Source organism: Aquibium oceanicum, assembly GCF_001889605.1.
GTDB classification, from domain to species: domain Bacteria; phylum Pseudomonadota; class Alphaproteobacteria; order Rhizobiales; family Rhizobiaceae; genus Aquibium; species Aquibium oceanicum.
In genome coordinates, this window is the sequence record NZ_CP018171.1 from 1,286,375 (window position 1) to 1,398,038 (window position 111,664).

Annotated in this window: 114 protein-coding genes, 1 tRNA gene, 3 pseudogenes, 2 riboswitches and 1 other annotated feature (2 of these 121 cut by a window edge); of the genes and pseudogenes, 56 read left to right on the forward strand and 62 right to left on the reverse strand. The window is 63.7% G+C overall.

Going from position 1 to position 111,664, the window contains the following annotated elements:
• Both BSQ44_RS06415 and BSQ44_RS06420 read right to left on the reverse strand, forming a co-directional pair.
• Positions 1–545: the start of a monovalent cation:proton antiporter-2 (CPA2) family protein gene (locus tag BSQ44_RS06415; protein ID WP_072602448.1), read on the reverse strand. 1,282 nt of this gene lie to the left of the window's left edge; the window shows 545 of its 1,827 coding nt (coding positions 1–545); its start codon is at positions 543–545; its stop codon lies off the left edge, out of view.
• A gap of 96 nt (positions 546–641) precedes the next feature.
• Positions 642–1,673: a histone deacetylase family protein gene (locus tag BSQ44_RS06420; protein WP_072602449.1), complete on the reverse strand. Its 1,032-nt coding sequence runs from the start codon at positions 1,671–1,673 to the stop codon at positions 642–644.
• A gap of 166 nt (positions 1,674–1,839) precedes the next feature.
• Between BSQ44_RS06420 and BSQ44_RS06425 the strand changes: the two genes are divergently transcribed.
• The gene (locus BSQ44_RS06425; protein WP_210187925.1) at positions 1,840–2,421 is read left to right on the forward strand and encodes a hypothetical protein; all 582 of its coding nucleotides are present in this window, start codon (positions 1,840–1,842) and stop codon (positions 2,419–2,421) included.
• A gap of 67 nt (positions 2,422–2,488) precedes the next feature.
• The gene (locus BSQ44_RS06430; protein WP_072602450.1) at positions 2,489–4,357 is read left to right on the forward strand and encodes a methyl-accepting chemotaxis protein; all 1,869 of its coding nucleotides are present in this window, start codon (positions 2,489–2,491) and stop codon (positions 4,355–4,357) included.
• Positions 4,358–4,623: 266 nt separating this feature from the next.
• Here the strand turns inward: BSQ44_RS06430 and cobF are convergent, their stop codons facing one another.
• Genes cobF through cbiE form a run of 8 tightly spaced genes read right to left on the reverse strand, consistent with a single transcriptional unit; the run spans position 4,624 to position 11,684 of the window.
• On the reverse strand, positions 4,624–5,397 hold the full coding sequence (cobF, locus tag BSQ44_RS06435) for a precorrin-6A synthase (deacetylating) (RefSeq protein WP_072602451.1): 774 nt from the start codon (positions 5,395–5,397) through the stop codon (positions 4,624–4,626).
• Positions 5,398–5,402: 5 nt separating this feature from the next.
• Complete coding sequence (cobT, locus tag BSQ44_RS06440; protein ID WP_072602452.1) at positions 5,403–6,416, reverse strand: nicotinate-nucleotide--dimethylbenzimidazole phosphoribosyltransferase; 1,014 nt, start codon at positions 6,414–6,416, stop codon at positions 5,403–5,405.
• Between the two features lie 10 nt (positions 6,417–6,426).
• The gene (locus BSQ44_RS06445; RefSeq protein ID WP_072602453.1) at positions 6,427–7,203 is read right to left on the reverse strand and encodes an adenosylcobinamide-GDP ribazoletransferase; all 777 of its coding nucleotides are present in this window, start codon (positions 7,201–7,203) and stop codon (positions 6,427–6,429) included.
• Positions 7,204–7,206: 3 nt separating this feature from the next.
• Entirely contained in the window at positions 7,207–8,520 is a 1,314-nt protein-coding gene (locus tag BSQ44_RS06450) for a cobyrinate a,c-diamide synthase (RefSeq protein ID WP_072602454.1), read from the reverse strand.
• A complete protein-coding gene (gene cobA / locus BSQ44_RS06455; protein WP_072602455.1) occupies positions 8,517–9,320 on the reverse strand; it encodes a uroporphyrinogen-III C-methyltransferase in 804 nt (267 codons plus the stop codon). The genes BSQ44_RS06450 and cobA overlap by 4 nt, the downstream gene beginning before the upstream one ends.
• Positions 9,317–10,081 carry a precorrin-4 C(11)-methyltransferase gene (cobM, locus tag BSQ44_RS06460; RefSeq protein WP_072602456.1) on the reverse strand — a complete coding sequence of 255 codons (765 nt, stop codon included), beginning with the start codon at positions 10,079–10,081 and terminating at the stop codon, positions 9,317–9,319. Before cobM ends, cobA begins: the two co-directional genes overlap by 4 nt.
• Positions 10,078–10,461, reverse strand: a complete 384-nt coding sequence (locus BSQ44_RS06465) for a cobalamin biosynthesis protein (RefSeq protein WP_235633358.1) — start codon at positions 10,459–10,461, stop codon at positions 10,078–10,080. Before BSQ44_RS06465 ends, cobM begins: the two co-directional genes overlap by 4 nt.
• Positions 10,461–11,684, reverse strand: a complete 1,224-nt coding sequence (gene cbiE / locus BSQ44_RS06470; protein ID WP_072602458.1) for a precorrin-6y C5,15-methyltransferase (decarboxylating) subunit CbiE — start codon at positions 11,682–11,684, stop codon at positions 10,461–10,463. Before cbiE ends, BSQ44_RS06465 begins: the two co-directional genes overlap by 1 nt.
• Between cbiE and BSQ44_RS06475 the strand changes: the two genes are divergently transcribed.
• A complete protein-coding gene (locus BSQ44_RS06475) occupies positions 11,650–12,474 on the forward strand; it encodes a cobalt-precorrin-6A reductase (protein WP_335622621.1) in 825 nt (274 codons plus the stop codon). The genes cbiE and BSQ44_RS06475 overlap by 35 nt on opposite strands.
• On the opposite strand, the gene BSQ44_RS06480 is transcribed toward BSQ44_RS06475, so the two are convergent.
• The 7 genes from BSQ44_RS06480 to BSQ44_RS06510 are packed head-to-tail and all read right to left on the reverse strand — an operon-like array spanning position 12,438 to position 20,602.
• Positions 12,438–13,202: a precorrin-3B C(17)-methyltransferase gene (locus BSQ44_RS06480; protein WP_072602459.1), complete on the reverse strand. Its 765-nt coding sequence runs from the start codon at positions 13,200–13,202 to the stop codon at positions 12,438–12,440. The genes BSQ44_RS06475 and BSQ44_RS06480 overlap by 37 nt on opposite strands.
• A complete protein-coding gene (locus BSQ44_RS06485) occupies positions 13,199–13,924 on the reverse strand; it encodes a precorrin-2 C(20)-methyltransferase (RefSeq protein WP_072602460.1) in 726 nt (241 codons plus the stop codon). Before BSQ44_RS06485 ends, BSQ44_RS06480 begins: the two co-directional genes overlap by 4 nt.
• Entirely contained in the window at positions 13,921–14,553 is a 633-nt protein-coding gene (locus BSQ44_RS06490; RefSeq protein WP_072602461.1) for a precorrin-8X methylmutase, read from the reverse strand. Before BSQ44_RS06490 ends, BSQ44_RS06485 begins: the two co-directional genes overlap by 4 nt.
• A complete protein-coding gene (gene cobG, locus BSQ44_RS06495; protein ID WP_072602462.1) occupies positions 14,550–15,773 on the reverse strand; it encodes a precorrin-3B synthase in 1,224 nt (407 codons plus the stop codon). Before cobG ends, BSQ44_RS06490 begins: the two co-directional genes overlap by 4 nt.
• Positions 15,770–19,120 (reverse strand): cobaltochelatase subunit CobN, encoded by a 3,351-nt coding sequence (gene cobN / locus BSQ44_RS06500; RefSeq protein WP_072602463.1) that lies wholly within the window; start codon positions 19,118–19,120, stop codon positions 15,770–15,772. Before cobN ends, cobG begins: the two co-directional genes overlap by 4 nt.
• 4 nt (positions 19,121–19,124) lie before the next feature.
• On the reverse strand, positions 19,125–20,162 hold the full coding sequence (cobW, locus tag BSQ44_RS06505) for a cobalamin biosynthesis protein CobW (RefSeq protein ID WP_072602464.1): 1,038 nt from the start codon (positions 20,160–20,162) through the stop codon (positions 19,125–19,127).
• A complete protein-coding gene (locus BSQ44_RS06510; RefSeq protein WP_083534542.1) occupies positions 20,159–20,602 on the reverse strand; it encodes a DUF1636 family protein in 444 nt (147 codons plus the stop codon). The genes cobW and BSQ44_RS06510 overlap by 4 nt, the downstream gene beginning before the upstream one ends.
• Before the next feature lie 39 nt (positions 20,603–20,641).
• Positions 20,642–20,845: riboswitch (cobalamin riboswitch) on the reverse strand.
• 62 nt (positions 20,846–20,907) lie between these two features.
• Positions 20,908–21,103, forward strand: a riboswitch (cobalamin riboswitch).
• A 34-nt stretch (positions 21,104–21,137) separates the two neighbouring features.
• Between BSQ44_RS06510 and BSQ44_RS06515 the strand changes: the two genes are divergently transcribed.
• From BSQ44_RS06515 to BSQ44_RS06535, 5 genes are read left to right on the forward strand one after another with little or no spacing between them, the layout of a single operon-like run.
• Complete coding sequence (locus tag BSQ44_RS06515) at positions 21,138–21,314, forward strand: CbtB domain-containing protein (RefSeq protein WP_072607907.1); 177 nt, start codon at positions 21,138–21,140, stop codon at positions 21,312–21,314.
• A gap of 12 nt (positions 21,315–21,326) precedes the next feature.
• Positions 21,327–22,067 carry a CbtA family protein gene (locus tag BSQ44_RS06520; protein ID WP_072602465.1) on the forward strand — a complete coding sequence of 247 codons (741 nt, stop codon included), beginning with the start codon at positions 21,327–21,329 and terminating at the stop codon, positions 22,065–22,067.
• Positions 22,060–22,575: a bifunctional adenosylcobinamide kinase/adenosylcobinamide-phosphate guanylyltransferase gene (gene cobU / locus BSQ44_RS06525; protein WP_072602466.1), complete on the forward strand. Its 516-nt coding sequence runs from the start codon at positions 22,060–22,062 to the stop codon at positions 22,573–22,575. Before BSQ44_RS06520 ends, cobU begins: the two co-directional genes overlap by 8 nt.
• 2 nt (positions 22,576–22,577) lie before the next feature.
• Positions 22,578–23,186: a cob(I)yrinic acid a,c-diamide adenosyltransferase gene (gene cobO / locus BSQ44_RS06530; RefSeq protein WP_072602467.1), complete on the forward strand. Its 609-nt coding sequence runs from the start codon at positions 22,578–22,580 to the stop codon at positions 23,184–23,186.
• A 5-nt stretch (positions 23,187–23,191) separates the two neighbouring features.
• Positions 23,192–24,655 (forward strand): cobyric acid synthase, encoded by a 1,464-nt coding sequence (locus BSQ44_RS06535; RefSeq protein WP_072602468.1) that lies wholly within the window; start codon positions 23,192–23,194, stop codon positions 24,653–24,655.
• Here BSQ44_RS06535 and cbiB read toward each other — a convergent pair.
• Positions 24,639–25,607 (reverse strand): adenosylcobinamide-phosphate synthase CbiB, encoded by a 969-nt coding sequence (gene cbiB, locus BSQ44_RS06540; RefSeq protein WP_072602469.1) that lies wholly within the window; start codon positions 25,605–25,607, stop codon positions 24,639–24,641. The two genes, BSQ44_RS06535 and cbiB, sit on opposite strands and share 17 nt — an antisense overlap.
• On the opposite strand from cbiB, the gene cobD reads away from it, so the two are divergent.
• From cobD to BSQ44_RS06555, 3 genes are all read left to right on the forward strand, one after another.
• Entirely contained in the window at positions 25,606–26,652 is a 1,047-nt protein-coding gene (gene cobD, locus BSQ44_RS06545) for a threonine-phosphate decarboxylase CobD (RefSeq protein WP_072602470.1), read from the forward strand. The genes cbiB and cobD overlap by 2 nt on opposite strands.
• Positions 26,649–27,155, forward strand: a complete 507-nt coding sequence (locus tag BSQ44_RS06550) for a tyrosine phosphatase family protein (protein WP_072602471.1) — start codon at positions 26,649–26,651, stop codon at positions 27,153–27,155. The genes cobD and BSQ44_RS06550 overlap by 4 nt, the downstream gene beginning before the upstream one ends.
• Positions 27,156–27,875: 720 nt before the next feature.
• Positions 27,876–27,950: transfer RNA gene (locus tag BSQ44_RS06555), tRNA-Gly, on the forward strand.
• Positions 27,951–28,140: 190 nt separating this feature from the next.
• Here BSQ44_RS06555 and BSQ44_RS06560 read toward each other — a convergent pair.
• The 5 genes from BSQ44_RS06560 to BSQ44_RS06580 form a co-directional block, all read right to left on the reverse strand.
• The gene (locus BSQ44_RS06560; RefSeq protein ID WP_072602472.1) at positions 28,141–29,175 is read right to left on the reverse strand and encodes a uroporphyrinogen decarboxylase family protein; all 1,035 of its coding nucleotides are present in this window, start codon (positions 29,173–29,175) and stop codon (positions 28,141–28,143) included.
• A gap of 60 nt (positions 29,176–29,235) precedes the next feature.
• On the reverse strand, positions 29,236–30,738 hold the full coding sequence (locus BSQ44_RS06565) for an amidohydrolase family protein (protein WP_072602473.1): 1,503 nt from the start codon (positions 30,736–30,738) through the stop codon (positions 29,236–29,238).
• A 58-nt stretch (positions 30,739–30,796) separates the two neighbouring features.
• Positions 30,797–31,162, reverse strand: coding sequence for a hypothetical protein (locus BSQ44_RS06570; RefSeq protein WP_072602474.1), 366 nt, complete (start codon positions 31,160–31,162; stop codon positions 30,797–30,799).
• Positions 31,159–32,031: a DODA-type extradiol aromatic ring-opening family dioxygenase gene (locus BSQ44_RS06575; RefSeq protein WP_072602475.1), complete on the reverse strand. Its 873-nt coding sequence runs from the start codon at positions 32,029–32,031 to the stop codon at positions 31,159–31,161. Before BSQ44_RS06575 ends, BSQ44_RS06570 begins: the two co-directional genes overlap by 4 nt.
• A 123-nt stretch (positions 32,032–32,154) precedes the next feature.
• A complete protein-coding gene (locus BSQ44_RS06580; protein ID WP_235633359.1) occupies positions 32,155–33,000 on the reverse strand; it encodes an IclR family transcriptional regulator domain-containing protein in 846 nt (281 codons plus the stop codon).
• Positions 33,001–33,203: 203 nt separating this feature from the next.
• Here BSQ44_RS06580 and BSQ44_RS06585 point away from each other — a divergent pair, with 203 nt between their 5' ends.
• From BSQ44_RS06585 to BSQ44_RS06615, 7 genes are read left to right on the forward strand one after another with little or no spacing between them, the layout of a single operon-like run.
• Entirely contained in the window at positions 33,204–34,019 is an 816-nt protein-coding gene (locus BSQ44_RS06585; protein WP_072602476.1) for a citryl-CoA lyase, read from the forward strand.
• Positions 34,020–34,029: 10 nt separating this feature from the next.
• Positions 34,030–35,175 (forward strand): CaiB/BaiF CoA transferase family protein, encoded by a 1,146-nt coding sequence (locus tag BSQ44_RS06590; protein WP_072602477.1) that lies wholly within the window; start codon positions 34,030–34,032, stop codon positions 35,173–35,175.
• Positions 35,176–35,209: 34 nt separating this feature from the next.
• Positions 35,210–35,593 carry a YciI family protein gene (locus BSQ44_RS06595; RefSeq protein ID WP_072602478.1) on the forward strand — a complete coding sequence of 128 codons (384 nt, stop codon included), beginning with the start codon at positions 35,210–35,212 and terminating at the stop codon, positions 35,591–35,593.
• Between the two features lie 21 nt (positions 35,594–35,614).
• Complete coding sequence (locus tag BSQ44_RS06600; RefSeq protein WP_072602479.1) at positions 35,615–36,691, forward strand: C4-dicarboxylate TRAP transporter substrate-binding protein; 1,077 nt, start codon at positions 35,615–35,617, stop codon at positions 36,689–36,691.
• A gap of 25 nt (positions 36,692–36,716) precedes the next feature.
• On the forward strand, positions 36,717–37,286 hold the full coding sequence (locus BSQ44_RS06605) for a TRAP transporter small permease subunit (protein ID WP_072602480.1): 570 nt from the start codon (positions 36,717–36,719) through the stop codon (positions 37,284–37,286).
• Positions 37,283–38,602 (forward strand): TRAP transporter large permease, encoded by a 1,320-nt coding sequence (locus BSQ44_RS06610; protein ID WP_072602481.1) that lies wholly within the window; start codon positions 37,283–37,285, stop codon positions 38,600–38,602. The genes BSQ44_RS06605 and BSQ44_RS06610 overlap by 4 nt, the downstream gene beginning before the upstream one ends.
• A 1-nt stretch (position 38,603) precedes the next feature.
• A complete protein-coding gene (locus BSQ44_RS06615) occupies positions 38,604–39,137 on the forward strand; it encodes an NADPH-dependent FMN reductase (protein WP_072602482.1) in 534 nt (177 codons plus the stop codon).
• A 53-nt stretch (positions 39,138–39,190) separates the two neighbouring features.
• Here the strand turns inward: BSQ44_RS06615 and BSQ44_RS06620 are convergent, their stop codons facing one another.
• Together BSQ44_RS06620 and BSQ44_RS06625 are read right to left on the reverse strand one after the other, a co-directional pair.
• On the reverse strand, positions 39,191–39,808 hold the full coding sequence (locus tag BSQ44_RS06620) for a ribonuclease D (RefSeq protein ID WP_072602483.1): 618 nt from the start codon (positions 39,806–39,808) through the stop codon (positions 39,191–39,193).
• Between the two features lie 12 nt (positions 39,809–39,820).
• Entirely contained in the window at positions 39,821–41,209 is a 1,389-nt protein-coding gene (locus tag BSQ44_RS06625) for a M20/M25/M40 family metallo-hydrolase (protein WP_072602484.1), read from the reverse strand.
• Between the two features lie 389 nt (positions 41,210–41,598).
• Here BSQ44_RS06625 and BSQ44_RS06630 point away from each other — a divergent pair, with 389 nt between their 5' ends.
• From BSQ44_RS06630 to BSQ44_RS06655, 6 genes are all read left to right on the forward strand, one after another.
• On the forward strand, positions 41,599–42,225 hold the full coding sequence (locus BSQ44_RS06630) for a TetR/AcrR family transcriptional regulator (RefSeq protein WP_072602485.1): 627 nt from the start codon (positions 41,599–41,601) through the stop codon (positions 42,223–42,225).
• Between the two features lie 23 nt (positions 42,226–42,248).
• Positions 42,249–42,728, forward strand: coding sequence for an SRPBCC family protein (locus tag BSQ44_RS06635; RefSeq protein ID WP_072602486.1), 480 nt, complete (start codon positions 42,249–42,251; stop codon positions 42,726–42,728).
• Between the two features lie 19 nt (positions 42,729–42,747).
• Complete coding sequence (locus BSQ44_RS06640) at positions 42,748–43,167, forward strand: VOC family protein (RefSeq protein ID WP_072602487.1); 420 nt, start codon at positions 42,748–42,750, stop codon at positions 43,165–43,167.
• 12 nt (positions 43,168–43,179) lie between these two features.
• Positions 43,180–43,653, forward strand: a complete 474-nt coding sequence (locus tag BSQ44_RS06645; protein WP_072602488.1) for a VOC family protein — start codon at positions 43,180–43,182, stop codon at positions 43,651–43,653.
• Positions 43,654–43,792: 139 nt separating this feature from the next.
• On the forward strand, positions 43,793–44,284 hold the full coding sequence (locus tag BSQ44_RS06650; protein ID WP_072602489.1) for a GyrI-like domain-containing protein: 492 nt from the start codon (positions 43,793–43,795) through the stop codon (positions 44,282–44,284).
• Between the two features lie 33 nt (positions 44,285–44,317).
• Entirely contained in the window at positions 44,318–44,683 is a 366-nt protein-coding gene (locus tag BSQ44_RS06655) for a DUF1428 domain-containing protein (protein ID WP_072602490.1), read from the forward strand.
• A 40-nt stretch (positions 44,684–44,723) separates the two neighbouring features.
• Here BSQ44_RS06655 and BSQ44_RS06660 read toward each other — a convergent pair whose 3' ends face one another.
• Positions 44,724–45,614, reverse strand: coding sequence for a lipid kinase (locus BSQ44_RS06660; RefSeq protein ID WP_072602491.1), 891 nt, complete (start codon positions 45,612–45,614; stop codon positions 44,724–44,726).
• Positions 45,615–45,944: 330 nt separating this feature from the next.
• On the opposite strand from BSQ44_RS06660, the gene polA reads away from it, so the two are divergent.
• Positions 45,945–48,896 (forward strand): DNA polymerase I, encoded by a 2,952-nt coding sequence (polA, locus tag BSQ44_RS06665; protein WP_072602492.1) that lies wholly within the window; start codon positions 45,945–45,947, stop codon positions 48,894–48,896.
• 31 nt (positions 48,897–48,927) lie between these two features.
• On the opposite strand, the gene BSQ44_RS06670 is transcribed toward polA, so the two are convergent.
• Positions 48,928–49,731, reverse strand: coding sequence for an endonuclease/exonuclease/phosphatase family protein (locus tag BSQ44_RS06670; protein WP_072602493.1), 804 nt, complete (start codon positions 49,729–49,731; stop codon positions 48,928–48,930).
• Positions 49,732–49,812: 81 nt separating this feature from the next.
• Positions 49,813–50,205: a Fur family transcriptional regulator gene (locus BSQ44_RS06675; RefSeq protein WP_072607909.1), complete on the reverse strand. Its 393-nt coding sequence runs from the start codon at positions 50,203–50,205 to the stop codon at positions 49,813–49,815.
• A 436-nt stretch (positions 50,206–50,641) separates the two neighbouring features.
• On the opposite strand from BSQ44_RS06675, the gene BSQ44_RS06680 reads away from it, so the two are divergent.
• The 4 genes from BSQ44_RS06680 (at position 50,642) to BSQ44_RS06695 (ending at position 55,551) form a co-directional block, all read left to right on the forward strand.
• Positions 50,642–52,090: a methyl-accepting chemotaxis protein gene (locus tag BSQ44_RS06680; RefSeq protein WP_083534546.1), complete on the forward strand. Its 1,449-nt coding sequence runs from the start codon at positions 50,642–50,644 to the stop codon at positions 52,088–52,090.
• 146 nt (positions 52,091–52,236) lie between these two features.
• Positions 52,237–54,432, forward strand: a complete 2,196-nt coding sequence (locus BSQ44_RS06685; RefSeq protein ID WP_072602494.1) for a caspase family protein — start codon at positions 52,237–52,239, stop codon at positions 54,430–54,432.
• 133 nt (positions 54,433–54,565) lie between these two features.
• Complete coding sequence (locus BSQ44_RS06690; protein ID WP_072602495.1) at positions 54,566–54,898, forward strand: hypothetical protein; 333 nt, start codon at positions 54,566–54,568, stop codon at positions 54,896–54,898.
• Positions 54,895–55,551, forward strand: coding sequence for a DUF4760 domain-containing protein (locus tag BSQ44_RS06695; RefSeq protein WP_072602496.1), 657 nt, complete (start codon positions 54,895–54,897; stop codon positions 55,549–55,551). The genes BSQ44_RS06690 and BSQ44_RS06695 overlap by 4 nt, the downstream gene beginning before the upstream one ends.
• Before the next feature lie 57 nt (positions 55,552–55,608).
• Here the strand turns inward: BSQ44_RS06695 and BSQ44_RS06700 are convergent, their stop codons facing one another.
• Both BSQ44_RS06700 and BSQ44_RS27440 read right to left on the reverse strand, forming a co-directional pair.
• On the reverse strand, positions 55,609–56,685 hold the full coding sequence (locus BSQ44_RS06700) for a trypsin-like serine peptidase (RefSeq protein WP_072602497.1): 1,077 nt from the start codon (positions 56,683–56,685) through the stop codon (positions 55,609–55,611).
• A gap of 241 nt (positions 56,686–56,926) precedes the next feature.
• Positions 56,927–57,073 (reverse strand): hypothetical protein, encoded by a 147-nt coding sequence (locus BSQ44_RS27440; RefSeq protein WP_169858322.1) that lies wholly within the window; start codon positions 57,071–57,073, stop codon positions 56,927–56,929.
• Here BSQ44_RS27440 and BSQ44_RS06705 point away from each other — a divergent pair.
• Positions 57,072–57,971, forward strand: coding sequence for a serine protease (locus tag BSQ44_RS06705; RefSeq protein ID WP_072602498.1), 900 nt, complete (start codon positions 57,072–57,074; stop codon positions 57,969–57,971). The genes BSQ44_RS27440 and BSQ44_RS06705 overlap by 2 nt on opposite strands.
• Positions 57,972–58,053: 82 nt before the next feature.
• On the opposite strand, the gene hemA is transcribed toward BSQ44_RS06705, so the two are convergent.
• The 3 genes from hemA to BSQ44_RS06720 form a co-directional block, all read right to left on the reverse strand.
• Positions 58,054–59,268 carry a 5-aminolevulinate synthase gene (gene hemA, locus BSQ44_RS06710; RefSeq protein WP_072602499.1) on the reverse strand — a complete coding sequence of 405 codons (1,215 nt, stop codon included), beginning with the start codon at positions 59,266–59,268 and terminating at the stop codon, positions 58,054–58,056.
• 241 nt (positions 59,269–59,509) lie between these two features.
• Complete coding sequence (locus tag BSQ44_RS06715) at positions 59,510–60,202, reverse strand: GntR family transcriptional regulator (RefSeq protein WP_072602500.1); 693 nt, start codon at positions 60,200–60,202, stop codon at positions 59,510–59,512.
• A 5-nt stretch (positions 60,203–60,207) separates the two neighbouring features.
• A complete protein-coding gene (locus BSQ44_RS06720; protein ID WP_235633360.1) occupies positions 60,208–61,521 on the reverse strand; it encodes a formimidoylglutamate deiminase in 1,314 nt (437 codons plus the stop codon).
• A 238-nt stretch (positions 61,522–61,759) separates the two neighbouring features.
• Here BSQ44_RS06720 and hutI point away from each other — a divergent pair, with 238 nt between their 5' ends.
• The 13 genes from hutI (at position 61,760) to BSQ44_RS06785 (ending at position 72,577) form a co-directional block, all read left to right on the forward strand.
• Positions 61,760–62,920: an imidazolonepropionase gene (hutI, locus tag BSQ44_RS06725; protein WP_235633411.1), complete on the forward strand. Its 1,161-nt coding sequence runs from the start codon at positions 61,760–61,762 to the stop codon at positions 62,918–62,920.
• The gene (hutH, locus tag BSQ44_RS06730; RefSeq protein ID WP_072602502.1) at positions 62,917–64,452 is read left to right on the forward strand and encodes a histidine ammonia-lyase; all 1,536 of its coding nucleotides are present in this window, start codon (positions 62,917–62,919) and stop codon (positions 64,450–64,452) included. Before hutI ends, hutH begins: the two co-directional genes overlap by 4 nt.
• A 5-nt stretch (positions 64,453–64,457) precedes the next feature.
• Positions 64,458–65,267, forward strand: a complete 810-nt coding sequence (hutG, locus tag BSQ44_RS06735) for an N-formylglutamate deformylase (RefSeq protein WP_114579929.1) — start codon at positions 64,458–64,460, stop codon at positions 65,265–65,267.
• Positions 65,264–66,949, forward strand: a complete 1,686-nt coding sequence (gene hutU, locus BSQ44_RS06740) for a urocanate hydratase (RefSeq protein ID WP_072602504.1) — start codon at positions 65,264–65,266, stop codon at positions 66,947–66,949. Before hutG ends, hutU begins: the two co-directional genes overlap by 4 nt.
• A gap of 24 nt (positions 66,950–66,973) precedes the next feature.
• Positions 66,974–67,519: a GNAT family N-acetyltransferase gene (locus BSQ44_RS06745; RefSeq protein ID WP_072602505.1), complete on the forward strand. Its 546-nt coding sequence runs from the start codon at positions 66,974–66,976 to the stop codon at positions 67,517–67,519.
• 37 nt (positions 67,520–67,556) lie between these two features.
• Positions 67,557–67,937 carry a carboxymuconolactone decarboxylase family protein gene (locus BSQ44_RS06750; protein ID WP_072602506.1) on the forward strand — a complete coding sequence of 127 codons (381 nt, stop codon included), beginning with the start codon at positions 67,557–67,559 and terminating at the stop codon, positions 67,935–67,937.
• A 5-nt stretch (positions 67,938–67,942) separates the two neighbouring features.
• On the forward strand, positions 67,943–68,824 hold the full coding sequence (locus BSQ44_RS06755; RefSeq protein WP_072602507.1) for an NAD(P)-dependent oxidoreductase: 882 nt from the start codon (positions 67,943–67,945) through the stop codon (positions 68,822–68,824).
• Positions 68,825–68,826: 2 nt separating this feature from the next.
• Complete coding sequence (locus BSQ44_RS06760; RefSeq protein ID WP_179948741.1) at positions 68,827–69,177, forward strand: ArsC family reductase; 351 nt, start codon at positions 68,827–68,829, stop codon at positions 69,175–69,177.
• 564 nt (positions 69,178–69,741) lie between these two features.
• Positions 69,742–70,263 carry a hypothetical protein gene (locus BSQ44_RS06765; RefSeq protein ID WP_157894524.1) on the forward strand — a complete coding sequence of 174 codons (522 nt, stop codon included), beginning with the start codon at positions 69,742–69,744 and terminating at the stop codon, positions 70,261–70,263.
• 194 nt (positions 70,264–70,457) lie between these two features.
• Positions 70,458–70,772, forward strand: coding sequence for an ArsR/SmtB family transcription factor (locus BSQ44_RS06770; RefSeq protein ID WP_072602509.1), 315 nt, complete (start codon positions 70,458–70,460; stop codon positions 70,770–70,772).
• 2 nt (positions 70,773–70,774) lie between these two features.
• On the forward strand, positions 70,775–71,239 hold the full coding sequence (locus tag BSQ44_RS06775) for an SRPBCC family protein (RefSeq protein WP_072602510.1): 465 nt from the start codon (positions 70,775–70,777) through the stop codon (positions 71,237–71,239).
• Between the two features lie 49 nt (positions 71,240–71,288).
• Complete coding sequence (locus tag BSQ44_RS06780) at positions 71,289–72,050, forward strand: NADPH-dependent F420 reductase (protein WP_072602511.1); 762 nt, start codon at positions 71,289–71,291, stop codon at positions 72,048–72,050.
• A gap of 110 nt (positions 72,051–72,160) precedes the next feature.
• Positions 72,161–72,577, forward strand: coding sequence for a GFA family protein (locus BSQ44_RS06785; RefSeq protein ID WP_072602512.1), 417 nt, complete (start codon positions 72,161–72,163; stop codon positions 72,575–72,577).
• A 58-nt stretch (positions 72,578–72,635) separates the two neighbouring features.
• On the opposite strand, the gene BSQ44_RS06790 is transcribed toward BSQ44_RS06785, so the two are convergent.
• On the reverse strand, positions 72,636–72,875 hold the full coding sequence (locus BSQ44_RS06790) for a hypothetical protein (RefSeq protein WP_072602513.1): 240 nt from the start codon (positions 72,873–72,875) through the stop codon (positions 72,636–72,638).
• Positions 72,876–72,937: 62 nt separating this feature from the next.
• Positions 72,938–73,756: pseudogene (locus tag BSQ44_RS06795) on the reverse strand (aminopeptidase); the annotation flags it as partial.
• A 227-nt stretch (positions 73,757–73,983) separates the two neighbouring features.
• Between BSQ44_RS06795 and BSQ44_RS06800 the strand changes: the two are divergent.
• Entirely contained in the window at positions 73,984–75,117 is a 1,134-nt protein-coding gene (locus BSQ44_RS06800; protein ID WP_162276729.1) for a tyrosine-type recombinase/integrase, read from the forward strand.
• Positions 75,118–75,330: 213 nt separating this feature from the next.
• On the opposite strand, the gene BSQ44_RS27445 is transcribed toward BSQ44_RS06800, so the two are convergent.
• The 3 genes from BSQ44_RS27445 to BSQ44_RS06820 all read right to left on the reverse strand — a co-directional run bounded on the left by BSQ44_RS27445 (position 75,331) and on the right by BSQ44_RS06820 (position 79,551).
• Positions 75,331–76,599, reverse strand: coding sequence for an HD-GYP domain-containing protein (locus BSQ44_RS27445; RefSeq protein ID WP_157894525.1), 1,269 nt, complete (start codon positions 76,597–76,599; stop codon positions 75,331–75,333).
• A gap of 471 nt (positions 76,600–77,070) precedes the next feature.
• A protein-coding gene (locus BSQ44_RS06810; protein ID WP_114579930.1) for an IS3 family transposase occupies positions 77,071–78,299 on the reverse strand; the annotation gives its coding sequence in 2 pieces (ribosomal slippage) (positions 77,071–78,011 and positions 78,011–78,299; 1,230 coding nt in all).
• Positions 77,902–78,018, reverse strand: a sequence feature (AL1L pseudoknot). It overlaps the preceding gene by 117 nt.
• A complete protein-coding gene (locus BSQ44_RS06820) occupies positions 78,223–79,551 on the reverse strand; it encodes a TadE/TadG family type IV pilus assembly protein (RefSeq protein ID WP_072602517.1) in 1,329 nt (442 codons plus the stop codon). Before BSQ44_RS06820 ends, BSQ44_RS06810 begins: the two co-directional genes overlap by 77 nt.
• 384 nt (positions 79,552–79,935) lie before the next feature.
• Here BSQ44_RS06820 and BSQ44_RS06825 point away from each other — a divergent pair, with 384 nt between their 5' ends.
• The 3 genes from BSQ44_RS06825 (at position 79,936) to BSQ44_RS06835 (ending at position 82,445) form a co-directional block, all read left to right on the forward strand.
• Positions 79,936–81,192, forward strand: coding sequence for an aminopeptidase (locus tag BSQ44_RS06825; RefSeq protein WP_072602518.1), 1,257 nt, complete (start codon positions 79,936–79,938; stop codon positions 81,190–81,192).
• Positions 81,193–81,508: 316 nt separating this feature from the next.
• The gene (locus BSQ44_RS06830) at positions 81,509–81,721 is read left to right on the forward strand and encodes a hypothetical protein (protein ID WP_072602519.1); all 213 of its coding nucleotides are present in this window, start codon (positions 81,509–81,511) and stop codon (positions 81,719–81,721) included.
• 1 nt (position 81,722) lies between these two features.
• Complete coding sequence (locus BSQ44_RS06835) at positions 81,723–82,445, forward strand: hypothetical protein (RefSeq protein WP_072602520.1); 723 nt, start codon at positions 81,723–81,725, stop codon at positions 82,443–82,445.
• Positions 82,446–82,921: 476 nt separating this feature from the next.
• Here the strand turns inward: BSQ44_RS06835 and BSQ44_RS06845 are convergent, their stop codons facing one another.
• From BSQ44_RS06845 to BSQ44_RS26795, 6 genes are all read right to left on the reverse strand, one after another.
• Positions 82,922–83,737, reverse strand: a complete 816-nt coding sequence (locus BSQ44_RS06845; protein WP_157894526.1) for a hypothetical protein — start codon at positions 83,735–83,737, stop codon at positions 82,922–82,924.
• Positions 83,734–84,051: a hypothetical protein gene (locus BSQ44_RS06850; RefSeq protein ID WP_157894527.1), complete on the reverse strand. Its 318-nt coding sequence runs from the start codon at positions 84,049–84,051 to the stop codon at positions 83,734–83,736. Before BSQ44_RS06850 ends, BSQ44_RS06845 begins: the two co-directional genes overlap by 4 nt.
• Complete coding sequence (locus BSQ44_RS06855) at positions 84,044–84,229, reverse strand: hypothetical protein (protein ID WP_072602524.1); 186 nt, start codon at positions 84,227–84,229, stop codon at positions 84,044–84,046. Before BSQ44_RS06855 ends, BSQ44_RS06850 begins: the two co-directional genes overlap by 8 nt.
• Positions 84,226–84,558, reverse strand: a complete 333-nt coding sequence (locus BSQ44_RS06860) for a hypothetical protein (RefSeq protein ID WP_072602525.1) — start codon at positions 84,556–84,558, stop codon at positions 84,226–84,228. The genes BSQ44_RS06855 and BSQ44_RS06860 overlap by 4 nt, the downstream gene beginning before the upstream one ends.
• 209 nt (positions 84,559–84,767) lie before the next feature.
• Positions 84,768–85,529 carry a hypothetical protein gene (locus tag BSQ44_RS06865; RefSeq protein ID WP_072602526.1) on the reverse strand — a complete coding sequence of 254 codons (762 nt, stop codon included), beginning with the start codon at positions 85,527–85,529 and terminating at the stop codon, positions 84,768–84,770.
• Positions 85,526–85,771 (reverse strand): helix-turn-helix domain-containing protein, encoded by a 246-nt coding sequence (locus BSQ44_RS26795; protein WP_157894528.1) that lies wholly within the window; start codon positions 85,769–85,771, stop codon positions 85,526–85,528. The genes BSQ44_RS06865 and BSQ44_RS26795 overlap by 4 nt, the downstream gene beginning before the upstream one ends.
• A gap of 274 nt (positions 85,772–86,045) precedes the next feature.
• Here BSQ44_RS26795 and BSQ44_RS06870 point away from each other — a divergent pair, with 274 nt between their 5' ends.
• The gene (locus BSQ44_RS06870) at positions 86,046–86,774 is read left to right on the forward strand and encodes an SOS response-associated peptidase (RefSeq protein ID WP_072602527.1); all 729 of its coding nucleotides are present in this window, start codon (positions 86,046–86,048) and stop codon (positions 86,772–86,774) included.
• A 271-nt stretch (positions 86,775–87,045) separates the two neighbouring features.
• Here BSQ44_RS06870 and BSQ44_RS06875 read toward each other — a convergent pair whose 3' ends face one another.
• The 3 genes and pseudogenes from BSQ44_RS06875 to BSQ44_RS26275 all read right to left on the reverse strand — a co-directional run bounded on the left by BSQ44_RS06875 (position 87,046) and on the right by BSQ44_RS26275 (position 89,950).
• On the reverse strand, positions 87,046–87,531 hold the full coding sequence (locus BSQ44_RS06875) for an RICIN domain-containing protein (protein ID WP_072602528.1): 486 nt from the start codon (positions 87,529–87,531) through the stop codon (positions 87,046–87,048).
• Positions 87,532–88,227: 696 nt separating this feature from the next.
• Positions 88,228–88,494: pseudogene (locus BSQ44_RS27450) on the reverse strand (transposase); the annotation flags it as partial.
• Between the two features lie 358 nt (positions 88,495–88,852).
• Positions 88,853–89,950, reverse strand: coding sequence for a sensor histidine kinase (locus BSQ44_RS26275; RefSeq protein WP_157894529.1), 1,098 nt, complete (start codon positions 89,948–89,950; stop codon positions 88,853–88,855).
• A gap of 577 nt (positions 89,951–90,527) precedes the next feature.
• On the opposite strand from BSQ44_RS26275, the gene BSQ44_RS06900 reads away from it, so the two are divergent.
• Positions 90,528–92,537: an MASE1 domain-containing protein gene (locus BSQ44_RS06900; RefSeq protein WP_157894530.1), complete on the forward strand. Its 2,010-nt coding sequence runs from the start codon at positions 90,528–90,530 to the stop codon at positions 92,535–92,537.
• Between the two features lie 682 nt (positions 92,538–93,219).
• On the opposite strand, the gene BSQ44_RS06905 is transcribed toward BSQ44_RS06900, so the two are convergent.
• From BSQ44_RS06905 to BSQ44_RS06950, 10 genes are all read right to left on the reverse strand, one after another.
• Entirely contained in the window at positions 93,220–93,645 is a 426-nt protein-coding gene (locus BSQ44_RS06905) for a DUF6636 domain-containing protein (RefSeq protein ID WP_072602531.1), read from the reverse strand.
• A gap of 87 nt (positions 93,646–93,732) precedes the next feature.
• On the reverse strand, positions 93,733–94,089 hold the full coding sequence (locus BSQ44_RS06910) for a hypothetical protein (RefSeq protein ID WP_157894531.1): 357 nt from the start codon (positions 94,087–94,089) through the stop codon (positions 93,733–93,735).
• A gap of 129 nt (positions 94,090–94,218) precedes the next feature.
• Entirely contained in the window at positions 94,219–94,947 is a 729-nt protein-coding gene (locus BSQ44_RS06915) for a Crp/Fnr family transcriptional regulator (RefSeq protein WP_072602533.1), read from the reverse strand.
• A gap of 689 nt (positions 94,948–95,636) precedes the next feature.
• Positions 95,637–96,275: a hypothetical protein gene (locus tag BSQ44_RS06920; RefSeq protein WP_072602534.1), complete on the reverse strand. Its 639-nt coding sequence runs from the start codon at positions 96,273–96,275 to the stop codon at positions 95,637–95,639.
• Positions 96,276–96,319: 44 nt separating this feature from the next.
• A complete protein-coding gene (locus BSQ44_RS06925; protein WP_072602535.1) occupies positions 96,320–99,442 on the reverse strand; it encodes a hypothetical protein in 3,123 nt (1,040 codons plus the stop codon).
• 21 nt (positions 99,443–99,463) lie between these two features.
• Positions 99,464–99,646, reverse strand: coding sequence for a hypothetical protein (locus BSQ44_RS06930; RefSeq protein ID WP_072602536.1), 183 nt, complete (start codon positions 99,644–99,646; stop codon positions 99,464–99,466).
• An 88-nt stretch (positions 99,647–99,734) separates the two neighbouring features.
• A complete protein-coding gene (locus BSQ44_RS06935) occupies positions 99,735–99,950 on the reverse strand; it encodes a hypothetical protein (RefSeq protein ID WP_072602537.1) in 216 nt (71 codons plus the stop codon).
• 1 nt (position 99,951) lies between these two features.
• Positions 99,952–100,230 carry a hypothetical protein gene (locus tag BSQ44_RS06940; protein ID WP_157894532.1) on the reverse strand — a complete coding sequence of 93 codons (279 nt, stop codon included), beginning with the start codon at positions 100,228–100,230 and terminating at the stop codon, positions 99,952–99,954.
• Positions 100,227–100,466: a hypothetical protein gene (locus BSQ44_RS06945; protein ID WP_072602539.1), complete on the reverse strand. Its 240-nt coding sequence runs from the start codon at positions 100,464–100,466 to the stop codon at positions 100,227–100,229. Before BSQ44_RS06945 ends, BSQ44_RS06940 begins: the two co-directional genes overlap by 4 nt.
• Before the next feature lies 1 nt (position 100,467).
• The gene (locus BSQ44_RS06950; RefSeq protein WP_072602540.1) at positions 100,468–100,647 is read right to left on the reverse strand and encodes a hypothetical protein; all 180 of its coding nucleotides are present in this window, start codon (positions 100,645–100,647) and stop codon (positions 100,468–100,470) included.
• Positions 100,648–101,129: 482 nt separating this feature from the next.
• Between BSQ44_RS06950 and BSQ44_RS06955 the strand changes: the two genes are divergently transcribed.
• The 5 genes from BSQ44_RS06955 (at position 101,130) to BSQ44_RS06975 (ending at position 107,637) form a co-directional block, all read left to right on the forward strand.
• On the forward strand, positions 101,130–101,657 hold the full coding sequence (locus BSQ44_RS06955) for a hypothetical protein (protein WP_072602541.1): 528 nt from the start codon (positions 101,130–101,132) through the stop codon (positions 101,655–101,657).
• A gap of 172 nt (positions 101,658–101,829) precedes the next feature.
• On the forward strand, positions 101,830–104,754 hold the full coding sequence (locus BSQ44_RS06960) for a VapE domain-containing protein (protein ID WP_083534553.1): 2,925 nt from the start codon (positions 101,830–101,832) through the stop codon (positions 104,752–104,754).
• Between the two features lie 1,421 nt (positions 104,755–106,175).
• Entirely contained in the window at positions 106,176–106,619 is a 444-nt protein-coding gene (locus BSQ44_RS06965) for a hypothetical protein (protein WP_072602543.1), read from the forward strand.
• Between the two features lie 107 nt (positions 106,620–106,726).
• Positions 106,727–107,407: a hypothetical protein gene (locus BSQ44_RS06970; protein WP_072602544.1), complete on the forward strand. Its 681-nt coding sequence runs from the start codon at positions 106,727–106,729 to the stop codon at positions 107,405–107,407.
• Positions 107,404–107,637, forward strand: coding sequence for a hypothetical protein (locus tag BSQ44_RS06975; RefSeq protein ID WP_157894533.1), 234 nt, complete (start codon positions 107,404–107,406; stop codon positions 107,635–107,637). Before BSQ44_RS06970 ends, BSQ44_RS06975 begins: the two co-directional genes overlap by 4 nt.
• A gap of 119 nt (positions 107,638–107,756) precedes the next feature.
• On the opposite strand, the gene BSQ44_RS26800 is transcribed toward BSQ44_RS06975, so the two are convergent.
• Complete coding sequence (locus BSQ44_RS26800; RefSeq protein ID WP_157894534.1) at positions 107,757–108,095, reverse strand: hypothetical protein; 339 nt, start codon at positions 108,093–108,095, stop codon at positions 107,757–107,759.
• Positions 108,096–108,508: 413 nt separating this feature from the next.
• On the opposite strand from BSQ44_RS26800, the gene BSQ44_RS06985 reads away from it, so the two are divergent.
• Both BSQ44_RS06985 and BSQ44_RS26805 read left to right on the forward strand, forming a co-directional pair.
• Positions 108,509–108,913 carry a hypothetical protein gene (locus BSQ44_RS06985; protein WP_072602547.1) on the forward strand — a complete coding sequence of 135 codons (405 nt, stop codon included), beginning with the start codon at positions 108,509–108,511 and terminating at the stop codon, positions 108,911–108,913.
• Positions 108,914–109,460: 547 nt separating this feature from the next.
• The gene (locus BSQ44_RS26805) at positions 109,461–109,679 is read left to right on the forward strand and encodes a hypothetical protein (protein WP_157894535.1); all 219 of its coding nucleotides are present in this window, start codon (positions 109,461–109,463) and stop codon (positions 109,677–109,679) included.
• 144 nt (positions 109,680–109,823) lie between these two features.
• Here the strand turns inward: BSQ44_RS26805 and BSQ44_RS06995 are convergent, their stop codons facing one another.
• From BSQ44_RS06995 to BSQ44_RS07010, 4 genes and pseudogenes are all read right to left on the reverse strand, one after another.
• On the reverse strand, positions 109,824–110,081 hold the full coding sequence (locus tag BSQ44_RS06995; RefSeq protein ID WP_072602549.1) for a hypothetical protein: 258 nt from the start codon (positions 110,079–110,081) through the stop codon (positions 109,824–109,826).
• Between the two features lie 20 nt (positions 110,082–110,101).
• On the reverse strand, positions 110,102–110,635 hold the full coding sequence (locus BSQ44_RS07000; RefSeq protein WP_072602550.1) for a hypothetical protein: 534 nt from the start codon (positions 110,633–110,635) through the stop codon (positions 110,102–110,104).
• Between the two features lie 160 nt (positions 110,636–110,795).
• A pseudogene (locus BSQ44_RS07005) lies at positions 110,796–111,242 on the reverse strand (aminopeptidase); the annotation flags it as partial.
• A gap of 72 nt (positions 111,243–111,314) precedes the next feature.
• Positions 111,315–111,664 carry the 3' end of a LysR substrate-binding domain-containing protein gene (locus tag BSQ44_RS07010; RefSeq protein ID WP_072602551.1) on the reverse strand. Its footprint extends 565 nt past the window's final position, so the window shows 350 of its 915 coding nt (coding positions 566–915); the start codon falls outside the window, past its right edge — the gene reads right to left on this strand; its stop codon occupies positions 111,315–111,317.

Consider the following 111,664-nt stretch of genomic DNA (forward strand, 5'->3'; position numbering starts at 1 on the left):
GTCGAGACCTCGCCGCCGCCGGGCGCCAGGAAGGCGATGAGGGCGAGCAACGGCACGATGGCGAGGTCTTCCAGGAGCAGGATCGAGACGATCCGCTGGCCGCGCGTACTCGCCATCTGGCCGCGTTCTTCGAGAAGCTGCATCACGATCGCCGTCGAGGTGAGCACGAAGCCGGCGCCCGCCACGAAGGAGGGGACTATGCCGAAACCGCCGGCCAGTCCTACGGCGGTAAGCAGAAGGGCGCATAGCCCGGCCTGCAGCAGGCCAAGGCCGAAGATCTCGGTGCGCAGGCTCCACAGCCGCGACGGTCGCATCTCGAGCCCGATGATGAAGAGGAACATCACCACGCCGAGTTCCGCGACGTGCAGGATCGCCTCCGGATCGTCGAACAGGCGCAGCCCGAACGGGCCGATCGCCAGACCGGCGGCGAGGTAGCCGAGGATCGAGCCGAGCCCCAATCGCTTGAAGATCGGCACGGCCACGACGCCCGCCCCGAGGAGGGCGACAACCTGGATCAACTCGCCGCCGCTCGCCTCTCCGGCCATTATGCGCTCCTCTTCACGTTGCGAGGGATTGTTTCCGATTTTCGTCGTCGGCGGAAGATGCGTCGCGAGCGGGAGCCCGGCGCGGCGCCAATCCCGTCAGGCGTCTTCAAAGCCGGTCAGGACGCCGACGGCGTTGACGCCGATCTCTTCCACCGCATAGCCGCCCTCCATGACGATCAGGGTCGGCAGCCCGAGCGCGGCGATGCGCCGGCCGATCTTCGGAAAATCCTCCGTGACCAATCTGAACTTCGAGATCGGATCCTTCTCGAAGGTATCGACGCCGAGCGACACGACGACAACGTCCGGTGTGAACGCGGCAAGGCGCGCGCAGGCATCCTCCAGGGCTTCGCTCCAGCGCTCCCACGCGGTGCCGAAAGGCATGGGGTAGTTGTGGTTGAAGCCCTCGCCCTCGCCTTCTCCACGCTCGTCGGCATGGCCGAGAAAGAACGGGTACTCCACCATCGGATCGGCATGGAGGTTGAGCACTTGCACGTCGCCCCGGCGATAGAAGATCTGCTGGGTTCCGTTGCCGTGGTGATAGTCGATGTCGAGGATGGAGACCCTCCCGGCCCCCTGATCGCGCAGCCATTGCGCGGCGACGGCGGCATTGTTGACGTAGCAGTAGCCGCCCATGAAGGAGGAACCGGCGTGATGTCCGGGCGGACGGCAGAGCGCGAAGACCGCGCGTTCGCCACCATTCACCAGCGCCGCGGCGGTGAGGGCCGTGTCGTGGGACGACTTGATCGCCTCCCACGTACCTGCCACGAAGCCGGCGCCCCCGTCGAAGGAATAGTAGCCGTGCAGCGCCTCCACCGCCTGTGGCGGCACGTCGCCGCGAAGGCCTCGCGTGGGCCACGCGAAGGGCAGGGCGGTTCCGCCGCGGCCCTCGGCCGCCCAGCGGTCCCAGACGGTCGGCAGGAAGTTAAGATAGCCGGCATCGTGAACCTTCCCGGCACTGGCGAGATCGAAGGGCTCGGGGGCGAGGATCGGGCCGAGCCCCACCGTTTCGATGCGCCCGCGGATGAACTCGGCGCGCGACGGCATCTCGAAGGCCGGCAGCATCTCGCCGGCCAAGAGTTCCAGGTTTCCGGCGTGCCCGGCATGCTTCGGTGAAAATACGGTTTTCAATGGGTCCTCCGACGACCTTACGTTGGGTAATCAGCACACAAACAGTTGGATGGCCCTTGAGTAAGATTTGAGCAAGTTTTCCAACGCATTCTGCTGTCTTGCCGGTGATTCGCACTGACGACGCACCGGAGGGGATATTCAAGGGCATCGTGCACGAGGGGCAAACATGAATTTCATTTCCTGCATCGCTGGCGCCGCGGCGCTGGGGCTGACGGCGTTCGGGGATACGGCATTGGCGCAGGACCATGTCGGTCCGGTGACCGAATACGTCAATTCGAACGTGCTGCCATGGCTTTCGGACCCGCTGATCGTCAAGGCGATAAAGGACCAGAACGCAGCCAACGCTTCGCTCGGCCAGGCCGATATCAATGCGCTCGACGAGAAGTGGCGTGCCGAAACCGAAGCCGGCAGTCATCCGATGATTGACGGGGTGCTGGGCAACGACCTGTCGAAGTTCTTGGCGGCCAAGCAGGAGGAGTCGGCAGGCATGATCGCCGAGGTGTTCGTCATGGACGACAAGGGCCTCAATGTCGGCCAGAGCGCCGTGACGTCCGACTACTGGCAGGGCGACGAGGCGAAATGGCAGAAGTCCTACGGCGCCGGCGCGGGAGCCATTTTCGTGGACGAGGTGGAGAAGGACGAGTCCACGCAGGCATTGCAGTCTCAGGTCAGCATAGCGATCTCCGATCCGGCCTCCAACGAGGTCATCGGCGCGATCACCCTGGGCATCAACGTCGAAGGGCTCTGAGCCCTTCGCATCATTGGGGGCGAACGCCAGAATGGGCACTCGCAGGGTATCGAGAGTCTTCGGCCGCATGACGATCACGATGAAGCTGATCCTCGCCGCGGTCGTCGTAAACGTCGCCGGCCTGGCGGCTTCCGTCTATTTCGTCGACAGGACAGCGGAGCAGAGCCTCTACGCCCTCGCCACAAGCGAGTGGCGCATGCAGACGAGCCAGATCGCCACCGCCGCCGCCGGCGGGATCAAATGGAAGAAGCCCGAAGTCGTGGCCGACGCCTATGCGGCCTACGAGAACGACGAGGACCGTTCGCTTTCCCGCGCGGTCGCGTTCGACGCCGATGGGGCCGAGATCACGGCGTTCGCTGCCGATGGCGTGGAGACGGGAGCCATCGACAGCGCCATCCGCGAGATCGTCGCCGGTTCGCCGGATACTATCGAGAGCATGATACTCGATGGCAGCGTCGTGATGGTCGCGCCTTCCGGACAGACCGCGGACGGCAAGCCGCTCGGCCACGTCGCCGTTGCTTGGAACACGGCCGCCGTCGAGGACATCCGATCCTCCCTGAACGCGAGTTCGACGCTGGCGCAGGGTCTCTCGACCCTTGTGCTCGTGCTGCTTCTTTTCCTGACCATCCGCCTCGTCGTGGGGCGGCCGTTGAATGCGCTGAACGGACGCATCGAGAAGCTGTCGGCGGGCGACCTGGAGACCGAGGTCGGCCATCAGCACCGCTCCGACGAGATCGGCGTCATCGCCCGCGCGCTGGAAGGATTCCGGACCGCCTCGCTGGCAAAGCTCGACGCGGACCGCGAACTGGAGGACCAGCGCCGTTCGATGGAAGAACAGCGCAACCAGAACGATACTTCTCGCGCCTCCGCCGCCAAGCTGCAGGCCGCGGTCGTGCGCCTCATCGGCGCCGCGCTGTCGCGGTTGGCCGAAGGGGATCTCACCACCCGCCTGAAGGTGGATTTTCCGACGGAGTACCAGAAGCTGAAGGACGACTTCAATCTCGCCATGGACCGGCTCCAGGACGCCATGCAGCGGATCGTGGAGACCGGCGGGCAACTCGAGAACGGTACGAGCGAGATACGCCGCGCCGCCGACGATCTGGCACGGCGCACCGAACAGCAGGCCGCCACCATCGAGCAGACCGTCGCAGCCGTGGGCGAGATCACCCGATCCGTCTCAGCTACGGCGGCAGGTGCCGGTAATGCGCGCGCCGCCGTCACCGAAGTGACGGCCGACGCCGGGCGCAGCGACGAGGTCGTCGGCCAGGCCATCGCGGCCATGTCCGGCATCGAGAAGTCGTCGGGCGAAATCACCAAGATCATCGGCGTCATCGACGAGATCGCCTTCCAGACCAACCTCCTGGCGCTCAACGCGGGGGTGGAAGCCGCCCGCGCTGGCGAGGCGGGCCGCGGTTTCGCGGTTGTGGCCCAGGAGGTGCGCGGGCTGGCGCAGCGGTCTGCCGACGCCGCGCGCGAGATCAAGCAGTTGATTCAGAGTTCGGCCGCTCAGGTGAAGACTGGCGCGCAACTGGTGGGCGAAACCGGCGAATTCATCGAGCGCATCGCGGCCAAGGTGGGCAACATCTCCACCATCGTCGTCGAGATCGCCAAGGGCGCCGAAGAGCAGGCCAACACGCTGCGCGAGATCAACACGGCGATGAACGGCATCGACACCGCCACACAGCAGGGGGCGGCGATGGCCGAGCAGTTCACCGCCACCAGCCACAGCCTCGCCCAGGACGGCGTGGAGTTGAAGCGGCTGATCGCGCACTTCAGGACGGAGGGCGAGAGCCACGTCCGCCCGGTGCCGCGGCATGTCGACACGCAGCGCAACGCACCGGAAAGGGCGCGACCGTCACGCGGCGGACGGCCTATGACCCACGGCTCCGCAGCGCTGGACATGCGCGCCGAGGAGGACGGCTGGGAGGAATTCTGAGCAAGAGGCCGTCAGGTCTCACGAACCGAGTTGCGCCCGGATCCTGATCCGGGCGTGCAATCGTCTCGCCTCCGATTTCGGCCACGAGCTTCAACCTCGCGTCCACAGGTCGGGTCAGTCGCCCGACCTGTCCTCCCGCTCCTGCACGATCTGAAGTCGCGGCCGCGCTACCGGCTCCAGCGTCGGTCAGGCGAAGGGACGCGCCGACTTCGGGGAGTTCCGCGACTATAATAGGCTTCGGTACCACGGCAGGATTGATCCTGCCGTCATCCGTTCAGCCCCTTCCCGCCCTTCCGCTTCAACACATAGACATCCATGATCCAGCCGTTCTCCTCACGCGCCGCGGTTCGCTTCGCCTCGATCTCTGAGGCCTTCTCCGCGAGATCGCCCGCCACGATCATCTCCTGCTCGAGCCCGAGATAGGCGCCCCAGTAGATGGCGTAGTCGTCCTGCGCGACGTGCCGGAACGACATGTCGCCGTCGAGCATGACAACGATCGTGTCGGCGGCGTCGGGCGGCGCGTCTCTCAGCTTTCGGCCGGTCGTGGTGAGCACCGGGTTTCCGATGGTGTTGAGCGGCATGGCATGGCTCGCCGCCAGCGCCTGGACGCTGGTGATGCCGGGGATGACCTCCGGCTCGAATGCCACGGAATGCGTGGTGCGCAGCCTGTCGAGAATGCGCAGGGTCGAGTCGTAGAGCGACGGGTCGCCCCAGACGAGGAAGGCGGCGGTGCCGCCGTCGGGAAGCTCCCGCGCCAGCAGGTCCCGGTAGGTGGCGGCGATCGCCGCGTGCCAGTCATCGACGGTCTTCAGGTAGGCGTCGCCGCCGTCGCGCCGCGGCAGGTCGAACTCGACGATGCGTGTCTTCTTCGTCTCCAGGAAGCGCCGGCAGATCTCGCGGCGGAGCTCGGCAAGATCCTCCTTGGCGCTGCCCTTGCGGGGCAGGAGTACGATGTCGGCGCGGTTGAGCGCTTTGATCGCCTGCACCGTCATGTGCTCCGGATTGCCGGCGCCGATGCCGATGACGAGCAGCTTCAGCATGACGACTATCCTTCCGAAACTCCCGCCTCGGCGAATGTCGCCATGCCGGAATGGCAGGCAAGTGCTCCGCGCAGGATATTGACGGCGAGGCACGCGCCGGAGCCTTCGCCGAGCCGCATGCCGAGATCGAGCAGCGGGCGCAGTCCGAGCTTCGCGAGCAGCTTGCCGTGCTGCGCTTCGGCCGAGACGTGGCCGGCGAGGCAGTGCGACAACCCGCCTTCGGCGAGCTTCGCCAGCGGCGCGGCGGCGGCGGTTGCGACGAACCCGTCGAGCAGCACCGGAACTCCACGCAAGCGCGCCTCGATCACCGCGCCCAGGATGGCGGCGAGCTCGCGCCCGCCAACGAGGCGAGCCGCTTCCAGCGGATCCGAAAGCCGGTCGCCGTGGAAGCGCAGCGCGGCATCGACGGTTTCCGCCTTGCGGGCGAGGCCGGCGTCGTCGACGCCGGTGCCGCGGCCGACCCATTCGGAACCCGTCCCTCCGAACAGCGCGGCGCAAAGCGTGGCTGCCACGGTCGTGTTGCCGATTCCCATCTCCCCGACGCAGACGAGTTGGGCGCCGTCCGGCACCGCGGCGCGGCCCGCGTCGACCGCCGCCAGGAAAGCGGCCTCGTCCATGGCCGGTCCTTGCGTGAAGTCCCCGGTCGGCGTGTCGATGTCGAGCGGGACCACGTCGAGGTCGATGCCGGCCTGTCGCGCCAGCTGGTTCACCGCCGCGCCGCCGCCGGCAAAATTGGCGACCATCTGCGCCGTGACAGCGGCCGGGAAGGCGGAGACGCCGCGCTGGGTGATGCCGTGCGAGCCGGCGAAGATCAGCACCACCGCCGTATCGAGGACGGGAATCGCGCGCCCCTGCCAGCAGGCCAGGAATTCCGCCAGGTCTTCCAGCCGGCCGAGGCTTCCCGGTGGCTTGGTGAGCACCATCTGGCGCGCGCGGGCGGCCTGTGCCGCGTCTACGTCGCCCGCGGGGAGGTCGCGACATAGTGTGCGGATGGTCTCGATGCTGCCGGTTCCAGCCATGATTGCTCCGTCAGGTGAGGATTACCGCTGCCGCGAGCAGCAGCACGATTTCGCAGGATTGCTGGAGCGCGCCCAACACATCGCCGGTCTGCCCGCCGATCTGATGGCGGGCGAGTGCGGCGAGCCCGAAGAAGACCGCCAGGAGAAGCAGCACCGACAGGATCGCGAAGCCGAATCCAAGTGGTAGGAGGGCGAGGAACCCGATGCCTAGCGCGCCCAATGCGACGTTCCTGTCGATGATACCGATCCCGGCCGATAGTCCGTCGGAGCGCGCCGCCGCGACGATCGAGGCGAAGGCCGGAAGCACGGCGCGCGATGCGGCGTGGGCAGCGATCAGCACGAAGAGCAGGACCCATCCGCCCTCCGCCGTGGCGATGGACGCGATCGCGCTCCATCTGGCCAGCGCCGAAAGGATGAGCGCCAGGGTTCCATAGCTGCCGATGCGGCTGTCGCGCATGATGGAGAGCTTGTCGCCGCGCGTCCTGCCGCCGCCGAATCCGTCGGCGACGTCGGCCGCCCCGTCCTCGTGCAGCGCGCCGGTGACGAGAATGCCCGCCGCCAGCGCGACGACGGCGGCGGCACCCGAAGGCAGCGAAAGCCAGAGCGCCAGGCCGCCTGCCACCCCGGCAACGACCCCAACGACAAGGCCGGCGACCGGAGCTGCCCAGAGCGCGTGCGTGAAGGAACGGGTCAGCTGCCTGTCGGGGAGCGGCAGGCGCGTGAAGAAGCCGAGGCAGAGCAGGATGTCCGCCGCGAACGGGTTGTCGAGGAAGCGCCCGCCATTCATGTCTCAGCCGCGCGCGATTGCATGGAAGAAGGCGCCGCTGACGTTGCCGCGCCGGCTTCCCGAAGATCCGAGGCTGTTGCCGGGCGCGTCCCACAGATCGGCAAGCGGCGCGTCATTACCGGGCTCGATGACGCGCGAATAGTGGAATTCGTGGCCGCGGATCTCGTCGCCGGCGCGGCCGACGACGCTGTCGGCGGCGAGCCGCGCCTTGCGGTAGCCGAGATTGATCCGGCGCTTGGCATAGCTGGTGGTGTGGCCGAGCAGCCCCGCCATGCGGTGGGTCACGCCGTCGGCATCCTCCAGCGCCTCGCCGAGAACCATGTAGCCGCCGCATTCGCCATGAACCGGCTTTGTCTCCGCGAAGCGTGAGAGGCCGTCGCGGAAAATCCGCGCCGCCGCCAGCTTTCCGGCATGCAGCTCCGGATAACCGCCCGGAAGCCAGCAGACGTCGCAGGACGCATCTGGTGCTTCGTCGGCGAGCGGCGAGAAGGCAACGAGTTCGGCGCCCGCTTCGCGCCAGTGGCGGACAACATGGGGATAAACGAAGCTGAAGGCGGCGTCCTCGGCGATGGCGATGCGCTGTCCGGGCGGCGGTATAAGGGCATCGCTGGAACCCGCGCCGGACGCGACGGGCGTCGCTGCTTCCAGCAGCCTGTCGACATCGATCGACTTTTCCATCACGTCGGCCAACCGGTCGATGAAGGCCTCGAGCGCGGCGTGCTCGCGCGCCTGCACCAGCCCCAGGTGCCGCTCCGGCATGGCCATGTCGGCGTTGCGCCGGATCGCGCCGAAGACGGGAATGCCGCGCTCCTCGATCGCCGCGCGCGCCTGCGCTTCGTGCCGGTCGCTGGCGACCTGGTTGAGCACGACACCCGCGATCCGGACCTGCGGATCGAAGGTGAAAAAACCGTGCGCGATCGCCGCCGCCGTCTGCGACTGGCCGGAGATGTCGAGGACCAGAAGCACGGGCAGGCCGAAGCCACGCGCCAGATCGGCGGCGGAGCCGGTGCGGCCGTCCTCGGTGCGCACGCCGTCGAAAAGCCCCATGGCGCTCTCGACGATCATCACGTCCGCGCCGTCGGCCTGCTGCGCGATCAGCCGCTCGATCAGGTGCGGCGGCATGGCCCAGCTGTCGAGGTTGACCCCCGGCCTGCCGGTGGCCGCCGCATGGAAGCCGGGATCGATGTAGTCCGGCCCCGATTTTGCGGCTGCCACAGTGAGGCCGCGCCGTCCGAAGGCGCGCATGAGGCCGACCGCGACGCTGGTCTTGCCGGAGCCGGAGCGCGCCGCCCCGACGATGAAGCCGCGCGGGCTCATGCCGTCTGGTCCGTCCGGGCGAGCGACTGGAGTTCGTCGCGGAAGGAGACGATGTCTCCAACCACGATCAACGCCGGCGAGCCTACGCCCGCCTCCCGCGCGCTGCGGTGGATGGTGTCGAGCGTGGCGACGACGATCCTCTCGTCGGGCGTCGTCGCCGACATGATGACCGCCGCCGGGGTCCCTCCCGGCAGTCCGCCCGCCACGAGCGCGTCCGCGATCGTCTCGAGGTTGCTCATGCCCATGTAGATGACGATCGGCTGGCCCGTCGCCGCGAGAGCGGCCCAGTCGAGACAATCGTCGTCATCGGCGGCGTGGCCGGTGGCGAAGGTGATCGCCTTGTTGATGCCGCGCATGGTGGCGGGAATGCGCGCGTCGGCGAGGGCCCCGAGCGCGGAGGTCACGCCGGGCAGGAACCGGAACGGGATGCCGGCGCGCGCAAGCTCCAGCGCCTCCTCGGCGCCGCGGCCGAACATGTTGGGATCGCCGCCCTTGAGCCGCAGCACCCGATTGCCCGCCCGGGCCAGGTCGACGATCAGGGCGTTGATGTGCGCCTGGGCGAAAGACGGCGCGCCGCCGCGCTTTCCGACGAAATGCAGCGAGGCTTCCGGCGCGGCGCGCAGCACGGTGGGGTCGACGAGCGCGTCGTAGACCACCGCGTCGGCTTGGGACAGTGCATGCACGACGTCGAGCGTCAGGCAGCCGAGCCCGCCCGGCCCGGCGCCGGCAAGCCAGACGTGGCCGGGTTCGAAGGTGGCGCCCTGGAAGGGGAGTCGGCCGATGGAATCGCGCAGCGTCATGGCATGTCCCTGCCGCGGAAACGGCGCTGGTAGGCGGCGTCGTAGAGCGCGCTCTCGCGGAAATCCTCCGCTTCCAACCCCCGCCCGACGAAGACGATCGCAGTCCGGTCGATGGGCTCCTCGGTGACACGCGCCTCGATGTCGGAAAGCGTGCCGGTGACGATGCGCTCGTCCGGCCAGGTGGCGCGCACGACGATCGCGACGGGGCAGTCCGCGCCGTAGAGCGGTGTGAGTTCGGCGACGATCCGGTCGAGCGCGTGGATGGCGAGGTGGATTGCCAGCGTCGCGCCAGTCCGGCCGAAGGCGGCGAGCGTCTCGCCGTCCGGCATCGCCGAAGCCCGGCCCGAAACGCGCGTGAGCACGAGGCTCTGGTTGACTTCGGGGATGGTCAGTTCGCGCCCCAGCACCGAGGCGGCCGCGGCGAACGCTGGGACGCCCGGCGTTAGCGTGTAGGGAATGCCGAGCGCCCGCAGCCGGCGCATCTGTTCCGCCACTGCGCTCCACACCGACAGGTCGCCCGAATGCAGCCGCGCAACGTCGTGCCTCGCCGCGTGGGCGGCGACGTACTCGGCCTCGATCTCGTCGAGCGACATGGGCGCGGTGTCGATCTTGCGCGCATCCGCGGGACAATGGTCGAGCAGGTCGCGCGGCACGATCGAGCCGGCGTAGAGGCAGACCGGGCAGCGCGCGAGCAGGTTGCGGCCGCGAACGGTGATCAGGTCGGCGGCGCCCGGCCCCGCACCGATGAAATGCACAGTCATGGCTGCGCCTCCGCATATGCGATCGCGCAGGTCGCCGGTCCGGCAGCGATCCGCGGTCCGAGCAGGCGCGCCGCCGGTCCGGCCACGGCGAGAGCCGCCGCTTCGGCGACCGAGCCGTGTCCGGTGGCCGCCAAGGATGCTTTCGATCGCGTCAGTATCGTCTTCTTCGTCGCTTCCAGTGCCGTCTCGTCCGCGAGGATCAGCGGCCGTTGCAGCAGGCTCGCTACATCGGCCAGGGCTGGCTCGCCGCGCTTTTGCGGCAGCGACGCCAGCGCGTCGATCTGCGTCCTCGCAAGGCCATGCGCCGACAGTGCGGCATCGAGGGCTGCGAGAATCTCCGCCGACGAGACGCCCTTGCGACAGCCGATGCCCGCGACCATCACGGCTTGCTCCATGTCCACTGCGTTACCGGCATGGCCGGCCGCCAGCCGCTCTTGCCGCCGACGGGCGCGGCGCGGGAAACGGTAATGCGCGACAGCTCGCCGCCGTGCCGGGCGTAAAGGTCGAGGAGGACGGCCTCCATTTCCAGCGTCACGGCGTTCGCGACCAGCCGACCGCCGGCGCGCAGCCGCTCCATGGTAATTGCCATCACGCCGTCACGCGAGCCTCCACCGCCGACGAAGACCGCGTCCGGCTGGGGGAGACCGGCGAGCGCCTCGGGTGCATGGCCTTCGACGATGTCCAGCCCCGGAACTCCGAGCGAACGCGCATTCCGGCGGATGCGCGCGGCGCGTTCCGCCTCCGCCTCGATCGCCACGGCGTGCAGCGACGGATGCGCCAGCATCCACGATATGGCGATCGAGCCAGAGCCGGCGCCGATGTCCCACAGAAGCTCGCCGCGCCGGGGCGCCAGCGAGGACAAGGTGACGGCGCGGATCTCGCGCTTGGTGATCTGGCCGTCATGTTCGAACAGTGCGTCGGGGATGGCAACGGCAAGCGGGATAGTCTTGGCACGATCGTCGCCGGACGCCTCGATGGCAACGACGTTCAGGTCGGCGAATATCTGCGTGCCGAGAGCGTCGGCGCGTAGTGTGGAAACCGCTTCCGCCGGACCACCGAGCGCTTCGAGGATGTGGAACCGCGAACTGCCGAAACCGGAGGAGGCCAGCAAGTCGGCGATCTCGGCCGGCGACCTGCCGTTCGAGGTCAGCGCAAGGATGCGCGCGCCGTCTTGGAGCAATGGCCGGATCAGGTGGATCGGGCGGCCATGCAGCGAGATCGTCTCCGTCTCCTGCAAGGCCCAGCCGAGCCGCGCCGCCGCCAGGCTGAAGGCGGACGGCGCGGGATAGGCGCTGAATTCGGCCCGATCGACATGGCGTGCCAGCGTCGTGCCGACGCCGTGGCAAAACGGATCGCCGGACGCCAGCACGCAGACGTTCCGTCCGCGCGCGGCGACCACGTCCGCCATCGTCGTGTCGAAGGGGACCGGCCAAGGGCGCGGTTCGCCGCGGATCGCGGTCGCGGCCAGTTCGAGATGCCGCGCGCCGCCGAAGACCAGGTCGGCCTCGCCGATCGCCTGCCGCGCCGCGGCGCCGATGCCGTCGAGCCCGTCCTCGCCGATGCCGACGATGGCCAGCCACTTTGCCGTTGCGCCGGCCGGCATGTCCTTCCTAGATGGCGGCATGGCGACCCCGCACATCCTCATCCTCGGCGGTACCGGCGAAGCGCGCCGTCTTGCCGAAAAGCTCGTCGCGCAGGGCGATGCGAAGGTGACGCTGTCGCTCGCCGGCCGCACGGTCGCCCCGCTGGCGCAGGCCGGAGAGGTCCGCATCGGCGGCTTCGGCGGCGCCGACGGTCTCGCCGAGTGGCTGCGGGCGCATGCGGTGGATGTCTTGGCCGATGCCACGCATCCCTTCGCCGCCCGCATTTCCGAAAATGCCATCGCCTCGTCCGAAACTGCCGGCGTTCCGCTGGTGGCGCTTCGGCGCCCGGCATGGGAGCGGCAACCTGGCGATCGATGGATCGATGCCAAAAGCGTCTCCGAGGCGGCCGGGCTGCTCGGCCACGAACCTCGGACGGTCTTCCTCGCCATCGGCCGGCAAGAACTGGCGCCGTTCAAAGCCGTTCCGCAGCATCGCTACATCGTGCGCAGCGTCGATCCGGTCGAAGACGGCGATGCGCTTCGCGGAGCGACCTACATCCTCGACCGCGGTCCGTTCACGGAGGCGGCCGAGCGTCAGCTTCTGCTTGCGCATGGCGTCCAGATCGTCGTCGCGAAGAACAGCGGCGGGGACGCGACCTACGGCAAGATCGCCGCCGCGCGGGAGCTGGGAGTGCCGGTCGTCATGGTCGGCCGTCCACCGGCAGGCGGGGGGGAGGCTGTCGCGAGCGTCGAGCAGGCGCAGGAAAGGATCCGTCATCTCGCCGGCCTCCCGGCGAAACGCGGCGAATAGACGATCGGCGGCAGTCCGTCCCGTTCGACGATGCGCGTCTCCGGCGAGCCGATGATGACGCAGGTCGCCATATCGGCCATTCCGGCCGCGGCGTCGGCCAAGAGTACCGTTGCTATGCGCTCGTCCGGCCGTCCGGCGGCCCGGCCGAAAACGACCACGGTTTCTCCCGGAAGCACCTCGCGCAGGATGTCGAACCCCCTGTCCAGCTGCCAGGGCCGGGCGCGGCTCACCGGATTGTAGAGCGCGATGACGAAGCCCGCCCGGGCTGCGGCGCGCAGGCGGTTTTCGATCACATCCCAGGGCTTGAGATTGTCCGACAGCGAGATCGCGCAGAAATCATGGCCGAGCGGCGCGCCGATGCGGGCAGCGACGGCCAGCATGGCGGTGACGCCGGGAACCACTTCGAGTTCCAGCGCGCGCCACTCGGCCGGCCCGTTCTCGATCGCCTCGCAGACGGCCGCCGCCATTGCGAACACGCCGGCGTCGCCGCCCGAGACCACAGCCACGTGGCGACCCTGTGCGGCGGCGGTCAAGGCGGCCCCGGCGCGCGAAAGTTCCTCGCGGTTGTCGGAGGCGTGGCGGGTCTGGTGCGATCCGAGCGTCAGCCGGTCGAGGTAGGGGCCGTAGCCGAAGAGATCCGTCGCCGCAGCGACCGCGGCGCTCGCCTGCGGCGTCGTCTGCTCCGGGCTCCCTGGCCCGATGCCGACCACGGTGATCCTGCCGCTCATGTCCGCCCGCTCCAGCCGGGCACGAGCACGATCGAGAAATAGGGCGCAACGTCGTCCGGCTTGTCGGCAAGCCGCATGGTCGCCATGGCGGCCATGGTCGCCCGCTCGACATAGATCGCGTCGTGAAGCCGCCCCGCCGTCTCCAGCGCGCGGCGGATTCTGGGCAGGTTGCGGCCGACTTTCATGATCACGCAGGCTTCCGTCGCCGCGATGCGCCTTGCCAGTTCCGCCTCGTCGAGCGTGCCGGGAAGCACCGACAAGATGTCGTCGCCCTGCGTGATCGGTACGCCGACCGCAGACCAGGCGCCCGACATCGCCGTGACGCCGGGGATCACCTCGTTCGGATAGCGATGGGCGAGCCGCACGTGGAGGTGCATGTAGGAACCGTAGAATAGCGGATCGCCTTCGCTCAGCACCGCGACGGTGTGGCCGGCATCGAGATGCGATGCGACGGAAGCGGCCGCCTCCTCATAAAATGCCGTGATGCTTTCGATGTACGTGGCATCCGAGCGGTGGATCTCGGTGGTGACCGGGTAGAGCAGCGGCAGTTCGAGCACCTCCGGCCGGATGTGCGCGGCGACGATCGCGCGGGCATTGCCGTTGTTGCCGCGCTTGGCGAAATGCGCCAGGACGTCGGCCTCGCGCAACGCGCGCGCCGCCTTCAACGTCAGGAGTTCCGGATCGCCGGGGCCGGTCCCGACGCCGATCAGCCGCCCCGTCACAGCCCCGGCCTCGCAAGCGCGTTGACGGCCGCCGCGGTCATGGCGCTGCCGCCGAGCCGTCCGCGAACGATCGCCCACGGCACGCCGTGGTCGCCTTCCGTCAGCGCGTCCTTGGATTCGGCCGCTCCCACGAAACCGACCGGCATGCCGATGATCGCCGCCGGCTTCGGCGCGCCGTCTTTCAGCATGTCGAGCAGGTGGAAGAGCGCCGTCGGCGCATTACCGATGGCCACGACCGATCCGGCAAGCCGGTCGCGCCAGAGTTCGAGCGCGGCGGCCGAGCGCGTGTTGCCGATCCTGGCAGCGAGTTCCGGAGTGCGCGGGTCGCGCAGGGTGCAGATCACGTCGTTGCCGGCCGGGAGCCGCGCGCGGGTGACGCCCCGTGCGACCATCTCGGCGTCGCACAGGATTGGCGCGCCGGCCGCGAGCGCTGCCCGCGCTGCCGCCACGAACCCTTCGGAGAAGGCGAAGTGGGCCGCTGCCTCCACCATGCCGCAGGCGTGGATCATGCGCACCGCGACATCCGCCTCTGCCTCGTCGAAGCGGGAGAGGTCGGCTTCGGCGCGGATGATGGCGAAGGATTTTTCGTAGATCGCCGTCCCGTCGCGGATGTAGTCGGTCGTCGTCAAGCGGATCGTCTCCGTTCGGGGATGTGGGGAGTGGCGAGGGCGGACAGGACGCGGCGAATTTCGGTTCCCGCCTCCATGCCCTCCGCGACGAACCCGCAACCCTCGGCCGCGCCGATCAGGGAAAGCGACGGCCCAGCCGGCTTCGCGCATTGCTTCGCGCAGCCCGAGACGTGGACCATGCCCTCTGCCGGCAGCGTCTCCGGATGGTTCCGGACCAGCCGGGCGGCGATGTCGCGTGTCGGCAGGAAGGCCGAGGCACAGTTCGGCGCCCCTGCGCAGGTGACGATGCGCAACCGCGGGTCGTCGGCGCGCGTGACGAGACCCAGCCGCTCGGCGGCAGCGACCATGCCACAATCCTCGTCCGCGGGAGATCCGATGACGAGCAGGCCCTTGCCAGGCGCGAGGCGGATTTCGTGGCAGGGATCGATTGCTTCGGCGAATTCCGAAAGCGCGGAGGCGCGCATCTGCCCGAAGGAAAGTGCGAAACCTCGGGCGATAGCGCCACCCTTCAGCGCGAAGGACCCTACTGGCGCCACCGACGCCGGCCGCTCCGGCCTCTTGGACGACTCAAGGCTTTTTCCGGCGCGTGACAACGCCTCGGCCTGCAGGTCGCGCCCGCGTGTCTCGCGACCGGATGCGGCGAGCGCTTCGATCAGCGAGATCGCCGCTGCCACCGCGCTTTCGGCATTGCCCCGCCCGACCACGCGCGCGTCTTCTCGCCCGCCGCCCGCCATGACCACCCAGCCTTCGCCGTCCGCCTCGACACGGATATCGGCCATAACGCCCGACAGGTTGAGGGCGCCGCCGCCATCGACAACTACCGAGACCTTTGGTGCAAGGAGAGCAGAAAGGTCGCGTTCGACGACTGCGATACGGACGGCTTCGGCCAGCGGGCGAGGGTCGGCTATCTCGCTGGCGTCGAGGCCGGCGAGCGGTCCGACGCCGATCTGCACGCCGGAGAGCGCATCGACGCCGAGGGCCGCGATGTCTTCCCCGAAGGACGCCACGCTTGCGGGCGACAATCCGCGGACTTGCAGGCTCCCGCGCGAGGTGATCTCCAGAACCCCGTTGCCGTGACGTTCGGCCGCCGCGGCGATGCCGGCGAGCTGGCGTGGTGAGAGGTTCCCGAACTTCGGATTGATGCGCACCAGCAGGCCGTCGCCGGTCTGCATCGGGGAAGACAGCGACGGGCAGGCGCCGCGGCGATAGATGGCGTTCATGCCGCCTCCAGTCCGCGCGCCTCGGCGATCAAGGCCGCGAGGTCGTGATCCACCGAATTGCGCAACGGATGCCACAGGCCGCGCCGGCGAGCGTCGGAGAAACGCTGCGCGATGGCGCGGGCAGCCGCAGGGTTTTCGGCGAGCAGGAAGGCGCGCACCCGCGGATCGCCGAGATAGGCGTCGTGGACGTCCTCGATCAGCACCGGCGGAATGGCGTTGGTCGTCTCGGCGAAACCAACGAGCCGGTCGACCGTCTCGGCGAATTCGGAGGCGCCGCGCGGGCCGTGCCGCATCTGGCCCTCGATGAAGCGCCGGTTGAGCGCACGGGCTCGCACCGTGCGCGTCACCGCCGCCACGACCGAGCGTGCGCGGGGGCGTTGCGGGCTCGTGGTGTCGAGTATGATCACGTCGGCCTTGCCCCCGAGAGCGGCAACCGCCGCCGCGAAGCCGCCGGCGAATGCGACGTCGGCCGAGCCTTCGAGGATGTCGCGGCCGGGATCGTCGCTCGAATGGACCAGCAGATCGGCGCCGGCGACGCGGTCGGCGAACCGGCCGGGCGCGGCGCGGCCTTCGCCCTCGATCCCGCCGAAGGCGTGCGAGGAGGCGTCGAGATAGGCGCGGCCGAGCTCCTCGCGGGTTTCCCACGCTCCGCTCGCGAGCTTCTCCTCGATGCCCGACCCGTACGTGCCCGGCGCGGAGCCGAAGATGCGCGCGGGCCGCTCTTCGGCCCGCCGTGCCGAAATCGCCAGTGGATTGTCGTCATCTTCCTCTGCGCGTTGCGCGATCGCGGCGACGGCCGCATCGATCAGCGCGATCTGGACCGGGAACATGTCCCGGAAGAGCCCGGAGATGCGCCAGGTGACATCGACGCGCGGGCGTCCCATCGCGGCGGGCGGCAGGACGTCGATGCCGGTGACGCGGCCGGTGGAATGGTCCCATTGCGGCCGGCAGCCCATCAGCGCCAGCCCCTGCGCGATCTCCTCGCCGCCGGTGCGAAGGCTCGCGCTGCCCCACAGGTCGATCACCAGCGAGCGCGGATAGTCGCCATGGTCCTGCAGGTAGGAGCGGATCACCTCGTCCGCCGCTTTGCGGCCGAGTTCGGCCGCGGTCGGCGTGGGCATGGTGCGCGGGTCGGCGGCAAAGAGGTTGCGCCCGGTCGGCAGCACGTCGGTGCGCCCGCGCGAAGGCGCGCCGGATGGGCCGGGCCGCAGGTGCCGCCCGTCGAGCGCGTCGAGCAGCGCCTGGCGCTCGGCACCGGCGCTGGCGATCCGCGCCGGATCGGTGTCCGCCTCCGAGGCGCGCCCGAAGACGTGCAGCCCGTCCTTCACCGCGAAATCCTTGAGGTCGCAGAGCCAGGCATCGATCTTCATCAGCGCCTCGTCGGGCGTGTCGACATCAACGCCGGCCTCGCGCGCCAGACCAGTCTTTGCCGCCGTCTCGACGATCAGCGCGGCGAGACGGTCGCGGCGGCGCCGGTCGAGGCCGTCGGCCTGCGCATACTCGTCGACCAGCCGTTCGAGCGCCTGCTGGTCCTCCGTCAGCCCGGCACCCACGAGCACCGGCGTCAGGTGGCCGATGGTGACGGCCGCGATGCGGCGCTTGGCTTGCGCGGCCTCGCCCGGATTGCTGACGATGAAGGGATAGATGACAGGCAGCGATCCGGTGACCACTTCGGGGAAACAGTTTTTCCCGAGCGCCACCGTCTTGCCCGGCAGCCATTCCAGCGTGCCGTGCGCGCCGACATGGATGAGCGCGTGGCAGCCGAGCGTCTTACGCATCCACAGGCCGAAGGCGACGAGCGCGTGGCGCGGCGGCAAGGCGGGATCGTGATATTCGACACGGCGGTTTTCCGAGCGTCCCCGGTCCGGCGCGAAGGCGACCGTGACGTTGCCGAAGCGGGCGTGGCGGAACACGAAGTGGCCGTCTGGCGCATCGTCCTCAGGCGCGCCCCAGGCGGCAACGACCGACTCCAGCGCTTCCGGCGGCAGGTCGGCGGAGAGCCGGCGGTAATCTTCGATCAAAACGGTTGGCTGCGATCGGTCGATCCGGCGCATCAGGTCGCGCGGCGATGCGGGAGTGTCCTCGACCGCATAGCCTGCGGCGTTGAGGTCGCTCAGCATCTCCAGCACGCTCTGCGGCACGTCGAGCCCGACGGCGTAGCCGGCCCGGCCGGTCGCGGCGGGGTAGTCGGGAACGACGATCATGATGCGGCGTTCCGCACGCGGCGTCGCCTGGAGGGTCAGGAATGCCGCGATGCGGTCTGCGACTTGCTCCACCCGATCCGGTTCCGGCCGGTTGACCTGCAGCCGCACGCCCAGCACCGCGTCGGGTGCCGCCACGTCCTTGAAGGAGATCGCACCGGCGGCGACGCGGCCGTCGAGTTCGGGCAAGACGACATGCATGGCGAGGTCGGCGGGCGCGAGGCCGCGCTGGCCTTCGAGCCAGGCCTCGCGGCGCGTCGTGGCGATTGCGACCTGGAAGACCGGCAGGCCGAGTTCGTCGAACAGCGTCGTCTCGCCCGGCTCCGCCCCGAGCGCGAAGGCCGTGGCGGTGAGCATGAGCCTCGCGGAAAAGCGACTCGCGGTATCTCGGATGAGCGCCGGTGCTTCGCGGTCGCGCAGGCTGCCGACGAAGATCGGCAGCGCCAGGATGCCTCTTGCCGAAAGCGCGCCTGCAAGCGCGTCGATCGGCGCCGTGTCGCCGGCGAGCAACATGGAGCGGTAGAAGATCAGCGGCGCCACGGGTTGACCAGTTTCTGCGAGACGCTCGAAATGGCCGCGCTCGACCAAGCCCGTGCCTGGCGCGTAGTATCCCGCCTTGGCGACCGGACGAGCCGTATCCGGCTCGGCGATCCCGGAACCTGCAAGCCTCGCCAGCCGACGAAGCGCAATCGCGAGATTGTCCAGCCCCCCGTCGCGAAAGCACTTCAACAGCGCGTCGTAGTCGGACGCCGGCACGGTCGAGAGCCCCGCCAGCCGCTCGTCGCGCTCACTGCATTCGCCGGGCAGCAGCACCAGCGCGATGCCCTTGCGCCGGGCCGTGGCGGCGAGCTGCTCGCAACCGTAAGACCACCACTCGTAGCCGCCCAGAAGTCTTACCAGCACCACGCGCGCATGGGCGGCCGTCTTCTCAATCCACAGATCGACCGACATCGGATGCCGCAGGTCGCGCAGATGCGCCAGTCGAAGCGAAGGCAGCGTGTCGCGCGCGGCGTTCCAGGCCGCGGCCATGCCGGAGATGTCGCTGTCGGTGAAGGACAGAGCGACCATGTCCGCAGGCGCCTGGGCCAGATCGATCGGCTCGATCAGGCTGTCCAGGGAAGCGGTGCCGGTCGCCAGGATGTGCATGGCTTCAAGCCGCGAGGAGCTTTTCCACCGCCGCGCGGTCGAGCCCCTTGAGGCCAATCACGACGAGACGGGTGGTGCGGTCTTCCTCCGGCCGCCAGGCGCGGTCGTAGTGATGCGTCACGCGCGGGCCGACGGCCTGCACCAGGAGCCGCATCGGCTTGCCCTCGACATGTGCGAAACCCTTCAGCCTCAGCACGTTCTCGGCTTCCGCCGCCGCCGAGACTTTCCGAGCCAAGGTATCCGGATCGGAAATCGCCGGAAGCTCGACGACGAAGCTGTCGAAATCGTCGTGCTCATGGTCGAGCTCGTCGTCGTGATGCGTCTTGCGATTTTCGATGTCGTCCTCGACGGCGAGACCGAGGCCGAGCACCACACCCGCGTCGATGCGGCCGTTGGCGCTCGCCACGATCTTCACCGCGCGCGGCAGGTGCGCCTCGATGGCAGCGGTCGCACGGGCGCGTCCGGCATCGTCGAGCAGGTCGCTCTTGGACAGCACTACGAGGTCGGCGCAGGCGACCTGGTCCTCGAATACCTCCTCGACCGGATCGTCGTGGTCGATCGAATCGTCGGCTTCCCGCTGGCGCAGCAGCGCCTCGCGGTCCTGGGTCACCTCGCCGGCCGCGAGTGCTGGGCCGTCAACCACCGCCACCACTCCGTCGACGGTGACGCGGTTCTTTACACCCGGCCACTGGAAGGCCTGCACCAGCGGCTTCGGCAAGGCGAGCCCTGAGGTTTCGATGAGGATGTGATCGACCCTCGGCTCGCGTGCGAGAATCTTGTCCAGCGCCGGCACGAAGTCGTCGGCGACGGTGCAGCAGATGCAGCCGTTCGCCAGCTCCACTATGTCCTCGTCGGCGCAGTTCTCCACACCGCAATTGCGCAGGATCTCGCCGTCGATGCCGACGTCGCCGAACTCGTTGACGATGATGGCCAGCCGCTTGCCGTGCGATCCCTGGAGAAGATTGCGGATCAGCGTCGTCTTGCCGGCGCCGAGAAAGCCGGTAACGACCGTGCAGGGCACGCGATCGAAGGAGGCGGTCATGGGATTTCCTTGAGGCTGTCGAAGGTGGGCACGCGCGCGATCAGCCCGCGCTTGAGCGATTCGGGGCGGGCGCGGAACGGCATGAAGCCGTCGGTGGAGCGTGCGAAGAGTTCGGCGCCGGCAATCAGGTCGGGCGCGTTCGAGACGTCCAGTTCGCCGAAGACGTAGGACCAGCAGCCGTCGCGCATCATGACGGCGCTGAGGCCGCGTTTGCAATTGCCAAGGCAGGCGACCTGGCGCACCTCGACGAGATCGGAAGCTTCCTCGGCCGCGGATGCGGTGGCCCTGGCGAGCAGCGACCCCGGCCGCGGATCGGCTTCGGGCTCGGAACGCAGGCGACAGGAACTGCAAACGACGATCGTCACGGGCGACGCCTGCGCGCATGCCTCGTGTTCCGGCTCGGCGGCCGGTCTGCCCAGATCGTCCGGATAGACCCTCAATCCAAATGCTCCTTACCCGGGACACCCGCCGGGCCGTGAGAGTACGATACGTCGACGGCAGGTCTCCTGGCTTCCGGCTCACCGTTCGCGCCGCCTTCCCGAAGCTATCGCTCCAGTGGCGCATGGCGCGCACTAACCGGTTACAGTTGCGGGGACAGCTGCGGAGTAGCCCGTCGCAGGCGCACCGCATTCCCTCTTAGCCTCCATCGTTGCGGATGAAGGACCGTCGAGGCGCATTTACGGCTTCCACTCCGAAACTGTCAACGAGTGAGCGCGGCCCCCTTTCGCCGGTCGGCCATTTCCACTAAGGTCGTCATGTCGTCGGTTCCCCGCGAGGGGATGTGAAAGGGAACGAGGTAGGGATTTCCCGATCCTCGGCTGCCCCCGCAACTGTGAGCGGCAAGCCTTCGCCCGATATGCCACTGAAGCCAAAAGCTTCGGGAAGGCGGGCAGGGGCAGTGACCCGCGAGCCAGGAGACCTGCCGCCGGCATGAACGGGAACAAGGCCCTCGGGTGGAGGGCGGAAGGGATCGAAATGGCACAGACTTCAGTCATCCAGGGTTCGGCCGCAACGCGCGCCGGCATCCTGCCTCTCGCATTCGCCGGTCTGCTCGGCGTCTTCATCGTAGGCTTTGCCGGGTTCGCGCATATGGACGTGGTCCACAATGCCGGCCACGACTACAGGCATTCCATGGCATTCCCCTGCCACTGAGGGGTTTTCGACATGTCTGTCTTTCGTAACGCGATCTTCCTGGCCGCGATCGCCGGGCTGTTTGCCGGCATCGTGATGACCGGCCTGCAGAGCGTCTTCACGGTGCCGCTCATTCTCCAGGCCGAGACTTTCGAGAGTGCCGCGGCGCCGGCCGATCACCACCACGGTGAGGAAGCGCAGGCCGCGCCCGCCGCCCACAGCCATGACCATGGCGAAGAAGCCTGGGCACCCGCCGACGGCGCCGAGCGCACCTTCTACACCGGGCTGGTCAACATCGTGACCGGCATCGGCTTTGCCCTCCTTCTGGTGGCAGCATCCGAGATCGCCGGCGGAATCAGAAGCTGGCGTGCCGGCCTCGTCTGGGGCTTCGCCGGTTTCGCCGTCTTTACGCTTGCGCCCGGCCTCGGCCTTCCGCCGGAATTGCCGGCGATGCCGGCGGCCGACCTCGTCGCGCGGCAGGCCTGGTGGATCTTCACGGTCTGCGCCACCGCGGCCGGCTTGGCGCTGGTCGCCTTCCGCACAGCGCCATGGCTGGCGCTGGTGGGCGTCGCGCTCATCGTCGCCCCGCACGTCATCGGCGCGCCGCAGCCGCTGAGCCACGAAACCGCCGTCCCCGACGGTCTCCACCACAGCTTCGTCGTCGCCGTCACGATGACCAGCCTTGTGTTCTGGCTGGCGATGGGGGCCGCGGTTGGGACGCTGCGCGAACGCTTCGCCGCCGGCCTGGAGGCGCCCCGGCACAGCCTTGCCTGAGCAAGGCTCGCTCACCTTCGTCCTCGGAGGCGCGCGATCGGGCAAGAGCAGGCATGCCGAGACTCTGGTCTCGGCCTGTCCCGCACCCTGGGCCTACATCGCCACGGCGCAGGCCTTCGACGACGAGATGCGCGAGCGCATAGCCCTGCACCGTGACCGGCGCGACGGTCGCTGGCACACCGTGGAAACGCCACTGGATCTCGCCGATGCGATCGGGAGGATTCCCGGGGGTCAGGCGCTGCTCGTCGATTGCCTGACCTTGTGGCTGACCAACGTGATGTTGGCCGAGCGAAACGTAGAGGCGGCCTGCCAAGACCTGGCGAACATGCTGGCAAGACCGCGCGGGCCGTGGTTCGTCGTCTCCAACGAGGTCGGCCTCGGCATCGTGCCCGACAACAGGCTTGGCCGGGCTTTCCGCGACGCCGCCGGGCGTCTCAACCAGATGATCGCGGCCAAGGCCGATGCCGTCCTGTTCATGGTCGCCGGCCTGCCGATGAAGGTGAAGTGAAGATGGCCGAAGCCGAAGACGCCGGACGCCACAAGGCCAAGATGGAAAAGCGCAAGGCGCACCAGGACGCCAAGCTGCGCGACAAGACCATCGAGAAAGGCCTGCTGATCGTCAACACGGGACCCGGCAAGGGCAAATCCACCGCGGCCTTCGGGCTGGCGTTGCGGATGCTCGGCTACGGCCGGCGCGTCGGCGTGGTGCAGTTCATCAAGGGCGCCTGGCACACGGGCGAGAAGGACGCGCTGGCGCGCTTCGGCGACCTGGTCGCCTGGCACGCCATGGGCGAGGGCTTCACCTGGGAGACGCAGGACAAGGCGCGCGACATCGCCGCCGCCGAGCGCGCCTGGCAGCGCTCCCGCGAACTGATGGCCGACCCGTCCTTCGGCCTCGTCATCCTCGACGAGTTGAACATCGCGCTGCGTTACGAGTACCTCGATCTGGCTTCGGTCGTCGAAGCGCTGAGCGCGCGCCGTCCCGACCTGCACGTCGTCGTCACCGGGCGCAACGTCAAGCCGGAGCTGATCGAGGCCGCCGACCTCGTCACCGAAATGGGGCAGGTCAAGCACCATTTCGCCGCCGGCGTGAAGGCGCAGCAGGGCATCGAGTTCTAGCCGCGATGGCCGCCAGGGCGCTGATGTTCCAGGGGACGGGCTCCGACGTCGGCAAGTCGCTGATCGTCGCCGGCCTCTGCCGCGCCTTCGCCAACCGGGGAATGACGGTCCGCCCCTTCAAGCCGCAGAACATGTCCAACAATGCCGCCGTGACGGTCGAGAACGGCGAGATCGGCCGGGCGCAGGCGCTGCAGGCGCGCGCCGCCCGCGTCGCGCCGTCCGTCCACATGAACCCGGTGCTCCTCAAGCCGCAGAGCGAGACCGGATCGCAGGTTATCGTGCAGGGCCGCATCCATTCCGCGGCCGACGCGAAGACCTACCAGTCGCTGAAGGCGAGCCTGATGCCGGCCGTCCTGGAGAGCTTTACCCTGCTTCGGTCCAACGCCGACCTCGTGCTGGTGGAAGGCGCCGGCAGCGCGTCGGAAATCAATCTTCGCGCCAACGACATCGCCAACATGGGCTTTGCGCGCGCCGCGGTCGTTCCCGTCGTATTGATCGGCGACATCGACCGCGGCGGGGTAATCGCCAGCCTCGTCGGCACGAAGCACGTCGTCGATCCGGCCGATGCCGCGCTGATCCGCGGCTTCGTCGTCAACCGTTTCCGCGGCGACCCCGCGCTGTTTGCCGACGGCATGGCTGAGATCGCGCGGCGGACCGGCTGGACGCCCTATGGGCTCGTGCCGCATTTCGAGGCTGCCCGCCGCCTGCCTGCCGAGGATGCGCTGGCGCTGACATCGAAATCGGCCGCGCGACCGAGCGGCGGCAAGGTGCGCATCGCGGTACCGATCCTGCCGCACATTTCCAATTTCGACGACCTCGACCCGCTGGATGCCGAGCCGGACGTCGAACTAGTGCGCGTGCGGCCGGGTCAGCCCATACCCGGCGACGTCGCACTCGTCCTGCTCGTCGGCTCCAAGTCGACCATCGCGGATCTCGAGGCGCTTCGCCGCTCGGGGCTCGATGTCGACATCCACGCGCATATCCGCCGTGGTGGCCACGTTATGGGATTGTGCGGCGGCTACCAGATGCTCGGCCGTCGCATCGAGGACCCGTCCGGAATCGAAGGCCCGCCCGGCGGCACTGACGGGCTGGGTCTGCTCGACGTGACGACCGAACTTACGCAAGCGAAATCGCTCGAATCCGTCACCGGGACGACGGCGGACGGCGTCTCCTTCTCAGGCTATGAAATGCATGTCGGCCGCACGATCGGTTCGGATGCGGAGCGCCCTTTCGCACGCCTCGCCGATGGCCGCCCCGACGGTGCCACGTCGCTGTCTGGCCGCGTCTGCGGAACCTACGTCCACGGCCTCTTCGCCGACGATGCGCAGCGAAGCGCCTGGATCGCGCGGCTCGGCGGACAGGCTTCCGGGCTCGACTATGAGGCGGGCGTCGAGGAGACGCTCGACGCGCTAGCCGCCCATCTGGAGCGCCATCTCGATCTCGATGCCCTGCTCAGCCATGCACGATGAATGCCGCCGCCACGAGCCCGACCAGCGCGATCAGCAGCGCATCGGCGCGGCGATAGATCCGCAGCGCGCGCCTTATGTCAGCCGCGGCGGCGTCGCGGCGCCCACCTTCGCCCATCACCGCGTCCTCCACCAGCACGCCGCCATAGCTGCGCGGGCCGGCGAGCGCCAGGCCCAGCGCGCCGGCCATCGCGGCCTCCGGCCAGCCGGCATTGGGCGACCGGTGCTTTCGGGCGTCGCGCCGCACCGCGCGCCAGCTCGCCCCGGAATCGGCGTACTTCAGGGACCACGCCGCGCAGGCAATCAGCAGCGCGGTGAGCCGCGAAGCGGGCAGATTGATCAGGTCGTCGAGCCGCGCCGAGGCCCAGCCGAAGGCCTCGTGTTTCGGTGTCCGGTGGCCGATCATGCTGTCGGCGGTGTTGACCGCCTTGTAGATCGCAGCACCCGGCAGCCCGGCGACGGCGAGCCAGAAGGCGGGAGCTACGATGCCGTCGGAAAAATTCTCCGACAGGCTCTCGATCGCGGCGCGCGACACGCCCGCCTCGTCGAGGTTTTCCGGGTCGCGCCCGACGATCATGGAAACCGCCTTGCGGCCGCCTTCCAGCCCGTCCCGCTCCAGCGCGTCGGCGACGGCTTCCACATGGCTCTCCAGGCTGCGCTGGGCAAGCAGCGAACTCGCGACGAGGGCCGTTGCGAGGATGCCGACACCCGCGCCGAACGCCATTTGCACCGTCAAGCCCGCCGCGCCCGCCACAATAACGAAGACTGCCAGCGCAAGGAGACCGGCAGCCTTCCGCGAGCCGAAACTGCGGTCGGATCGGTTGAGCGTTGCGTCGGCCCATGCGATCAGCCGGCCGATCCAGGTGACCGGATGGCCGATCGCGCGGTAGACGGCGTCGGGGTAGCCGACGGCGCGTTCGATCAGGAGCGCCAGGAATGCGAGCAGGGCTGACATGACGAGGCCGGGCAGGGCTCCACTGGACGAGGTGACCGATCACGGCGGCAGCCTGTCGCGCGCGGCGCGGCTGTACCCTGACGCGCCGCCGCCCTGGCTCGATCTCTCCACCGGCATCAACCCGCACTCCTATCCGGTGGAGAAGATTCCCGCCAGCGCCTTCCGGCGGCTTCCCGAGGAATCGCGGCTCCAGCAACTCCTGGCGGCCGCAGCGCTTACATATCGCGCGCCGACGGGAAAGAACGTCGTCGCGGCGCCCGGTACGCAGATCCTCCTGCCTCTCGTCGCCGCGCTTTTGCCGCCGGGCCGCGCCGCCATCCTGTCGCCGACCTACGCCGAGCACCGCCGCGCAGCCGCGATTGCCGGCCACGCGGTGGTGGAGACCGGGGATTTCGAGGCGCTCGGGAACGCGGACCTCGGGGTGCTGGTCAATCCCAACAATCCGGACGGCCGCGTCATGCGGCGCGAGGCTTTGCTCGGTCTCGCCGCAAAAATGAGGGCCCGCGGCGGCCTGCTCGTCGTCGACGAAGCGTTCATGGACGTCGGCCCCGAGGAAGAGAGCCTGGCGCCGGACGCCGAAACGGGCGGCTTCGTCGTCCTGCGTTCCTTCGGCAAGTTCTACGGGCTTGCCGGCCTGCGCCTCGGCTTCGCCGTCGGCCCGGTGGCGCTCCTATCGCGCATAGCGGCGCAACTCGGCCCCTGGGCCGTCTCGGGCCCCGCGCTGGAGGCCGGCATCGCCGCGCTGGAAGACGCGAAATGGCGCGCCGCCATGCAGGACCGGCTTGGAGACGAAGCAGCGCGACTCGACGAAATTCTCGCTCGCCATGGCCTTGACGTCTCCGGCGGCACCAGCCTCTACCGCTTCGTCCGGACACCGCATGCCGGCGGAATCGTCGAGGCGCTCGGCCGGCGCGGCCTCCTCGTGCGCGCCTTCGCGCACGACGCGGAGGCTCTGCGCTTTGGACTGCCGGATTCGCCCGACGCGTTCGATCGCCTCGACTCCGCGCTGCGAATTGCGTGCGACCGGTGGAGCGCCAAACCGTGATCCACGTCACACCTCTTTCGCGTCTCGAGGGAACCTTGCGGCTGTCCGGCGCAAGCCATCTCCTGACCCTGCTTTCGGATGGTGCGGTCTTTTTGCGGCCCGACGGCTTCGGCGCCGACCGCTGCCTGCAGCTGACGATGCACGACATCCCGGAAGCGCGCGATGGCTATACGGCCCCGGCGCCGGAACATGTCGAGGCCCTTCTCGCCTTCGCGCGCCGCTGGGACCGCGCCGCCCCGCTCGTCGTGCATTGCCACGCCGGCATCAGCCGCTCGACCGCGGCAGCCTACGCGATCGCGGCCATGCTGCAACCCGCGCGTCCGGAAGACGATCTCGCGCGGGACCTGCGGCGGCTCTCGCCGATGGCCACGCCAAACCCGCTGATCGTCGCCCATGCCGACCGGCTGCTCGGGCGGCAGGGGCGCATGATCGAGGCCATCCGCTCCATCGGCCGTGGCGCGGACGCCTTCGAAGGCGTCCCCTTCGTGCTCGATCTTCGCTGAGGGTTCGGGGCGCGTCGTCGGGACTTCTTTCGGGAGAAACCGGATCTGGCTTTCGCCTTGCGATACGGAGGGAAGCGGTATTCCGCCCCCGCGTCGGGATCCACGAGACGGAACCATACCCGTGGCGTCGAATTGTGATCGGGAAGGGATTCCGAAAATAGGAAACGCTCCCATGATCAGCAAGACCAGTTTCATGCCGCTCGCCGTCGCGGGCTTTCTCGCTTCGAGCATCGGAGTCGCCGCTGCCGGAGATCTCGACAGCCAGATGACCGGCTCCATCACGCCGTCCGGCGTTCAAAGCAACGTGGCGCCTCCACCGCCGAATCCTCACGAACTCCGTGGCGACCGGGATACGCGTCCGCCCGATCCGCACGAACTTCGCGGCGACTTCCGTGATAGCCGTGCGCCCAACCCGCATGAGCTTCGGGGGGATTTCCGGGATACCCGACCCCCTGCGCCGGATCCGCATGAGCTTCGGGGGGATTTCCGGGATACCCGACCCCCTGCGCCGGATCCGCATGAACTCCGGGGAGACTTCAGGGACACTCGTCCGCCAGCGCCTGGCCCGTATAAGATTGGTGGGTAAGTCAGGGCGTCGCAGGACTGATCGGCAGAGATCCGGGAAGAAATCGGGAAAGCCCGAGGGAGCGACTTTTCCCTGTTGCATTCCACAATGAGTTCGGCCATACAGGCCCGGCTTGCGGCGGAGACGCCGCGCGAGCGGGTGTAGCTCAGGGGTAGAGCACAACCTTGCCAAGGTTGGGGTCGAGGGTTCGAATCCCTTCGCCCGCTCCAAATTCTTCTATATCGGCGGCTTGGGGCTCGGTTCATCCGGGCCTTTTTGCCGTGTGAGCGATTGAGAAGCCGCGGGCTCGGGCATTCCCGCGTGCGCCACGCCGGGACGGTCCCGGCTTGTCGCCGAGACCTCCTGGTTGCCGCTCGGCGCGGGAGAGGGCAAATGCCGTACCCCGGCCGCTTAGATATTCTACAACTCTCCCCGTACGATCGCCGCGCCGTCGGCCATGGCCTTCATCTTGCCGAAGGCGATGTCTCGGGGCAGGTACTTGAGGCCGCAGTCCGGCGCGATGACCACACGCGAGGCGTCGACGTGCGGCAGGGCGCGGCGGATGCGTTCGGCGACCTTTTCCGGTGTCTCGATCTCGTGGGTGGAGAGGTCCAGCACGCCGAGGATAATCTTCTTGTCGGGAAGCGTCTCCAGAACCGATGTGTCGAGATTCGACTGCGCCGTCTCGATCGACACGGCCTTGCAGGAACAACCCGAAAGCTCGGGCAGGAAGGAATAGCCCTCCGGGCGCGCGTGGATGATGGCCGCGTAGCCGAAGCAGATGTGAACGGCGGTCTCGCCCTCGATGCCGTCGAGCGCCCGGTTCAGCGCGTCGAGACCGTACTGCCTGGCCGGTTCGGGTCGCGCCTGCATGTAGGGCTCGTCGATCTGCACGATGTCCGCGCCGGCGGCGAACAGGTCGCGGATCTCCTCGTTGACGGCGGCGGCATAGTCGAGCGCCATCTCCGCCGGATCGGAATAGAAGTCGTTCTGCGCCTGCTGCGACATGGTGAAGGGGCCGGGAACGGTGATCTTGATCGTCCGGTCAGTGTTGGCCCTCAGGAACTTCACGTCCTCGACCTCGACCGCGTGCATGCGCCTGATCTTGCCGACGACCCGTGGAACCGGGTTGGGATGACCCGAGCGGTCGAGCGCCGAGCCCGGATTGTCGATGTCGACACCCTCCAGCGCCGTGGCGAAGCGGTTGGAATAGCTTTCGCGGCGCATTTCGCCGTCGGTAATGATGTCGAGGCCGGCGCGCTCCTGGTCGCGGATGGCAAGCCGCGTGGCGTCGTTCTGGGCCTCCTCGAGGTGCTCGGGCGCGACCCGCCACAGCTCCTTCGCCCTGACGCGTGGCGGAAAACGCCCCGCGAGTTTGGCGCGGTCGATGAGCCATTCGGGCTGGGCGTAGGAACCGACGAGGGACGTCGGCAACAGCGGCAATGCGTTGGGCAAGTGGATTTCCTCCGGTCACTAGAAAAATCCGGCGACGCCCCACCGCGTCGCCGGTCGGGCCTACATGCGAAAGAGGTCCTTCGGCACCCCCGCCGCCTCGAAGACATAGTCGCGGCTCGCTTCGAGCTCGCTCGTCAGCTTGGGCAGGTCGACGTCGAGCAGCTTGCCCCTGAACTTGCGCAGCTTGCCCGCCACCATGACGGTGTCGACGTTGGTGCGGTCCATCAGCGTCACCACTGCGCCAGGCACGTGGTTCAGCGGCGTCACGTTGATCGCGGTCGCATCGAGCAGGATGATGTCGGCTTCCTTGCCGGGCGTCAGTGTGCCGGTCTTGGTGTCGAGCTTCAGGCCCTTGGCGCCTTCCAGCGTGGCGAAGCGGATCACATCTCGCGACGTCAGGAGCTTTGGCACGTCCTTGTCGCCGGCCAGTGCCTTCTCGTTGGCGAATGCGCGCTGCAGCGTGAAGGTGGAGCGCATCTGCGTGAACGGGTCGGCCGACATGGTACATTCGACGTCGGACGACAGCGACGGCTGCATGCCGAGGTCGAGCGCCTTCTGGATCGGCGGCATGCCGTGGCGCATCGCCATTTCGATCGGCACCGCCAGAGAGACGTGCGCGCCGGCATCGGCCGCCTTCTCCCAGGCCATGTCGGACATGCCGGTCATGTGGATGAAGATGTTGTCAGGCCCGAACATGCCCGCTTCGGCGAGTTTGTCGAAGGTCGGCGCCATCCCGAACGTGCCGACCACGTGGAGTGCCACGGGTAGTCCGAGTTCGCGCCCGATCTTCCACGATTCCTCGTAGCCGGGAATGTAGATCTCCCCGCCCATCACCATCGTGACCAGCTGGTCGTCTGAGGAGAAATGCTCGGTCTTCAGGCGGCGCGCGTCGCCGGGATACTTTGCATTGTCCCCCCAGCCTTCGAAATAGCCGAAGACGGCGCGCCGGCCCGTGTCCTGCAAGGCCTTCACCACCGCGTCGGAGTGTTCGGGCGAGTGGTGGATCTGCGAGACGTCCATCACGGTCGTCACGCCGGTATCGAGTTGGGCGAGGCCGCCGAAGAGCTCGTTGATGTAGACGTCCTGCGGCCGGTAGACCATCGAGAACTTCTGCAGGATGTATTCGTAGTAGTTGATGGCGTTCTCGGGCAGGCCGTCGTTGACGAGGATCCCGTCCGCGAGGAAGCTCCTGAGCGCCGTCTCGAACTGGTGATGGTGCGTGTCGATGAAGCCGGGCATGACGATCATGCCGGTCGCGTCGATGACCTCCGCGTCGCCCGCGTCGAGGTTCGGTCCGACCGCCTCGATGGTCCGGCCGGAGACCAGCACGTCGGCAGTCGCGAAGTCGCCCACGGCAGGGTCCATGCTGAGCACGTGGCCGCCCTTGATCAGAACGCGCCGGCCATCCGTGCCGGTGCCCTGCGGCGCATCCTGGGCGGATGCAACGCCGGTCGCGGCGAAGACGGACGCGGCGGCGGCCCCTGCCACGAGCGAAGCCTTCAGGAAATCGCGCCTGGATTCGCAATCCAGCGGCGGACGGCCTTCGTCACACAACCTGCACATGATCTCTCCTCCCAAAGAAAATCAGATTATTCGGTGCCCGCGCGCTCGCGCCGGCGGACTATGTCTCCACTGTCGGATAGTCCCGACCGTTCCAGTGCTGAAGGCGCTGTGCGAAATGTCGCTGGAACGCCAGCGGACCGTTCTCCTTCATGTACGGCTCGTCGTAGATGCCGATGAACAGCGTGAGATTGAGGAAGAAGTGCGCCCCCATCTCGAACAGCGCGACGAAATCGTGCTCAACCAGCGCCTTGCGCTCAGCATCGGTGAAACCGTGGACCGTCGAATGCTCGACCTCGTTGAGGCGGGGTCCGATCGACTGCTCCCAGGTGGCGACGAAGTTCTTCGGATCCTCGGCGTAGCGCTTGAGGAAATCGGGATTGCGATCGACCTGGAAGAGAAACTTGTTGACGTAGTACTTGCTCATGCCGCGCGCTCCATTGGCTGAGCCTTCGGATACCAGGTGATGTAGGCTTCCATGGTGTGGAACAGGTCGAGATTGTCGACGTAGTCGGCCTTCTCCGGCCCGGCGATCCCCAACATCAGGATGAAGTTGAGGAAGCCGTGGGTGGCGTTGCCGCTCTTCGACATGGTCTCATGGGTGACGTTTGCCAGGATGGCATCGATGTCGCCGGCACGCAGCCATTCGATCGCCTGCCGGTCGAAGACGGGGTCGGGTCCGGTTTCCATGAACTGCCGCGGCCCGCCGAGTTCCAGGGACAGATGTCCCGTGCCGATCGCCGCGACCCGCTTGTCGGACGGATAGTCGTCGATCGCTTTCCGGATCGCCCGACCGAGATCGTAGAACCGTTTGGGCGACGGCAGCGGCGGGGCGAAGATGTTGGTGTAGATCGGCACCACCGGCAGATCGTTGTCCGGACGCACAGTGATGATGGGGCAGATGATCGAGTGATCGATCTTGAGTTCGTTGGAGAAGGCGAGGTCGAATCCCTGGTCCAGCAGGCTCACATGCATGAATTTCGACATCGCCATGTCGCCCTCGAGGACGTATTTCGGAATGCCGAATTCGCGCTCCTCGTTCCAGAACGTCGCATCGTAGCGATCCGCCTTGCCGATCAGGAACTGGGGGCAATTGTCGAGGAAGATCTGGTGGAAATGGTCGGAGCCGACCATCACCAATATGTCCGGGCGGGCGCGGGCGAGCGTTTCGCGATAGGACTCGACCTTGCGCTTCCATTCCGGCGCCTGCGGCATCTGCTGCTCGGGCGGCATGGTGGTCGCCTTGAGATAGAAGGGGTGATGGGTCGAAGCCAGGGTCGCAACCAGTTCAGCCAAAACGATATCCTCCGTCCTCTCTCCCGCACTCCGGCTTCCGGAGCCTCAAGTCGCTGCATCCAGGCGCGCCGCTCGACTTCCGGCATCGCCGTGTCCGATTTGTCTCATGCTGCTTCATGCCGATCAGTTCCCCATGACGGACAGGAGGATCGGGTAGCGCTGGATCATGTGGCCGATGCGCGAGGCGGTGGCCCGCAGCATCGGAAGGCGTTCGGTGACGAGCAGTTCCGGCGTCACCATGCCGGTGTAGCCCGAACTGTTGAGGGCGGCGACGGTGCGTCCGTCGGGACCACGGATCGGCACGGCGAGCGCCGTGATGCCGTAGTCGAGTTGGTCGACCGTAGTGGCGTAGCCCGCCTCGCGCACGGCGAGGACCTCGCGGTGGAGTTCGGCCGGATCGGTGATCGTACGGGAGGTCAGTTCCTGCGGCCGCACCCGGTCGATATAGGCTTCGAAGGCGGCATTCGGCAATCCCGCGAGCAGCACCCGCCCGAGCGAGGTCGCGTAGGCCGGATAGCGCGCGCCGATCACCGCCGCCGCACGCCGCGCGCGCTGCACTGAATTGTGGGCGATGTAGATGACGTCCTCGCCTTCCAGAGTTCCGACGGACGAGGCGTCGCCGAACTGCCGCACGATGTCGCGCAGGTCAGGCTGCAGCACCTCGTCGATGCGCGACGCGAAGTAAAAAGTCGACCCCAGCGTCATGACCTTGGGACGCAGGTGGAACCGTCGGTTGTCCTGTCCGATATAGCCGAGCGCCTGAAGCGTGATCAGCGAGCGACGCGCCGCTGCGGGCGACAGGCCCACTCGCCTCGCCACCTCGCTCAACGTCATTTCGGGATGGGCGGCATCGAAGCTTTCGAGGATGGCGATCCCCTTGGCGAGGGCCTCGACGAATTCCGCCGGGCGCTCCGCGCCCATCGTGCGGTCTTCGGCTGTCGCCATGACGATGTCGCCTTGGACCGTCATCGGCCCGCCGCGCGTACGGTCGACCGGGGAGCCGTCGTGCCAGCTTCAACGCGGACGTCAATGTCTGAACAGCGCATGCTACCCCCCCCCCGATCAGAGCCGGTTGTCCCGGCCTCACGTTTCACCTTGACGCTACGGTAAATCGCCCTTAGCTTTCCGGCAAGAGAAAAATATTTCGCTGTGCGAAAACATTTGAGAGCCTGATGCGTATAGGAAAACAGGACAGCGCCTTCACGGCCATCGCGACCTCCGACGCGCACTCCATCACCGTCAGGGGGCACGATCTGTGCGCCGATTTGATCGGTAAGACGGATTTCACGGACTATTTCTGGCTGCTCGTCCTCGGGGAACGGCCGACGGACAAGCAGCGCGCCGTCACCAATGCTTGCCTCGTGGCGATCGCCGAGCACGGGCTGGTTCCCAGTGTCCAGGCGTCCCGCATGACGCTCGCCGCGGCGCCCGAAGCCTGGCAGGGGGCCATGGCCGCGGGTCTCCTCGGTATGGGAAGCGTCGTGGCGGGCAGTTCCGAGATAGCCGGCCGCTACATCGTCGAGGTGCTGGAGGACAGCCGCAAGTCCGGCGCCGACCTGAAGGTCGCCGCGAGCAGGAGCTTGGAGAAACTGAAGGCTTCGCGTTCGAAAGTGCCGGGGCTCGGCCATCCGCAGCACAACACCGGCGACCCGCGCGCCAACGTGCTCCTCGCTTTCGCCGACGATCTCGGGGTTTCGGGCGACCATATCGCCTGCCTTCGCGCCATCGCCGCGGAGGCGCCGGGGATCATGGACCGGCCGCTGCCCATCAACGTCTCGGGCGCCATTCCGGCCCTGATGCTCGATGCCGGATGGCCGATCGAGGCCATGAAGGGCATCCCTCTTCTGGCCCGGGCGGCGGGGCTCGTGGCGCATCTCTACGAGGAATCGCAGCGCTCCATCGGCTTCATCATGTCCCACAAGGCCGATCTGGCGATCGGCTACGACGGACCCGCCGCCACCCAGGGCGGCGAGAAAAAAAGCGCGTGAGGACGTCGTCATGACAAAGATCCTCAAGGACGTCCGCGTCGTCGAGATGGGAACCTACATCACGGGCCCGGCCGCGGGCATGCACCTCGCCGATCTCGGTGCGGACGTGATCAAGGTCGAGCGCCCGGAGACGGGCGATCCCTTCCGCGCCTTCAAGGGCGGGCTCTATTCGCCGCACTACCAGACCTACAATCGCAACAAGCGCTCGATCGCGCTCGACACCGGCAAGACCGACGACCGCGACGTCTTCCACGAGCTGATCGCCGGAGCGGACGTCTTCATCCAGAATTTCCGGCCCGGCGTCGCCGAGCGGCTGGGCGCCGGCCACGAAGAGTTGCAGAAGATCAATCCGGGGCTGGTCTACTGCGCCATCACCGGTTTCGGCCAGTCCGGACCGGCGCGCGACCGGCCGGCTTTCGATACGGTCGCCCAGGCCGCCAGCGCCTATCTGCGCCTGCTCACGCCGCCGGCCAATCCGCGTGTCATCGGTCCGGCCATCGCCGACGCGGTCACAGGCCACTACGCCGCGCTCGGCATCGTGGCGGCGCTGCTGGAGCGCTCGAAGACAGGCAAGGGCCGCCGCCTCGACATCTCGATGCTGGAAGCCATGTGCCACTTCAACCTCGACAGCTTCACGCACTACTTCTCGGTGGGCGAGGTGATGGGGCCGCTCAGCCGGCCCATGGTCTCGCAGTCCTACACCTTCGCCTGTTCCGACGGGAAATGGATCGCGATCCACCTGTCCTCGCCGACCAAGTTCTGGGAAGGCCTGATGGCCTCGATTGACAGGGCCGACCTTCTGACAGATCCACGTTTCGCCGAGCGGCCGAACCGCATCCGGCATCAGCAGGAACTGATCGACATCATGACACCGATCTTCGCCACGAAGACGCGAAGCGAATGGTGCGACATCCTTCTGGCCAACGAGGTCCCGCACTCGCCGGCATACGAGTCCGACGAGGCGCTGGAGGATCCGCAGGCGAAGCATCTGCATATTGCTGTCGAGGCCGAACACCCGACGATGGGCGCCTTCAAGACGGTGCGCGCGCCCTACAGCTTCGATGGCGAGCCGGAACTCGACGTGGCGCCGCCGCCGACGCTGGACGAGCACGGGGCGGAAATCAGGGCGGAACTGGCGCGGCGCAAGGCCGGCTGATCCGGTCGCCGGGGACGAGTTGGGGAGGACGGGTATGGGATTACCGGTAAAGGACGTGATGCAGGCGAGCAGCCGCATGCTGCAGAAGCAGCTCTACGCGATCTTCACCACGCCCACGGGCGCCATCGAGCCGATCCTGGCCAACATGGAGGAGCATTTGGCCTTCCAGGTCTCGCTGGAGAAGGAAGGCATTCTCTACGCCGCGGGCCCGATGTGGTCCGACGACGAACAGACATGGGACGGCGACGGCATGGTCGTGGTGCGCGCCGGATCGCGCGCCGAGGCGGCGTCGATCGCCGAGCGCGACCCGATGCACAAGAGCGGCGCACGCAAATTCACGGTGAGGCCGTGGATGATCAACGAGGGAACGGTGACGATCCGGCTCGACAGTTCGAGCCAGACCTTCTCCATCCTTTAGGTTTCAAGGGAGGAAAACGGCATGAACAAGCTGACTGGAATACTGCTCGCGGGGGCGATCGCGTTTCCGACCGCGGCCTTCTCGCAGGAGACGATCAACCTGACGGTGGCGTCCAGCCATCCGCTGGTCATTCCGTGGGTCGGGATGATCAAGTCGCACTTCATGGCGGAGACAGATCGTCTTCTCGCCGAGAAGGGCAACTACAAGATTGAATGGCAGGAGGCCTTCGGTGGCCAGCTCTACAAGGCCAATGCGACGCTCACCTCGGTCGAGGAAGGCATCACCGACATCGGCTGGGTGTTCTCGTTCCTGGAGGCGGCGAAGCTGCCGCTGAGCCAGGTGTCGAGCTATGCGCCCTTCGCCACCGCCAATCCGCCGGTCCAGCTGGAGGTCATGTCCGAGCTGCTGGAGACCAACGAGGCCTTCAGGAACGAGTGGGAGCAGTACAATCTCAAGGTGCTCGGCCTGACCGGAACCGACAGCTACGATGTCTACACCAAGCAGCCGATCACCGGCCTCAAGGACCTGGACGGCATGAAGCTCTCGGCCCCGGGCGTGCTCGCAAACTGGCTGCGCGGCACGGGAGCTAACGCCGTCGACGGCGCGCTCACGACCTTCTACACCGACATCCAGACCGGCGTGTCCGACGGCGTACTGTCGCTGGCGCTCGGCGTGCTGCCCGCCAAGCTCTACGAGGTGGCGCCCTACGTCACGCGGGTCAACATCGGCGTCGCCTATTCGGGTGCGGTGGCGATCAACCGCGACACCTGGGACGGGCTTCCCGAAGAGGTGCAGGATGCCATGGTCGCGGCCGGCAAGTTCTACACCGAGGAGCACGGCAAGGACCTGCTCGAGCGGCATGAGGCGGCGTTCAAGAAGATGTTGGAGATCGGCGCGAGCCAGAACCCGCCGGTGACCATGACCGAAATGTCGGCCGAGGATCGGCAGGCCTGGGTCGACGGCCTGCCGGACATCGCGGGCGAATGGGCGGCCGACGCCGAATCGCGCGGGCTTCCGGGACGCGAGTTCCTCGCGGCCTACATGGAAGGCCTACGCAAGCGCGGCGAAACGCCGGCCCGCGACTGGGACAAGCAGTAGCGGCAAGGCGGGAAGCCGCAGGGCCATGGCCACAGCCGCAAACGGGGAAGGCGCCGCGACGGAGCGGCGCCGCACCTCCGCCTTCATGCGCATGTGGTCGCGTGCCGTCGACGGGCTCGCGGCCCTCGGCACCCTGATGATCGTCCTCCTGATGACGATGATCTTCTGCGACGTGCTGGCCCGCAACCTGATCGGCGGCTCGCTTCCGCTGGTCTCGGAGCTTGGCGCGCTCACGCTGGTGATGATCGTCTTTCTCCAGCTCGGCACGACGGTACGCAACGACCGGCTCGCCCGCACCGACTTCTTCTTTGCCATGCTTGAAGGCAGAAGCCCGCGCACCTCGGCCTTCGTGGCTGGAGTGTGGGACCTGTTCGGCATCGCGGTCTGCGCCGGCATCGCCTGGTCGACGTGGGGAATTCTCTGGAAGGATTACGAGCATGCCGAATACATCGGCGTGACCGGCGTCGCGACGGTCCAGACCTGGCCGTTTCGTGCCCTGATACTGGTCGGCGTCACGGTCGCTGCATTGCAGTTCGTCATCCAGGCCGCCCGGTCCTTCGCCAGGGCCGCGGTTCCGGGGGATCCCGCTCCATGACGGGCATCGAGATCGGCGCGGCCGGCGTCGCGGCCCTAATTGTCTTGATCGGGCTCGGTATGCCGATCGGCATCGGTATGATCGTCGTCTCGTTTGTCGGCGTGACGCTGATCCGAAACGAGACCGTGGCCATGCGAATGATGGGCTCGGTCGCCAACGACAGCCTGGAGGAATACCTCTTCGCCGTCGTTCCACTCTTCGTGCTCATGGGGCTGCTGGTAACCATATCGGGCGTCGGCAAGGACACGTTCGACCTGTTCGAGCGCCTGCTGCGCCGGGTGCGAGCGGGGCTCGGCGTGGCGACCGTCTTCGCCAATGCCGTGTTCGCCTCGATTACCGGCATCTCGATCGCCTCGGCTTCGGTCTTCTCGCGCGTCGCGGTGCCGGAGATGACCCGCCACGGCTACAGCCGCCGCTTCTCCACAGGGGTGGTGGCGGGCAGTTCGGTGCTGGGCATGCTCATCCCGCCGTCGCTGCTGATGATCGTCTATGCGGTGCTTGCCGAGGAATCGGTCGGGCGCATGTTCCTGGCCGGCATCGGTCCGGGCATCATGCTCTCGATCCTGTTCTCGGCCACCGTCGTCATCATGGCTACCTGGTGGAAGTCCGCCGTTTTCGAACGGCCATCCGCCGAGTTCGACGAGACGGAGGAGGAACTCGAGAAGTTCCCATTCGTCGCGAGAGCGCTTCCGATCGTCGCCCTTGTCACCCTCGTGCTCGGCGGGCTCTACGGAGGCTTCTTCAATCCGACCGAGGCCGGAGCGGTGGGCGCGCTGGGCGCGCTCGCCATCGCGCTCCTGCGAAAGTCGCTGGATGCGTCGAAGTTCTGGGGCCTCCTCGTCGAAACCGGACAGGTAACGGTCTCGGTCCTCTTCCTGATCCTCGCCGCGACTTTCTTCTCGCGCATGCTCGCCATGTCCGGCCTGCCCAACATGCTGGCCGAAACGCTGCTCAGCGGCTCGATCGGGCCCTATGGGTTCCTGCTGATCTTCCTGGTTCTGGTGATCGTGATGGGCTTCCTGATCGATTCCATCTCGATCATGCTCATCCTCTTGCCCATCGCCCTGCCGGTGGCGAAGGAGGCGGGCTTCGATCTGATCTGGTTCGGGGTGATCACGGTGGTCGCAGTCGAAATCGGGCTCCTCACCCCGCCCTTCGGGCTTTCGGTCTACACGATCAAGTCGGCGATCGATGATCCGGACCTGAAGGTCGGCGAAATCTTCCGGGGCGCCATGCCCTTCGTCGCGGCGATGATCGTGGGACTGGCGATCCTCGTCGCATTCCCGCAGATCGCCGTCTGGCTAGCGAGGCTTTAGCATGAACCTTCTTTGTCTCTCGGGAAGCCTGAGAGCGGCGTCCTCATCCCGCGCTGTGCTGGAACACATCGCCGGTCATCTTCCCGAAGGCGTGACGGCGTCCCGCTTCGATATCGGCAGCCTGCCCCACTACAACGCAGACCTCGGCGCGCCGGAGGTGGTGGAAGCCTTCAAGGCGGCGATCGAGGCCGCCGACGGCCTCGTCATCGTTACCCCGGAATACAACTACAGCGTCCCCGGTGTCCTGAAGAACGCCATCGACTGGGCTTCTCGGCCGGCCTATGCCTCGGTCTTCAAGCACAAACCGGTCCTCGTCGCCTCAACTTCGGGCGGGGCGCTCGGCGGCGTGCGTGCGCAGGCGCATCTGAAATACAGCCTGAACGGCATGCTGGCGCGGGTCTTCCCGTGGCAGGAGTTGGTGGTGCCGCAGGCGAATCAGAAGGTGAAGGACGGCGTGTTTTCCGACCCCGCGACCGAGGCCTTCATCGGCGAGGCCGTCGCCGCCTTCGTCGAGTCCATCGCTGCCGGCCGATAGGGAAACCCTCGGGCGCGATGCAGGCGGAGGGGCTGCCGCCGGGCGGCCGCCGCTCAGCTATGCGCGAAAATGTCTTCTTCGTCCCAGCCCATCAGGTCGAGCTTCGACCGGGTCGGCAGGAACTCGAAACAGGCCTCGGCCTCCGCCATGCGACCGTCGCGCGACAGCCGGCCAAGAAGGGCATCGCGCAGCCGATGCAAGTGGAGCACGTCGGAGGCGGCATACTCCAACTGCTCCGGCGACAGCGTTTCGGCCGCCCAGTCGGACGACTGCTGCTGCTTCGACAGCGTGATGCCTAGGAATTCCTGGCAGACGTCCTTCAGTCCGTGCCGGTCGGTGTAGGTGCGGGTGAGCCGCGAGGCGATCTTGGTGCAGAAGACCGGCGAGGGCATCACCCCGAAGGCGTGAAACAGCACCGCGAGGTCGAAGCGCCCGAAGTGGAAGATCTTGGTGATCCGCTCGTTGCCCAGCAGCGAAACGAGATTGGGCGCCGCCGTCTGGCCGCGGTCGATCTGGATCACGTCGGCCGTACCGTCGCCGGGCGACATCTGCACCACGCAGAGCCGGTCGCGGTGCGGCTTCAGCCCCAGCGTCTCGGTATCGATGGCGACCGCCTCGACGTCGTAGTGCGTGAGGTCCGGCAGGTCGTTCCGGTGGAAGCGGATGCTCAAAGTCTCGCCTCCTCAGTCTGCCAGCGCGCCGAGGATGCGCGCCCAGGACCTCTGACCTTTGTGGAAGGACGACATCTCGTATTTCTCGTTGGGCGAATGGACTCGGTCGTCCGGCAGTCCGAAACCGACCAGCAGCGAATCCATGCCGAGCATCTTCTGGAAGTCGCCGACGATCGGGATCGATCCACCCATGGCGATCATCACCGCCTCGTTCGGCCACTCGTCCGACAGCGCCTGCTTGGCTTTCACCAGCAGCGGCGAATCGTAGGACAACTGGATCGCCGGCGACCCGCCGTGCTCGTGGAACTCGACCGAACAGTCTGACGGAATGCGCGCCTTGACGAAGTCGCGGAACGCGGCGCGGATCTTCTGCGGATCCTGCTTGTGCACCAGCCGGAACGAGACCTTCGCCGAGGCCTCGGCCGCGATCACGGTCTTGAAGCCCTTTCCGGTATAGCCGCCGAAGATGCCGTTCACTTCCGCGGTCGGGCGCGCCCAGGTGAGTTCGAGCACGGACCGGCCCTTCTCGCCGGCAGGAACCGAAAGCCCGATGTCGGCCAGAAAATTCTCCGCGCCGCGGCCGAGCTTTTCCCAGACATCGAGGACCTCCTGCGGCGTCTCGTCGACGCCGTCGTAGAAGCCGGGGATGGTGATGCGGCCGTTCTCGTCGTGCAGGTCGGCCAGCACCTTCGTGAGGATATGGATGGGATTGGCGGCGGCACCGCCGTAGAGGCCCGAATGCAGGTCGCGATTGGCGGCATGCACGGTGATCTCCTCGCCGACCAGGCCGCGCAGCGCCGTCGAGATCGCCGGGGTATCGGCGTCCCACATGCCGGTGTCGCAAACCAGCGCGAAGTCTGCCTTCAGTTCCCCGGCATTGGCCTCCAGGAAAGGCTTCAGCGAGGGCGAGCCGGACTCCTCCTCGCCCTCGAACAGGATCGTCACCTTGCAGGGCAGGCTGCCGGTCTCCGCCTTCCAGGCGCGGCATGCTTCCACGAAGGTCATCAGCTGGCCCTTGTCGTCGGCCGAGCCACGCCCGGTGATGATGCGCCGGCCGTTCGGCGCGGTCTTCTGAGCCGGGTCGAAAGGATCGTCTTCCCACAGTTCCACCGGATCGACCGGCTGCACGTCGTAGTGACCGTAAAACAGCACGTGCGGCGCGTCCGCCGAGGGACCGTCGTGATGTGCCACCACCATCGGGTGGCCGGCCGTGTCGCGCAGGCTTGCCGAGAACCCGATCGTCTCCAGGTCGCGCACCAGCCATTCGCCCGCCTTGCGGCAGTCGTTCGCATAGGCTGGATCGGTCGAGATCGAGCGGATGCGGAGAAGTTCGAACAGGCGCGACAGACTGTCGTCGAGCCCGGAATCAAGCGTGGAAAGTACGGTGGAAAGTGCGGTCATCAATTCATCTCGTCGGCAGGATGCTGATCGGTTCTGGTCGGAGCGGCGCGACCCTAATGCATGGAGGATGGAAAGGGGAGGGGATTTTGCCAACCGCATGGCGGTCGCGCGAGCGCTCCCCGCTTGCATGGAGTGCCATATCTAATTTTGGGAGGAAATTGGGAACCGACGGCGCGGGGTGGGGGTGGGGGAGTGCGCCGTCGGTTCCAGTTGGCGTTTTGGGGGCGCCAGACGCATGAACTCGGGCGAATCCGATTGGTTCCCGGCCAACAGGAAAAAAGTTGAAGAAGCTGCCGTGGCCGGCATTTGCGATCCGGACGTAGCGATCGAAAAAGCCGGTTGACAAATATACCAACCAGTCGGTATTAAATCAGTCGAGGAGACGACGAATGCCGCGACCCGCCAACCCGCTGACCAGGACGAAGCTGCTCGAGGCCGCCTTTGCGGTCATCCGCTCGAAGGGGTACGCGGCGACGACCGTGGACGACATCTGCCGCGATGCGGGGCTGTCGAAGGGTTCGTTCTTCCATCAATTCGCTAGCAAGGAAGACCTTGCGGTAGCGGCCGCGCAGCACTGGTCGGAGACCACCGGCGCACTGTTCGAGGCAGCGCCCTATCACGCGCCGGCCGATCCGCTCGACCGGCTGCTCGCCTATGTCGCCTTCCGCCGCGAGATCATCCAGGGCGAACTGCCCGACTTCACCTGCCTCGTCGGCACGATGGCGCAGGAGGTCTACGGCACCAACCCGGCGATCCGGAAGGCCTGCTGGGAATCGATCCATGGCCATGCCGAGACGCTGGTGCCCGACATCGAGGCCGCCATGCGCGAACGCGGCATCGACGCGGACTGGACGGCCGAGAGCCTCGCGCTCCACACCCAGGCCGTGCTGCAAGGGGCCTTCATCATGGCCAAGGCCAGCGGGGAACCGCGCCGCGCCGTCGAGAGCATCGACCACCTCTACCGCTACATAGAAGGGCTATTCGGCGTCACCGCCCTTCGAGCGCAACGTGTCTGAAAAAACGAGAACAGGAGAACGACATGAGCGATCCAGCCGCCGCGGGGCCCAAGCACGTACTGACACTGGAGCGCGTCATCGACGCGCCCGTCGCGAACGTCTGGCGTTGCTGGGCCGAGCCGAAGCTGCTGAACCAGTGGTTCTGCCCCAAGCCATGGTACGTCTCGGAAAGCCGCATCGAGCTCAGGCCCGGCGGCGAATTCTTCTCCGTGATGAACGGCCCGGGTGGCGAGCGCTTCGAAAACCTTGGCGTGTGCCTGGAGGCCGAGCCCCGCAGGCGCCTCGTCTTCACCGACGCGTTCAAGCCCGGGTGGGTCCCTTCCGAACGGCCCTTCATGGTGAGCCACGTCCTCTTTGAGGACACCGGGGACGGCCGAACGAAATACACCGCGCACGCCATGCACTGGAGCGAGGAAACGCTCAGGGAACACGAGCAAATGGGCTTCCACGAAGGTTGGGGCAAGGCCGCCGATCAGCTCGAAGAACTGGCAAAGAGCATTTGAACGCAAGGAGGCAAGAACCATGGAACCGACGATCTATCTCTTCTTCAACGGCAACTGCCTGGAGGCGATGACCCACTATGCCGAGACGCTTGGCGGCGAGATCACCGACGTCTTCAAGAACGGCGACGCGCCCCCAGGCGAGGACCGCATGCCCGGCAGCGACGACCTCGTCATGAACATGGCGATGAAGCTCGGCAGCGCCACGATCATGGCATCCGACGCGCCGGGGCAATGGTATTCGAAACCGCAAGGCTTTTCCGTCTCGCTCTCGCCCTCCTCGATCGCCGAATTCGACCGCATCTTCCAAGCCCTTTCCAAAGACGCGGAGTCGATCTCGATGGCACCCGGGGAGACCTTCTGGGCCGAGCGCTTCACGACCTTCAAGGACCGGTTCGGCACGCCGTGGATGCTGAACTATGCCGGCTCGAAGGCGTCCTGAGGAGGATCGGTGGTGCAAGGCTTTCCGAAAGTGAAGACGTGCCTTTGGTTCGACGACCAGGCCCTGCCTGCGGCCGAATTCTATTGCTCGCTCATCCCTGACAGCCGGATCGACAATGTCGGGCGTTATCCCGAGGGGAATGGAATGGCCGAACCCGGAAAGGTGCTGATCGTGGAATTCACGCTGGCCGGCACGCCCTACCAGGGCCTCAACGGCGGCCCTCACTTCATGCTCGACGAGGCGGTCTCGATCTCGGTGAGTACGCAGGACCAGGCCGAGACCGACCGGCTGTGGGACGCTCTGACCGCCGATGGCGGCGAAGAGAGCCAGTGCGGCTGGCTGAAGGATCGCTTCGGCCTGTCCTGGCAGATCGTGCCGAAACGCTCGGTCGAACTCCTGTCCGGCCCCAAGGCGGCGCAGGTCTGGCCCGCGCTGATGCAGATGAGAAAGATCGACATCGCGGCGCTGGAAGCGGCTGCGGGCTGAGGGAGGCGGGGATGACCTGGACGGACGTTTTCCTGATTTCGCTGCTGACGGATCTGCGAAGGAACATGGCAGCAAGGAACGGGCGACGGAAACTTCTCGGCGCCGGATACGACGGCTCCACCACCGGTGGGGGGAGAGAATGCTGACACTCCCGAGCATCGTCGAACGCCCGGCGGTCCCGTTCCTGGCACTCCGCAGGAATGTGGCCTTGCCCTTCGACGACGAAATCCCCGAAATAATGGATGAACTCTTCTCGGCCCTGCGAGCCTGCCACGCCTCTCCGGCGGGGCCGGTCTTCTTCAAGCACAACATCGTCGACATGCCCGCACTGGAAATGGATTTCGGCGTTCCGGTCGACAGTCCGCCTCCGGCGGCCGGACCGCTTGAAGCCGGGATCCTGCCGGCGGGCCGCTACGCGGAAATCACCTATCTTGGAGCCTACGACGATCTCGTCACGGTGAATGGCGTCCTGATCGCCTGGGCGCTTCGCGCTGGCCTTGTCTTCGATTCCGTGCGGAAATCCGACGGCGAGCACTTCGCTTCCCGGCTGGAGATCTACCACAACGGGCTGGAGGAGGAGGCGGATCCGTCAAACTGGAAGACCACCGTCTCGATCAAGCTGAAAGATTGAAGCAAACCCGCCGAGTGCAGGAGGAGAATTGAAATGTCATACTTCGATGGTTTCGTCATCGCGGTTCCCACCGCGAACAAGCAGAAGTTCACCGACCACGCGGCGCTCGCCGATCCCATGTTCAAGGAACTCGGCGCCATCCGGGTGGTGGAATGCTGGGGCGACGACGTGCCCGACGGCAAGGTGACGGATTTCCGCAAGGCGGTACAGGCCAAGGAAGACGAGACGGTCGTCTTCTCTTGGATCGAATGGCCGGACAAGGCCACGCGCGACGCCGGCATGAAGCGCATGATGGACGCGATGAACACCGACGATCGGATGAACCCGGAGAAAAACCCGATGCCCTTCGACGGCAAGCGCATGATCTTCGGCGGCTTCGCGCCGGTCGTCGACATTTGAACCGAGATGTCCCTCGCCCCGCTAGGGGCGGGGGATCGGGTCACGGCACGTAGACCTCGACCGCGCCGGGATGCACCATGAAGCTCGCCGGCGTGGACGTGACGATCTCGCCGTCTGTGTTGACCGGACGCGGGCGTTTCGTCGATACGTCGAAGCGCGTGCACTTGGCGGTGCGCACTTCCTTCCACAGGCCGTGGCGGCCCGAGCGGAAGGAGCGCAGCATCATCGCGAGCTTCCAGACGTTCGACACCTCGAGGCTGTAGAGGTCGAGATTGCCGTCGTCGATCGAGGCCTGTTCCTGCACGACGTTGCCGCCGCCGTAGTGGCGTCCGTTGCCGACGGCGATCTGGTAGGTGTTCACGTCCGTGGTGACGCCCTTTTCGGTGATCGTGGCGTGGAAAGGGCGTGCCCGCGACAGCACGCGCATGGCCGCGACCGCGTAGCCGAGGCGGCCCCACCGGCGCTTCAGGCCCGCGTCGAGCTTGCGTGCGAGATCGGAGGAGAGGCCGATGCTCGCCACGTTGAAGAAGGCGTGGCCGTTGACCGAGCCGACGTCGATGCGGCGCGTCCGGCCGGCCACGATGAGGTCCGCCGCCTGTTCGAACTCCATAGGTATTTCCAGCGTGCGGGCGAGATCGTTGGCGGTGCCCATCGGTATGATCCCGAGCGGCAGGCCGCTTTCCACGACCGCCATGGCGCCAGACGCGACTGTGCCGTCGCCGCCGCACAGAACGATCAGGTCGGCGCTCTCGCGCAGCCGCACGATGTCGCGTGCGATCTCGGGCAGGGCCGAGAAGTGCTCGACCGTTACCGACAAGCCGCCGGCGGCGAGCCGCTCGACCACCTTGCCGACGCCTTCGCGGCCGCGCCGGGCATTGGGATTGAAGAGGAGCAGCGCTCGTTTTCTGCGGGGAGTTGGGTTGTCTGGCATGTCCGTGAGATAGGTACGGGCAAGAAAAAGGCCACCGTGGTGGAGGGGGATACCACGGTGGCCGCACTTTAAGCTTGCGGCAGCCCGGAGAGGGGGGATTAGGCTGCCGCCTGTTCGGTGAGGCGGGGGACGGGCCTTGAACCGAACTTCGGAATAAAACTTCCGATGACCAGAAAATGGTTTTTGAAAATGGCGAATCAAGGGCACGAAGATTACAAGTTCGTAACGAACGCGTGATCCCCGAGGCCGTACATCCTATGGCAGGAGGGCCGTCCTGATGGCGAGGTTTCGCATGGATTTCGGGCCGGAGGCAGGCTATCCCTCTGACCCATGAAAAAGGGCGATCACCTCTTCCTCGTCGATGGGTCCGGATACATCTTCCGCGCCTATCATGCGCTCCCGCCGCTGACGCGCAAGTCCGACGGCCTTCCGGTCGGCGCGGTGGCGGGCTTCTGCAACATGCTTTGGAAGCTGATGCAGGATGCGCGCAACACCGACGTCGGTGTCGTGCCGACCCACTTCGCGGTCATCTTCGACTACTCGGCGAAGACCTTCCGCAACGAGATGTATCCCGAATACAAGGCCAACCGCTCGGCGCCGCCGGACGACCTGATCCCGCAGTTCGGCCTGATCCGCCAGGCGACGCGCGCGTTCGACCTGCCGTGCCTGGAGATCGAGGGCTTCGAGGCCGACGACCTGATCGCGACCTATGCCCGGCTCGCCTGCGAGGCCGGCGCGGACACCACCATCATCTCCTCCGACAAGGATCTGATGCAGCTCGTCGGGCCGACCGTGTCGATGTACGATCCCATGAAGGACCGAGAGATCAAGGTCCCCGAGGTCATCGAGAAGTGGGGCGTGCCGCCCGAGAAGATGATCGACCTGCAGGCGCTGACGGGCGATTCCATCGACAACGTTCCGGGTGTTCCAGGCATCGGGCCCAAGACCGCCGCGCAGCTCCTCGAACAGTTCGGCGACCTCGACACGCTGCTCGCCCGCGCCTCCGAGATCAAGCAGAACAAGCGCCGTGAATCGATCATCGAGCATGCCGAGAAGGCGCGCATCTCGCGCGAGCTCGTGCGGCTGAAGCACGACGTGCCCGTCCCGGAGGGGCTGGACGATCTCGTGCTGCAGCCGCCGAACGGCCCGAAGCTGATCGGCTTCCTGAAGGCGATGGAGTTTTCCACGCTGACCCGGCGCGTCGCCGAGGCGACCGGCGCGGACGCGGCCGCCATCGAGGCGATGCCGGTCGCGGTCGAGTTCGACGGCAAGGCGCACGGGCCGGACCTCGACGCCGGGGATGCGGCGCAACCGGCGCCGGCCGGCCCCGCGGGCGAGGCGGCCTCTGGCCCGCAGGCGATGACGCCCGCAGCACTCGTGACCGCGCGCGCAGAGGCCGCGGCGGCCAACCCGATCGACCGCACCGCCTATGTGACCATCCGCGATCTGGCGACGCTAGAGGCCTGGCTGGCGGATGCGCGCGAGACGGGCATCCTGTCGATCGATACCGAGACCACGTCGCTTTTCCCGATGGAGGCGGAACTCGTCGGCTTCTCGATCGCCACGCGTCCGGGCAAGGCGGCCTACGTTCCGCTCTCCCACCGCAACGGCAAGGGCGACCTGCTTGGCGGGGGCGAACTGATCGAGGGTCAGATCCCGTTCCACGACGCGCTCGCCGTGCTGAAGCCCGTGCTCGCCGACCGTTCGGTGCTGAAGGTCGGCCAGAACATCAAGTACGACTGGGTGCTGCTCTATCGCCTCGGCCTGCCCATGGCACCGCTCGACGACACCATGCTGATCTCCTACGTGCTCGACGGCGGCTCATCCAGCGGCAACACCGGCGGCCACGGCATGGACAAGCTGTCCGAGCGCTGGCTCGGCCACATTCCGATCCCCTACAAGGACGTGGCGGGATCGGGGAAGTCGCAGATCACCTTCGACATGGTCGACATCGACCGGGCCACCGCCTACGCCGCGGAGGATGCCGACGTGGCGCTGCGGCTCTGGCAGGTGCTGAAGCCCCGCCTCGTCGCCGACGGGCTGACGGCGGTCTACGAACGGCTGGAGCGGCCGCTGATCGACGTGATCGGCCGCATGGAACGCCGCGGCATCGCGGTCGACAGGCAGATCCTGTCGCGGCTGTCCGGCGATTTCGCCCAGTCGGCAGCGGCCCTCGAGGACGAGATCTACCAGCTCGCCGGCGAGCGTTTCAACATCGGCTCGCCCAAGCAGCTGGGCGACATCCTGTTCGGCAAGATGGGCTTTGCCGGTGCCACCAAGACGGCGACCGGGCAGTGGTCGACCTCGGCGCGCATACTGGAGGATCTGGCTGCGGAGGGCCACGAACTTCCGCGCAAGATCGTCGACTGGCGCCAGCTCACCAAGCTGAAATCCACCTACACCGATGCGCTGCCGGGCTACATCAACCGGGATACCAAGCGCGTCCACACCTGCTATTCGATGGCCTCGACCTCGACCGGCCGGCTTTCCTCGTCGGAACCCAACCTGCAGAACATCCCGATCCGCACCGCGGAAGGCCGCAAGATCCGAACGGCCTTCGTCGCCGAGCCCGGCCACAAGCTGATCTCGGCCGACTACAGCCAGATCGAGCTGCGCGTGCTCGCGCACGTCGCCGACATCCCTCAGCTCCGCCAGGCCTTTGCCGACGGCATCGACATTCACGCAATGACGGCCTCGGAGATGTTTTCGGTGCCGGTGGAAGGCATGCCGTCCGAGGTCCGCCGACGCGCAAAGGCGATCAATTTCGGCATCATCTACGGCATCTCGGCCTTTGGTCTGGCTAACCAGCTGTCGATCCCGCGCGAGGAGGCGGGCGCCTACATCCGCAAGTATTTCGAGCGCTTTCCCGGCATCCGCGACTACATGGACGCCACCAAGGCGACGGCGCGCGACAAGGGCTTCGTCGAGACCATCTTCGGCCGCCGCGCCCATTATCCGGAAATCAGGTCGTCCAACCCGCAGGTGCGCGCCTTCAACGAGCGCGCCGCGATCAACGCGCCGATCCAGGGCTCGGCCGCCGACATCATCCGCCGCGCCATGGTCAGGATCGAGGCCGCGCTCGCCGATGCCGGCCTGGACGACGTCGAGATGCTGCTCCAGGTGCACGACGAACTGATCTTCGAGGCGCCTGAAGGCCAGGTCGAAAAGGCGATTCCCGTGATCCGCCAGGTCATGGAGCACGCAGCCATGCCCGCTGTCTCCATGCGCGTCCCGCTGCATGTCGACGCGCGAGCGGCGGACAATTGGGACGAGGCACACTGAGGATCGCCGGAACCACCGCGCCAGGCGAGGGTCAGATCTCCAGCAGCAGCGGGCAATGGTCGGAGACGACCGGGTTCCGCACCACCTCGAACGAGACCGGCTCAGCCATCTGGTCGACCAACATGTAGTCGGCAAACCTGCCCGGCTTCGGGTATTGCGCGGTGCGGGTGCCGGCGAAACCTCGGGTGGTCACCAGGTCGGTCAGGCCGATGTCCCCCAGGATACGGAAGGTTTCGCTCTCCGGCTCGACGTTAAGATCCCCGCACACGACCAGCCGGTCGCCGTCTTCGGCGATCCGCGTGGCGATGTCCGCGAGCCGTCGGGCCTGTTCGATGCGGGCGGGCGTGTCGGCCTTGCCCGCCGCGACGTCGCGCAGCCCGTGGGTGTGGACGATCGCGACCGTGCGCCCCTTCTCGTAATCATGAATGCGCACGGCGTGCGCGTTGCGAGAGCGCGGATGATCGCCGTAGCCGTCGGGAGAGAAATCCTTGTGCACGAAGGCCTGGATCTGCCCGATCACCGGAAAGGAGCCACGCACGAACGTCGCCAGCCCCCATTGCGAAGGCACCGCTTCCGCGCCGTCCCAAAGCACCCCTTGCGCGGCCGGGCAGAAGGTTGCGGCATGGTTCGGCAGCGCCTTGGCGACGTCGCGAAAGAAGTTCGCCCGCTGCGGCAGCACGTGGTCGCCGTCGCGGTACTCCAGCCACGCCTCGGTGGTCGACGGCGTATGCACCACCTCCTGAAGGCACAGCACGTCCGGTGAAGCGTCCGAGACGTAGGCGATCAGGCTTTCATGCAGTTTGCCGCCCCAGCCGTTCAGGCACATGATGCGCATGTCAGCCCGTCTTCCGGTCGGAACGCCGCGAAGTTTCATTGATAGAGCACGGGTAGCGGCCGTTCATGGCAATGTCACCGGTCAGCCGGCGGCGCAGTCCCGGCAAAGCCCTCGGAATTCGATCACCGCCTTGGCCGGCTTGAACCCGCTCTCGCCGATCCAGCTTTCCAGGCGTTCGCCCACGACTGGGTCGGCAAACTCGGCCACGTTGCCGCAATTCTCGCAGATAGCGAAGGCGGTCATGCCGTCCTCGTGGGAATGGCTGTCGGTGCATGCGACGAACGAATTGAGGCTCTCCAGCCTGTGCACCAGCCCTGCCTTCATCAGCCGGTCGAGCGCACGATAGACCTGCAGCGGCGCGCGGAATCCCTGCTCGCGCAACTCGTCGAGCAGCGCATAGGCGCTGAGCGGGCCTTGCGATTTCTCCAGCCGTTCGAGCACGAGTTGCTGGTTTCGTGTAAGTTCCGCCCGCACCTTGCTCGCCTCTTCTTCTCGTCCGGCGCCGTCTTCGAGGGCCGCCTGTTGCCGGATATCGGTATCGAGACCCTTGTGCGCCAGCCCCCTGCGCACTGCAAGACCTGCGTTTTAGTCGTAGGGAACATTACGCAGCGCGCGGGATTAGGGAACCAGCGGGGCGAAAAGACCCCAATGCCCAAGGTAGGCAACCCAGGGAGAAACTGGTTCGATGGCAACTTGGTGAAGGAGATTCGAAACGTCTGCGACGTTCGGGTTACCCTGATCCTACGGAAACCGTCGATACCATATGAAGAGGCCCGCGCCCCCGCGCGGGCCTTCTTCATGCTTGCGCTCCGGTGCTGGCCTACGCCATCGCAAGTTGCAGGGTTAACGGTTCCGAAAGTGCCCCTAGATATTCTTAATGATCGAACGGGACCGAAGATACGGGGACAGGATGAACATCGCGCAGTTCCGCATGGAGCCCGAGGCCGCCGTTCCGGCGCCGGCGGAGACGAACATCTCCGACATCGGGCCGCGCGCCAGCCGTCTGGGCATCGAGATCGCCGGCATCGTGGGTCTTGTGGAAGACCTCGTGAAGCTCGGCGCCGAGCAGCAGGCGAGCGCGCGCGCGGTGGTGACCTCGGCGCGCGAGACCAGCGAGACGAACCGCATGCTCGCCTCCTCGATGGCGCAGGTGCGCGAATCGGCCGAGGAGACGCGCAGCGTGCTCGGCGAGAGCGCCGACAAGGTGGCCCATACGCTGGCCGCCTCGGTGGAGAAGCTGCAATCGCTGAGCAATGGCGTCCTCAGCCTCACCGAGACGCTGGACAAGGTGTCCGAGACCATCAAGTCGGTGAGTTCGGCCAGCGCCTCGATCAACGAGATCGCCCGCGAGACGCAACTCGTGGCGCTGAACGCCAGCATCGAGGCGGCGCGCCTCGGCGACGCGGGCAAGGGGTTCGCCGTCATTGGCGCGGCCGTGAAGGCGCTCGCCGACCAGATCGGTGTCTTCGCCAAGCAGAACGAAGTGAGCCTGCGCTCGCTCGAAGGCACGCTCGGGCAGCTGACGGCGGAAGCCAAGCAGAACAGTTCGACGGCCGAGGCGGCGATGGCCGCCTCGGGCGAAGCCGCCGAGACCACCCGCACGATCCAGTCGCTGGTGACCACCGTGGGCAAGCTGACCGACGGCATCGTGAGCATGGCCGATCCGGTCCAGCGAAATGTCGCCAGCAACGAACGCGTCCGCGACGAACTGAAGAAGTTCGTCACCATGTCGAAGACCTGCCACGAAAAACTCGATTCGGCCGGCGAGAGCTCGGAGGCGATCCTCGACATCTCCGAGAACTTCATCCTCTTCATCGCCGAGAGCGGCATCGAGACGCCTGACACGCCCTTCATCGAGCTGGCGCGCACCACCGCCGCGGAGGTCTCAGCGCTGTTCGAGCAGGCGGTCGACGACGGCGCGATCGGGCTCGCCGACCTCTTCGACGAGAACTACCAGCCCGTTCCCGACACCAATCCGCAGCAGGTACTGACGCGCTTCACCGCATTCACCGACAGGGTCCTGCCGGAAATCCAGGAACCGATCCTGAAGGTCAACGACCGCATCGCCTTCGCCGCGGCGGTCGACCGCAACGGCTATCTGCCGACGCACAATCTGGTCTATTCGAAACCGCAGGGCGACGACCCGGTGTGGAACGCTGCAAACTGCCGCAACCACCGCATCTTCAACGACCGCACTGGCTTCGGCGCCGGCCGCAACACGCGACCCTTCCTGCTCCAGACCTACCGGCGCGACATGGGCGGCGGCAGCTTCGTGCTGATGAAGGACATCTCCGCTCCGATCTACGTCAAGGGGCGCCACTGGGGCGGCTTCCGGATGGGCTACAAGCCCGAGACCTGAGCCGCTCCGGCGGCCACGGCCGTTTCCGCTACGCCAAGCTCCCTGCCTCGCGAATTTGGCGGCTTGACCTCGCGTCCAAAAATCAGCCCCATTCCTGCGGGAACACTGTGACGTTGGGGCAAGTGCAGGGCTTGGGAGCTTCAGGGATGGAACGAGGATTTTCGGGAAGGCGGCTGCTGGCCGCCGTCGCACTGGCGGCGTTGTGCGCCGGCTTGGGAGGCGCACCGGCGCAGGCGCGCGAGAACTACGCCATCGTCGTCGGCGTGACCGATTATCCCAATCTGCCGAAGAACAACTGGCTCATCGGCCCCCGTAACGATGCGATCATGGTGCGCGAATACCTCACGACGCGCTCGCCGGTGAAGTTCGACGCCGGTAACGTCGCCATACTCGCGGACGACGTCGAGGACGCGAAGGAGCCGACCCTGGCGTCGATCCTCTCCTCGCTGGATGCGGTGGCCGAGAAGGTCGAGAGCGGCGATTTCCTCTATCTCCAGTTTTCCGGCCACGGCTTCCAGCAGACGGCGGCCGACCCCTCGACCGAGACCGACGGGCTCGACGAGATCTTCCTGCCCAAGGACACCGGCCGCTGGGTGGATAGATCCAAGGGCATGCCGAACGTTCTCACCGATGACGCCGTCGGCGATGCGCTTGACCGGATCCGCGGCAAGGGTGCCTTCGTATGGGTGGTTTTCGATGCCTGCCACTCCGGAACCGCGACGCGCGCCGCGCCGCTGGAGGACGTGCAAGAGCGCAAGGTCGACGCCGACGCGCTCGGCATGCCGGCGGAAGTGCTGACCGAAGGCGCGGCGACCCGCGATCTCGGCGCGCGCGAGGCGCCGGTGGAGGAGATCGGCTCGACAGGGGCGGCTCCGGCCGCGCAGGGCGGCCTCGTGGCCTTCTTCGCCGCGCAGACCAACGAGACCACGCCCGAGATGCCGCTGCCGCGCGGCGCCGAGAACGCCACGCGCTACGGCCTCTTCACACACACGATCTTCTCGAAGCTGGCGGAAAATCCCAACATCACCTACCGGCAGCTGGCCGAAGGCATCCTGCAGCACTATGCCAGCATCAACCGCACCAGCACCACCCCGCTCTTCGAGGGCGACCTCGACGCGCCGGTGTTCGGCACCAGCCTGGACGAGTTCGTCCCGCAATGGCCTATCACGGTGAAGCCGGACGGCGTCACCGTCTCGGGCGGATTGCTGAACCGGCTGGTCCCCGGATCGCGGCTCGCCATCGTGGAAAAGCCGGGCGACGCCACCGAGGATGCCATCGGCGTTCTGGAAGTGAAGAGCGCCGACAATTTCTCCAGCCGCGTCGCAGTAGCGCGCGAGGAGGAACCGGCCGCCGTGTCGGGCACGCCCGAAGGAAGGGCGAAAGTCCGCTCTCTTGGCGACATTCCCGAGGGCGCCTATGCGCGCCTGACGGAAGCGCAATTCGATTTCACGCTCACCGTGGCGAAGCCGGAAATGTCGGACGCCTATTACGACAAGATCGGGCTGGTCGACGGGATCCTCGAAAAGATCGCCGCCGACGACACGACCCAGCTTCGCATCGAACTGGTCGAACCGGGTGCGCCGGCCGACCTGCGGCTGGCTCTACTCGCCGAGTCCGACCTCGACGGCGCCTCGTTCGACGCCAGCGGAGATCCCGCGCTCTGGTTCCTGCCCGAATCGGGGGAACTGTCGCTAGCCGACGGGCAGCGCCCGCCGTCGGTCGTCATGGTAAGCGACGACCAGGAGGCGATCGGCGAGGCGGTCGAGCACTACCTGACCCGCGTCTACCGCGCCACCAACCTCGCCCGCATCGGCAGCGCGTCGGAATATGGCGCGGACGAGATCGACGTTTCCTTCACGTTGAAGCGGGCCGAGAACGGCGAGGCGGTACCGATCTCCAGCACCGACCTGCCCACCGGCGTTCCGGGCGACCGCGTCAGCGTGCGCGCGACCAACAACACCGGCACAGCCGTCGACATCAACGTGCTGTATGTCGGCAGCGACTATTCCATCACCTTCATGGCCAAGGAGCGGCTGCAGCCTTCCGCCACGCTGGATCGCGAGTTCCTCGAATTCACCGAGGACAGCTACGGCCGCGAATTGATGGTGGCGATCGTCTCGGAGGCGAAGCCGCTGACGCCGACGCTCGACCTCGGCTTCCTCGCCCAGGATGGTCTCCGGTCCGTCCATCGCGGAAGCGGGCCGGAAAGCGTCGCGGACCTGATCCAGAACATGGGCATGGGATCGGCCACTCGCGCGGCCAAGGCAGTCGGTGGCGGCGGCGAGCAGCGCCAGCGTGGCGCTGTTATGCTCTATCCCATGCAGACCGTGCCGAAATCCTGAGCGGGAACAGGTGGTGGCCACCATGAGCGATACCGACATCATCCCGTCTTCACCGCTGCGGCCGGCCCCTGGCGCGGGCCGACCACGCTCAAGATACGCCCGGCGCCTCGCCGCCGGGTTGCTCGCGGCCGGGATGGCCTGGCCCGCCACGCCGGCGTGGTCGGGATCCTGCGGGCTCTGTGCCCGTCAGGTCGTCATCAACCCGTCGCTCGCCGCCTGTCTCCTGCGCGACTACGAGGTCCTGGCGACCGCCGACGACGACGGCGCGATCGCCGTCGACCTGACGGACTGCGAGCAGTCGCGCGGCATCGTGGAAGCGCTGCCTTCGGCCGCCGCCAGTCCTCCGGAGCCGGACCTGCGATTCCTCGTCTCGCGGGACCAGTTGGACTGCCTGAAACGGACCATCGAGCGGCCGGGTACTGTCGTGGACCCGGTGACCACCATCGACCTGAGCGCCTGCGAATGAGCGACGCCGGCGGCCCGAAGAGCGTGCGACCGCCTCGGCTGACCAAGACCGCAGTGGCATTGCCGGATGTCGCCAACCATGATCTCAAGGAAGAGGACAATCCCTTCACGCACAGCGACTGGCGCATGCTGGGCTATGCCTGGAGCGGCTTCGCGCTACGGATCCTGCTGGTCCTCGCCACGGTCTTTTCCGCGTTCCAGTATCTGCAGGCGCGCGAGGAAAAGCGCATCGAGCGCACGCTCGAACTGGTGGAACTGTGGGAGCGTCCGGAATACCAGACCGCGCAGCGGGCGCTGAAGCGCCGCCTGGGCGATCTGAACCAGCGCTATCGCTCCGATCTCGGCGACAGTCCCTCGCCAACCGAACTCGCGATCTTCCAGGACCGAGTCGGCGTGGAGGCGATGCAGGAGACCGGCGGCACGCAGCCGCTCGCCGACTTTCGCGACGAGTTCGACCGCATCGTCTACTTCCTGAACCGGCTGTCCTTCTGCGTGGAGGGAGACCTGTGCTCCCGTTCCGTCGCCGACGCTTACTTCCGGGACTTCGCGCAGTCGTTCTGGGACTATTTCTCCGGCTTCGTGCGGCAGGAGAGGCGACGCGGTTCGCCCAACTTCGCCAGGCCGATCGAGGACTATCTAGCAGCCTCCGGCTGATCCCGCCGCTCCGCCGACATGATCGGCGGAGCGGTGGCGTTCACGAGGCCGATCGCCTCAGTTCTGGGACGCGATCCCGTTCACCCACCGGAAGTAGGGCACGTTGAGGCGCAGCGCGACGTTGGCCGAACTCGTCTCGGCGATGTTGATGCCGATGATGTGCCGTTCCTTGGTGTCGCCGTTGAACTCGTAGACGGCCGAGCCGCTCGACCCGGGATAGGTGTCGCACAGGTAGGTGAAGTTGTTCACCGATGCGGTACCGGGATCGATGTCGCAGTTCGTCGCCCACATGGTGCTCACCGGCTTGTCGCCGGGGTAGCCGACGATGTTGGCGCGCAGCGCGTAGACCGGATCGTAGGCCGAATAGCCCATCCAACCGACCGCATCGCCGGCCGGCGCGTCGAGGATCAGGATGCCCAGGTCCCAGGGCACGACCGAGCCGTAGAAGCCCTTGTAGTTCGAGATGTAGCCTTCAAGGATGTGGGCGTCTGTGAAGCCGTACTTACCGTAAGGCGCGTTGCCCTGCCCGTTCAGCCCCGGATAGAACTCGTAGTCGGCAAGCCAGCCACCTTCGTCGTGGTTGTAGAGGCAGTGGGCGGCGGTGATGACCGTCCTCTTGCCGATCAGAGTGCCCGAGCAGATGCTCCACTGGCCGTCCTTGGTCATCGACCAGATCTGGCCGATCGTGTTGAACGGATAGGCCTTGGTCTGCGTGACCTGCACGCGGTCGTCCTCGCCGAACACCTGGCGGGAGTCTTCGGCGAATGCCGGGTCTTCCGTCATGCCGGGCTTCTCGGTGGCGGGCGCCGACGTGCCCGACAGAGCGCCTTCGATGGCCGTCTTGAGCTCGTCGCTCGGCGCCGTCGTCGCATCGCCGGACCGCGAGCGCGTGGTAAACGCACGTTCCATCTCCGCGCCGTCCGGAAAGGACAGGTCGCGCGAGGCTTCGCTGTCGTCCAGCTTCGGCGCGAGGTCGACGACCGACCGGCTCGCGAGGTCCGGCATCTCGAGCGAGGCGCGGGGCGCCTCTCCCGTACCGGAGTTGCCGGATGCGCTCTGCGCATGGGCAAGCGTGGCGGGGATGCCGACGGCCGAGATTGTCAGCGCCAGCATCGTCGTATTGAAAAATTTCATGAAAACAGTTCTCCCAAGCCCTTCGAAGTGGAACACTACTCCCAATAGTGTCCTTATCGTGATCCCTGAAAAATGCCGCGATGGCAAGCGCCCACGAACAGAGTTTCGGAAACCTGCCAAGCATCGGGCGCCGCATTTATTCCTCAATGGTCCTGACAAATCGCTTTCGTTCGGCCGCGCCCCGGTTTTAGATGTCCGGCATCGGACGCCGCGGGGTGGGGTCCATCACGGCAACGAAGTCTCAGGAGGTAACTTTGATTCGATCATCCAAACTGACCAGGGGCGCCGTTGCTGCGGCATTGGCGGTAGGTGCTTTCACAATATCTAATTTAGCTTTCGCGCAGGACTCTTCCGTTGCGGCAGCCGCAAAACCGGAAAGCTCGCCCATGAGCCGCGTCGCGGCGGCCAGGAAGGCGGCGCGCGAGAGCGGGGAGGACAGCCGCGTCATCGGCGGGACGCCGGCCGAGGAAGGTGCCTGGCCGTTCCAGGTCGCGCTGCTGATCAGCGACTATCTCGACGAGAACCCGGCCACGCAGCTCGACGCGCAGTTCTGCGGCGGCAGCCTGATTTCACCCGAATGGGTGCTGACGGCAGCCCATTGCCTCTTCGAGTACGGACAGGTGGTCGACCCGCGCGGCGTCACGGTGCTGGTCGGAGCCACGCATCTGGCGGGCGGCGAGCGTATCCAGGCCGCCGAGATCATTCCGCACGAGAACTACGACGCGGCGGGCTTCGACAACGACCTAGGCCTCATCCGGCTTTCCAAACCGGCCAGCCAGGCCGCGATCAAGCTCACCCCGTCCGACGTGCCGACGGGCAATGCCATGGTCACCGGGTGGGGAAAGATGGCCAATGGCGGTTTTCCGGAAAACCTGATGCAGGCCGATGTGGAACTGGTCGCCAACGAGGCCTGCAACTCCGGCATCAAGAGCATCTATGCCCGCGACTTCGAATCGGTGCTGCGCAATTTCAGCCAGCGCATGCGCGTGAGCGAGGAAGGCATCCAGAGCGCCAAGCAGTATATCGTCCAGAGCATGTCCGATCCGCTGACCGGCAACATGATCTGCGCAGGCGTTTCGAGCGGCGCGCGTGATGCTTGCAACGGCGACAGCGGCGGGCCGCTGTTCATGACCGGCGACGGCGGGCAGGTGCAGGTCGGCATCGTGAGCTGGGGCGAGGGCCCGCTCGATTCCAACATCGCCTGCGGCCACGAGAACGCCTACGGCGTCTACACGCGCGTGGCGAACTATCGCGACTGGATCGGCTCCAAGACCGGCGTGAAGTAGCGCGGCGCCGCGCGGACAAAAGAAAGGTCCGGATCGGCGTCGCCGGTCCGGGCCTTTTTCTTTTTCCTTGCCGTGTGGACGGTCACGCGACCTGGCGTGCCAGCGCGCATTGCGACCACAGGTCGGACAGCGCGCGGACCAGATGGTCGATGTCGGCGTCGGTGTGCAGCGGCGACGGGGTGATCCTGAGCCGCTCGGTCTTGCGCGGCACGGTCGGATAGTTGATCGGCTGGACGTAGATGCCATAGTTGTCGAGCAGCAGGTCCGACAGCCATTTGCACTTGGCCGCGTCGCCCACCATAACCGGCACGATGTGGCTGGGGTTCGGCATGGTGGGGATGCCGATGGCGTCGAGCCGCGACCGCACCTTGCGCACCCGGTCCTGATGCCGCGCGCGCTCGAAGGGGCTCTGCTTGAGATGCCGGATCGAGGCCAGCGCGCCGGCCGCCACGTGCGGCGGCAGGGCGGTGGTGAAGATGAAGCCGGAGGCGAAGGAGCGGATGAAGTCGCACAGCGCCGCCGAGCCGGTGATGTAGCCGCCGACCACGCCGAAGGCCTTGCCCAGCGTGCCCTCGATCAGGGTGACGCGGTCCATCAGGCCCTCGCGCTCGGCGATGCCGCCGCCGCGCGGCCCGTAGAGGCCGACCGCATGCACCTCGTCGAGATAGCTCATGGCGCCGTGCTTTTCGCAGACGTCGAGAATGTCGGCGATCGGCGCGATGTCGCCGTCCATCGAATAGACGCTCTCGAAGGCGACGATCTTGGGACGTTCCGGCCCGTACTCCGACAGGATACGGTCGAGGTCCTCGACGTCGTTGTGCTTCCAGATGCGGCGCTCGGCCTTGGACTGGCGGATGCCCTCGATCATCGAGGCGTGGTTGCCGGCGTCCGACACGATGACGCAATCGGGGATGTTGGCGCCCAGCGTGGAAAGGGCTGCCCAGTTCGACACGTAGCCGGAGGTGAACAGCAGCGCCGCCTGCTTGCCGTGCAGGTCGGCAAGTTCGCGCTCCAGCATGACGTGGTAATGGTTGGTGCCCGAGATGTTGCGCGTGCCGCCGGCACCGGCGCCGCATTTGTCCAGCGCCTCGTGCATGGCCGAGATCACCCTGGGGTTCTGGCCCATGCCGAGATAGTCGTTCGAGCACCACACGGTGACCTCGCGCGTCTCGCCGCCGACATGGCGCGTCGCGCGCGGAAACGACCCGGCATGGCGCTCGAGATCCGCAAACACCCGATAGCGCCCCTCCTCGTGGAGGTCGTTGAGCTTCGTGGCGAAAAAGGCTTCGAAGTTCATTCGTCTTTTCTCCTTGGAATTCTTCTAACCTTGATCGCCGGGCTTGTCTCCCCCGTCCGGCGCGTCAAATCGCACCACGCGCAAGGGAAGGACAGGTGGGCACGAGGCACGTTCCATCAGCGGGTAACAAGTCCCCCAGGCGGTTACCTTGATTTCGCTCAATCTTCTGTTGAACCGGTCACACGCGAACAGGCGAGGTAGCCGTTTGTTGTGCCAATGCGTCCGCCCTGTGTCGTCGCGACTATATCCACGTAACCACGCGGTGATCCGGCGGGTGGACCATGCGCACATATGTGATGGCGCGCTCGGCGATCCAGGTCGCCCGCTCGGCCACGAACACGGCCTCGCCGGGGTCGAGATCGAGCGCACGGGCTTCCTCCGAACCCGCGCGCGCGGCGCCGAACGAGAACTGGGCCCGCGAGAATGGCGCGTTGGCGACGAGCCATTCATTGGGGCTCGCCGTCTCGAAATCCTCCGAGCCGGCCGCCGGGACTGCCGCGAGATTGATCCAGCGGTCCTCGTACTGATAGGGCCGTTCGTCGGCCAGATGCAGGCAGCGCACATGCAGCGCCGGCGCCCCGGCCGGGAGCCCGAACCGCTCCTGCAGCCAGACGGGCGCGTGCTCGACCGCCCGCTTCAGCAGGCGGTATTCGTAAGCCGATCCCGACGCTTCGATCTCAGTCCTGACGAGTGGGATGGCGAAGCGGGCCTCGCGCACGGGATGCAGCGCGACGCGGGTGCCGGACTTGCGCTTGCGCTCGATCAGCCCCGATCGCGCGAGTTCCTGCAGCGCGCGGTTGACGGTGGCGCGCGCCGCGCCGAATTCCGCCGCCAGCGCCTCTTCTCCAGGCATGGTCTCTCCGGGCTCCCAGACCCGCCGCGAGATGCGCCGCTCCAGCTCCGACTTGATGTCGCGGAACGAATTGCGCCGCATTCGCCCTAGATCCGGGAAAGGACGTTGCGGACGGCGGAGGCATAGCGGCCCGCGATCCCCTCGTGCCCGGCATGGCGGCCGTCGCGGACGCAATGGCGACCTGCCGACCACACGTCGGTTACCGAGAGGTTCGACCCAGCGAAGATCCAGCCGTCGAGGAGGCGGTCGCCGACAAGTCCAAAAAGCCCGTCGCGCTCCGTGTTTAGCGCGACCAGATCCGCCCACCTGCCGGTCTCGATCGCGCCGCAGTCCCGCCCCAGCGCCTGTGCGCCGCCGGCCAGTGCCCGTTCGTAGAGGTTCCGGCCGGCAGATTCGTTGGCGCCGGCCAGGACCACCCGGGCGCGGTCGCGCAGGCGCTGCGAATATTCGAGCTGGCGCAGTTCGCCCGCGACCGAGATCCGGATGTTGGAATCCGAGCCGATGCCGAACTGCCCGCCGCCGTCCAGAAACCGCGCGCCGTCGAAGATCCCGTCGCCGAGATTGCCCTCGGTGACGGGGCAGAGCCCGGCCACGGCGCCCGTGCCGGCAAGCTGCCCGGTCTCCCCCGGCGTCATGTGCGTGCAGTGGATCAGACACCAGCGCGCGTCGACATCATGATTGTCGAGGAGCCACGTCATCGGCCGCGCGCCGAAGACCGCGAGTGTCTCCTCGATCTCCTTTTCCTGTTCCGCGATGTGCATGTGGAAGGGACCGGCGGACCGGGCCGCGAGGTGCCTGAGATCGTCCGGCCCCACCGCGCGCAGCGAATGCGGCGCGGTGCCGAGCGCCGTATCATGGGGAAGCGGGGCCAACGCTTCTCCCGCCCGCTCGTGCAGCCGCACGAACCGATCGAGATCGTTGCCGAAGCGCAGCTGCCCGCCGGCGAGGGGCCGTCCGTCGACGCCGCCCTGCGCGTAATGAACCGGCAGCAGCGTCAGCCCGATGCCCGTCTCCGCGGCCGCAGCCGCGATGCGCGTGGAAAGCTCGCCGAGATCTTCGTAGGGCGAGCCGCCCGGCTGGTGGTGCAGGTAATGGAACTCTGCGATTGCGCCGAAACCGGCCTCCTGCATCTCCATGAAGGCGAAGGCGGCGATCGCCTCGAGCTCGTCCGGCGTCAATACGTCGAGGAAGCGGTACATGATCTCGCGCCAGGTCCAGAAGCTGTCGCGCCCCGAGGGGCCGCGCGCCTCAGACAACCCCGCCATGGCGCGCTGGAAAGTGTGACTGTGAAGGTTGGAGATGGCCGGCAGCAGGACCGGAACGCGCACGTCGGTGGGCGTCGCGGTTGCACCCGTCAGGACGCCGGCTATGCGGCCGTCCGCGCCGATCTCCACCCGCACGTCCTGCGCCCATCCGGAGGGAAGGAGCGCGGTGACCGCGTATATCGCACTCTTTCCGTTCGTTGGCCCCGAGCTCCGCGTCTGGGTTCCCTGAAGTGAGCCGCCCTCGTGCATCGTCGTCCCTGCGCTCCCTTGACTTATTATGTCTATACATAATAGCCTCCTTTGCGGATTTGAAAACAGCCATTTCTCGGAAGTGCCCGTGCGCAGGATTCTCACAGACCTGACCATTGCGACCATGGAGCCCGGCGGGCCTGCCTACGGGCTCGTGGAGCGCGGCGCCGTCGGAGTGGAGGACGGAACGATCGCGTGGGTCGCGGGCGAGGGAGGGGCGCCGTCGGATTGGCGCGGTGTCGACGTGGAAGACTTCAGCGGCCGCCTGATGACCCCGGCGCTGGTCGACTGCCACACCCACATCGTCTTCGGCGGAAACCGCGCGCGCGAGTTCGAGATGCGCCTCGAAGGCGCGACCTACGAGGAGATCGCGCGCGCCGGCGGCGGCATCGTGTCGACGGTGGCCGCCACGCGGGCATTGTCGGAGGACGAGCTCGTCGACGCCGCCCTGCCGCGCCTCGACCGGCTGATCGGCGAAGGCGCCGGCACGGTCGAAATCAAGTCCGGCTACGGGCTGACGATCGAGGACGAACTGAAGATGCTGCGCGCCGCGCGCCGACTCGGCGAACTCCGCCCGGTACGCATCAGGACCAGCTACCTCGCCGCACACGCGCTGCCGCCGGAATACAAGGGCCGCGCCGACGCCTATCTCGGCGAGGTGGTGCTGCCCGGCATGGAGGCCGCGACGGCCGAGGGCCTCGTGCACGCCGTCGACGGCTTCTGCGAGACCATCGCCTTCACCCCCGACGAGATGCGCCGCGTCTTCGACAAGGCGCGGACGCTCGGTCTCCCGATAAAACTCCACGCCGAGCAACTGTCCGACCTCGGCGGCGCAAAGCTCGCCGCCTCCTTCGGAGCGCTGTCGGCTGACCATCTCGAATATCTCGGCGAGGACGGTGTGGCGGCGATGGAAGAGGCCGGTTCGGTCGCGGTGCTCCTGCCCGGCGCGTTCTATTTCCTGCGCGAGAAGAAGCTGCCGCCGGTGGCCCAACTCAGGGCTGCAGGGGTCCCCATCGCACTTGCCACCGACTGCAACCCCGGCTCCTCGCCGATGACCTCGCTGCTGCTTGCCATGAATATGGGCTGCACCTTCTTCCGCCTGACTCCGGAGGAGGCGCTCGCCGGCGTCACCCGCAACGCCGCCCGCGCACTCGGCCTCGCCGACGAGATCGGCACGATCGAACCGGGCAAGCGCGCCGAATTCGCTATCTGGGACGTCGACCACCCCGCCGAACTCGCCTACCGCATCGGCGACAATCCCCTGCACCGAAGGATTGTCGCATGACCATCAACCTCAACCCCAGTTCCGTCCCGCTCTCGACCCTCGAACGCCTTTACCGCTCCGGCGAACCTGCGCGGCTGGACGATGCCTTCCGGCGCGGCATCGCGGCGGCCGCCGCGCGGATCGGCGAAATCGCGGGCGGCCGGGAAGCCGTCTACGGTATCAATACCGGCTTCGGGAAACTGGCGAGCGTGCGCATAGCACCCGACGATCTCGCCACGCTGCAGCGCAACCTCATCCTGTCGCACTGCTGCGGCGTCGGGCAGCCACTCGGTGCCGACATCGTGCGGCTGATCATGGCGCTCAAGCTCGTCTCCCTCGGCCGCGGCGCTTCGGGCGTGAAGCCGGCCACGGTCGAACTCATCGAAGCGATGCTGGAGCGCGGCGTGGTCCCGGTGATCCCGGAAAAGGGGTCGGTCGGCGCCTCGGGCGATCTTGCCCCGCTCGCCCACATGGCCGCCGCGATGATCGGCGAGGGCGAGGCTCTCTTCGGCGGCGAGCGGATGCCGGCGCGCGATGCGTTGGCAAAGGCCGGACTTGAGCCGATCGTGCTCGCCGCCAAGGAAGGCCTGGCGCTGATCAACGGCACCCAGGTCTCGACCGCGCTGGCGCTGGCCGGCCTCTTCCGCGCCCACCGCGCGGCCAACTCGGCACTGATCACCGGCGCGCTGTCGACCGACGCCGCCATGGGCTCGTCCTCCCCCTTCGTGGAGGAGATCCACACGCTGCGCGGCCATGCCGGCCAGATCGAGACGGCCGCCTCGTTGCGGGCGCTGATGGCCGGCTCGGAGATCCGAGAGAGCCACCGCGACGGCGACGAGCGTGTGCAGGACCCCTATTGCATCCGCTGCCAGCCGCAGGTTGACGGCGCCTGCCTCGACCTGTTGCGCATGGCGGCGCGCACGCTGGAGATCGAGGCCAACGCGGTCACCGACAACCCGCTGGTGCTGTCGAGCGGCGACGTGGTCTCCGGCGGCAATTTCCACGCCGAGCCGGTCGCCTTCGCCGCCGACCAGATCGCCATCGCGGTATGCGAGATCGGCGCCATCGCGCAGCGCCGCGTGGCGCTGCTGGTCGACCCGAAGCTCTCCTACGGCCTCCCGCCCTTCCTGGCGAAGAATGCCGGACTGAACTCGGGCCTGATGATCGCCGAGGTGACCTCGGCCGCGCTGATGAGCGAGAACAAGCAGATGGCGTTTCCGGCTTCGGTCGATTCCACGCCGACCTCGGCCGACCAGGAGGACCATGTGTCGATGGCTTGCCACGGCGCGCGCCGGCTCTTGCAGATGACCGACAACCTCTTCGGAATCGTCGGCATCGAGGCGGTGACCGCCGCGCAGGGCATCGATTTCCGCGCACCGCTGAAGACGGGAACGGAATTGCTCAAGGCGCACGCCGCCATCCGCGCCGTGGTGCCGACGCTGGAGGTGGACCGCTACATGGCGCCGGACCTGGAGGCGGCGGTTGAACTGGTTCGCAACGGTAGGCTGAACGCCAGCGTGGGCGAGGGACTGCTGCCGGGGCTGGAAGGATGACACCCATGAATCCCGTCGAAATCACCCGCGGCACTTCCCCCGTCATCCTGGGGCTGCCGCACACCGGAACCCATGTCCCGCCCGACATCCGCGAGCGCCTCAACGACGAAGGCAAAAAACTCCGCGACACCGACTGGCACATCCACACGCTCTATGACGGTCTTCTGCCTGCGGCCACCACGGTGCGCGCAACCTTCCACCGATACGTCATCGACGCCAACCGCGACCCGTCCGGCGAGAGCCTCTATCCCGGGCAGACCACGACGGGACTGATTCCCCGCATCGACTTCGACGACCAGCCGATCTGGCGCGAGGGCATGGAGCCCGACGAAGCGGAGACGGCGCGGCGGGTGCGCGAATTCCACGCGCCGTATCACGCCGCGCTCGCCGCCGAGATCGCGCGGGTGAAGGCACAGCACGGCATCGCCGTTCTCTACGACTGCCACTCCATCCGGCCGGTGATCCCCTATCTGTTCGAAGGCGTGCTGCCGGATTTCAACGTCGGCACAGACAACGGCCGAACCTGCGATCCGCGCATCGAGCAGGCGACCTTCGGCGTCTGTGAGCGCGCCGAGGGCTACACGTCGATCCTGAACGGCCGCTTCCGCGGCGGCTGGGCGACGCGCCACTATGGCCGGCCGGAAGAGGGCGTGCACGCCATCCAGATGGAGCTGACGCAGTCGACCCATCTCGCCGACACCGCCGAAACCTTCGCCTACGACCCGGCGAGGGCAGGGCGGCTGCGGCCCCATCTCGCCGAAATCCTGACATCCATCGAGGCCATCGCCTACCAGATCGCCGGAGCCCGCTCATGACCAACCCCCGCCACAACATCCGCGAGGTTCGCGCGCCGCACGGCACGGAGCTGAACGCGAAGAGTTGGCTGACGGAAGCGCCGCTCAGGATGCTCATGAACAATCTCGACCCCGACGTGGCGGAAAATCCCAACGAACTTGTCGTCTACGGCGGCATCGGCCGCGCAGCGCGGACGTGGAATGACTTTGATTCGATCGTGGCGACGCTGAAGACACTGAACGAAGACGAAACGCTGCTCGTCCAGTCCGGCAAACCGGTCGGCGTCTTCCGCACCCATGCCGACGCCCCGCGCGTCCTGATCGCCAATTCCAACCTCGTTCCGCACTGGGCCGACTGGGACCATTTCAACGAGCTCGATAAGAAAGGGCTCATGATGTACGGCCAGATGACGGCCGGCTCGTGGATCTACATCGGAACGCAGGGAATCGTTCAGGGCACCTACGAGACCTTCGTCGAAGCCGGGCGGCAGCACTACGGCGGCGACCTCAAAGGTAAGTGGATACTAACGGCTGGCCTCGGCGGCATGGGGGGCGCGCAGCCACTGGCGGCCGTCATGGCCGGCGCCTCCTGTCTGGCTATCGAGTGCGACGAGACCCGCATCGATTTCCGCTTGCGCACCCGCTATCTGGACGAGAAGGCGACGACGCTCGACGAGGCGCTGGCCATGATCGAGCGCTGGACGAAGGCCGGCGAGGCGAAGTCGGTCGGGCTGCTCGGCAACGCCGCGGAGATCGTGCCGGAACTGGTCCGGATCATGGGCAATGGCGGCATTCGCCCCGACATGGTGACCGACCAGACCTCGGCGCACGATCCGCTCAACGGCTACCTGCCGAAAGGCTGGACCATCGGCGAGTGGAAGGCCAGGCGCGAGAGCGATCCCAAGGCGGTGGAGGCGGCGGCGCGCCACTCCATGCGCGAGCATGTCGAAGCCATGGTCGCTTTCTGGAATGCCGGCGTTCCGACGCTGGACTACGGCAACAACATTCGTCAGGTGGCGAAGGACGAGGGTTTCGAGAATGCCTTCGCCTTTCCAGGGTTCGTGCCGGCTTACATAAGGCCGCTTTTCTGCCGCGGCGTCGGGCCGTTCCGCTGGGCGGCCCTTTCCGGTGATCCGGAGGACATCTACAGGACCGACGCGAAGGTGAAGGAACTGCTGCCTGACAACGAACATCTCCACCGCTGGCTCGACATGGCGCGCGAGCGCATCGCGTTCCAGGGCCTGCCGGCGCGCATCTGCTGGGTCGGTCTCGGCGACCGCCACAGGCTGGGCCTTGCCTTCAACGAGATGGTGGCGAGCGGCGAATTGAAGGCGCCGGTCGTCATAGGCCGCGACCACCTCGATTCCGGCTCCGTCGCCTCGCCAAACCGCGAGACCGAGGCGATGAAGGACGGTTCCGACGCCGTTTCCGACTGGCCGCTGCTCAACGCGCTGCTCAACTGCGCTTCGGGCGCCACCTGGGTCTCGCTCCACCACGGCGGTGGCGTCGGCATGGGCTTCTCGCAGCACGCCGGCATGGTCATCGTCGCTGACGGCACGCCGGAAGCGGCGCGCCGGCTGGAGCGGGTGCTGTGGAACGACCCGGCCACGGGCGTCATGCGCCACGCCGATGCGGGCTACGACGACGCGCTCGACTGCGCCCGCGAGAAGGGCCTGCGCCTGCCGGGCATTCTAGGCAAATGACATGCCGCGGGGAGGGCGATTTCCATGTCTATCCTGGAAACCTCCCATCTTCGCCTGCGGCTTTTCCGGCCGGACGATTTCGACGACCTCGCCCGCATCTATGCCGATCCGGAGGTGCGGCGATACTTTCCCGACGGCACGCTGGACAGAACGCAGACGAAGGAGGAACTCGACTGGTCCATCGCCGGCGGTGACGGGGACCGACCCGGTTTCGTGCTGCATGCGCTGATCGAGCGGCGGTCGGAAAGGCTGATCGGCCGCGCCGGCTTGCTCTCGTGGGAGATCGACGGCGCGCTGGAGGTGGAAATCGCCTACCTCGTCGACAGGTCTTTCTGGCGTCGGGGATATGGCGGGGAAATCGCGCGGGCGCTGGTTCGGCATGGCTTCGAGACGCTCGGTCTCCACCGGCTCATCGCCCTCATTCATCCGAACAACACGGCATCGATCCGGACGGCTGAACGCGCCGGTCTGCGGCTCGAGCGCCAGACGACCGTCGAGGGATCTCCCTGCCTGATCTATTCCATCTCGCGCTCGCCGCCGTTGCCGCTTCCGGACGGTCGATACGGATGATAGGTCTTCCCCGATCATATGAACGGAGGAGGACCACATGACGAAGAGCCCTGACGAACTCGGCATCGAACTGCGCAGGAAAATGTTCGGCGCGGCCGGCGCCGAACAGCAGATCGAGAAGGCCAGCGACTTCACGCAGCCGATGCAGGACATCGTCACCCGCATTTGCTTCGGCGAGGTGTGGCAGCGGCCGGGCCTCGGCACGCGCGAGCGCTCGATGATCACGCTGGCCATGCTTGCCGCGCTGGGCAAGGAGCCGGAGCTCAAGGTCCATGTTCGCGGCGCGATTGCCAATGGCGTAACGAAAGAAGAGATCCGCGAGATCCTGATCCACTCCTTCCTCTATTGCGGCATCCCCGCCATGGTTGGCGGCCTGCGCGCCGCCGAATCCGTCCTCGGCGATCTGGGCGTGGAGTAGGCGCGATGGAGAGGATCGGCTTCGTCGGCATCGGCAACATGGGGCGGCCGATGACGGCCAACATCGTGAAGTCGGGCTTTCCGCTGACGCTCTACGACGCGAATGTGGAGGCCGCCCGCGCGCATGCGGCGGAGATCGGCGCCAATGCCGCGGCCTCGCTCGCCGAGCTCGGCGCGGCGAGCGACATCGTCGTCACCATGCTTCCCAACGGCAAGATCGTGCGCGAGGTCATGCTGGAAGCCGAAGGCGGCCTGGCGTCGATTCTGAAGTCCGGCGCACTGCTCGTCGACATGAGTTCGTCCGATCCGATCGGCAGCCGCGACCTCGGTCCGCTTCTGGCCGATCGCGGCATCGGCTTCGTCGATGCGCCGGTCTCGGGTGCTGTCCCGAGGGCCGTCGCGGGAACGCTGACCATCATGCTGGGCAGCGACGATCCGGCATTGTCGCAACGCGCCAAGCCGGTACTGCTTGCGATGGGAAACCGCATCTTCGACACTGGGCTGCTCGGCTCCGGCCATGCCATGAAGGCGCTCAACAATTTCGTCGCAGCGGCAGGCTTTGCCGCCGTCGCCGAGGCGCTCATCCTCGCCGGCCGTTTCGGCCTCGATCCGAAGGTCGCTGTCGAGATAATGAACGTCTCGACCGGCCGCAACTTCTCCACCGAGAACGTGTTCGGCCAGCACGTGCTGTCGGGAGACTTCGCCACCGGCTTCGCGCTCGGCCTGCTGGCCAAGGACGTCGGCATCGCCGCAGGCCTTGCCACCGCGCTGGACAAACCGCTGCCGATCGTGGCGGAGACCGATCGCTGGTGGCAGGCGGCGCTCCAGCGTCTCGGCGGCACCGTCGACCACTCCGCCGCCTTCAAGGCCTGGAAAGGAGAGGACTGACCGTGCCCGTTACCATCTACGGCATCAGGAACTGCGACACGATGAAGAAGGCCCGCGCCTGGCTCGACGGCCACGGCGTCGCCTACGCCTTCCACGACTACAAGACCGCCGGCCTAGACGAAGCCCGCCTGCAGGGCTGGATCGACGACCTCGGCTGGGACGTCCTCCTCAACCGCGCCGGCACCACCTTCCGCAAGCTCCCCGAGGGCGAGAAGTCCGATCTCGACGCGGAGAAGGCGAAACGCCTGATGCTTGCGCAGCCGTCCATGATCAAGCGCCCGGTGGTCGACGTGGACGGGCGGTTGATAGTGGGGTTCAAGCCGGAGATGTACGAGGGGACGGTGGAAGGGTAGGGCCCCCAACGCCCGTCGCCGACAACTGGCGACAGCACCTCCACCTTTCGTCATCCCAGGGCGAAGCCGGAGCGTTAGCGGAGGCGCAGACCCTGGGATCCATGCCTGAGCATCGCGGCAGCGTGGGGTGGTGCAGGGAACGCACTCGGTACCGAAGCGTCGCAAAACCGCTTAGGTCCTCTTTCACCTCACCTTCGTCACCTCTCAGGCCTGGATCCTCGGCTCTCCCTCCGCTTCGCTCCGGTCGGCCGAGGATGACGAAGAGGAGGGTGCGCACTCCAATCGGAGCTCTATTCCGGTCATGACAATTGATTGCCTACAACGTTCAACCCTCCACGCCGCCGACGGTTGTGGACGGCACTCTCACCTTCGTCATCCCAGGGCGAAGCCGGAGCGGCAGCGGAGGCGCAGACCCTTGGATCCATGCCTGAGCATCGCGGACAGGTGAGGTCGCGGAGGAAACCGCCCGCTCCGCCACCCCGCCCGTCGTCACCTCTCAGGCCTGGACTCTCCTTTCGCTGCGCTCCAGTCGGCCGAGGATGACGAAGCGGAGGGGAGACAGGTGTGGACGAGACCGGCGCCCACCCCAGTTGGATCAAAGACTTCCATGAATTCCATCCACGCGCTAGCCACCGGCGCCACACTACCCCCCTGGTCAGCGAAGGACGCGAGATGGACGTGCAGGCGGCGATGATGGACGAAAGGATGCTTCGGCGCGTCATCGCGCTGCTCGTCTCGTTCGCCGCCTTGGCCGAGCGCGCCGCCGGCCGATCCGCGCCGGTTCGCTGGTTCGTGCTCATGATCCTGCGGCACGCCGAGGCGGTGGCGGAGAACTACGTCTGCGAGATGACGGGCATGCGGCTCTTGAAACTCGAAGGGGTCGCGCCGGTCGGCAACGACCCCGACGATGCGCTCAGCCTCGTCGCGCGTTTCTACGCGCTGGCCGCGGCGCTCTGCGCCCTGTTGCCGCTCGTGAGCCTCTTCGACCGCCAATGCGAGGGGCGCCGGCGGGCGTCTGTTCACGCGGTACCGGGCTCCGGCCGCAGCCCAAGCGGCTGGATGCTGGAGCCGCAAGACACCTCCTAAGGCACGCCGCCGACCGCCAACGGTCGCGCATCGTTGCCGATGGCACTGCGCTCTCTTGGCGGGTTCGTCGAGCCAAGAACTCGTCCAGTCAAAAGAACCATGCACCGGCGGTTCGCTTTCGACCCGCATGCCGATTGACGCTTGACATGCAGGTAAATACCTGCATATTATCCTTCAACCAACCGATCGAAGCGATGGACGCAGACAAGGTATTCAAGGCGCTCGCCGACCCGACACGCAGGAAACTGCTGGATCTTCTCGCCGAGAAGAACGGCCGGACGCTCGGCGAGCTTTGCGAGAACCTGGACATGGCGCGGCAATCGGCCACGCAGCACATCGGCATATTGGAAGCAGCCAACCTGGTGAGCACGGTCAGGCGCGGCCGGGAGAAGCTGCATTTCATCAACCCCGTGCCGCTGCACGAGGTCTACGAGCGGTGGGTGCGCAAGTTCGAACGCCAGCGGCTCGCCCTGCTGCACGACCTGAAGAAGGAACTCGAAGGAGAGTGACCATGACCGGTGAGACGATCAGCTTTGTGTATGTTACCTACATCCTCTCCACGCCGCAAAAGGTGTTCGAGGCCATCACGAGGCCGGACGTCGCGCGGCGCTACTGGGGCCACGAGAACGTCTCCGACTGGCAGCCCGGATCGAAGTGGGAGCATGTCCGCGCCAACGACGAGCGCACTGTCGAACTCGTCGGCAAGGTCATCGAGGTCTCCCCGCCCTCGCGCCTCGTCATGAGCTGGGCCAATGCCTCCCAGGCAGACGACCCGTCGAGCTACAGCCGGGTGACATTCGACATCGTCGAATATGACGACATGGTGAGGCTGACCGTCACCCACGACGACCTCGTCGCGGGAAGCGGCATGGCGAACGGAGTCAGCAAGGGCTGGCCGGCGGTTCTCTCCAGCCTGAAGTCGCTGCTGGAAACCGGCCGCGGGCTCGACGTCTTCGCCAAGCCGAAGGCGGCATGAGCCTATTGGCGCGACAGTTTACCGAGCCACAAACCGTAGAGGCGAAACCATGAAGATCGGCGTCATCGGGGTTGGCGAGATCGGCGGAACGCTAGCCACCGGGTGGAGCAGGACGGGCCACGCCGTGCGGGTGGCAAATTCGCGCGGACCCGACGCGGTCCGGACGTTCGCGGATAAAATCGGGGCCGTCGCCGCAGATGTCCGCGGCGCCGTGGAAGGCGCCGAGGTCGTGCTTCTGTCCATGCCGTTTCCCGCCGTGGTGACGTTGCCTGGCGATCTCTTCGATCGGGCGGCGGAAGGCGTCGTGATCATAGATACGGCGAACTACTACCCCGATGTGCGCGATCCCCGCATTCCGGAGATCGACGCCGGAATGCCCGAGAGCGTCTGGGTATCGCGGCAACTCGGGCGGCCCATCATCAAGGCGTTCAACAGCATCATGTTTTACGCACTTTCCGAACTGGGAAAGCCCAAAGGGTCGCCGGACCGGCTGGCAATCCCCGTGGCGGGTGATGATGCCCGAGCCAAGCAAGTCGTCATGACACTGGTGGACGAGGTGGGTTTCGATCCGGTCGATGGCGGTTCGCTGGAGGAATCGTGGCGGCAGCAGCCTTCGACGCCCGCCTATTGCTGCGATTATGACGTAGCCAGGACGCTGCAGGGGATCAGGGCAGCGATCAAGGGTAGGGCGGAGACGATCCGCGACGGCGCTTGGAGGGAGAAGTACGGCAGGCTGTTCGCCGGCAACCCCACCTACGCAGACGTCCATCCCGAGATCATCGCAATGAACCGTTCGTTCAACCCACTTTAGACCGGGGTCTCCGGGCTTCTACCGCTTCACACCGAATACGACTTCGGCAGGCCGGCACCGGGCTGGTTCCTGCAATTGAGATCGTGCGACCTATCGGAAGGAAAACGACGATGACCAAGCCATACACCGGCGGATGCGCGTGCGGCGCGATCCGCTACGAGACGAGCCACGAACCGATCTTCCAGAACCATTGCCAGTGCATGGATTGCCAGAAACGAAGCGGTACCGGGCACGGCTCCTATCTCACTTTCCCGAACCGCGCGGAAATGAAGATCACGGGCGAGGCGGCGAACTGGCGTGTTGCCGGCGACAGCGGCAATGACAAGTTCCACGCCTTCTGTCCGGCCTGCGGCACGCCGGTCTACCTGACGTTCGCGGCCATGCCCGAGATCATCGCGGTCCATGCCGCAAGCCTCGACGATCCCGGCCGGTTCGCGCCGCAGGTCGTCACCTATGCCAGCCGGGGCCACACCTGGGACCGGATGGACCCCGCACTACCGGCATTCGAGACGATGCCGACGGGTTAAACTTGGGCGAGGGTGACGATGACACCGCTAGATGGTGAGGGGGTTGTTGTTGACGCCTTCACCCGCCCGCGAACGTCACCTTCACCCCACGCTGGCGAAAATAGGCCTGCATCAGCTTCCGGCCTGACCGATTGCCTTGCGCCAGCTTGGCGGGGTCGAACACGGCCTCCTTCTGCCCCTCCCGCGCCATCGCGGCCTTCAGGGTCGCGATGTGCTCATCGAGGTCGGCATTGTCCGCCTGCAGCGATTCGTAGATTCGGTCCGTCGCCTCGGCCACAGTCGGTTCGCTCACGCTCATGCTCCTTGCTTGTCCGGCCGGCGGTTAGCACGGCTTCGTCGCGGCCGGAAGCGGGGAAGATCTTACACCCATTCGCCCTTGCGCATCACCGGCTCGCTCGATCCGTCGGCAGCGATGCCGTCGACGTCGATCTCACCCGAGCCGATCATCCAGTCGATGTGGATGAAGCTCTTGTTGCCGCCGGCGGTCGCGATCGCCTCGGCATCCATCAGTGCGCCGTTCCTGAAGCACTTCGAGTAGCACTGGCCGAGGGCGATGTGGCTGGCCGCGTTCTCGTCGAACAGGGTGTTGTAGAACAGGAGCCCGCTCTGCGAGATCGGCGAGGAGTGCGGCACCAGCGCGACCTCGCCCAGACGCCGCGCGCCCTCGTCGGTGTCGAGAACCTTCTCCAGCACGTCCTGCCCGCGCGTGGCCTTCGCCTCCACGATGCGGCCTTCCTCGAAGCGCACCTCGATGCCGTCGATCAGCGTGCCCTGGTAGGAGAGCGGCTTGGTGCTGACCACGCGACCGTCCACGCGCCGCGCATGCGGGGTGGTGAACACCTCTTCGGTCGGGATGTTGGGATTGCAGGTGATGCCGTTCTTGGCCGTCGAGGCGCCGCCGTGCCATTCGTGCCCATCGGCGAGGCCCACCGTGAGGTCGGTGCCAGGGCCGCTGAAACGCAGCGCGGAAAAATTCTTGCCGTTCAGCCATTCGGTGCGGGTGCGCAGCGCGGCGTTGTGCGCGGCCCAGGCCGAGACCGGATCGTCATTGTCGACGCGCGAGGCGGCGAAGATCGCCTCGGCGAGCTTGGCCACCGCCACGTCCTCTTCGTCGCCGGGAAAGACGACCTTGGCCCAGGAAGGGTTCGGATAAGACACGATGTTCCAGTTGATGTCGAACACGAACTATGGCAGCGGCAATCCACAGTGAGCAACATCGGGCACCAGGAAAAGCGTTCATTAAGAGGGGGTTACAGGCGCGCAGGCCAAGTCCGTTCAACATCGAACAACATCGACCAACATCGAGCAACATACACCAAATGTATGAAAGCGCCTTGCAGGTGGGTGTTTCGTGTTGTATGTTATCATACATTTACAACTATGACGGGCAGACGTAGATGGGCCGGTTGAACAAGCTGACCGACAAGCAGGTGAGGGCAGCAAAGACTGGGCTTCACGGGGACGGATCAGGCTTATTCCTGCGGGTGCAGGGCGACGCCCGCTCATGGGTGTTCATCTATCAACGCGAGAAGCGCCGTCGAAATATGGGTCTTGGTTCGTACCCGACTGTATCGCTCGCACTGGCTAGGGAGTTCGCATCTGTTGCACGTGAACAGATTGCCCGTGGCTTAGATCCTCTGGACGAACGCAAGCGCGCAAACCCGCCGACGTTCGAAGTGATGGCTCTGCAATTTGTCGACGCGAACGCCCCGAACTGGACGCCGAACGTCACCGAACGCTATCGGTCATTCATCGCGAAACACCTCGCCGCTCTGAATCCCATGACTGTTGACAAAATCGATACCCCCCACATCGTCGCTACACTCAAGCCGCTTTGGGGCACGCCTACCGGGGCCTATGTGCGCAGTGCGATCGAACGCATCTTAAATTATGCCACGGTGAGCGGCTATCGCGCCGAGGGTCCGAACCCCGCACGTTTCAAAGGGCATATAGCCCTTCTGTTGCCCCAGAAACAAAACCCGACGGAACACCATGCGGCGATGCCCTTCGCTGACGTGCCCGCGTACTACAAGCGGCTCTTGGAACGTCGCACCTTTGCTTCTCGTGCCTTGCAGTTCACGATCTTGATGGGCCTGCGGCAAGCCGAGACACGCCTATTGCGTTGGCGCGAAGTCCGAGACGATCACATTGAAATCGAGGCCGAACGCTACAAGACGCGCAAAGCGTTCAGAGCGCCGCTGTCCGCCCCCGCACGTGTCATCCTCGATGCCATGCGTGCGATCAACCCCGACGCGGGGCCGGACGATCTCGTGTTCCCCGGTCGTGACGGCAAGTCGCCGCTATCGCACCGCATCTTCGCGCAGACGATGGACTTCACCGGGGCGAAGGATTTCACCGTTCACGGATTCCGGTCATCGTTTGCCGATTGGGCGTTAAAGCAGGGGAATGCACTGCACGTAGTCGATATGTGTCTCGGGCATCTCGTCGGTTCGAAGGTGTCGCGAGCCTACTTGCGCACCGACATGCTCGATGAACGCCGCTCGATCATTGACGCCTGGGCGGAATACGTTGCTGTCTGATTCAGCTAGGCGAGAACAAAGCTTATCCCTGCCAGACGAAGCGGCGGGTTTCGACCTCATTTCGGTCGTTCAAACGCGATTGCGAGGCGCGCGAAACCTGCCAGTAGCTCCGCGCCGTTTTTGGACTCGAGCGGGGCCATCCCGCTGATTATTGCGGCACTGGCCGACGGCGTAACGCTCGCCAACCAGGGCAGCAGTGCGCGCGCTGACTTGCTACGAGGCGATTGCCGGATATCGAAAGGTCGCTTCCCCACGATCATTTGCATAAACCTCTTCTACTTGCGACCAACACGATAAAAGGGCGTCCACACAGGCAGGATCGAAGTGGGTGCCGGCGTTTTCGGCAAAGTGTCTTTTGACCTCAGAGAGCGGCCAGGGCTTCTTGTAGGGACGCTCTGAAAGGAGTGCGTCGCAGACGTCGGCGACAGCGGTCAGCCTGCCGGAGATTGGAATGTCGTCACCCGAGATTCTGCGCGGATAACCTTTGCCATCCCATCTCTCGTGATGAGACAGCGCTATTTCAGCAGCTAACTGCACCAGCTCGGAGTCGCTTCCGGAGAGAATTTCGTAGCCCCTGAGCGCATGCGTTTCCATCTCCCGCCGTTCGTCGTCATCAAGTTTTCCAGGCTTGTGGAGGATGGCATCAGGGATGGAGATCTTGCCGACATCGTGCATCGGAGACGCCCGGCACAGGTCTTCGACGAAAGTGGGATCAAGCCCCAACTTCTCCGCGACAACTCTGCTAATTTTTGCAACCCGCACGACGTGCTGACCAGTTTGATCATCCCGCAATTCGCCTGCTCGAGACAATCTCTGGATGATCTCTCCCTCACGGGACAAGATCTTGTCAGTGGCAGCACCGATCTCTGAGACCATAGCATTAAAGCTCGCGGCAAGTTGGGCGGTCTCTGAATCTGGTGTTTTGATTGACACCTGACTGTATTTACCAGTGCGCGCCACGTCGTCCATGGCGCGGGTCAATTGGTGCAGCGGGCGGGTGATCGATCGCTGCAGTCGCCATGCAAGCAATAGGCTGGGCACGAGAGCTACGGCCGACCCGACCAGTGCGTATCCAAGCACCGTCCATACCTGGCTAAGTAGGTCACTTTCGGCGATCAATGTGAGTTTGCCGACTTCCTCCCCGCCATCAATGACTGGCGTCGTCACCGCTACAGTATCCGCGAATAGAAGACGCCAAATGTTCTTGCTGGCGAACGTGTCGCCGATATCTACGTCGCTCTCGAGCCGAACAACGGAACCGATGCTCGCTAGCTGCGATCCGTCTCTGTCAATCACCTCCGCGAAGAGTAGATGAGGAATCCGAGCTATGCCTCTCAGAGATTGCTGGACCCCGGCAGCATCATCATCGGCCGTGGCGGCGGATACCGCGGCCCCAAACACCTGCGCGGTTGCCGCCATCGTTTCCCGCTTTTGGAGAAGAAACTGATTGGCCTCGTGCCACATGCTGATCACCGACGCCATCAAGAGCGCGACCCCGAGGGACGATAGAACGAGCCAGGTCAGCTTCGTCTGTATTGAGACCGAAGTTTGCGAACAACGTCGCACAATCACGTGTCGATGCTCCGATGGCGTCAAGATGTAGTGTACACGGACGTCAAGCCCCTGCTTACGGCTGAGTTTCGATGGTTTCTGCGTTCGATCGGGATTAGATCGCAGTAGTTCCGAGGGAACATCATGCCGACAGAGCGTTAAAGGTTCCTCTTGCGGACATCACCGCTTCGCCGTTCCTCGTCAAAGGGCTTCATTCAGCCAGGGAGACGCTGGTGCTGTTCGGGCCAAGTCCTGCAGGGACAGGGACTCTTGAACCTTCATAGTCGGAGTTGAGGACGAGCGTCACCCCATCGGTGACGTCCAGCTGGTAGGCGACTATAGCTGTCCAATCCGACTCGGTACTGAACCGCCCCGGGTTTGCCGGAGGCCATTTGGTTTGAGTCACGCTGCCATGGCCGGTTCTTCCAGCATGGCGTAGTAGCGTGCCTCGGCTTCGGCCGGCGGGATGTTGCCGATGGGCTCCAGCAGCCGGCGATTGTTGAACCAGTCGACCCAGTTCAGCGTTGCGAACTCGACGGCCTCGAAGGAGCGCCAGGGTCCGCGCCGATGGATCACCTCGGCCTTGTAGAGGCCGTTGATGGTTTCGGCGAGAGCGTTGTCGTAGGAGTCGCCGATACTTCCGACGGAAGGCTCGATGCCCGCCTCGGCCAAACGCTCTGTGTAGCGGATGCTGACATATTGAGATCCCCTGTCCGAATGATGCACCAGGCCACCGCGATGAATGGGCCGCCGCTCGTGCAGGGCCTGTTCAAGAGCATCGAGAACGAAGCTCGCATGCGCCGTCCGGCTCACCCGCCAGCCGACGATGCGACGCGCATAGGCGTCGATCACGAAGGCCACGTAGACGAAGCCCGACCAGGTGCTGACGTAGGTGAAGTCCGAGAGCCAGAGCCTGTTCGGCGCCGGGGCATGGAAGACCCGGTTCACATGGTCGCGTGGACATGGCGCGGCCTTGTCCTGGACCGTGGTGCGGATCGGCTTGCCGCGGATGACGCCGTGTAGGCCCACGTCGGCCATTAGCCGCTCGACTGTGCAGCGCGCAACGCCGAAGCCTTCGCGCAGCATCTGACGCCAGACCTTGCGCGCACCATACACCTCGAAGTTCTCGGTGAAGACGCGCTCGATCTCGGGCTTGAGCTCCAGGTCCCGCTTCGCCCGCGCCGACAGCTTCTCGGGATTGGCGCGCTTGGCGACATGGTGGTGGTAGGTCGACGGGGCGATCGGCAGCACCTTGCAGATCGGCTCGACCCCATACGCCTCGCGGTGATCGTCGATGAACGCGATCATCGTTTGAATGGGCGGTCGAGCTCCGCCTGGGCAAAATACGCCGACGCCTTGCGCAGGATCTCGTTGGCCTGCCGAAGTTCTCGGTTCTCCCGTTCCAGGGCCTTCAGCTTGGCCGCCATGTCCGCCGGCACACCGGCCCGCTTGCCGGCATCCACCTCGGCCTTCTTCACCCACTCGTTCAGCGTCTGGCCCGTGCAGCCGATCTTGCCCGAGATCGACATGATCGCCGCCCAGCGGGAGGGGTGTTCATGCTCGTGATCCAGCACCAGCCGCACGGCTCGCTGGCGTACTTCCGGGGAAAACTTGTTCGTCGTCTTGCTCATGATGGCTCCACCTTCTCAGGAGTTGGAGCCTCCGGCAAACCCGGGGCGGTTCAGTACCGACGTCTGTAACGCAAGGAAGAAGTGGCATCGCGGGCAACGCATCGCACAAGCCATCGCCATCCTTGTCACCACCGATAGTCAGCTTGTCGCCGGGCAAATAGACGGTTCCCAGGAGCTTCTCGGCGTGCCGACTTTCGATCTTGAACTCGCGGACTTTGCCCGAAATGGGCTGAACATACATGAGGACGCCCGCCATGGGGCCGTCCTCAGGGGCAACAAGAGAGATCGTTGAATCGTTCTTGAGTTCAAGCTTCGCGTCTTTCCCTCTGAAGACGAAGCTGACGTTGTGCCCTAGCAGCTTAGCCATTTTGTCGAGCTTCAGAGCACCGTCCTTGATGACGTATATACCCGGCGCAAGCCTAACCTCTGAATTTTCAGTGATCTCCAGGCCATCGCAATAGGTGCCGGGTGACAGTGTTCGGATCTCTTTTTCGATCTTCAGCTTGGTGAACTTGCACCCCGAGCTGGCCGCCTGATCCATCACGGGAGCACGAAGCGCCAGAGGGTCACGAATTATGGGACAGTCGGTAACCGGTAGGGGTGAGAAGTTGATGCTCCTACCGCGAAAGCCGCCGACGGAACACGAGAATTGAGCCACGATCCGGGAAACGTCCTTCGCGGCAAGACCGCTCGGATGTTTCGAATTGGTGTATGTCGAACATCCTTGAGCCCTTATCTCTGACTTACCACTGATTTTGAACACCTCTTTGCCGCTCTTGGCTTGCACAATGATGCACAGCATCGCTTGGCCGTGAGCACGAGCCACTGCGCGAACGGTGATCTGGGGACTTCCGGTGAAATAGCCAAGGAAGAAGTAGCCATAGTGATCTTGAGTAAGGGATAATTCGATTCTGCGCTTTGCTTCATCGATCACTACTTCGGTCTGGAATGTCGCGCCGGCGAAGCGATCCACAAGATTCGCTGATACGACGGATTCCGCAACCTGCTTTGCTGTGGTGGTATTCCAGCCCTTCATGCCCGCTTCCGTAGCGACGGCCATCACTGCTGCGTCCGCTGTATTCTGCAATTGGTTTTCTTGGTTCTCAAAAACATAGAGGTCGATGGCGCCGCCAACGACACCGAGAAGCATAGGTGCAATCAAGGCAGCCGTAACTGCGAAATTGCCCAGCCGATCGGCAACGAAGGCTGAAAAGGACTGTCCAAGGCGGACAATTGCGGATGGCCGTTTCATACGAGCGAAGTTAGCCGAGTTTACTAAATTCCTTGTTAAGCGCGGACTGAACCGTAGCAATTGATGATCGCGCATACGGAGTTGACGGCAGCAATGTCACAAGACGTAGGAGCCAACTTCCCTCGATGTCGGCTACAGAGACTCACCAGTTCTGTCGCGACGCACGAATGAAGGCCGCGTCAGTGTTGAAATGACACGGTTACCCGAATGTCCGCTTTCCAGAGGCCCCTCTCAGAACCGGTCGGGCAGACATCCACCCCCAAGCAGACTTCCACGAGGCGTTGATGCGTCCGATACTGACCCCAAAGCCAAATGCCGATGGACCCTTTCAGTGTCGCGCCTTATGTATTCTGGGCGTTTTGGTAGAACGATAAGAGAGCAGCAATGACATCCCACCCCCGCGCAATCTCCGCCTCGATCGACCCGATCAAGCTCGACCGGCTCGCCGAGGTGGCGGTCAAGGTCGGCCTACAACTCCAGCCGGGGCAGGACCTCGTCATGACCGCCCCTGTGGCATCGCTGCCACTGGTGCGCCGCATAGCCGAGCACGCCTACAAGGCCGGCGCCGGGCTGGTGACGCCCTTCCTCTCCGACGAGGAGGTGACGCTCGCGCGCTTCCGACACGCCGCGGAGGAGAGTTTCGACCGTGCCGCCGGCTGGCTCTACGAGGGCATGGGCAAGGCCTTCGCCGGTAATGCCGCGCGGCTGGCGATCGCGGGCGACAACCCAATGCTGCTGTCGGGACAGGATCCGGCCAAGGTCTCGCGCGCCAACAAGGCGAACTCGATGGCCTACCAGCCGGCGCTGGAGAAGATCGCAGGGTTTGATATCAATTGGAATATCGTGTCCTACCCGAACCCTTCCTGGGCGAAGGTCGTCTTTACCGGCGACGAAGAGGATTTGGCGGTGGCCAAGCTGGCCGAGGCGATCTTCGCCGCCTCGCGCGTCGACAACGACGATCCGGTTTCCGCGTGGGCAGCACACAACGCGGCGCTGCGAACCCGCACCGAATGGCTGAACGGCAAGAATTTCTCCGCGCTGCGCTTCACCGGTCCGGGCACGGACCTGACCGTGGGCCTCGCCGATGGGCACGAATGGCACGGCGGCGCCTCGACGGCGAAGAACGGCATCACCTGCAATCCCAACATCCCGACCGAAGAGGTCTTCACCACCCCGCATGCGCGGCGCGTGGACGGTCGCGTGGTCAGCACCAAGCCGCTCTCCTACCAAGGCACGCTGATCGACGGCATCGAAGTGCGCTTCGAGGAAGGCCGCATCGTGGAGGCGAAGGCGGCGCGCGGGCAGGACGTGCTGGACAAGGTGCTCGACACCGACGAGGGCGCACGGCGACTGGGCGAGGTGGCGCTGGTGCCGCATTCCTCGCCGATCTCGCAGAGCGGGCTCCTGTTCTACAATACCCTGTTCGACGAGAACGCGGCGAGTCACATCGCGCTCGGCCAGTGCTACTCGAAGTGCTTCCGCGACGGCGCCACCATGACGCCCGACCAGATCGCGACCGCCGGCGGCAACAAAAGCTTCATCCACATCGACTGGATGATCGGTTCGGGCGAGATCGATGTCGACGGAATCGCCGCCGACGGGTCGAGCGAGCCGGTGATGCGTAAGGGTGAGTGGGCGTAGCGAAGGGACCGGGCGAAAGCGTTGCCCGCAGGAACCTAATAACCTCCCAGTTCGATACCCGGGCGGAACACGTCACGGCCTAAACCGATAGATTCGTGCTGTGCCACAAGATCAGGTGGACACATACTAGGTCCGTCTCCCCGATCACGTTTGGTTACAATCTGTAATGCGGGTGTTGCCCGCTGTGGCTCAGTGTTGCTCGGTGTGGCTCGAATACGTGAAAACCGTAATATTCTCAATATCTTAGCGCCTTGACGGCTGGTCGCAGGCGTACAATCTGCATCTCGTTCAACCTCATCACATGAAAGGAAACGAGATGAACACGAAGCACGAACCCGATCTAACTGAAGAGCAACTGACGCAGATTCTCGATAACCTCAGTCAGGAAGATAAAGACATCTTGCAGTGTTTCGCGCAGTTGACGCTCGGCGAATTCAAGCTGTTGCACGACGCATCCCACAGCATCCCGGATTTCAGACAGAGAGTGAGATCCTTCTTTAATGATGATCTAACTAGGAAGGAGGTCTGATATGAACACCGGAACAAAGAGCGCAGCCGACCTCGCATCCGAGGCGCCCAAGATACTCAAGATGCTGGAAGGTATCCGGATCGACAAGGTCAAGGTCGGCGAGGAACTGATCAGTATCAAGGAGAGCCTCAAGCGTGGGGAATTCGATCTGTGGTGCGAAAACCACCTAAAGACCCCAAAGCGAACTCTCTCCGATTACATGTGGATGGCGAAGGCCAAGAAGAGGCTCGCTGAGAAAAATGTGGATTTCACACTTTTCCGAGGCACCTCACTCGTGAAGATCGCCAACTGTTCGACCAGCGCACTGAACCAAATTGTCGCGAAGGCGCAGGGCAAGACAGACCTGTTCGATGCTGAGCTTGTCGCGCGGATCGTCAACAACCGGAAGTCTTCGAAACCCTCGCGCCCTGCAAAACCCACGACCCGGTCTGCGACGGCGAAGTCTGACACGATATCAGCCAAGGTCGAAAACACCCCGGAACCGAACACCGAGGAACCGAATGACGCCGACCCCTATGTGCCACAGGAAGGTGAGATCAAGCCCGAGACCGAGGAATCGAACCCGCACCTGATCCGGCTGCTTGTGCTTCTCGACACTCTCGATCCGGATGACCGCGCCGAAGCCCGTCAATGCCTCCGCGATCTGAACTTGCCGGTCCCGTATGACGAGCCGCGAGCACCTCCAATGCTCACCTATCAATCCCAGCCCACAAGCGCCCACTAACCGACAGGAGGCCAATATGCTCGGCAGAATAATATCGTTCCCTACGGATTTCGCAATCAGCATCCTAACTGACCTTAGACAGTATATCGAAAGCGAGGCTGATCTCTCAACTGAAGAGGTTTTAGCTACCATTCAAGTGACCATCGACTTGCTCAACGAACAGAAAGAAAAGTACGCGCCCACAAGCGCCCATTGACTCGCGCTCCTGCCCCTCGTCCGCCTTCTACACCGTGCGTGCGCCTCGCTTGACACACCGCAATGCAGACGCGTAACGTCGCTCGATCACACGCAAAGGACGAGGGGTACGCGGCATGTTCGACAGGATCGAAGATCGAATCCCTTTCGACCCGCAACCCTTCAAGATCCCCGCTAAGCTCGATCATCCGGTCCCGTCGTGGGCGTGGTCGATACACGAGTGCCGGGCCGCCAGCGACGCAAGATGCGAGCAATCGACTCCACGTCCCAGCCAAACCCTTTCAGCCATCCGCACCCGCTGAACCCCGCACCCTCCACAACGAGTCCGCCTGATACCGCTGATCCAACGGTATATTGGCACGCGCGATCTCGACCACGCTCTCAAACGTCTCCCGCACACGGTCAGGCCCGTACTCCACAGCTTCCCGATACTCATTGCAAAACGAGACCGGCAGCGAGTACTCGACCCCTTCGAAAGTGTTCTCCCCATACCCGCGCTCGACAACCTCATGACGTAGCCACAGAGGCCGACCTGGCTCCCACTGATTCCGGCGCCACGATTTCAGAATCCCGCCCATGATCTTGCGGACCTCGCCGACCGTCCACTCGTCATCCCCGCCATGCCCCGAACCCACGTTATGCAACCCATTCTTCGGTCTCTTCATAGCGCGCTTGATTAGGACCGAACCCGTCGACCCGCTTACGCGCTTGTTGATAAGCATCTCCTCGATCAGCATGCGGCCGAACCCGTGATCCATGCCGCCGGTTGGCATCAACTCCAACACATTGTCCACATAGAGCCACCGCCCATCATCCCGAAGTTCATACAGCAGCGGCACGCACCACATCTCGTTCGGCCCGCCCTCGACCACCCTCCCGCCCATTAGGAGCGTCAGGTACGCCATTCTGATATCGCGCAACCCGCTTACGAAGATATCGACGTCCGAAGCCTTGTATCCGATGGCTCGCGATCTGCGACCGGTACCGTTGGCGAGGTAATCCAACACCCAAATCGGGCGCTTCCAGCCTGACATCAACACATAGTCAGTCGGCGTCTGATCCCGCTGCAGGACCGCATCCCATACCTGCATTGTCATTGCCGCACCTCTGATCCTTCACCGACCGAAACCCGCTCGATCACCAACTCCCCATCGCCGTCCTCACCGCGAGTCCGATCACGCTTCGAGACCCGAAACACCTCCGGCCGGCGATCACTTTCAAATGAGACCGTCAGCAAGTTGCCCTCGATATTGATCCCGATTGTCGGACCATCCTCGACCGGGAAATGTGCCAGCACCTGAGCGAATGCGCTGACCATGCTAAGGAACAGCGGCCCGACCGAGTCGCGATACTTCGATGCGAGGTTGGCGACACGCGCGGCCTCATTCGCCAACTGCTGCATGTCATTCATGATCCGGCACCTGCATCGTTTCATCCTTGACGAGCCGCGCACGTTCGCTCTGAACCGCGGCGTCGCGTTCACGCTGCATCCGCGCCCATTCGCTATCGAGCCGCCGACCCTGCCCGCGATCTGCCCTCTCTGTGGCAACGGTCCCAAACACGCCCAGCGCTTCATCGAAATCGGTCATCGCTTCCCGCCCTTCTTAAACTGTTCGAGTTCTTCACGGCGTTTTGCGGCTAGATGTTCCTCGCGAGTTGGGGTGTCGTAGGGCGGCTGAAGTGTTAGGATGACTTGCGGACCCTCGCCCGGCCAGGTTTTAAGCACGCCCTCCGCGCAGCATCGCAGAACCGCCGCCCGCACGGCCTTGATCCCGTCTGCACGCCCTCGAAACGGATACAGGTTCGCGAGGCGACCAATGAACTTGAACCGGTCGATTTCGCGATTGTGCCACGTAGACGCTTGAGCGGTCGCGATCGCCACGGCCCGCTCTTCGAGTTCCTGTTCGGTCTCAGACATCGCTGCACCAGATCAGATCGCCAAAAACATAAAGACGGCCGCGATGAGCATCCATATCACCTCTCGGTTGGTCATCGGCTCCCGCATGCTACGAATGAACAATTGTTTCATTGGAGTGATCCCTTAATTTCGAAACATGGAAACGCACAAACCAACTAAACCGACGCAACCCGAACAATTGAACGCTGGCACCTCACGAACGCGACTGGTCAGTAATTCTTGCTGGCTTGGTTGTGCAGCCAGTCGAGGCCGTCACGATCAACGCGGACAAGGCTGGTGTTCGGGCGTTCCTTATCCGGTGCGTTGAAGAGAACCCTGTTCTCGAAGAGTATTTGGACGAGCATGTCGAGGCGGTCAGCCAGATGAGGTCCAGTCAGTTCGCCCCACTCGATGCGCTGCCGAAGGCCGTCACGCACCGCACGCAGCGGAACCGGCTCGTAGATCCCTCTGAGCAGGTTGAAAGCCTCTATGGCCTCGTGTTTCGAGAGTGACGGTGCGTTTTTGTTGATCTTCGTCGCCTTCACAGGAGCTATTTCAGGCGCAACGCGTTTTGCGGACTCGACCGGCGCACCGACCTCCACGATGCGGTTAATATTGCCGAACTCGGGGTTCAGCGGGTCAGGGCCAACGCGAAGTTCCCAGCGGGCATCCACGTGCATGTTCGCTAAGATGATCGGCACGAGTTTCCGGGCGTCGAGATGAGGCAGGGTTGCGCGCCCTGACCGAAACGCATCGAGCGTCGCAACCGACACGCCTGTCTTCTGCGCGAGCACGGCGTCAGGGTCACTCCACGCTTTGAGGACCTTGCGAACCTTTTCCAGCGTGGCTTCCTGATTTCGAGCGATACGGTCAAGCTCGTTGAATTCCTCGTCCACGACGCGTTCCACAGGTCGTTCAACCTTCGGCTTGCGATGCGCCTCAGATGTGTTGATGAACCCGCTCAGCATGCTGCCAATCTTGTCGATCATCATTCTTCTCCTGAAGTGCGTTCGCCTGTGGCAATCGGAAACAACCCGTAGCTGAAACCAGGCATTACGATTGGCAGGAGTTTCTCGATAGTTGTGTTTGCGATGGTTACGCTTGGACGCTTCACAAAAAGTGTTAGCGAGGCATAACTGATGCCCGACTTATGGGACAGACTATACAGAGATGATTTCGCCGCGTAAGCTACTGTTGCATCACGAATAAGCTCGATATCAGCAGAAATATTCATCGCTACGCCTCGTTTTAATGTCGCGATGACATTTATATTAATTTGACACCAAATTCAATAATCAAAGCTAATTTTCGCAGGTGCAGGCGCGCGTTAGTGTAATATATGAACAACAAAATGCAAGTAATCGATTTCCTTTTACTCAATGCCAAAGGATAGGCGCTGCATGGGACTCCTTTATTTCTTCTACTAGTTACTGGGCGGAAGACCAGCGGATATCTTGGCATTCCGTCGATCACTTGATTTCGTACCAACCGGGCTCCACCATGGCGCAATGTGCAACCTCTACAACGTCACCAAGGGACCCCAGGCGATCCTCGAGTTCACGCGGGCGATGATGAACGACGCCGGCAATCTCCAGCCTGGGAACATCTATCCGGACTATCCAGCTCCGATTGTTCCAAACGGTTCTTCCGGCCGCGAGCTTGTACGGGCGCGGTGGGGAATGCCCTCGTCCCAAAAGGCCATCTTTGATGCCACAGCGAAACGGGCGGCCAAGCTCGAACAGAAAGGCAAGGTAGTCGACTTCCAGGAACTGCTGCGGAACGAGCCGGATCTAGGCACCACCAACGTGCGGAACCTAAGCTCGAAGCACTGGCGTCCGTGGCAAAGCGTCGAGAGTCGATGTCTCGTGCCGGCAACGTCGTTTTCGGAGTATGGGAAAGACCGCGATCCCGAGACTGGCCGCCTGCCGCTCTTCTGGTTCGGATTGGAAGAGACCTGTCCGCTCTTCGTTTTCGCCGGAATCTGGACACACTGGAACGGCGTGCGCAAAGCGAAGGAGGGAAGAGTCAGTGCGGATATCTTCGCCTTTCTCACGTGCGAACCAAACGCCATCGTGGCGCCGATCCATCCAAAGGCGATGCCCGTCATCCTCACAACAGCCGAAGAGATGGACGTGTGGATGCGCGCCCCGTGGGAAGAGGCGAAGGATTTACAACGCCCGCTGCCCGATCACATGCTGACAATCGTCCAAAAGCCCGAGAACGCGGATGCAGCCTGACGAACCGCCTGGCTTCTTCTCGCGCTCAAGCCACCGAGCATTCTTTGTCTCGCATTCACCTCGGTGAGCGCTCTCTGCAAGTGGGCGATGGACTGCTCCAAATATTCCTTGTGACGAAGCAATGCCTCTTGAGAGAAACGCCGTTTCATCGGCTTCTCCTCGGTGATCTCAAGCACGGTGTCGTCATTGATCGTCTGAAGGCGCTGTCGCATGCGCCTTCATTATACCATTAAATGATTCGCGGTTAAATGCGCCTTCTGGTACAGGCGCTCTACCAGTCGGTAATTATCCACATTTGACCAGTATAATTGCCGCACGCAGCCATCGTTAAATTGTTATTCCGCCCATCATTCACGATATCGAGACACTTGTTGCTGCCCGTGAAGTCAGTCTTGAGCTTATGACTACCGTCGTTCATTCTCGAAATCTGCCACATCTGGCCAGAATAATTACCACACCTTGCCATCTGGAGTTTATTATTATTGCCATCGTTTACAATATCGAGGCACTTATCAGGTCCGGTAAAACTGGTTCTAAGTCTGTATCTGCCGTTCCCTGACTGAGTAATCTGCCAATTCTGCCCGCTGTAGTTACCACATTCCGCCATGGTCACTTTGTTGTTCGCGCCGTCATTGACGATGTCGAGGCACTTATAGGGGCCGGTAAACTCCGTCATCAAAGTCTCTGCGGACGCTTGAGGTACCCCCATCGCAAGAGCGGTTACGATGAATACAGGAACTAGCTTGTATGCAGGCATTTCAGTCTACCCCACCAAATACGAACGTTTGCGCCCTTCCGCCAACAGCATGAACACGCTGATAATGGCACTTTAGGGAACGCAAATCGCGAAGTCGAGCGCCTCAAGAGCGGAAAGTGGAACAGAAATCACAATTCTTGCCACTAGGAATATGTCGCATGTCCCCAAGCGCCCTCGTTTCCGCCTGCACCCGCGTACACATACCGTGGGAAGGACGTGCTCGGCGCGGCGAGCGTGTCGCTCGTCGCGACTTATCAGCGTCGAAGGCGTTGAGGTTCAGCAGCGTCTCCTGTCGTCGACGATCACCTCCTTGCTGCGGAGCTGGTTCTGCAGATACTCGATAATGCCGATTGATTTCAGCGTCGCAAACCGCACCTCATACTCAACCGGCATTCCCCATTTGGATCACTTTTAGGCATGGTAGTAGCACCCAAGGCGGTCCGCCAAGCCTTCTGTCGGCTTTGGCTCGCTCCGGCCGCTGTAAATTGGTGCGAGGTGGTGCTAAATCGGTCGTTTTGGCACCCAGAGACGTGATTTTAACCATGCGCCGGACACAGCTTTCCCGTCGCCAGCGTTGGATATCGCGGATTTGGCTGCGGACCCGGTCGCAGGTAATTGGCGAGGTTGTAGGCCAGCGCGTGAAGGTGAAAACGGACTTCGTTCGCCGCAAAGCGCATGCACGAGAGCCGCGTTGTAGGCGTCGTTGACGTCTTCATAGCCGGCGAAGCGCGAGAAGATCGATTGCCGCAGGAGTGCAGCGAGATCGTGACGGCCGTTCTTCCCGGTGCGTGGATCGGCGAGAAGATCAGTCGCCAGCCCGGTGAGGCCGAGGGCATCATCGAGGTCGCGGTGAAGTAGCAGACCACCATCGGAACTGATTGAAGAGCAGCAGAACGCCAACTTCACCGTAAGGTCAAACTTGAGCCGCAACGGGCCGGATTCTGCATCACCCGTCGCGTTCACCGCCAAGTCCCCGCTCCATCATGTCTAACTCATTGTATTCGTGAGGATATCATGCTTCGGCGGGCAGCGAAATCGGGTCCTATCTGGGATATCCGGGTTTGTAGGAATGGGCCGCATTGCCACGTGCGTTAATCATATGAATGTTGGTGTACTGGGCCACAGACTCATGATCGCGTGGCCATACGCGGATTGTAACGAGTTTACACAGCGCCATTTGGCTGCCGACCCCATTCAACCTCGAACCAATAGCGTCAATGCCATAACGGAGTCATTCCTCGTATCAGACTCAAAGCTCCTTTGATAATGGATCCTTCGTAGATGACGCGGCAGCAAAATCGACCAAAGCTGACTCAGTGGGTCAAGCGGGGAAAGTCACTGTGACACAGGAACCGGACCCGGAAGGCGATCGGCCTGCCACAATCCGCCCGCCCAACTGGCTGGCGAGGACCGCTACCACTTTTGTTCCCAGCCCTCCTCCAAAGGTTGGGTCGTAGCATGACGGAAGACCGCTACCCTCGTCGCATACGCTGATCTCGTGCGTCTCAGACATGATCCTGAAAGAGACATCGATCCGTCCATCGCCATGCTTGGCAGCGTTGGTGACGAGTTCGTTGACGATGAGACCGATCGGTTGAATGCGGGTTGTCGCGACCTCGCCTTCGTCGCCACCGACAGCGACGGTCTTTCCCACAATGTCCGACAGGTCCGCGCACATCCGTCGCAGGAAGGTGATGCATGAGGTCGATTCAGCCGCCTCGTCTGACTGGAAATGTCGATGCACACGCGCAACTGCCCCCACGCGGTTGGCCGCAATCTTCAGCTGTTCTGCAGTGGCGTCCGCAAGATGGTTTTCACGGCTCTGTAGGGTTAGCATGCTCGAGACGAATTGCAGGCTGTTCATGACGCGGTGATCAATTTCGCGCGCCAGGATCTCCGCTCTCGCAACGGCTTGTCGCGCGGAAAGCCGCAGTTCCATCTGATCCATGACAACGGATGCTAGGTCCTTGAGGTCTTCTACTTGAGCATCGTCAATGGATCGAGGAGTTTTGTCGATGACGCAGAGGGTACCGAGATTAAATCCGTCACTAGTCGTCAGTGGTACCCCTGCATAAAAGCGCAACCCGAAATCCCCCGCGACGAGTGGGTTGGTGAGAGAGCGGGGATCGACGCTCGCATCCGCTAGAATATGCGGGTCGGGCGACAGAATGGCTGACGCACATAGACCCGGCTCGCGGTCGATCTGCTCCACAGAAAGGCCATGACGCGATTTGAACCAGATGCGGTCATGGTCGACGATACTGATGATCGCAATCGGCGCATCGAAGCGGCGAGCCGCTATCGCTGTTACACGGTCGAACGCGCCGTCTGGTGGCGTGTCGAGAATATCGTAGCGCCGCACAGCGGCCATACGTTGGGTTTCGTTCTCAGGAATGATGCTTCGTGTAAGAGCGTTCAAAATTGAGAGATTTCCCAACGTGGCCTTTAAGTGTCGAGCGGCATACTATTACCCCGCGACAGGTTTGTCGACATGAGGCTTGCTCTCGCCGCTGTGCCTACCGGCTGCCTTTTTGCCGCGCCCGACAAAAGTGCCAGGACGACTTCCTAACCGATTCACTCATTCAACTTTTGGGCTCTACGGCCTAGGGGCGAGAGTGCGCAGATCGAGCCTAGAGCCGAGCCGCGAAACGGGGAAATAGTAAGATAATGCAGGGAGTATGGAACAGCAGCTTGGTCCCCAATCCGGATCATTGAACTTCCACGTGAACTCTAACCGCACTGTGCGCAACCTTCTGAGCGTCTGCGCCCCGGAAGCGCCCTCGATGGCTTGATGTTTCTCCAACGCGCTTCCGGATGGTTCTAGTTACACGGACATCGATTTTCCCATCAATCGGATCGGCGGAATCGGTCGCCACGAGCGGCCCCTGGGCGGCGTGACTTCGGTCATCGACACACCTTCCGAACATCCCGTGCTTCTGCCATGATTGCTATTGGCGCGGGCATGGGGGCAAATGTTTCAATGAGGAAACAGTTAGTTGAATGACAGCGATCTGACGGGTTCACAGCGCTTGGCGGCCTCATCCGCAGCCGATTCGCCACGTCATCCATCCGTGCGCAATAAAAGTCGGTGGATGACTTGGAGCTTTGCCGCCCGCAGACCAAGCGTTCCCGCGCTTGCCTTTGCATATGTGACTTACATAGTGGCCGCTGCGTTTGGTCGCTGGTTGATGGTGATCCCCGGGATTCCGATCACTGTTTGGCCGCCCAACGGCGTGATCCTCGCCATGTTGCTGACGCAGCCGCGGCAGACCTGGCCCTGGTGGATTCTCATCGGAGCCGCGGGTGAACTTACCGGCAATGTGATTTGGTTCCAAAACCCGCCTCTGTGGGCGCTTGGCTATGTTGCTGCGAATGCCGCCGCGGTCACTTCTGCTGCATTCGTCCTCGCACCCTACGTCCAGGCACCGATCCGACGGGTCGCCACGTTGCCACAAATACTGGCCTTCATCGTCATCGGGGTTCTGGCGGCGCCGGTCATCAGCGCGACACTCGGCAGTGCGGTCAGCGCGCTGGCTGGGAATAACCCGTTCACTACAACCTGGCCGATCTGGTGGCTCGGCGACGCTACCGGATTCCTGATCGCCACGCCGCTGGTCATCTCGACCGTGAACGTCTGGCGGGAAAGGGCTTGGCCAACGGGAGCGCAGCTACTAGAGGGCGCCGCCATCGCCCTGCTCCTAACAGCCATCAGCGTGTGGGAAATCGCCACCGGTGCCACATTCGCTTTCCTGTTGCTGGTGCCTGTTCTTTGGGCGGCGCTTCGATTTGAAGTCCGCGGCGCTGCATTTTCGGTGCTTGGAGTTGCGATTGCGATCGGTTTCTATGCGCAAAGCATCGATCCTGCGCAGGTATCTGCCGCCACTGCGGCACTGCTGCATCTCAAGATGCAGGCACTGACACTTGTCGCCGCGTCGACCGGGCTCATCGTTGCTACCGTCATCCGACAACAGCGTCAGGCGGCAGTGGATTTGGCCCGCGCTAATGCCGAACTAGAGGCCCGCGTCGCTGAACGTACTCGAGCCATCGAGATCGCCGAGCAACGCTTCAAGGCAACGTTCCAGAATGCGGGCGTCGGCATCAGCATCGTCGGAGGCGACAGCATGCTCCTTCGTGTCAACGACCGTCTGGCACAAATGCTCGACTACGACGTCGACGAGATGGAGGGCCATCCGCTCGACCAGTTCACCCACCCGGACGACCTTTCGCTTGGCGAGGCGGCCTGGAGCCGGCTAAAGTCCGGCGCAGCGGACGATTATGAACTCGAGAAGCGATATATCCGCAAGGACGGTTCGACCGTCTGGGGCCATACGACGGTCAGCTGTGTTCGCGACCCCGACGGCAGGATCGCCTATCTCATCAAGATCATTCAGGACATTACTGCGCGCAAGCGTTCGGACGAGGCACGCCAGTTGCTCATGCGCGAGGTCAACCACCGCAGCAAAAATCTGCTCACGATCGTTCTAGTCATTGCGCGCCAGATGGCCGCGCGATCGCCTCAGGACTTCGTCAGGGTTTTCAGCGAAAGACTACAATCCCTTGCGGCGAACCAGGATCTGTTGGTGCAGAGCGAGTGGCAGTACATTGACCTCACCGATCTCGTTCGCACCCAGCTTGAGCATTTCGGCACCGTTGGCGACCGCATCATCCTGTCCGGCCAGTCGGTGATGATACCACCCTCCGCCGCGCAGGCGCTAAGCATGGCTTTGCATGAGTTGGCAACGAATGCTGCCAAATATGGCAGTCTCAGCAACGAGACGGGCCGTGTTGAAATTGCTTGGAACATCAGCGAGGATACTTTCTGCATCTCTTGGCGCGAGACGGGCGGACCAGAGGTGGCCGCCCCCAGATCCGTCGGATTTGGCAGTGTAGTGTTAGACAAGATGACTGCATCGTCGCTGTCGGGGAAAGTCACAATCGACTACGCACCAGAGGGCATCGTCTGGCAGTTGCGGTGCCCGCTCTCGGCCATCCAGCCCAAGCGCTAAGTATGGATCACCCCTGCACTAATAACAGTCATAACAGTGCGGGAACAGCGGATCAATTCCGGAGTAGTCCGAGGAGGGCGGGCACTACCCGAACCTGCTGGGTCGTTATCTTGCTAACAGCGAAGGCATGCTACTCAACCAGGACAACAGGGTAAATGGCCAGGTTGCCGCGCTGGACGTAATCTCGCACACATCGGCGCTCGGCGACGCTACGTCGGACTGGTACAAGCAGAGGTTCAACTGCTGCATGTAGATCGGCAAAGACGTTAGCGGCGCCCCGCTGGAATAGGGGTCTAATCGACGGGATCGACCGCTACGCGGCGCTCGCGATCTAACCGGCGGCGGGCGGCGTCGATAGCGCGGCGTGCAGAATGAGATGCGCTGGAGGTGGTGCTGGGGATCGTAGCGAACCCATCGGTGCGCGCCTAGCCGATCACGATCCAGCTGATGAACCTAGCACGGAAACGCGCACCATCTATCGGCGAAGAACGCATGGCCACTGCCAGTTCTGGTTGTGCAATCGCGACACACGATCATCGGCTTGTTGCTTCTCGATCCTGTCGGAGTGAGATAGCATGGAAGTCTTCATAGAAGTAACCCGTGAAGGAAGCGTGGGCGACGGCACGCAAAATTGGAACGGAAAGCGCTTTATTTGACGGCGGACACGGAAGAAGGGCCAGTCTTAGTATACGAGTTGCTCTCCCCGACTGAGCGCGAACCCGCTGCCGCGAGTGTTCTGGCATTCCAGCCCCGTGGTTTCCGAATAGCAAACGAGGTAGTCGCCGATAAGAAGACGCTCGCCGTACTTTAGAACCTGGGAATCCGGATTGACAATCGTATCGCCTGCGCAAGCCAGTTTGGCGGCTTCCGCCGCGCCCACAAAGAAAGTCTGCCCCCAGTCTAGATCGCAATCTTGAGGTCTTCTGGTAAAGCTCTGCTGATCGACCTCCAGGATGTCGCAGCGCACGCCGCCTTCTTCGGGATCGTCGTCCGCCTCGCAATGGATGTTCCCCGAAGGCGACTGAAATTCGAACCTCTCGGCCGAGGCGGGCGCGGTGAACATGGTCGCAGCAGTCAGTAAAATCAAAGTGGCCGGTGAGCGCGACATCGTAACTCCAAAGCCGGTGTGGTAATGAGAGCGAAGGGCCGCAGGGCCCTTCGCAAAGCCGCTCCGCGGCCGGCGCGACCGTATCGACTACTGCCGGCAGAGTACGACGGAAGCCTCATCGTTGAAATCCGGCAACGAATTCACGCCACGATTGCCCTGGACAGTCTTTACTGCCCCGCTGCCGTCGTCGTGCTGCTTCAGGATCGCAGTTGAATTGTGGTTGAGCCGCACGGAGGAGATACGATCGTTCCACCCCTCCAGGACCTTCGCGTTCAGACCTTCGCAACCCGCGGTGCTGTTGCGGGAAAGCACGGCGCACTCGCCGTCCTTCAGCGCGAATACGGCGCCCTGGAGGTCGTTATGCTCGAAAAAATCACAACCCGCCTGGGCCATAGTGCCCGACCCCACGAGCGCGACGGCGGCAGCGGCAAAAATCATCTTCATGATGTAGTCTCCCAGTCTTTTCATCAAGGCTACAGAATGCAACCCCTCCACATATGAGGCATCAAATGATTAGCCTCGATACATGTATGCGGTCACAAACATGAACGCGACATGAATGGAAAGAATGCGCTAGCGCGGCTCCTTCCACAGATTGAGATAGGTGGCATCGAAGTCGGCGCGCGTCGCCAGAGCCTCGAAATCCAGGATGCTGACGCTCGTTCCCTTCCAGGTCACCTCTCCGGTGCTACGCAGTTCCTGGATTGTTCGGTTCATATGGACCACGGATAGCCCCATGATGTCGGCGATATCGGCCTGAGTTATCGGAAAGTCGAACCTGTTGTCGCGTGCCAGTCCCGCCACATTCAGCCGTGTGTATGTTTCGCAGATCAGGTGCGCGAGGTGTTCCTCAGGCACCCGGCGTCCAATGCTAGTTATCCATTCTTTCGCAATGGCGCCGTCGCAGACCGTCAGCAGCCACAGCATGCGGGTGAGATGAGGCTCACGCTCGCAAAGTTCTCTCAGATCCCGGTGCGGGAAGAATACCACTTCGCACTCGTTCAGCGCAACTACGTTGTGGCTGATCTTCTTCAGGAGTAGCGCCGGAAGGTCTACAAAGTCTCCGGGAACATGGAGGCCGTTGATCTGGCGCTTTCCGGATCTTAGGTGACTCGCTCTTACCGTGAAGCCGTTGATGACCAAGCAGCTTTCCCGAAGCCGCGCGCCGTCCGGGATGATCTGTTCGCCACGCTCGCAAATTCGTTTGCGGAACGGCAACGAGCGTATCTGCGCGACTTCGTCGGCACTCAGATGGTCGCGCTGCAACAGTGCTCGGAGAAGTGGTTCGAAAACCTCAGACATGCGAACGTTTCCCTCCGGCGTTTGTTAGGGTTGTCATCCGGCATACGAAATCGGGGCTTGCACTAACAAATGGGAAAGCACCGCCCGCGACGCAGAATTAGGTACGCCGCCCATGGTCCGAATAGAGCCTGTATCCGTTCGCGCGTCTATTGGCGTTGAGAAAGGCAACATCGCTTACGTCGATGAAAGCCTGGTCGCGGTGGTGGTCTATCTCGAGGATGATGTTTACGAGGACATGCGAGGGTTGCCCTCCCAACTCCAAAAGCCCTCACCCCCAAGTCGCCACGCTCATTTGATTCCGAGCAAGCAAAAGACCGAAGAAGATCTCAGCCTGGACATTTGCAACAGACGACGACAAAAACCTCATGCAGATGTGATAGGCGGTGCCCCGGCATTGAAAGGTTGAAACCCACCGGGGCAAGCGAAGCACGTCGATCAGCACCGATCTTCGCGCCCCAAACTCGTGGGAACGACACGTTGCCACAGGCTGTGCCGCTCCCTTTCAAGGCCGGTTGTCTTCGGGACCGGTCGCCCATCTCATTTGAGTTTCGCACCGTTTATGGCTGCTTGGAATTTCGCGTCATCTTTGTAAGCTTCGATGAAATGTCCAAGCCGATACAGCAACTTACGCAACGGTAACGAACTCAAATCTCCGCCAGCGTGATAGACCATACGATTGGCCGTCTTGATCAACTTGCGGGACTGACTTCCAAAAAACGCGGGGCTATCCTCGTCATGATGAAGAGGCCGTCGGTCATTGTGATCTGGTCGAGCGCCCAGGACGGGAGCCGCAAGAGGTTAACGTCACCGCTGGCCGGCTTGGCGATGTTCATGATGGCGATTGCTTGGTCGATCTTGTTGTCGGCGATCACAGCGTCTTCCAGATCGGCGAGAGTTTCAGCGATGAATTCGAGGTCGGTGATGTGCTTTCCGTCACCTGCGCTCAGCGGCGTTCCAAGGGTCATCATGACCGCCTTGCTGATCCCGTCGCCATCAATCGAAATCTTCGGCGTGCCTCCGGGCTGCTCTTCGGAAACATCGTTGAGCGCCTGTTTGAGACGCAATGCAGCCTTGATTGGCAAGAGCGGGATCGTCTCGTCGGTGAGCCACGCAGTAGAGCCGTCGGCCATTTCGACCGCGACCTGTCGCTTGAGGCGTTCGCGAAAGAGGTTCTTCTGGACATCGTTGTCGGTTGCCGCAGCCTTGGCAGCTATCGTTCCCATTTTGGCGAACTGGATGAACCCGACGCCGGTAACCTGAAACGCCTTCGCGTCCCGCTCTGCGATCCTGAAATGCTCGTTAGGTTCGAGCTTGACGGTGATAGTCATTTGGGGGTGCTCCCGCGTTGAAATTTAAGTCGAACTCACGCGTACTAATCGACAATGTTTACAGCGCCCGTATTGGTTGGTTGCTGTTGAACTTTGATATTGACTGCTGCTTGATTGATGATCGCAGCCGCGGCTTGCCCGATTGCCGTCCCGATGCCTGGGGCGAATGACGCGATGGCGGCGCCAATGACTGGTCCCATTGTGGAGGCCGTCTGATCGAGAGAAGCCGCCGCTTGCACGCCTCCCGTGGCAATTGAATTCGTGATATCGTCGGCGGACACTTTCAGCTGGGCATCCCATGCCGCAATCTGCGCCTCGATAGACAACTTCTGCGTTTCGAGGGCCTGAACCTGAGCGTCCGACGATCCGGGAATCTTCTCGGCTTCTTTGGCCGCGCGAATCTTTTCGTTGATCGCTGCGAGTTCGGCTTTCAGTGTCGCCATACCTGCATCGAAGTCAGTCGGCGTTATCGGTTCGGATTCGACCTGCTTCGCAAACAGTTCCTTGAACCCCTGCCCCACGCCCTGTGGTGTCGCTTCAACCCCGCCGTGAAGAAGGTCAACGAAACTTTGCGGCAGCATAGATTCGAGACGTTCGTTGAGCTCTTTTGAACGCTGGGTGTTGGCCTGTATCTCGGCCAGCATCTGCTCAGTTGACTTTCCGAAATCCGAGACAATGGTCTCTCCCCAAGACAAGATATTCAGAAGTCCGATGAAGCTATTTGTGATGCCAAGACCAGACGACGGCATTCTAACGCGAGGTGTGCGATCTCTTCGTGAGCTACCAGATTGATCTGTGATCTGATCCATGATGTCATCGGCTGCTTCGTTGACAGCGTCGTCTAGACCTCCTTTGCCGGCCCGGAGGCCTTGCGCTGCTGCTGCTGCCATCAGCATTCGTGCTGCACCTGTCAGCGCAACGGCTGAACCATCGAGCGCCGCGGCCGATACGTTCAGCGGGTTGAGCGCGTTGAGAACCCCTTTAAGCAGGAGTGCTCCGATGCCGACCAAGGCCGCATCCTTACCGACACCAAGCGCGGCATCCGCTGCACCTTCCGGCAAAGTGTCCCCTCGCAGCAGGGCATCAATCGACTGCGCGGTCGTGGCGATGTTATTCAGCGACTCAATGAACGGGCCTTCCAGTTTAGAGGATATCGTTCCGAACAGATCGGAGATGCGCTTGCCTGCTTCATCGAGCGCGACGAGTGAGGACGTGGCATTGCGCGCTGCGATTTTCATCGGGTCGAACGGGTCTGCTGCGGCGAACTGTTCGAAGAACGCCGTGAGAGGTCCGAAACCCTCAATCAATTCGAGCGCCATATCGCGTGAGTTTTCGCGGCCAATGAACGGCTGCAATCTGCTCGCCAGTTCGGCGGGGTCCATTTCCGAAACGGATTTACCCGCTGCCTTTTCGAGGGCCGGCACGAGATGCGTCGCGATCCATTGCGGAGGATTTCGACGGAGATCATCTTCGGCGACTGTCTTGCCGCCCTTCCGCAGCTCCAGTGCAGCTAGAGCCTTGTTTGCTTCTTTCGATTGATTGCCCGACAGGTTGGTAATCAGCGAGTTCATCGAATTCGCGGCGCGCATGCCCTTGTCGGCGACGATGGAGAACATGGCCGCGAGACCTTGGTCATCCAGCGTTCGACCGGCCGTCTTCGAGAACGCTAGCGCAGTGCCGATCTTTTCCGGATCGAACTTCTCGCCCATTGCGATGACCGACATTTCGAGCGCGCGGAAAATCTTCTGTGTGTCGGCCGTGAATTCGCCAGTCTGAGCATCGACCAATTCGCCGGCTGCGGACTGTATCGCTCGACCAATCGATCCCGCTTGATCCGTTCCGAACTCGCCGGTTGATCGCAGACCGACAAGAAGATCATCGATGCGGTCCACCAGTTTGATTGCGGAGGTCATGCGTTGCTCGTCGGTGCCCTGAATCTGAGGAACGATGTCGGCAACTGCCTGATCGCGCGCGGCTCGCGTCATGAAGCGACCGGTCATGTCACGGCCTTCCAGCCGCTCCTTCATCAACGTCTGTTGTTCGACAGTGAGAAGCTGAACTTTCAAGTCCGAGATGTCGGTTGCGGCTGCGGCTTCCTTGAACCCTTGGAAGGTTGCATTCGTGACGTTGAAGATCGCACTGCCGACAATGATGCTCTTCGCTAGATCCCACGTGTTGCTGCCCATGACAGGCGCGAACCCGCCCTCAGAACGAGCACCTGGTCGCCGGGCGCCTGCACCATCGGCTCCTCCCCCCGTGGCAATGCGTGCCCCTGCACCCGACAACGCGGAGCGGATCGCTTCGGCATCTCGCCGCATCTTGCGCAACTCGGCCGCCATGCGATTGAGACCGCTGATATCGACGTTTCGCCCGAGGCTGTTCAGCAGGGCATCGGTCTCGCGAATCTCTTGTTGCAGACGCTCCATTCGTGTTTGGGCGCCACCTGTTCCAACCGATGGCACGGAAGTCTTGACGGCGGTCAGCTTGTTGAGCCGTTTCAACGCGCGTTCGGCGGCCCGAACTTCTGCAATGAACGCCTTGATGCCTGTGGTGTCGGACTTGATGTTGACTGGGTTCGATTCCAGGCGGGTCATCGTCGCGAGGAAGCCATTCAGATTGCCGCGCGCGGTGCTCTCGCCGAGCAACTTGACACGCACTTGAGCCTCCCGCCCGCTAAGGCGTCGCAGCAGGGAATCGACCCGACGCAGATCAGCGACGGCCGATGCGATCCCCGTGACATCCACGAGCGCGGACGACTTCTTGCCCGCCATACGAATCAACATGCGTTCGAGCGCGCGCACTTCGGTCCGTGCTGCGTTTGCCCCTGCGATGTCAACGCGTGGTGCGGCGCGGCGTCCTGAAAGGCGTGCCAGTTCTTGTTCCAGATTGCGAACCTCCGCCCTCGCCGATTGGATGCCTCGAATGTCAACGAGCGGACGAGCACGGGTGCGAGAGAGGCGCGTGAATTCGCGCTCCAGATCACGAACCGCACTCTTTGCCTTCTTGATCTCACGGTCATCGAGACCGAGCTTGCCGAGAAGGTTACCGCCGCGCTGCAGCTTCTTCGCCGTCGTGAACAGCTTTTCGAGTTCGCGGTTGACCTTGCGAATATTCGAACTCGAACGGTCCTTAACGAGAAGAGTCGCGCTCTCTACGAATCCGGCCACGTGGGTGATCCTTGCGGGTTATCAGAACTTGTCGTGCAGAGCGGCGACGCGGGCGGCGTGTTGGGCCTCGAGTTGCACGCGCAACGGGTGATTGGCAGGGAGCGGCGGCGGAATCGGGCTCGGGTCCACCTGCGGTTCCGCGACCTTCTTCGACTTCGCCTTGGGCTTCGAACCTCGCGTGCGGGTGTTCCAATCGCGGCTCATATCGTGTTCTCCGTCGCCGCCGATTTGGGTTGGACGATTGGCAGATTGGCGACCTGTTGATTGCAAGGAGGCGGTGTCGTCGCGAGAGTCATGAGATCTCTCCTGCAGTGCGTAGGAGCGTCGTTGCGCGTTCGAGAACCGCGGGTTGCGCATCGAGTTGTGGAACCGACGTGTCGAACGTGATCGATGACTTCGCGTAGAGTTTCACGTCGGAACCTGCGGTGTCGGAAAGGAACGCAACCTTGGTGTGCCCGCCTGCAATGACGAAGCCCGAACCTGCGGTTTTGTGCGTGGCGCGTATCATGTCATTCAGCCCAGTGCCCTTGCGACACCCGGCTCATCGCGAGATTGAGTTGTCGCTTCGCGCCTCGGCGGTCGTCCTTGTCGAAATGAAGTGCGAGGCCGCCGGTCGACTGCAGTTCGTAGGTTGCGACGACAACGAACTTGGTTGAGTTCTCGAACAGCACGGCTGCGTGCGTTTGGTTTGACGCGACGACGTTGCCCACAAACCCTGTGGCCTTCTGTCGAACTTCATGCCCGACAGGAAAACTTACGAGATCGGAACCGTCGTCACTGGGTTTCATCGCTGCATCGCCGCCAGCTTGAGCGACTTGATTGCGAGCGCGAGGTTCAGATGCTTCGTCGCGATTGGTTTCGAAAGCGCACCGGGTTTGTTCGGCGCTGTACGCGTCACGGGTGCTGCCTTGGCGACAAACAGCGCGTTGCCGTCGTCGCGATGAAGGAACGTACCTGCGGTGCACGGGCCGCTTGTGATGCGTGAGCCTTTGGTGATGTCGGGGCGTTCGCCTTTGCGGAACATGTCAGTGCCTCATGGCGGAATGCATCGTGAGCGGGATGCGCGGGATAAGCGGCATCTCCAACTCGCGAAGAGCTTCCAATTGTTCGGGGTTGAGGATCGGGATGAGCGAACCCGTCAGCGTCATGTAGATCGGCTTGGACGGGTCGAAATCAGGCGGCGACTTGCGGGAGTTCCGGTTCATGGCAACGGCTCCGAAGCAAGGTTCGGCTTGCAAGAGCCATCGGCGGGGTTGTCAGCCGCAAGGGCCGTATTGACGCGGAGTCAGCTTCAAGGGTCTGCAAGAGACCAGCCCGCCAAGGCGCGACCCCGCGATCACCACGCGAACCGGTCCTGCGGTCGTCATGGCAATCTAGAATCTGATTGGTTGTTTCCTGGAACATCTGATCGTTCTTGAAGCTGGCGGGCGAAAACGATGTCAATATGTGTACGACATAAATCGCCCAATATCAAGCATTATTTTGTCTTTTATTACTACTATCCAAGTATCATTCAGATTTTATTATTGCGCCAACCCGGCGATCGGTGTCAAAAAGAATTGACAAGGTGTACGCCTATAGTTGCCGCGTGAAAATTAATGCTTGATTTGAGCGCGAGCGTGTGTAAATCAATGTCATGTGATTTGCATGCGTGCATTACGTATGCGAGGGAAACAGGATTCAGAATATGACCGAGATTGTCGCGATTGGTACCTATGATGATCTGAACCAAGCGGTGCGAGAGTTGATTCCAACGACACGTACCGACTGTATTGAGATCGGCCTAGTTCCTGAGTTTAGTGAAAATAATCTTAGTGGTTTCAGGACGGGGCGTTTGAAACCCAAATTCCAAACGATGGAAAACCTGCTCGCGATCCTTGATCCTGAACTGTGCTTTGCGCTCGTTCGAGTTTCGAAAGAAGAAGCCGACGAGATCAGGCGGCGCCGGGCCGAGCAGCGAGCGTTGGGCAAGGCAGACGAGAGGCCCGCGAGCGCGCCGAGTGGGGCGGTCCTCGTCAAGGAGCCACAGGAAACGACGGTCACGCGTTCGGGCTCGCACGTGTCGCACATGATGACGGACGGCGCGATTGCAGCGGCTTCGCGTGTCAAGGAATGGCGGCCACTGCCCGACAAAGAGGGGTTTGAATACGGCGTTGATGAAGCCGGAAAGTTCGTGGACGGGGCGGTACGCCGGGTTGCAGGCGTCGCAGCATGAGCCCCCTTGAAAAGAGCGAACCTCCCTCAAGCGGGGCGATGCGTGAGGGAGGCTCTTTGCGAGGTACACACTAACGCGAGGGGATCAACATCGCGCTGTTCTGATGCGTGCATGATCAATATAAACGCCCTCGCGCGACACGTCAACAATAATATTCAGATGTGAGCGCCAAATGATGTCAAGTTCTGATGACCAAGATAAGAATAACAATCAGTCACCTGTTGTCAGCACGCCTCCCGGTCGCGTAACCCAATACGATATAATACCTGCTGAACTACAAGCAATCGACAATTGGGTCATCTACAAAACCGGTCCCGGTAAGGACGGCAAGCTTTCGAAAACTCCGCTATATTGGTACAATCCGGAACAGGGCGCCGTTAACGTGCTCGATCCGATTTATCATACCTCATTCGAGAACGTGCGCAGAACCTGCGAGAGCGATCCGCAAGGGCGCTACGGTGTCGGGTTTGTCCTGACTGAGCAGTCGGGGTTCGTGGTTGTCGATATCGATCAGAAGATTGGATCGACCGAGGATCGCGAGCGTGTCCATCAGGCGTCGCAATTACTGCTTGGGAAACAAGCAACCTACACCGAGTTCTCGATCTCGGGCGGCGGTGGCTTTCACATTGTCTACAAGGGCAAGTTGCCACAGGGCATCGCATCGGCCAACGGGTTAATGCCCGGAGTCGAAATCTACGCGTGGAACCGTTTTATTGCTTTCACGGGTAAGGTGACGGCAGGCGGTGACCGCCCGGTTGCGGACGGGTCCGCGGTCATTGAAGAACTGTTTGCCGAGCGCCCTGAGTATCTCGATACCCACCGGAACGTGCGAGGCGTCAAAAATGTGGATTCCACATATGATCTCGGGCGGGTGATTGGATTGCCGGACGAGCGAGTGCTGCGCGTGATGCAGCTGCGGTGTGAGGCATCTTACAACCTCATGAATGCCGACAACTGCGACGACTTCTCTTTGGCAATGCTCCAAATCATCGGTGACCTCGACAAGATCACAGGCGACCCTGCGCAGATATTTCGAATTGTCGCCCGCTCAAATGTCGTGATGAAAGGCCCGCCGAACGCCGCAGGCGAGGACCGCCCGGATAAACTCCATCGCTTGTTCAACAAATGGATGGCGGACGTTCGTTATGGGAAGAACAAGAACACCCGCGCCATCATGTGGTGGGTCACGCCGGAGGCCACCGAACACGGGCGCTCTGTGGCAAAGCATCTCGAACAATATGATGAGAACGGCAATCATATTTCCGGTTTCACGGTCGCCATTCGAAAGAACATGGCGGATGTCGCGGCGAGGAAGAAGCAGGCACAAATACAACGGCGCGTTGGCGATTGGTACGAGTGGCCTGATTCCGACATTGCGACGCTCGCTCGATACGCAAAGAATTTGGACGACCTGGAGATTGCTGCCAATAGCTTGATGCCTGCACTTCACAATATCGTTGACGACGTGACCCCGATTATTGCTCGTGCGCTTGAGCTGGACATCGCATACTTAAGTCCTGCATACGAGTTTATTTTGCATATCGTGTCCGCAAATAAAGTTTGTTCTAAATCCGCGGCGGCAAACTGCTGGAAAACCCTTCAAGCGAAATTTCTCAATGCGGGAAAGGAACTTAACCCGACGTGGACGGACGGACTAAAGCGCGATCAGTACGGTAATCCGCTTCGCACTATGGATAACGCCTTTCATGTGCTTACGAACATGCCCGAAATGAAAGACCTGCTTGCGTACGACCTATTTCAGCAACAGATGCTTCTAGTTCGTCAACCACCATGGTCTTTCGAAAATGAGGATCAACCTAAACTGGCCGGTCAGAGATTCGAATCCGATACGAAGAGCAAACTGCATTCGCATGAAGTCGTTACGGACGCGCAATTAAGGTTCCTAACCATCGCTGTACAACGGGCGGGGATAGCAGCTCCGGAACAAGCAATCGTTTCGGCGATCAAAGCAGCAGCTTCAACCAACGAGGTTGATATCGTCCGAGACAAATTCTTGTCGCTCAAATGGGACGGTGTGCCTCGGATCGATACGTGGTTGACGACGTACGGAGGCGCGGAAGACAACGCATATACGCGCTTCATCGGTGCGAAATGGTTGATCAGCGGAGCCGCCCGTGCATTGAAGCCGGGGTGCAAGGTCGATCACATTCTGATGTTCCAAGGGGATCAGGGCAAATACAAGACCGAGGCGCTGACGAAACTCGCCTACGACGCGCACTATTATGCGCTCGGCCCCGATCCGTCGAACAAGGACGAGAAGATGGCAACGGCAGGGATGTTGATTGTCGATCTTGCCGAGGCCGATATCCTTTTCACGAAAAAAGGGTCTGCTGTCATTAAGCATTTTGCGACCGAGCGCGAGGATCGCTATCGGGTACCGTTCGGACACACCCCGCAAACCTTTCCGAGACGCTTCATCATGGCGGGCACGTTCAACCCGGAGCGCATCTTCAACGATTCCACAGGCGGACGCCGGTTCTGGATCGCACGCGTCGTCAAGTTTGACGTTGCAGCCATCGAGCGGGATCGGGATCAACTTTGGGCGGAGGCCGTGCATCGCTATCAGGCCGGTGAAAAGTGGTGGCCGGTCGATGAAGAAGATTCGATCTTCGTTGAAGCGGCAAAGGAGCAAGTCTCCGAACGCACCGTAGAAGATCCTTGGGCCGCGAGTGTTATCGCATATCTCGGGTTCGAGGGGTCAACTTCGGAAACCGGGTTCCACCCGACAGCGCAACGCCCTGATCTCCTGCCATTTGTTCGTCCAGAACAAATTATGTCCAAGGCGCTTGGTCTCGAACTCATCAAACAAGATAACCGTGCAACCTCTCGCGTTCAGAACATCCTGCAAGAGATCGGGTATAAGTCGGGGAGTAAACGCCTGTCAGGGAGTGCCGTAATTCGCGCATGGATGCCGGGGACGTCCGAAGACAAACTCGCTGCATTGCGTGGTCAGATTGCGCACATCGCCGAAGAGTACGGATTGACCTACGCCCGCGAAATGACGGCTGACGAACAGGCCGCGTACATTGCGCACTTGACGACCGAAGCGCTACGCGCCGCCGGCAAATTCGAATAATCGGTCACGACCAATATGTGGATCGTCGGTTATGGGGCGGAGTCACGTGATTCCATGCGCTGCTCTGTGCCACAGGTTGGGCGGATGGTTGGGCGTGATGCTCGATTAGGTTGGTGACACATTTTTGACGCAATTGGGAGGGGCGGTTGGGCGTGGTTGGGAATGGAGTGGTGGGGTTTAGGGTTGATTAGGTGGCAGATTTTTCGTTGGGGACGTCGATAAAATGTGGTGCCTGGGACGGGGTGTGCGGTGTCGAGGTGTGAGGGCGGAGGAGTTTTGGGGAGACAGTAGGAGGGAGAGCGTGGTGAAGGTTGAGTGATGATTGGGTGAGGGTTTGGGGTTAGTTTGGTGTGGACTGGGCTAGATTGGGGAGAGAATTGTTGGTTAACCGAGGCGGAAACCGGGAAATCGAGCAAAATATGTAACGCGTAACGCGTCGAAACGCGTAACAGGGGCGTTTTAAATTCCCTATATAGGGATTTCTCTCATGGGAGGGTGATTTTTTTTTTGAATTTTTATTTTATAACCGATGTTCTAGTGTAGATTTGTTGGTAGGTTTAGTGATGTTTTGTTGTTATATTTTTTGAGACAGAACCCTATATATAACATTTCACAGCCCGTTACAGTCGTTACATGCGTTACATCGTTGAAATCGTTGAGAAAATCGGTTTCGAAGCAGGCGTTACAGCGCGTTACGTCCCGTTACGTAGACTGATAGCGGTTTTGAACAAGAAAATGACACAATTCGAAGTCGTGGGATGGGAGCGGGGTTTGAGTGAGTGAGGTTTGATCGAAGTGAAGATCTGACGAAATAGAGATGTGTGGGAATGGGAGGAAAAAGCGCTCTTCAGTATATACTCCTAAACTGATGTGCATCTCCGCATATACGTTACACCAGTCAATCCTCCGCATCCTGCTCAACTCCAGTTCGCCGACCCTCTCGCACCGAATACCCACGCTCGACGCCCGCTGTGGCAAAGGGACATTAAATAAACCGCCGCATCTTTATTTTGACCACCACAAAGAGTTCAGATAGACAATCAGTTAGACTTGCCTTATATTCGCTGAATCGCGCAAATCACTTAACAAATACGAGGCGAGTTGATCAAGTGAACCAACACACGCCCCCACCTCCCCCGCCGCCATTGTCTCCTGAGATTGCAGCGCAGGTCGCAGCCAATAGCGCGCCTCCACCTCTTCCGAATGTGCCCCTCCCCGGAAACGGGACGCCGATCATTCCGACACAAGGTAAGCGAGGACCAAGGCCGGGCGAAGGTGGGCGACAGCCAGGCTTCACTGCACCCATACCTCCCGGTCTCGACGGTTCGGTTGTCATACCGAAGCACGTCAATCCCGGGTTCGCGAAACGAAACGGCGCGCCGACCGAACCGAAGGTGGTAACTCACGCTGCAAACCTCGCAATGGCGGCCGATATCAAGGAGCTAATGAAACGCGCTGGGCAGGCGGGATTCAAACGTCGCGACGGCGCTATGACCGCAATCGAAGCGGCACATGACGTTATCAAGGAGGCCATGCAGCGCATGGTCGAGATGATGACGGACGAGGATGCGACGATGGCGCAGGTCAAAGCCGTCGAAAACATCATCGCTTGGGGCGCAGGGAAACCCGAACACTACATCACATATACCCTCAATCTCGGCGGGAAGACGATTGTCGAGGCGATGGAGGAAATTATCGTCGCCGTCGGTTCGGGACTTATCTCATTCGAAGCTTCGCAACATTGCATCAACCTGCTTAAGTTGAAATCCGAAGCAATCGATATCTCCATGATCATGGAACGCATGGAGGAAATGGCCGCCGAAATCCGTCGATTGAAGGGCGGGGACCGTACGATCGATCAGTGAACGTGCGGGAGGGCGTGACGACACGTGCAAACGCGTACAGAAGGCGGGACGGGGCGGACAGCATGCATTCAAGGGCGTTCAATTGACGCGCATAAGGACGACACGGCATGGCGAAGAACTTCCGGCTGACCGCACTGAATAACAAGCTCGACAAGCTCGAAAGCGAATTACGTCAGACGTCCAAAACGAAGTGCATCCATTTCGCCCTGTGGCAGCACGACGGCAACCGGACGCTTTCTCCGCACCCGACGCCGCACGACAATCCGGAGTCTGACCGCGCACCGAACTACCTGATTAACTTCATCGCGATCCCATCGGGCAAGTTTATACACCCGACGATCCCGCCGGCGCCTGTCGGTCCAAATGGTATGGCGATGCCCGTTCTTTGCGATGCCCCGGACCCCGATCCGATCTTCTCGCAGGTCGAGAGGTTGCGCGCCGAAGCACTCAAGGAACTGGAAGAGGTCGATGCCGCTAAACCGACCGAACAACTCGACGCGAACGCAAACAACAGCGGGGGCAAGTACGCCGGTATGACGCCCGAGGAGATCGAGGTTCGCAAAAAGATCGACGCCATGACCGAGGGGTTCATGGAGGAGCTGCGCGCGAAACAGGAGGCATATGTCCCTGCCCCACTCGAACCGTTCGACATGAGTAAACTCGTGCCCCTTGTGGCGAAATCTCGTCAGCAACTCATCAACGAGAAGGTCAAGGGTTACATGGACGGCGGGATGTCGGCGCTCGAAGCACACCGGTTAGCGCGCTCCGAAGTCGGGAGCATGCAATGAGTGAAGATGCCCCCAAACCCGCCCATCGATCCGCATGGGAACAGTTGAAGATCGATCAGCGCGAACGTCGTGCACGGATCTCGCGCGAAAACGAGCAACGCGCCGAACGTCGGGCGCGCGAGCAAGAATCCCTGCGACGGCGGACCCGCGTTTTTGCCTCACCCACCGCCGACGACATCGAACCTAACGAGGAAACGCACGTCGGTATCCCGGTGACCTGGCGCCCCTGAAAAGTGCGAAATCCACGCTTTTGCGGTCTCGTATCGCTGGCACCCCACATTAGGAACGTGCACATCGCGAACGGTGCAAGTTGACCTCACACCGTTCGCGGTGCCGACGCGTTAGCGCGTTAGCGCGTTTCCCACAATTCGCGAACTTCCTCGCGCCGCGGATGATCGAGCGGCAAGGTCATGATTTCGAGGTTTTCGCGCACGTGATCTTCATCGGGTGCGTAACCACCGATAATGGCGCCGACGCGCTCCACGATGTCAGGCGGGAGTTGCTGCAGTTCGCCGAGGTCGTAGAACTCATCGATCACCTGCGCGCGCCCTGACCGCGCCTGCAAACCGCGCTTATCGCGCTTGTGCAGATGTTTTGGTTCAACACTCGCCATGACATCTCGATTGGCGGCGTAAGCGTGGTTCCAATCGACGTAGCGTGGTTGTGTTTCGCCCGCGAAGAACAACATCTCGCCGACAGGTTTCGTTGACAGATCTACACTTGCGTATAACATTGTTAATCCCTTTCATTGATTGCGTTACAACGTAATAATCGCACACCGTTATTTGCACTTTCAACAGATTTTTTCAGTTAAATGCACCAAATATAGTTTGGCTAAACTTGATTTTCTTGGCTGTTGATTTTTCGCGAGCCGAGATAAGCGCGCCGTCGGTGTTGACACCCTGTGGTTGTATCTGTATGACGGATGCTGCGTGACATAAACACGTGATCGGTTGGAGTTGCTGATCGACTGCAAACAACGGGGGTGGCCTATGCAGCCGCCCCTTTTCTTTTCTCCTACCGGTGTCCTTTCCGGCTTGATCCTTGCAACCTAGACGCGCATATATTGATCGCAGGTTGCAAACCACGAAAGGACACGACATGACCGAAGTTCAAACGTTCGCATCTCGCGCAATCGCCCTTCGCTCCGCACGCCGGCAGGGGCTAACCGAGGGCACGTACACCCTTGAGAAAGACGCCACGACGGGTCGCCATTACATCGCGCAATTCAGCGCGGTTCCGACACCTAAGAAAGTCACGGCGAAGAAGGGCGCCGCCTCGAAGCGTCCTCCTGTGGCACAGGGCAAAAATTTAACGGACGGTCCCGTCGCCCAGGTGCGCGCGTTCTATCTTGCCAATCCTGATATCGACCGCAAGGCGTTCATCGCTGAACTCGTCGGCAAGCGCGGCCTTAATGCCAACATGGTCAGCACACGCTGGCAGTGGCTCCGCAGCGGTAAGGACCCGGCAACGCGCCCTTATGTTCAGCAGGGCCCCGCGCAATAGGCCGCTTGTAAAGGCGCTGCAAGGGCGCTATTCTACCCGGACGATCATCGCCTCGCTTCTGGGCTCCGCACCCCATCGCGGGGCCTTCTTTTTTTGCCGAGACCGACAGAATCGAGGGCGTGACACGAGCAAGGAAACAACCTCGGCGCGATAGGCCGGAGCAAGAAACAAGCGCGAGGTTGCTATAGGCTAATGCTCTTCGCCCGGACGATCCCCGTCTGTGGGAATAGACCCCGCCCTCTCCCGAAACTGTCGGTGCCGCGTGCGGCCTCTCCCGAACCTGACTTTGCTTCTTGCCGCGCATCTCGAGCAGGGCCACTAAGTGTCAATCACGTAACGAAGTAATCGACTCGCGCGCTGGTTGCACTAGGCCAAGTTGAGGAAAGTTGCAGCGAGATTTAGTTCATGCCGTGCAATGCTGGAGCGCTTCCCACGCATCACGACGAGATCGACCGTGCGCAGCCGCACGTTTGAACTGCCGTCCTTCCGCGCTATGTTGGAATGGTTTGATGACCTACAATAGACATGACGGATGTAGGAGCGGGTTGTGACAGACAAGACTGATCGCATTTGCGCGGAACTGGCGGCTCTCCTCGAAAAGGTGGGACCCGATTACGAAGATGATCAGGAAGCTGCGCTCGCAATCCTCGAATGCGCAACTCAGATGGCACATTTTTATGCAGGTGATGCTGCCGCCCGCGAAGTGGTAGAAAATGAACTTTGGTCGGCTGAAGAGCTGATCATCGACCCCGCGTCTCGTCACTGATCGAACTGCGGGGGATCGATGGAACCGTTCCGCTAGTCCGCCGTTGTCGCCAAGCTTTGGGAGCCGCAACTCAAGGCAAACCGATCGATCCTAGTCCCCGCTTAGATCGATCAAAATTGGCGGCGTGCTACTCGACCTCCCTGGTTATTCGTCAGCCGCCGCCACTTTTTCTCCCTTCACCTGCTGGCCCCACGTCGGCGGCGACACGAGCAATCCGACATTCTTCGAACCGCATTTGGAACATCGGAGCTTGTGGGCTAGATCCTTGTGAAGCGTGCCGTGGTCGGGGCCGAGGCGATCACGTAGGGCGATCAGATCGAGCGGACGAGTGCGCAGGCACGTGTTCTCGTGACAGGCCGCATGCAGCGTGTACCCCTCGTCAATCGTCTCTTGCAGGGTCATCGCTGGCAGTCCGTTTTAGGTCAATCCGGCTTCTTATCGGTGCGATCCCAGCCTAATGCCTCGGCGATTTTCCCTTGCTCCTTTTCTATCTGCTCGATGAACTCAGGAGAGTAGTAGGTTTCAACGGGGTAAGTGTCTTCATGGTACTGCTCTATCGCGTCTTGTACCGGGTCGTGGTCCTGAAGCGCGGCAATTGCCTCGCCGATCTCATCCAGCGTGTATCGATCTACTGGCTGTCTAGCGCCACCCGGGAATGTGTCATGTCCCCTTCCGGTGCTCGTGCCGGCCTCCTGTGGCATGGGGTCAGGATCAACCCAAGCAATTGTGCCCGGCTCGCAATCTGGGTGGCGTTCGTAGACAGGGGAGGTGGCTGGCATGTTGGCAATGTGCCGCTCGACCTCGCGCCGATCATATAAGATTGTTCTTCCGCTTCTCAGGTACGCAAGGGTGCGGTCGCGGCGATGATTGCGCGCGACATTCTCTGACCACCCGGTGATCTCTCGCACGGCGCTGTCGCCAACCAATAGGTACTTGCTCGGGATCGTCGCTTTCATGAATCGATCATAACGCCACAGCAGCGGACCGCCAAGGTGGCGCTTTCATACATCCACGCTCAACGCAGCGTCGTCAAAGTGTATGAAAGGGCGTCGTAACGAAAAATAAGAGCGACAAAACTTTGAATTAATTCAGGTAATTACGAAAATGTTTCGTTTCGATGTCGAAGCCGGCGATCTTTTCCAGCGCCGGCTGGTAGGCGATCGAGTTCGCCTTGTTGGCGCGCGATACCTTGGCCGGGTCCTGTCCCGACAGCAGCATCGGGTTGTCGCCCGCGATGGCGAGCCGCGCGGCGTTGCCGGCAAAGGCCTTGCCCATGCCCTCGTAGAGCCAGCCGGCGGCGCGGTCGAAGCTCCCCTCCGAGGCGTGGCGGAAGCGCGCGAGCGTCACCTCCTCGTCGGCCATGAACGGCGTCACCAGCCCGGCGCCCGCCTTGTAGGCGTGCTCGGCGATGCGGCGCACCAGCGGCAGCGCGGCCACCGGCGCGGTCATGACGAGGTCCTGCCCCGGCTGGAGTTGCAGGCCGACCTTGACCGCCACCTCGGCGAGCCGGTCGAGCTTGATCGGGTCGATCGATGCGGAGATTGCGCGGGGGTGGGATGTCATCGATGGCTCTCTCGTTGGCAGGGTGGTGCGCCATACATAGCTTCCCCGCACCGCGCTTTCCAAGGGGGGGGGTCACGTCGCCGGCAGCGTCGCGTGCAGCCGCGCGGTCTCGGCCATCGCCTCGCGCAGCCAGGCCACGAAGTCGCGCACCTTGCGGCTCGGGCGCCTCCCGGCCGGCGTGCAGACGTAGTAGCCGAGCCCGAGATCGGCGGCGATGCCGAGCGGTTCGGAAAGCCGCCCGTCGAGCAGCGCTTCGGCGGCAATGAGCGGCCACGCGAGCATGATGCCCTGGCCAGCGATCACGGTCTCGAGGCACAGGAGCGGATCGTTGAGCCGCGCCCCTTGCTTCGGCCGGACCGGCGGAATGCCGGCGGCCTCGAACCAGCGTTCCCAGTCGATCAGCGCCGAATCGTCGTCGATCG

Bases quoted from the DNA above. Each gene is read 5' to 3' on its own strand.
- BSQ44_RS06425 (WP_210187925.1), top strand. From the start codon at position 1,840: ATGAATTTCATTTCCTGCATCGCTGGCGCCGCGGCGCTGGGGCTGACG.
- BSQ44_RS06430 (WP_072602450.1), top strand. From the start codon at position 2,489: ATGACGATCACGATGAAGCTGATCCTCGCCGCGGTCGTCGTAAACGTC.
- cobF (WP_072602451.1), bottom strand. From the start codon at position 5,397: ATGCTGAAGCTGCTCGTCATCGGCATCGGCGCCGGCAATCCGGAGCAC.
- cobT (WP_072602452.1), bottom strand. From the start codon at position 6,416: ATGGCTGGAACCGGCAGCATCGAGACCATCCGCACACTATGTCGCGAC.
- BSQ44_RS06445 (WP_072602453.1), bottom strand. From the start codon at position 7,203: ATGAATGGCGGGCGCTTCCTCGACAACCCGTTCGCGGCGGACATCCTG.
- BSQ44_RS06450 (WP_072602454.1), bottom strand. From the start codon at position 8,520: ATGAGCCCGCGCGGCTTCATCGTCGGGGCGGCGCGCTCCGGCTCCGGC.
- cobA (WP_072602455.1), bottom strand. From the start codon at position 9,320: ATGACGCTGCGCGATTCCATCGGCCGACTCCCCTTCCAGGGCGCCACC.
- cobM (WP_072602456.1), bottom strand. From the start codon at position 10,081: ATGACTGTGCATTTCATCGGTGCGGGGCCGGGCGCCGCCGACCTGATC.
- BSQ44_RS06465 (WP_235633358.1), bottom strand. From the start codon at position 10,461: ATGGTCGCGGGCATCGGCTGTCGCAAGGGCGTCTCGTCGGCGGAGATT.
- BSQ44_RS06475 (WP_335622621.1), top strand. From the start codon at position 11,650: ATGGCCAGCCACTTTGCCGTTGCGCCGGCCGGCATGTCCTTCCTAGAT.
- cbiE (WP_072602458.1), bottom strand. From the start codon at position 11,684: ATGCCGGCCGGCGCAACGGCAAAGTGGCTGGCCATCGTCGGCATCGGC.
- BSQ44_RS06480 (WP_072602459.1), bottom strand. From the start codon at position 13,202: ATGAGCGGCAGGATCACCGTGGTCGGCATCGGGCCAGGGAGCCCGGAG.
- cobG (WP_072602462.1), bottom strand. From the start codon at position 15,773: ATGAACGCCATCTATCGCCGCGGCGCCTGCCCGTCGCTGTCTTCCCCG.
- cobN (WP_072602463.1), bottom strand. From the start codon at position 19,120: ATGCACATCCTGGCGACCGGCACCGCTTCCCTGGACAGCCTGATCGAG.
- cobW (WP_072602464.1), bottom strand. From the start codon at position 20,162: ATGACCGCCTCCTTCGATCGCGTGCCCTGCACGGTCGTTACCGGCTTT.
- BSQ44_RS06515 (WP_072607907.1), top strand. From the start codon at position 21,138: ATGGCACAGACTTCAGTCATCCAGGGTTCGGCCGCAACGCGCGCCGGC.
- BSQ44_RS06520 (WP_072602465.1), top strand. From the start codon at position 21,327: ATGTCTGTCTTTCGTAACGCGATCTTCCTGGCCGCGATCGCCGGGCTG.
- cobO (WP_072602467.1), top strand. From the start codon at position 22,578: ATGGCCGAAGCCGAAGACGCCGGACGCCACAAGGCCAAGATGGAAAAG.
- BSQ44_RS06535 (WP_072602468.1), top strand. From the start codon at position 23,192: ATGGCCGCCAGGGCGCTGATGTTCCAGGGGACGGGCTCCGACGTCGGC.
- cobD (WP_072602470.1), top strand. From the start codon at position 25,606: ATGACGAGGCCGGGCAGGGCTCCACTGGACGAGGTGACCGATCACGGC.
- cbiB (WP_072602469.1), bottom strand. From the start codon at position 25,607: ATGTCAGCCCTGCTCGCATTCCTGGCGCTCCTGATCGAACGCGCCGTC.
- BSQ44_RS06565 (WP_072602473.1), bottom strand. From the start codon at position 30,738: ATGTGCAGGTTGTGTGACGAAGGCCGTCCGCCGCTGGATTGCGAATCC.
- BSQ44_RS06570 (WP_072602474.1), bottom strand. From the start codon at position 31,162: ATGAGCAAGTACTACGTCAACAAGTTTCTCTTCCAGGTCGATCGCAAT.
- BSQ44_RS06580 (WP_235633359.1), bottom strand. From the start codon at position 33,000: ATGACGGTCCAAGGCGACATCGTCATGGCGACAGCCGAAGACCGCACG.
- BSQ44_RS06585 (WP_072602476.1), top strand. From the start codon at position 33,204: ATGCGTATAGGAAAACAGGACAGCGCCTTCACGGCCATCGCGACCTCC.
- BSQ44_RS06590 (WP_072602477.1), top strand. From the start codon at position 34,030: ATGACAAAGATCCTCAAGGACGTCCGCGTCGTCGAGATGGGAACCTAC.
- BSQ44_RS06595 (WP_072602478.1), top strand. From the start codon at position 35,210: ATGGGATTACCGGTAAAGGACGTGATGCAGGCGAGCAGCCGCATGCTG.
- BSQ44_RS06600 (WP_072602479.1), top strand. From the start codon at position 35,615: ATGAACAAGCTGACTGGAATACTGCTCGCGGGGGCGATCGCGTTTCCG.
- BSQ44_RS06605 (WP_072602480.1), top strand. From the start codon at position 36,717: ATGGCCACAGCCGCAAACGGGGAAGGCGCCGCGACGGAGCGGCGCCGC.
- BSQ44_RS06610 (WP_072602481.1), top strand. From the start codon at position 37,283: ATGACGGGCATCGAGATCGGCGCGGCCGGCGTCGCGGCCCTAATTGTC.
- BSQ44_RS06615 (WP_072602482.1), top strand. From the start codon at position 38,604: ATGAACCTTCTTTGTCTCTCGGGAAGCCTGAGAGCGGCGTCCTCATCC.
- BSQ44_RS06625 (WP_072602484.1), bottom strand. From the start codon at position 41,209: ATGACCGCACTTTCCACCGTACTTTCCACGCTTGATTCCGGGCTCGAC.
- BSQ44_RS06630 (WP_072602485.1), top strand. From the start codon at position 41,599: ATGCCGCGACCCGCCAACCCGCTGACCAGGACGAAGCTGCTCGAGGCC.
- BSQ44_RS06635 (WP_072602486.1), top strand. From the start codon at position 42,249: ATGAGCGATCCAGCCGCCGCGGGGCCCAAGCACGTACTGACACTGGAG.
- BSQ44_RS06640 (WP_072602487.1), top strand. From the start codon at position 42,748: ATGGAACCGACGATCTATCTCTTCTTCAACGGCAACTGCCTGGAGGCG.
- BSQ44_RS06650 (WP_072602489.1), top strand. From the start codon at position 43,793: ATGCTGACACTCCCGAGCATCGTCGAACGCCCGGCGGTCCCGTTCCTG.
- BSQ44_RS06655 (WP_072602490.1), top strand. From the start codon at position 44,318: ATGTCATACTTCGATGGTTTCGTCATCGCGGTTCCCACCGCGAACAAG.
- BSQ44_RS06660 (WP_072602491.1), bottom strand. From the start codon at position 45,614: ATGCCAGACAACCCAACTCCCCGCAGAAAACGAGCGCTGCTCCTCTTC.
- polA (WP_072602492.1), top strand. From the start codon at position 45,945: ATGAAAAAGGGCGATCACCTCTTCCTCGTCGATGGGTCCGGATACATC.
- BSQ44_RS06670 (WP_072602493.1), bottom strand. From the start codon at position 49,731: ATGCGCATCATGTGCCTGAACGGCTGGGGCGGCAAACTGCATGAAAGC.
- BSQ44_RS06680 (WP_083534546.1), top strand. From the start codon at position 50,642: ATGAACATCGCGCAGTTCCGCATGGAGCCCGAGGCCGCCGTTCCGGCG.
- BSQ44_RS06685 (WP_072602494.1), top strand. From the start codon at position 52,237: ATGGAACGAGGATTTTCGGGAAGGCGGCTGCTGGCCGCCGTCGCACTG.
- BSQ44_RS06690 (WP_072602495.1), top strand. From the start codon at position 54,566: ATGGCCTGGCCCGCCACGCCGGCGTGGTCGGGATCCTGCGGGCTCTGT.
- BSQ44_RS06695 (WP_072602496.1), top strand. From the start codon at position 54,895: ATGAGCGACGCCGGCGGCCCGAAGAGCGTGCGACCGCCTCGGCTGACC.
- BSQ44_RS06700 (WP_072602497.1), bottom strand. From the start codon at position 56,685: ATGAAATTTTTCAATACGACGATGCTGGCGCTGACAATCTCGGCCGTC.
- BSQ44_RS06705 (WP_072602498.1), top strand. From the start codon at position 57,072: ATGAGCCGCGTCGCGGCGGCCAGGAAGGCGGCGCGCGAGAGCGGGGAG.
- BSQ44_RS27440 (WP_169858322.1), bottom strand. From the start codon at position 57,073: ATGGGCGAGCTTTCCGGTTTTGCGGCTGCCGCAACGGAAGAGTCCTGC.
- hemA (WP_072602499.1), bottom strand. From the start codon at position 59,268: ATGAACTTCGAAGCCTTTTTCGCCACGAAGCTCAACGACCTCCACGAG.
- BSQ44_RS06715 (WP_072602500.1), bottom strand. From the start codon at position 60,202: ATGCGGCGCAATTCGTTCCGCGACATCAAGTCGGAGCTGGAGCGGCGC.
- hutI (WP_235633411.1), top strand. From the start codon at position 61,760: ATGGAGCCCGGCGGGCCTGCCTACGGGCTCGTGGAGCGCGGCGCCGTC.
- hutH (WP_072602502.1), top strand. From the start codon at position 62,917: ATGACCATCAACCTCAACCCCAGTTCCGTCCCGCTCTCGACCCTCGAA.
- hutG (WP_114579929.1), top strand. From the start codon at position 64,458: ATGAATCCCGTCGAAATCACCCGCGGCACTTCCCCCGTCATCCTGGGG.
- hutU (WP_072602504.1), top strand. From the start codon at position 65,264: ATGACCAACCCCCGCCACAACATCCGCGAGGTTCGCGCGCCGCACGGC.
- BSQ44_RS06745 (WP_072602505.1), top strand. From the start codon at position 66,974: ATGTCTATCCTGGAAACCTCCCATCTTCGCCTGCGGCTTTTCCGGCCG.
- BSQ44_RS06750 (WP_072602506.1), top strand. From the start codon at position 67,557: ATGACGAAGAGCCCTGACGAACTCGGCATCGAACTGCGCAGGAAAATG.
- BSQ44_RS06755 (WP_072602507.1), top strand. From the start codon at position 67,943: ATGGAGAGGATCGGCTTCGTCGGCATCGGCAACATGGGGCGGCCGATG.
- BSQ44_RS06770 (WP_072602509.1), top strand. From the start codon at position 70,458: ATGGACGCAGACAAGGTATTCAAGGCGCTCGCCGACCCGACACGCAGG.
- BSQ44_RS06775 (WP_072602510.1), top strand. From the start codon at position 70,775: ATGACCGGTGAGACGATCAGCTTTGTGTATGTTACCTACATCCTCTCC.
- BSQ44_RS06780 (WP_072602511.1), top strand. From the start codon at position 71,289: ATGAAGATCGGCGTCATCGGGGTTGGCGAGATCGGCGGAACGCTAGCC.
- BSQ44_RS06785 (WP_072602512.1), top strand. From the start codon at position 72,161: ATGACCAAGCCATACACCGGCGGATGCGCGTGCGGCGCGATCCGCTAC.
- BSQ44_RS06790 (WP_072602513.1), bottom strand. From the start codon at position 72,875: ATGAGCGTGAGCGAACCGACTGTGGCCGAGGCGACGGACCGAATCTAC.
- BSQ44_RS27445 (WP_157894525.1), bottom strand. From the start codon at position 76,599: ATGGCGTCGGTGATCAGCATGTGGCACGAGGCCAATCAGTTTCTTCTC.
- BSQ44_RS06820 (WP_072602517.1), bottom strand. From the start codon at position 79,551: ATGAAACGGCCATCCGCAATTGTCCGCCTTGGACAGTCCTTTTCAGCC.
- BSQ44_RS06825 (WP_072602518.1), top strand. From the start codon at position 79,936: ATGACATCCCACCCCCGCGCAATCTCCGCCTCGATCGACCCGATCAAG.
- BSQ44_RS06830 (WP_072602519.1), top strand. From the start codon at position 81,509: ATGAACACGAAGCACGAACCCGATCTAACTGAAGAGCAACTGACGCAG.
- BSQ44_RS06835 (WP_072602520.1), top strand. From the start codon at position 81,723: ATGAACACCGGAACAAAGAGCGCAGCCGACCTCGCATCCGAGGCGCCC.
- BSQ44_RS06845 (WP_157894526.1), bottom strand. From the start codon at position 83,737: ATGACAATGCAGGTATGGGATGCGGTCCTGCAGCGGGATCAGACGCCG.
- BSQ44_RS06850 (WP_157894527.1), bottom strand. From the start codon at position 84,051: ATGAATGACATGCAGCAGTTGGCGAATGAGGCCGCGCGTGTCGCCAAC.
- BSQ44_RS06855 (WP_072602524.1), bottom strand. From the start codon at position 84,229: ATGACCGATTTCGATGAAGCGCTGGGCGTGTTTGGGACCGTTGCCACA.
- BSQ44_RS06860 (WP_072602525.1), bottom strand. From the start codon at position 84,558: ATGTCTGAGACCGAACAGGAACTCGAAGAGCGGGCCGTGGCGATCGCG.
- BSQ44_RS06865 (WP_072602526.1), bottom strand. From the start codon at position 85,529: ATGATGATCGACAAGATTGGCAGCATGCTGAGCGGGTTCATCAACACA.
- BSQ44_RS26795 (WP_157894528.1), bottom strand. From the start codon at position 85,771: ATGAATATTTCTGCTGATATCGAGCTTATTCGTGATGCAACAGTAGCT.
- BSQ44_RS06870 (WP_072602527.1), top strand. From the start codon at position 86,046: ATGTGCAACCTCTACAACGTCACCAAGGGACCCCAGGCGATCCTCGAG.
- BSQ44_RS06875 (WP_072602528.1), bottom strand. From the start codon at position 87,531: ATGCCTGCATACAAGCTAGTTCCTGTATTCATCGTAACCGCTCTTGCG.
- BSQ44_RS06905 (WP_072602531.1), bottom strand. From the start codon at position 93,645: ATGTCGCGCTCACCGGCCACTTTGATTTTACTGACTGCTGCGACCATG.
- BSQ44_RS06910 (WP_157894531.1), bottom strand. From the start codon at position 94,089: ATGAAGATGATTTTTGCCGCTGCCGCCGTCGCGCTCGTGGGGTCGGGC.
- BSQ44_RS06915 (WP_072602533.1), bottom strand. From the start codon at position 94,947: ATGTCTGAGGTTTTCGAACCACTTCTCCGAGCACTGTTGCAGCGCGAC.
- BSQ44_RS06920 (WP_072602534.1), bottom strand. From the start codon at position 96,275: ATGACTATCACCGTCAAGCTCGAACCTAACGAGCATTTCAGGATCGCA.
- BSQ44_RS06930 (WP_072602536.1), bottom strand. From the start codon at position 99,646: ATGAGCCGCGATTGGAACACCCGCACGCGAGGTTCGAAGCCCAAGGCG.
- BSQ44_RS06935 (WP_072602537.1), bottom strand. From the start codon at position 99,950: ATGATACGCGCCACGCACAAAACCGCAGGTTCGGGCTTCGTCATTGCA.
- BSQ44_RS06940 (WP_157894532.1), bottom strand. From the start codon at position 100,230: ATGAAACCCAGTGACGACGGTTCCGATCTCGTAAGTTTTCCTGTCGGG.
- BSQ44_RS06945 (WP_072602539.1), bottom strand. From the start codon at position 100,466: ATGTTCCGCAAAGGCGAACGCCCCGACATCACCAAAGGCTCACGCATC.
- BSQ44_RS06950 (WP_072602540.1), bottom strand. From the start codon at position 100,647: ATGAACCGGAACTCCCGCAAGTCGCCGCCTGATTTCGACCCGTCCAAG.
- BSQ44_RS06955 (WP_072602541.1), top strand. From the start codon at position 101,130: ATGACCGAGATTGTCGCGATTGGTACCTATGATGATCTGAACCAAGCG.
- BSQ44_RS06960 (WP_083534553.1), top strand. From the start codon at position 101,830: ATGATGTCAAGTTCTGATGACCAAGATAAGAATAACAATCAGTCACCT.
- BSQ44_RS06965 (WP_072602543.1), top strand. From the start codon at position 106,176: ATGGCGGCCGATATCAAGGAGCTAATGAAACGCGCTGGGCAGGCGGGA.
- BSQ44_RS06970 (WP_072602544.1), top strand. From the start codon at position 106,727: ATGGCGAAGAACTTCCGGCTGACCGCACTGAATAACAAGCTCGACAAG.
- BSQ44_RS06975 (WP_157894533.1), top strand. From the start codon at position 107,404: ATGAGTGAAGATGCCCCCAAACCCGCCCATCGATCCGCATGGGAACAG.
- BSQ44_RS26800 (WP_157894534.1), bottom strand. From the start codon at position 108,095: ATGTTGTTCTTCGCGGGCGAAACACAACCACGCTACGTCGATTGGAAC.
- BSQ44_RS06985 (WP_072602547.1), top strand. From the start codon at position 108,509: ATGACCGAAGTTCAAACGTTCGCATCTCGCGCAATCGCCCTTCGCTCC.
- BSQ44_RS06995 (WP_072602549.1), bottom strand. From the start codon at position 110,081: ATGACCCTGCAAGAGACGATTGACGAGGGGTACACGCTGCATGCGGCC.
- BSQ44_RS07000 (WP_072602550.1), bottom strand. From the start codon at position 110,635: ATGAAAGCGACGATCCCGAGCAAGTACCTATTGGTTGGCGACAGCGCC.